The sequence below is a fragment of the Brevundimonas terrae genome, assembly GCF_011761985.1.
In the GTDB taxonomy this organism is placed as follows: domain Bacteria; phylum Pseudomonadota; class Alphaproteobacteria; order Caulobacterales; family Caulobacteraceae; genus Brevundimonas; species Brevundimonas terrae.
Genome location: NZ_JAASQT010000002.1, coordinates 279,493 through 390,980 on the forward strand (window position 1 = coordinate 279,493; position 111,488 = coordinate 390,980).

109 protein-coding genes and 3 tRNA genes (2 of these 112 only partly in view) are annotated in these 111,488 nt (G+C 60.3%); 55 read left to right on the forward strand and 57 right to left on the reverse strand.

Annotated features, from left to right (window positions below; translation table 11 throughout):
• The 3 genes from FHS64_RS05955 to FHS64_RS05965 all read left to right on the forward strand — a co-directional run.
• Positions 1-1,869, forward strand: partial view of a TonB-dependent receptor domain-containing protein gene (locus tag FHS64_RS05955; protein WP_167176791.1) — the 3' portion only. 1,098 nt of this gene lie to the left of the window's left edge; the window shows 1,869 of its 2,967 coding nt (coding positions 1,099-2,967); its start codon lies beyond the left edge, outside the window; its stop codon occupies positions 1,867-1,869.
• Between the two features lie 94 nt (positions 1,870-1,963).
• A complete protein-coding gene (locus tag FHS64_RS05960; protein WP_167176793.1) occupies positions 1,964-3,742 on the forward strand; it encodes a DUF885 domain-containing protein in 1,779 nt (592 codons plus the stop codon).
• Between the two features lie 148 nt (positions 3,743-3,890).
• Positions 3,891-4,364, forward strand: a complete 474-nt coding sequence (locus FHS64_RS05965; RefSeq protein ID WP_167176795.1) for an Lrp/AsnC ligand binding domain-containing protein — start codon at positions 3,891-3,893, stop codon at positions 4,362-4,364.
• A gap of 73 nt (positions 4,365-4,437) precedes the next feature.
• Here FHS64_RS05965 and FHS64_RS05970 read toward each other — a convergent pair whose 3' ends face one another.
• Genes FHS64_RS05970 through FHS64_RS05980 form a run of 3 tightly spaced genes read right to left on the reverse strand, consistent with a single transcriptional unit; the run spans position 4,438 to position 5,734 of the window.
• Complete coding sequence (locus FHS64_RS05970) at positions 4,438-4,662, reverse strand: YdcH family protein (RefSeq protein ID WP_167176797.1); 225 nt, start codon at positions 4,660-4,662, stop codon at positions 4,438-4,440.
• Positions 4,663-4,703: 41 nt separating this feature from the next.
• Positions 4,704-5,183 (reverse strand): TIGR02444 family protein, encoded by a 480-nt coding sequence (locus FHS64_RS05975; protein ID WP_167176799.1) that lies wholly within the window; start codon positions 5,181-5,183, stop codon positions 4,704-4,706.
• Positions 5,180-5,734 (reverse strand): UbiX family flavin prenyltransferase, encoded by a 555-nt coding sequence (locus FHS64_RS05980; RefSeq protein WP_167177713.1) that lies wholly within the window; start codon positions 5,732-5,734, stop codon positions 5,180-5,182. Before FHS64_RS05980 ends, FHS64_RS05975 begins: the two co-directional genes overlap by 4 nt.
• Positions 5,735-5,898: 164 nt before the next feature.
• Between FHS64_RS05980 and FHS64_RS05985 the strand changes: the two genes are divergently transcribed.
• Positions 5,899-6,072 (forward strand): YdcH family protein, encoded by a 174-nt coding sequence (locus FHS64_RS05985; protein WP_167176801.1) that lies wholly within the window; start codon positions 5,899-5,901, stop codon positions 6,070-6,072.
• 70 nt (positions 6,073-6,142) lie between these two features.
• Here the strand turns inward: FHS64_RS05985 and FHS64_RS05990 are convergent, their stop codons facing one another.
• Positions 6,143-6,808, reverse strand: a complete 666-nt coding sequence (locus FHS64_RS05990; RefSeq protein ID WP_167176803.1) for a DUF1013 domain-containing protein — start codon at positions 6,806-6,808, stop codon at positions 6,143-6,145.
• A gap of 210 nt (positions 6,809-7,018) precedes the next feature.
• Here FHS64_RS05990 and FHS64_RS05995 point away from each other — a divergent pair, with 210 nt between their 5' ends.
• On the forward strand, positions 7,019-7,702 hold the full coding sequence (locus FHS64_RS05995) for a beta/gamma crystallin-related protein (protein WP_167176805.1): 684 nt from the start codon (positions 7,019-7,021) through the stop codon (positions 7,700-7,702).
• A gap of 59 nt (positions 7,703-7,761) precedes the next feature.
• Here FHS64_RS05995 and FHS64_RS06000 read toward each other — a convergent pair whose 3' ends face one another.
• Positions 7,762-8,733 (reverse strand): NAD(P)H-quinone oxidoreductase, encoded by a 972-nt coding sequence (locus tag FHS64_RS06000; RefSeq protein ID WP_167176807.1) that lies wholly within the window; start codon positions 8,731-8,733, stop codon positions 7,762-7,764.
• A gap of 105 nt (positions 8,734-8,838) precedes the next feature.
• Here FHS64_RS06000 and FHS64_RS06005 point away from each other — a divergent pair, with 105 nt between their 5' ends.
• Positions 8,839-9,039, forward strand: coding sequence for a DUF1192 domain-containing protein (locus FHS64_RS06005; protein WP_208380661.1), 201 nt, complete (start codon positions 8,839-8,841; stop codon positions 9,037-9,039).
• A 156-nt stretch (positions 9,040-9,195) separates the two neighbouring features.
• Positions 9,196-9,678, forward strand: a complete 483-nt coding sequence (gene rcdA, locus FHS64_RS06010) for a protease adaptor protein RcdA (RefSeq protein WP_167177715.1) — start codon at positions 9,196-9,198, stop codon at positions 9,676-9,678.
• A 77-nt stretch (positions 9,679-9,755) separates the two neighbouring features.
• Here the strand turns inward: rcdA and FHS64_RS06015 are convergent, their stop codons facing one another.
• Positions 9,756-11,312, reverse strand: coding sequence for a L,D-transpeptidase family protein (locus FHS64_RS06015; protein WP_167176812.1), 1,557 nt, complete (start codon positions 11,310-11,312; stop codon positions 9,756-9,758).
• Between the two features lie 154 nt (positions 11,313-11,466).
• Positions 11,467-11,691 carry a 50S ribosomal protein L31 gene (gene rpmE / locus FHS64_RS06020; RefSeq protein ID WP_167176814.1) on the reverse strand — a complete coding sequence of 75 codons (225 nt, stop codon included), beginning with the start codon at positions 11,689-11,691 and terminating at the stop codon, positions 11,467-11,469.
• A gap of 133 nt (positions 11,692-11,824) precedes the next feature.
• Here rpmE and FHS64_RS06025 point away from each other — a divergent pair, with 133 nt between their 5' ends.
• On the forward strand, positions 11,825-13,672 hold the full coding sequence (locus tag FHS64_RS06025; protein WP_167176816.1) for an ABC transporter transmembrane domain-containing protein: 1,848 nt from the start codon (positions 11,825-11,827) through the stop codon (positions 13,670-13,672).
• Here the strand turns inward: FHS64_RS06025 and FHS64_RS06030 are convergent, their stop codons facing one another.
• Complete coding sequence (locus tag FHS64_RS06030; RefSeq protein ID WP_243862819.1) at positions 13,673-14,698, reverse strand: glycerophosphodiester phosphodiesterase; 1,026 nt, start codon at positions 14,696-14,698, stop codon at positions 13,673-13,675. It abuts the gene before it with no gap.
• A 158-nt stretch (positions 14,699-14,856) separates the two neighbouring features.
• Here FHS64_RS06030 and FHS64_RS06035 point away from each other — a divergent pair, with 158 nt between their 5' ends.
• Both FHS64_RS06035 and FHS64_RS06040 read left to right on the forward strand, forming a co-directional pair.
• Entirely contained in the window at positions 14,857-16,275 is a 1,419-nt protein-coding gene (locus FHS64_RS06035; RefSeq protein WP_208380663.1) for an insulinase family protein, read from the forward strand.
• Entirely contained in the window at positions 16,272-17,693 is a 1,422-nt protein-coding gene (locus FHS64_RS06040; protein ID WP_167176820.1) for a M16 family metallopeptidase, read from the forward strand. Before FHS64_RS06035 ends, FHS64_RS06040 begins: the two co-directional genes overlap by 4 nt.
• 80 nt (positions 17,694-17,773) lie before the next feature.
• On the opposite strand, the gene FHS64_RS06045 is transcribed toward FHS64_RS06040, so the two are convergent.
• From FHS64_RS06045 to FHS64_RS06065, 5 genes are all read right to left on the reverse strand, one after another.
• On the reverse strand, positions 17,774-18,580 hold the full coding sequence (locus FHS64_RS06045; RefSeq protein ID WP_167176822.1) for an inositol monophosphatase family protein: 807 nt from the start codon (positions 18,578-18,580) through the stop codon (positions 17,774-17,776).
• Positions 18,581-18,716: 136 nt separating this feature from the next.
• A complete protein-coding gene (gene efp, locus FHS64_RS06050; RefSeq protein ID WP_167176824.1) occupies positions 18,717-19,283 on the reverse strand; it encodes an elongation factor P in 567 nt (188 codons plus the stop codon).
• Between the two features lie 113 nt (positions 19,284-19,396).
• On the reverse strand, positions 19,397-19,894 hold the full coding sequence (locus tag FHS64_RS06055; protein ID WP_167176826.1) for a TspO protein: 498 nt from the start codon (positions 19,892-19,894) through the stop codon (positions 19,397-19,399).
• Between the two features lie 93 nt (positions 19,895-19,987).
• Complete coding sequence (bfr, locus tag FHS64_RS06060) at positions 19,988-20,476, reverse strand: bacterioferritin (RefSeq protein ID WP_167176828.1); 489 nt, start codon at positions 20,474-20,476, stop codon at positions 19,988-19,990.
• A gap of 147 nt (positions 20,477-20,623) precedes the next feature.
• Positions 20,624-20,809 carry a (2Fe-2S)-binding protein gene (locus FHS64_RS06065; RefSeq protein WP_167176830.1) on the reverse strand — a complete coding sequence of 62 codons (186 nt, stop codon included), beginning with the start codon at positions 20,807-20,809 and terminating at the stop codon, positions 20,624-20,626.
• 151 nt (positions 20,810-20,960) lie between these two features.
• Between FHS64_RS06065 and thiE the strand changes: the two genes are divergently transcribed.
• From thiE to FHS64_RS06080, 3 genes are all read left to right on the forward strand, one after another.
• A complete protein-coding gene (gene thiE / locus FHS64_RS06070; RefSeq protein WP_167176832.1) occupies positions 20,961-21,620 on the forward strand; it encodes a thiamine phosphate synthase in 660 nt (219 codons plus the stop codon).
• Between the two features lie 107 nt (positions 21,621-21,727).
• Positions 21,728-23,452, forward strand: a complete 1,725-nt coding sequence (locus FHS64_RS06075) for a sensor histidine kinase (protein WP_167176834.1) — start codon at positions 21,728-21,730, stop codon at positions 23,450-23,452.
• A gap of 37 nt (positions 23,453-23,489) precedes the next feature.
• Positions 23,490-24,251 carry a hypothetical protein gene (locus FHS64_RS06080; RefSeq protein WP_167176836.1) on the forward strand — a complete coding sequence of 254 codons (762 nt, stop codon included), beginning with the start codon at positions 23,490-23,492 and terminating at the stop codon, positions 24,249-24,251.
• Between the two features lie 193 nt (positions 24,252-24,444).
• Here FHS64_RS06080 and eco read toward each other — a convergent pair whose 3' ends face one another.
• From eco to FHS64_RS06095, 3 genes are all read right to left on the reverse strand, one after another.
• Complete coding sequence (gene eco / locus FHS64_RS06085; protein ID WP_167176838.1) at positions 24,445-24,930, reverse strand: serine protease inhibitor ecotin; 486 nt, start codon at positions 24,928-24,930, stop codon at positions 24,445-24,447.
• Between the two features lie 45 nt (positions 24,931-24,975).
• The gene (locus tag FHS64_RS06090; RefSeq protein ID WP_167176840.1) at positions 24,976-26,163 is read right to left on the reverse strand and encodes a thiolase family protein; all 1,188 of its coding nucleotides are present in this window, start codon (positions 26,161-26,163) and stop codon (positions 24,976-24,978) included.
• Positions 26,164-26,261: 98 nt separating this feature from the next.
• A complete protein-coding gene (locus FHS64_RS06095) occupies positions 26,262-27,122 on the reverse strand; it encodes a thioesterase family protein (RefSeq protein WP_167176842.1) in 861 nt (286 codons plus the stop codon).
• A 104-nt stretch (positions 27,123-27,226) separates the two neighbouring features.
• On the opposite strand from FHS64_RS06095, the gene FHS64_RS06100 reads away from it, so the two are divergent.
• On the forward strand, positions 27,227-27,718 hold the full coding sequence (locus tag FHS64_RS06100; protein ID WP_167176844.1) for a winged helix-turn-helix transcriptional regulator: 492 nt from the start codon (positions 27,227-27,229) through the stop codon (positions 27,716-27,718).
• A gap of 28 nt (positions 27,719-27,746) precedes the next feature.
• The gene (locus tag FHS64_RS06105; RefSeq protein WP_167176846.1) at positions 27,747-28,424 is read left to right on the forward strand and encodes a hypothetical protein; all 678 of its coding nucleotides are present in this window, start codon (positions 27,747-27,749) and stop codon (positions 28,422-28,424) included.
• A gap of 37 nt (positions 28,425-28,461) precedes the next feature.
• Here FHS64_RS06105 and FHS64_RS06110 read toward each other — a convergent pair whose 3' ends face one another.
• Positions 28,462-29,163 (reverse strand): DOPA 4,5-dioxygenase family protein, encoded by a 702-nt coding sequence (locus FHS64_RS06110; RefSeq protein ID WP_167176848.1) that lies wholly within the window; start codon positions 29,161-29,163, stop codon positions 28,462-28,464.
• Positions 29,164-29,325: 162 nt separating this feature from the next.
• Here FHS64_RS06110 and FHS64_RS06115 point away from each other — a divergent pair, with 162 nt between their 5' ends.
• Positions 29,326-31,167, forward strand: coding sequence for a diguanylate cyclase (locus tag FHS64_RS06115; protein WP_167176850.1), 1,842 nt, complete (start codon positions 29,326-29,328; stop codon positions 31,165-31,167).
• Positions 31,168-31,232: 65 nt separating this feature from the next.
• Here the strand turns inward: FHS64_RS06115 and mnmA are convergent, their stop codons facing one another.
• From mnmA to FHS64_RS14365, 5 genes are all read right to left on the reverse strand, one after another.
• Entirely contained in the window at positions 31,233-32,456 is a 1,224-nt protein-coding gene (gene mnmA, locus FHS64_RS06120; protein ID WP_167176852.1) for a tRNA 2-thiouridine(34) synthase MnmA, read from the reverse strand.
• Between the two features lie 143 nt (positions 32,457-32,599).
• Entirely contained in the window at positions 32,600-32,884 is a 285-nt protein-coding gene (gene sciP / locus FHS64_RS06125) for a CtrA inhibitor SciP (protein WP_167176854.1), read from the reverse strand.
• Positions 32,885-33,071: 187 nt separating this feature from the next.
• Positions 33,072-34,496, reverse strand: coding sequence for a flagellar hook protein FlgE (locus FHS64_RS06130; RefSeq protein ID WP_167176856.1), 1,425 nt, complete (start codon positions 34,494-34,496; stop codon positions 33,072-33,074).
• A gap of 12 nt (positions 34,497-34,508) precedes the next feature.
• Positions 34,509-35,273, reverse strand: coding sequence for a flagellar hook capping FlgD N-terminal domain-containing protein (locus tag FHS64_RS06135; protein ID WP_167176858.1), 765 nt, complete (start codon positions 35,271-35,273; stop codon positions 34,509-34,511).
• 4 nt (positions 35,274-35,277) lie between these two features.
• Entirely contained in the window at positions 35,278-36,714 is a 1,437-nt protein-coding gene (locus tag FHS64_RS14365) for a flagellar hook-length control protein FliK (RefSeq protein ID WP_341771098.1), read from the reverse strand.
• Between the two features lie 495 nt (positions 36,715-37,209).
• On the opposite strand from FHS64_RS14365, the gene flgK reads away from it, so the two are divergent.
• The 7 genes from flgK (at position 37,210) to FHS64_RS06175 (ending at position 44,457) form a co-directional block, all read left to right on the forward strand.
• Positions 37,210-39,324: a flagellar hook-associated protein FlgK gene (flgK, locus tag FHS64_RS06145; RefSeq protein WP_167176860.1), complete on the forward strand. Its 2,115-nt coding sequence runs from the start codon at positions 37,210-37,212 to the stop codon at positions 39,322-39,324.
• Positions 39,321-40,241: a flagellin gene (locus FHS64_RS06150; RefSeq protein WP_167176862.1), complete on the forward strand. Its 921-nt coding sequence runs from the start codon at positions 39,321-39,323 to the stop codon at positions 40,239-40,241. Before flgK ends, FHS64_RS06150 begins: the two co-directional genes overlap by 4 nt.
• Before the next feature lie 178 nt (positions 40,242-40,419).
• Positions 40,420-41,544, forward strand: coding sequence for an MlaE family ABC transporter permease (locus FHS64_RS06155; protein WP_167176864.1), 1,125 nt, complete (start codon positions 40,420-40,422; stop codon positions 41,542-41,544).
• Positions 41,541-42,344 (forward strand): ABC transporter ATP-binding protein, encoded by an 804-nt coding sequence (locus tag FHS64_RS06160; RefSeq protein WP_167176866.1) that lies wholly within the window; start codon positions 41,541-41,543, stop codon positions 42,342-42,344. The genes FHS64_RS06155 and FHS64_RS06160 overlap by 4 nt, the downstream gene beginning before the upstream one ends.
• A 14-nt stretch (positions 42,345-42,358) precedes the next feature.
• Positions 42,359-43,297 carry an MlaD family protein gene (locus tag FHS64_RS06165; protein ID WP_167176868.1) on the forward strand — a complete coding sequence of 313 codons (939 nt, stop codon included), beginning with the start codon at positions 42,359-42,361 and terminating at the stop codon, positions 43,295-43,297.
• Positions 43,294-43,911, forward strand: a complete 618-nt coding sequence (locus tag FHS64_RS06170; RefSeq protein WP_167176870.1) for an ABC-type transport auxiliary lipoprotein family protein — start codon at positions 43,294-43,296, stop codon at positions 43,909-43,911. The genes FHS64_RS06165 and FHS64_RS06170 overlap by 4 nt, the downstream gene beginning before the upstream one ends.
• A gap of 96 nt (positions 43,912-44,007) precedes the next feature.
• A complete protein-coding gene (locus FHS64_RS06175; RefSeq protein ID WP_167176872.1) occupies positions 44,008-44,457 on the forward strand; it encodes a hypothetical protein in 450 nt (149 codons plus the stop codon).
• A 66-nt stretch (positions 44,458-44,523) separates the two neighbouring features.
• Here FHS64_RS06175 and FHS64_RS06180 read toward each other — a convergent pair whose 3' ends face one another.
• Positions 44,524-45,174, reverse strand: a complete 651-nt coding sequence (locus tag FHS64_RS06180) for a 3-oxoacid CoA-transferase subunit B (protein WP_167176874.1) — start codon at positions 45,172-45,174, stop codon at positions 44,524-44,526.
• 4 nt (positions 45,175-45,178) lie between these two features.
• Positions 45,179-45,880 carry a CoA transferase subunit A gene (locus FHS64_RS06185; RefSeq protein ID WP_167176876.1) on the reverse strand — a complete coding sequence of 234 codons (702 nt, stop codon included), beginning with the start codon at positions 45,878-45,880 and terminating at the stop codon, positions 45,179-45,181.
• A gap of 181 nt (positions 45,881-46,061) precedes the next feature.
• Between FHS64_RS06185 and FHS64_RS06190 the strand changes: the two genes are divergently transcribed.
• A complete protein-coding gene (locus tag FHS64_RS06190; RefSeq protein ID WP_243862821.1) occupies positions 46,062-48,500 on the forward strand; it encodes a S9 family peptidase in 2,439 nt (812 codons plus the stop codon).
• A gap of 68 nt (positions 48,501-48,568) precedes the next feature.
• Here the strand turns inward: FHS64_RS06190 and FHS64_RS06195 are convergent, their stop codons facing one another.
• Both FHS64_RS06195 and FHS64_RS06200 read right to left on the reverse strand, forming a co-directional pair.
• Positions 48,569-48,826 carry a hypothetical protein gene (locus FHS64_RS06195; RefSeq protein WP_167176879.1) on the reverse strand — a complete coding sequence of 86 codons (258 nt, stop codon included), beginning with the start codon at positions 48,824-48,826 and terminating at the stop codon, positions 48,569-48,571.
• Positions 48,827-48,895: 69 nt separating this feature from the next.
• Positions 48,896-49,786, reverse strand: a complete 891-nt coding sequence (locus tag FHS64_RS06200) for a LysR family transcriptional regulator (RefSeq protein ID WP_167176881.1) — start codon at positions 49,784-49,786, stop codon at positions 48,896-48,898.
• A 108-nt stretch (positions 49,787-49,894) separates the two neighbouring features.
• Between FHS64_RS06200 and FHS64_RS06205 the strand changes: the two genes are divergently transcribed.
• The 8 genes from FHS64_RS06205 to FHS64_RS06240 all read left to right on the forward strand — a co-directional run bounded on the left by FHS64_RS06205 (position 49,895) and on the right by FHS64_RS06240 (position 60,053).
• Positions 49,895-52,048 carry a malate synthase G gene (locus tag FHS64_RS06205; protein ID WP_167176883.1) on the forward strand — a complete coding sequence of 718 codons (2,154 nt, stop codon included), beginning with the start codon at positions 49,895-49,897 and terminating at the stop codon, positions 52,046-52,048.
• A gap of 264 nt (positions 52,049-52,312) precedes the next feature.
• Positions 52,313-52,963, forward strand: a complete 651-nt coding sequence (locus FHS64_RS06210) for a hypothetical protein (protein ID WP_167176886.1) — start codon at positions 52,313-52,315, stop codon at positions 52,961-52,963.
• A 139-nt stretch (positions 52,964-53,102) separates the two neighbouring features.
• Positions 53,103-53,849, forward strand: a complete 747-nt coding sequence (locus tag FHS64_RS06215; protein WP_167176897.1) for a hypothetical protein — start codon at positions 53,103-53,105, stop codon at positions 53,847-53,849.
• Between the two features lie 120 nt (positions 53,850-53,969).
• Positions 53,970-54,752, forward strand: coding sequence for a hypothetical protein (locus tag FHS64_RS06220; protein WP_167176899.1), 783 nt, complete (start codon positions 53,970-53,972; stop codon positions 54,750-54,752).
• A gap of 122 nt (positions 54,753-54,874) precedes the next feature.
• Entirely contained in the window at positions 54,875-55,594 is a 720-nt protein-coding gene (locus FHS64_RS06225) for a hypothetical protein (RefSeq protein WP_167176901.1), read from the forward strand.
• 180 nt (positions 55,595-55,774) lie between these two features.
• Complete coding sequence (locus tag FHS64_RS06230; RefSeq protein WP_167176903.1) at positions 55,775-56,608, forward strand: fimbrial biogenesis chaperone; 834 nt, start codon at positions 55,775-55,777, stop codon at positions 56,606-56,608.
• Positions 56,605-59,130: a fimbria/pilus outer membrane usher protein gene (locus FHS64_RS06235; protein WP_167176905.1), complete on the forward strand. Its 2,526-nt coding sequence runs from the start codon at positions 56,605-56,607 to the stop codon at positions 59,128-59,130. Before FHS64_RS06230 ends, FHS64_RS06235 begins: the two co-directional genes overlap by 4 nt.
• Positions 59,131-59,147: 17 nt before the next feature.
• Positions 59,148-60,053 (forward strand): COG1470 family protein, encoded by a 906-nt coding sequence (locus tag FHS64_RS06240; RefSeq protein ID WP_167176907.1) that lies wholly within the window; start codon positions 59,148-59,150, stop codon positions 60,051-60,053.
• Positions 60,054-60,124: 71 nt separating this feature from the next.
• On the opposite strand, the gene FHS64_RS06245 is transcribed toward FHS64_RS06240, so the two are convergent.
• Entirely contained in the window at positions 60,125-60,538 is a 414-nt protein-coding gene (locus tag FHS64_RS06245; RefSeq protein WP_167176909.1) for a hypothetical protein, read from the reverse strand.
• 247 nt (positions 60,539-60,785) lie between these two features.
• Here FHS64_RS06245 and FHS64_RS14320 point away from each other — a divergent pair, with 247 nt between their 5' ends.
• Genes FHS64_RS14320 through FHS64_RS06255 form a run of 3 tightly spaced genes read left to right on the forward strand, consistent with a single transcriptional unit; the run spans position 60,786 to position 64,725 of the window.
• Entirely contained in the window at positions 60,786-60,911 is a 126-nt protein-coding gene (locus FHS64_RS14320; protein WP_279588491.1) for a hypothetical protein, read from the forward strand.
• Entirely contained in the window at positions 60,911-62,080 is a 1,170-nt protein-coding gene (locus tag FHS64_RS06250) for an aminotransferase (RefSeq protein ID WP_167176911.1), read from the forward strand. The genes FHS64_RS14320 and FHS64_RS06250 overlap by 1 nt, the downstream gene beginning before the upstream one ends.
• 50 nt (positions 62,081-62,130) lie before the next feature.
• Positions 62,131-64,725, forward strand: coding sequence for a hybrid sensor histidine kinase/response regulator (locus tag FHS64_RS06255; RefSeq protein WP_167176913.1), 2,595 nt, complete (start codon positions 62,131-62,133; stop codon positions 64,723-64,725).
• A gap of 99 nt (positions 64,726-64,824) precedes the next feature.
• On the opposite strand, the gene FHS64_RS06260 is transcribed toward FHS64_RS06255, so the two are convergent.
• A tRNA-Lys gene (locus FHS64_RS06260) sits at positions 64,825-64,900 on the reverse strand.
• A 188-nt stretch (positions 64,901-65,088) separates the two neighbouring features.
• Here FHS64_RS06260 and FHS64_RS06265 point away from each other — a divergent pair.
• Positions 65,089-66,504, forward strand: a complete 1,416-nt coding sequence (locus FHS64_RS06265; RefSeq protein ID WP_167176915.1) for an amino acid permease — start codon at positions 65,089-65,091, stop codon at positions 66,502-66,504.
• Positions 66,504-66,857: an Hpt domain-containing protein gene (locus FHS64_RS06270; RefSeq protein WP_167176917.1), complete on the forward strand. Its 354-nt coding sequence runs from the start codon at positions 66,504-66,506 to the stop codon at positions 66,855-66,857. The genes FHS64_RS06265 and FHS64_RS06270 overlap by 1 nt, the downstream gene beginning before the upstream one ends.
• A 72-nt stretch (positions 66,858-66,929) precedes the next feature.
• Here FHS64_RS06270 and FHS64_RS06275 read toward each other — a convergent pair whose 3' ends face one another.
• The 4 genes from FHS64_RS06275 to FHS64_RS06285 form a co-directional block, all read right to left on the reverse strand.
• Positions 66,930-67,292 carry a chorismate mutase gene (locus tag FHS64_RS06275; protein ID WP_167176918.1) on the reverse strand — a complete coding sequence of 121 codons (363 nt, stop codon included), beginning with the start codon at positions 67,290-67,292 and terminating at the stop codon, positions 66,930-66,932.
• Positions 67,264-68,094, reverse strand: coding sequence for a ferredoxin--NADP reductase (locus FHS64_RS06280; RefSeq protein WP_167176919.1), 831 nt, complete (start codon positions 68,092-68,094; stop codon positions 67,264-67,266). The genes FHS64_RS06275 and FHS64_RS06280 overlap by 29 nt, the downstream gene beginning before the upstream one ends.
• Positions 68,095-68,258: 164 nt before the next feature.
• Complete coding sequence (locus FHS64_RS14240) at positions 68,259-68,390, reverse strand: putative transporter small subunit (RefSeq protein WP_243862826.1); 132 nt, start codon at positions 68,388-68,390, stop codon at positions 68,259-68,261.
• Positions 68,391-68,408: 18 nt separating this feature from the next.
• Positions 68,409-69,929, reverse strand: a complete 1,521-nt coding sequence (locus tag FHS64_RS06285; RefSeq protein WP_243862831.1) for a sodium:solute symporter family transporter — start codon at positions 69,927-69,929, stop codon at positions 68,409-68,411.
• Positions 69,930-70,550: 621 nt separating this feature from the next.
• On the opposite strand from FHS64_RS06285, the gene FHS64_RS06290 reads away from it, so the two are divergent.
• The 3 genes from FHS64_RS06290 to FHS64_RS06300 all read left to right on the forward strand — a co-directional run bounded on the left by FHS64_RS06290 (position 70,551) and on the right by FHS64_RS06300 (position 73,984).
• Complete coding sequence (locus FHS64_RS06290) at positions 70,551-72,842, forward strand: S9 family peptidase (protein ID WP_167176921.1); 2,292 nt, start codon at positions 70,551-70,553, stop codon at positions 72,840-72,842.
• A gap of 58 nt (positions 72,843-72,900) precedes the next feature.
• Positions 72,901-73,398: a hypothetical protein gene (locus FHS64_RS06295; RefSeq protein WP_167176922.1), complete on the forward strand. Its 498-nt coding sequence runs from the start codon at positions 72,901-72,903 to the stop codon at positions 73,396-73,398.
• 172 nt (positions 73,399-73,570) lie between these two features.
• Positions 73,571-73,984 (forward strand): low affinity iron permease family protein, encoded by a 414-nt coding sequence (locus FHS64_RS06300; RefSeq protein WP_167176923.1) that lies wholly within the window; start codon positions 73,571-73,573, stop codon positions 73,982-73,984.
• Here FHS64_RS06300 and FHS64_RS06305 read toward each other — a convergent pair.
• Entirely contained in the window at positions 73,981-74,481 is a 501-nt protein-coding gene (locus FHS64_RS06305) for a DUF2938 domain-containing protein (RefSeq protein ID WP_167176924.1), read from the reverse strand. The two genes, FHS64_RS06300 and FHS64_RS06305, sit on opposite strands and share 4 nt — an antisense overlap.
• A gap of 74 nt (positions 74,482-74,555) precedes the next feature.
• On the opposite strand from FHS64_RS06305, the gene FHS64_RS06310 reads away from it, so the two are divergent.
• Positions 74,556-74,969 carry a helix-turn-helix domain-containing protein gene (locus tag FHS64_RS06310; protein WP_167176925.1) on the forward strand — a complete coding sequence of 138 codons (414 nt, stop codon included), beginning with the start codon at positions 74,556-74,558 and terminating at the stop codon, positions 74,967-74,969.
• 5 nt (positions 74,970-74,974) lie between these two features.
• Here FHS64_RS06310 and FHS64_RS06315 read toward each other — a convergent pair whose 3' ends face one another.
• Together FHS64_RS06315 and FHS64_RS06320 are read right to left on the reverse strand one after the other, a co-directional pair.
• Positions 74,975-75,535 (reverse strand): STM3941 family protein, encoded by a 561-nt coding sequence (locus tag FHS64_RS06315; protein WP_167176926.1) that lies wholly within the window; start codon positions 75,533-75,535, stop codon positions 74,975-74,977.
• A gap of 1 nt (position 75,536) precedes the next feature.
• A complete protein-coding gene (locus FHS64_RS06320) occupies positions 75,537-76,748 on the reverse strand; it encodes a CaiB/BaiF CoA transferase family protein (RefSeq protein WP_167176927.1) in 1,212 nt (403 codons plus the stop codon).
• Between the two features lie 570 nt (positions 76,749-77,318).
• Here FHS64_RS06320 and FHS64_RS06325 point away from each other — a divergent pair.
• From FHS64_RS06325 to FHS64_RS06335, 3 genes are all read left to right on the forward strand, one after another.
• The gene (locus FHS64_RS06325) at positions 77,319-78,161 is read left to right on the forward strand and encodes a GntR family transcriptional regulator (RefSeq protein ID WP_167176928.1); all 843 of its coding nucleotides are present in this window, start codon (positions 77,319-77,321) and stop codon (positions 78,159-78,161) included.
• 106 nt (positions 78,162-78,267) lie between these two features.
• The gene (locus FHS64_RS06330) at positions 78,268-81,072 is read left to right on the forward strand and encodes a M14 family metallopeptidase (protein WP_167176930.1); all 2,805 of its coding nucleotides are present in this window, start codon (positions 78,268-78,270) and stop codon (positions 81,070-81,072) included.
• 146 nt (positions 81,073-81,218) lie between these two features.
• On the forward strand, positions 81,219-82,439 hold the full coding sequence (locus FHS64_RS06335) for an acetyl-CoA acetyltransferase (protein ID WP_167176932.1): 1,221 nt from the start codon (positions 81,219-81,221) through the stop codon (positions 82,437-82,439).
• Positions 82,440-82,515: 76 nt separating this feature from the next.
• Here FHS64_RS06335 and FHS64_RS06340 read toward each other — a convergent pair whose 3' ends face one another.
• Together FHS64_RS06340 and FHS64_RS06345 are read right to left on the reverse strand one after the other, a co-directional pair.
• Positions 82,516-83,991, reverse strand: a complete 1,476-nt coding sequence (locus tag FHS64_RS06340) for a carotenoid oxygenase family protein (protein WP_167176934.1) — start codon at positions 83,989-83,991, stop codon at positions 82,516-82,518.
• Positions 83,992-84,045: 54 nt separating this feature from the next.
• Entirely contained in the window at positions 84,046-84,999 is a 954-nt protein-coding gene (locus tag FHS64_RS06345) for a winged helix-turn-helix transcriptional regulator (protein ID WP_167176936.1), read from the reverse strand.
• Between the two features lie 166 nt (positions 85,000-85,165).
• Here FHS64_RS06345 and FHS64_RS06350 point away from each other — a divergent pair, with 166 nt between their 5' ends.
• Positions 85,166-86,821, forward strand: a complete 1,656-nt coding sequence (locus FHS64_RS06350) for a c-type cytochrome (protein WP_167176938.1) — start codon at positions 85,166-85,168, stop codon at positions 86,819-86,821.
• Between the two features lie 55 nt (positions 86,822-86,876).
• Here the strand turns inward: FHS64_RS06350 and FHS64_RS06355 are convergent, their stop codons facing one another.
• The 5 genes from FHS64_RS06355 to FHS64_RS06375 are packed head-to-tail and all read right to left on the reverse strand — an operon-like array spanning position 86,877 to position 92,185.
• A complete protein-coding gene (locus tag FHS64_RS06355) occupies positions 86,877-88,076 on the reverse strand; it encodes a nitroreductase family protein (protein ID WP_167176940.1) in 1,200 nt (399 codons plus the stop codon).
• Positions 88,073-89,185, reverse strand: coding sequence for a GNAT family N-acetyltransferase (locus FHS64_RS06360; protein WP_167176942.1), 1,113 nt, complete (start codon positions 89,183-89,185; stop codon positions 88,073-88,075). Before FHS64_RS06360 ends, FHS64_RS06355 begins: the two co-directional genes overlap by 4 nt.
• The gene (locus FHS64_RS06365) at positions 89,185-90,381 is read right to left on the reverse strand and encodes a hypothetical protein (protein WP_167176944.1); all 1,197 of its coding nucleotides are present in this window, start codon (positions 90,379-90,381) and stop codon (positions 89,185-89,187) included. Before FHS64_RS06365 ends, FHS64_RS06360 begins: the two co-directional genes overlap by 1 nt.
• Entirely contained in the window at positions 90,381-91,256 is an 876-nt protein-coding gene (locus FHS64_RS06370) for a HesA/MoeB/ThiF family protein (RefSeq protein ID WP_167176946.1), read from the reverse strand. Before FHS64_RS06370 ends, FHS64_RS06365 begins: the two co-directional genes overlap by 1 nt.
• On the reverse strand, positions 91,253-92,185 hold the full coding sequence (locus tag FHS64_RS06375; protein ID WP_167176948.1) for a hypothetical protein: 933 nt from the start codon (positions 92,183-92,185) through the stop codon (positions 91,253-91,255). Before FHS64_RS06375 ends, FHS64_RS06370 begins: the two co-directional genes overlap by 4 nt.
• A 409-nt stretch (positions 92,186-92,594) precedes the next feature.
• Between FHS64_RS06375 and FHS64_RS06380 the strand changes: the two genes are divergently transcribed.
• The 4 genes from FHS64_RS06380 to FHS64_RS06395 are packed head-to-tail and all read left to right on the forward strand — an operon-like array spanning position 92,595 to position 97,609.
• The gene (locus tag FHS64_RS06380) at positions 92,595-93,137 is read left to right on the forward strand and encodes a hypothetical protein (RefSeq protein ID WP_167176950.1); all 543 of its coding nucleotides are present in this window, start codon (positions 92,595-92,597) and stop codon (positions 93,135-93,137) included.
• Positions 93,138-93,195: 58 nt separating this feature from the next.
• Entirely contained in the window at positions 93,196-93,939 is a 744-nt protein-coding gene (locus FHS64_RS06385; RefSeq protein WP_167176952.1) for a fimbrial biogenesis chaperone, read from the forward strand.
• 12 nt (positions 93,940-93,951) lie between these two features.
• Complete coding sequence (locus FHS64_RS06390; protein ID WP_167176954.1) at positions 93,952-96,702, forward strand: fimbria/pilus outer membrane usher protein; 2,751 nt, start codon at positions 93,952-93,954, stop codon at positions 96,700-96,702.
• Between the two features lie 10 nt (positions 96,703-96,712).
• Complete coding sequence (locus FHS64_RS06395; RefSeq protein ID WP_167176956.1) at positions 96,713-97,609, forward strand: hypothetical protein; 897 nt, start codon at positions 96,713-96,715, stop codon at positions 97,607-97,609.
• Between the two features lie 16 nt (positions 97,610-97,625).
• Here the strand turns inward: FHS64_RS06395 and FHS64_RS06400 are convergent, their stop codons facing one another.
• From FHS64_RS06400 to FHS64_RS06435, 8 genes are all read right to left on the reverse strand, one after another.
• On the reverse strand, positions 97,626-98,258 hold the full coding sequence (locus tag FHS64_RS06400) for a helix-turn-helix transcriptional regulator (RefSeq protein WP_167176958.1): 633 nt from the start codon (positions 98,256-98,258) through the stop codon (positions 97,626-97,628).
• A gap of 295 nt (positions 98,259-98,553) precedes the next feature.
• A tRNA-Ser gene (locus FHS64_RS06405) sits at positions 98,554-98,643 on the reverse strand.
• A gap of 98 nt (positions 98,644-98,741) precedes the next feature.
• Positions 98,742-99,713 carry an NUDIX hydrolase gene (locus FHS64_RS06410; protein ID WP_167176959.1) on the reverse strand — a complete coding sequence of 324 codons (972 nt, stop codon included), beginning with the start codon at positions 99,711-99,713 and terminating at the stop codon, positions 98,742-98,744.
• Positions 99,714-99,750: 37 nt separating this feature from the next.
• The gene (locus tag FHS64_RS06415; RefSeq protein ID WP_243862883.1) at positions 99,751-100,383 is read right to left on the reverse strand and encodes a YfbR-like 5'-deoxynucleotidase; all 633 of its coding nucleotides are present in this window, start codon (positions 100,381-100,383) and stop codon (positions 99,751-99,753) included.
• Positions 100,384-100,483: 100 nt separating this feature from the next.
• Positions 100,484-101,323, reverse strand: a complete 840-nt coding sequence (locus tag FHS64_RS06420) for a methyltransferase type 11 (RefSeq protein WP_167176961.1) — start codon at positions 101,321-101,323, stop codon at positions 100,484-100,486.
• Between the two features lie 102 nt (positions 101,324-101,425).
• Positions 101,426-102,286, reverse strand: a complete 861-nt coding sequence (locus FHS64_RS06425; protein WP_167176963.1) for an AAA family ATPase — start codon at positions 102,284-102,286, stop codon at positions 101,426-101,428.
• A gap of 63 nt (positions 102,287-102,349) precedes the next feature.
• Complete coding sequence (locus FHS64_RS06430; protein WP_167176965.1) at positions 102,350-102,556, reverse strand: hypothetical protein; 207 nt, start codon at positions 102,554-102,556, stop codon at positions 102,350-102,352.
• Positions 102,557-102,568: 12 nt separating this feature from the next.
• Positions 102,569-103,006, reverse strand: coding sequence for a hypothetical protein (locus FHS64_RS06435; protein WP_167176967.1), 438 nt, complete (start codon positions 103,004-103,006; stop codon positions 102,569-102,571).
• Between the two features lie 198 nt (positions 103,007-103,204).
• On the opposite strand from FHS64_RS06435, the gene flbT reads away from it, so the two are divergent.
• Both flbT and flaF read left to right on the forward strand, forming a co-directional pair.
• Positions 103,205-103,630, forward strand: a complete 426-nt coding sequence (gene flbT / locus FHS64_RS06440; RefSeq protein WP_167176969.1) for a flagellar biosynthesis repressor FlbT — start codon at positions 103,205-103,207, stop codon at positions 103,628-103,630.
• Complete coding sequence (gene flaF, locus FHS64_RS06445; RefSeq protein WP_167176971.1) at positions 103,590-103,946, forward strand: flagellar biosynthesis regulator FlaF; 357 nt, start codon at positions 103,590-103,592, stop codon at positions 103,944-103,946. The genes flbT and flaF overlap by 41 nt, the downstream gene beginning before the upstream one ends.
• Before the next feature lie 18 nt (positions 103,947-103,964).
• On the opposite strand, the gene FHS64_RS06450 is transcribed toward flaF, so the two are convergent.
• From FHS64_RS06450 to FHS64_RS06470, 5 genes are all read right to left on the reverse strand, one after another.
• The gene (locus tag FHS64_RS06450; protein WP_167176973.1) at positions 103,965-104,714 is read right to left on the reverse strand and encodes an exopolysaccharide biosynthesis protein; all 750 of its coding nucleotides are present in this window, start codon (positions 104,712-104,714) and stop codon (positions 103,965-103,967) included.
• Positions 104,715-104,850: 136 nt separating this feature from the next.
• Positions 104,851-105,606 (reverse strand): lysozyme, encoded by a 756-nt coding sequence (locus FHS64_RS06455; RefSeq protein WP_167176975.1) that lies wholly within the window; start codon positions 105,604-105,606, stop codon positions 104,851-104,853.
• Positions 105,607-105,760: 154 nt separating this feature from the next.
• Positions 105,761-107,212 (reverse strand): magnesium transporter, encoded by a 1,452-nt coding sequence (mgtE, locus tag FHS64_RS06460; protein WP_341771100.1) that lies wholly within the window; start codon positions 107,210-107,212, stop codon positions 105,761-105,763.
• A gap of 66 nt (positions 107,213-107,278) precedes the next feature.
• A tRNA-Leu gene (locus FHS64_RS06465) sits at positions 107,279-107,363 on the reverse strand.
• Positions 107,364-107,521: 158 nt separating this feature from the next.
• Entirely contained in the window at positions 107,522-107,773 is a 252-nt protein-coding gene (locus tag FHS64_RS06470) for a FliM/FliN family flagellar motor switch protein (protein ID WP_167176976.1), read from the reverse strand.
• A gap of 66 nt (positions 107,774-107,839) precedes the next feature.
• Between FHS64_RS06470 and lipB the strand changes: the two genes are divergently transcribed.
• Positions 107,840-108,583, forward strand: a complete 744-nt coding sequence (lipB, locus tag FHS64_RS06475) for a lipoyl(octanoyl) transferase LipB (RefSeq protein ID WP_424945233.1) — start codon at positions 107,840-107,842, stop codon at positions 108,581-108,583.
• On the opposite strand, the gene FHS64_RS06480 is transcribed toward lipB, so the two are convergent.
• Positions 108,580-108,999 (reverse strand): DUF805 domain-containing protein, encoded by a 420-nt coding sequence (locus FHS64_RS06480; protein ID WP_167176980.1) that lies wholly within the window; start codon positions 108,997-108,999, stop codon positions 108,580-108,582. The genes lipB and FHS64_RS06480 overlap by 4 nt on opposite strands.
• A 189-nt stretch (positions 109,000-109,188) precedes the next feature.
• Between FHS64_RS06480 and msrB the strand changes: the two genes are divergently transcribed.
• The 3 genes from msrB to FHS64_RS06495 all read left to right on the forward strand — a co-directional run bounded on the left by msrB (position 109,189) and on the right by FHS64_RS06495 (position 111,086).
• Positions 109,189-109,668 carry a peptide-methionine (R)-S-oxide reductase MsrB gene (gene msrB, locus FHS64_RS06485; RefSeq protein WP_167176982.1) on the forward strand — a complete coding sequence of 160 codons (480 nt, stop codon included), beginning with the start codon at positions 109,189-109,191 and terminating at the stop codon, positions 109,666-109,668.
• Positions 109,669-109,723: 55 nt separating this feature from the next.
• Positions 109,724-110,341 carry a hypothetical protein gene (locus FHS64_RS06490; protein ID WP_167176984.1) on the forward strand — a complete coding sequence of 206 codons (618 nt, stop codon included), beginning with the start codon at positions 109,724-109,726 and terminating at the stop codon, positions 110,339-110,341.
• A gap of 151 nt (positions 110,342-110,492) precedes the next feature.
• Positions 110,493-111,086: a DedA family protein gene (locus tag FHS64_RS06495; RefSeq protein ID WP_341771120.1), complete on the forward strand. Its 594-nt coding sequence runs from the start codon at positions 110,493-110,495 to the stop codon at positions 111,084-111,086.
• A gap of 79 nt (positions 111,087-111,165) precedes the next feature.
• Here the strand turns inward: FHS64_RS06495 and FHS64_RS06500 are convergent, their stop codons facing one another.
• Positions 111,166-111,488: the end of an amidohydrolase family protein gene (locus FHS64_RS06500; RefSeq protein WP_167176989.1), read on the reverse strand. 2,959 nt of this gene lie beyond the right edge of the window; the window shows 323 of its 3,282 coding nt (coding positions 2,960-3,282); its start codon lies beyond the right edge, outside the window; it ends in the stop codon at positions 111,166-111,168.

The following is a 111,488-nucleotide window of genomic DNA, read 5'->3' on the forward strand; positions in this document are numbered from 1 at the left end:
AGCAGCCAGGCGCGTAACGGTACGTTTGCCGATACGTCTCCGGGCCGTTCGACGGGTAACGCCTATCGCATCTATGCCGACAATGCCTTCATATCGCCGGAGTTGCGGGCGGTGATGGCGGGCGGCGCTCTTCCGATTGATGACAAAGATCCTCTGAAGCGCCAGTATTTCGACATCAGCCGTATCGATACCGACTTCGGTATCCGTACGACCACGTCGGAATACGACACCCTGCGCTTCGTCACCGGCTTTGACGGTTCGTTCAACAATGGCTGGAATTTCGAAGCCTATGTGAACTATGGCGAAACGAAATCGCAGTTCGTGAACTTCGACCGTCTGCAAAAAGAGTTCTATGACTCGATCGATGCCGTCTCCGAAAACGGCCAGATCGTTTGTCGTGATCTGGCAGCACGCGCCAATGGCTGTCAGCCGCTGAACCTGTTCGGTGCCGGTCTGGCTTCGCAGGAAGCGCTGGACTACTCCTACATCTACACCGTTCGTGACGATGTGATCCGTCAGTGGAACGCGGTGGCCAGCGTCAACGGCGAGCTGTTCAGCTTCCCGTCGCTGTTCAGCGGTACGGCCCTGCCGGTTGCCTTCGCGGCAGGTGTGGAATGGCGTAAAGAATACAGCCAGATGGTGCCGGACATCCGTTCGCAGCAGGGGCTGATCTTCCAGAACGTACAGGCCCGCACCGAGGGCGAGTACCAGTCCAAGGAAGTCTTCGTCGAAGTGAACCTGCCGCTGCTGGCTGATGTTCCCTTCGCCCAGTACGTCAACCTGAACGGTGCCTATCGCTATCAGGACTACAGCACCACGGGCGGTGACGGCAGCTTCGGTCTGGGTCTGGAATGGACTGTTGATCGCAACATCCGTTTCCGCGGTAACTATGCCAAGGCTGTTCGTGCGCCGAACATTGGCGAACTGTTCAATGGTGGCAGCGAAGGCTATGCCGACTTTGCCGATCCGTGTGATGCAACGCGCCTGAACGTCGGCAAATATCCGGCCAACCGTGCCAAGAACTGTGCGGCGCTGGGTCTGGACCCGAACTTCACCCAGTCGGTCAGCACCAAGCCTTCGGTCAGCAAGGGTAACGAAAACCTGTCGCCGGAAGAGGGTGAAACCCTGACACTGGGCGTGGTCCTGACCCCGTCCTTCATTCCGGGTCTGGCGGTCACGGTTGACCACTATGACATCGCCATCAGCGACGTTATCGCCTCGTTCGGCGCTCGCACCATCATCGACAACTGCGTGGACAGCCCGACGCTGGACAACCCGTTCTGCGGCAATGTCACCCGTGGCCCGGATGGCAACATCGCCCGCGTCGTCAATCAGGTGATGAACGTGGCCGAATATACCAGCTCGGGCTGGGACGTGACCGCGTCCTACCGCACCGATCTGGCCTCGCTGGGTCTGCCGGATTACGGCTCGCTGTCCTTCAGCGCGGCTGCGGGCTTCCTCGACGAACTGACCTATGATCCGGTTCCGGGCGATGCCAGCGTGCGCGACGAACAAGCAGGCGAAGCGCCCAATCCCAAGCGCCGCGTCAACTTCCGCATGACGTGGGACTATGACAACCTGTCGCTGTCCTACTCGAACCGTTATCTGAGCAGCGTGGTGCGTTCCAATCAGGATGCACCGGGTACCTACGAGGTCTGGAAGGCTCCGTCGTGGACCACGCATGACATCCGGGCGGAATACACCTTCGGCAACTACTCGGTCTTTGGCGGTATCAACAACTTCACCGACGAAGCCCCGCCGCAGACCCCGTTCACCTGGACGGGTACGTCGCTCTACAACGGCTTCAATGCCAGCATTTACGACAACCTTGGTCGTTACATGTATGTGGGCGTGAACGCTCGCTTCTAAGCAAAATGGTTGAAGCCGTCCGGTCGCCGGACGGCTTCATTACCTTTGGGGGCCAGCCCGAGGGAGCGGCCCCGAGATTTCCTGAGGGGAAAAGATGAAAACGCTGATCGCGCATAGCGCCATCGCCGCCGCCATGGGCATCATGGCCGCCGGATCGACGCTGGCTATACCCGCAGCAGCACAGGCTCAGGCACCCGCTGTCGCTAACAATACTGTTGCACCGCCTCTGACCGCACTGGACGCACAGTTCCGCGCTATCGCCGATGAAGAATGGGCATGGCGCAGTCAGGAAATGCCGAGCCGTGGTTCGGCTCGCTTTCCAGACGTCAGTGCTGAAGGACAAGCGCGTCGACTGGCCTATTGGCTGAACGTGCAGCAGCGTCTGAACGCTATTTCGCTGAATGACCTGTCGCCTCAAGAGCGCACCAACTACTCAGTCTACAAGCACCAGATCGACAGCTTCGTTGAGGACATCCAGTTCGGCCTATACGAAATGCCGTTCACTGCCGACAGTTCGTTCTGGTCGGGCGTTTCGGGCATGGCCAACGGCACCTTCTCTTCGGTTGCCGACTACGAGCGCTACCTGGATCGCCTGCGCGCCGCGCCGGCTCATTTCGATCAGCAGATCGTCAATATGCGCGCCGGTATCGCCCGTGGCTTTGTGCAGCCACGCGAAGCTCTGTCTGGCCGCGATATTTCGATCTCGACCATCAGCGAGGCGACCAATCCAGTCGAGAACCAGCTCTATGGTCCGTTCAAGTTTATGTCGGGAATTTCCGAAGCCGACCAGCAGCGCCTGCGCGCTGAAGCTGTTCAGGTTATCGGCCAGATCGCTGTTCCAGCCTTCCAGAACCTGCTGACCTTTTATCGCGGTGAATATCTGCCCGCCACGCGCGCGACGCTGGGTGCTGACAAGTTACCAAACGGCGAGGCCTTCTACCAAAGCCAGATCCGCCAATACACAAGCATCGACATGACTCCGGACGAGATCCACCAGATCGGTCTGGCCGAGGTCGCCCGCCTTCGCGCGGAAATGGAAACCGTGATGCGCTCGACCGGCTGGACCGGCACGTTCAACGAGTTCACCCGCTTCCTGAAGACCGACAAACAATTCACCTATGACGAGCCCGAGCACCTGCTGTGGCACGCGGCATGGGTGGTGAAGAAGGTCGACGGCAAGATGGCTCAGTATTTCGAGCTGCAACCGCGCCAGACCTTCGACGTGTCGGAAATCCCGGCCAACATCGCGCCCTTCTATACGGCTGGCCGCGGCAACTGTTCGTTCAATACCTATGACCTGCCGTCGCGCCCGCGTTACAATATTCCGGCCCTGACCGTACACGAGTGCAACCCGGGCCACGCCTGGCATGGCAAGATGCGTAGCGAACTGCCAGCCCTTCCGGCATGGCGTCTGGGAGCCAACATCTCGGCCTTCGGTGAGGGCTGGGGCCTGTACACCGAGAAACTTGGTGTTGAAATGGGCGTTTATGAAAACGCCTATGAGGACTTCGGGCGTCTGAATTACGAGATGTGGCGTGCGGCTCGTCTGGTGATTGATACCGGCCTTCACTCCAAGGGGTGGTCCCGTGATCAGGCTCTGGCCTATCTGACGAATAATACAGCGTTGTCGGACCATGAAATCCGCACCGAAATCGATCGCTACATCACATGGCCGGGGCAGGCTCTGGCCTATAAGCTGGGGCAGATCGAGATTATCCGTCTGCGGGCTAAGGCTGAGGCTGAGCTGGGTTCCGACTTCGATATCCGTAAGTTCCACGACAAGCTTATCGGCCTGATCGTGGCAACCATTCCGGCCATGACCGCCGAGATGGAAGCCTTCATCACAGAACAGAAGGCCAATACGGCCCCTTAGGTGAATAAAAGTCGGCGTATCCATCACAAATATGGATACGCTGGCCTTTTATGGCCATTTTGGCATCAGACTGGTGAAATCGGCCATTGTCGACAATGCGTAGCTCTGACAATAAAGTCTGCACGACGTTCTGTGGGGGGAGCAGATTATGAGCTCGAATGATTATAAGCTCGATGAGGCAGACCGCCGTATTTTACGCGCGTTGCAGCAGGATGGACGTATAACGAACCAGGATTTGGCGGCGGCATGCAATATGTCGGCGTCTTCGTGTTTCGAGCGTGTGCGCCGTCTGCGCGAGCGCGGGGTGATCATGGGTTATACGGCCCTGATCAATCCAAAATATGCCGAGCGCGAATTACTGGTTTTTGTCGAGATTATGCTGGATCGCACGACCTCCGACATTTTCGACCAGTTTGCGGCCCGTATCCGTCGTTCTCCCGAGGTTCTGGAGTGCCACATGGTGGCCGGCGGCTTTGACTATCTGGTCAAGGTCCGCATGAAGGACATGGCGGCCTATCGTGCCTTCTTGGCTGACACGCTGGTGGTCATGCCAGGGGTGCGCGAAACCCGTACCTATGCGGTGATGGAAGAGGTCAAGGATACATCGATCCTGCCGCTCTGATACGAGCCACTCTGAGATCGGCCACTCTGAGATTTGCAAAAGGCCCGCTTCGGCGGGCCTTTTTTATGTCTGCTCAGGCGATGATGTCAGGCAGGATCTGGTCACGGATTTTGACGATCTCGTCGCGTAGAGACAGCTTTTTCCGCTTGAGGCGGGCGATCATCATCTGGTCGGGAACGGGCATCAGGGTCAGGGCCTGAATCGAGGCGTCCAGATCGGCATGCTCTTGCTGCAACTCTGCCAGTTGTTTCAGCAGCGCTTTTTCGTCTTCGGACTGGATCGGATCGTGATCGTTCATAACGCTTCCCCACGCACTGGGGGCTTATAGCTGAGCGGGGGTCAGGCTGAAAGCCGTTCGGACAATGTCTTGAGGGCCGGACGTGGAATAATACGCGCCCACAGGCGGGCCGCATCGGCCATGCCGTCTATAGCGGGACGGGGCGCGCCCGATGCGGGCGGGGCCAGTTCTTCGAGTTGCTCCAGCAGGTGCCGTTCGGCCTTCAGCTCCAGAGCCTTGATCTGCTCGCGTACCGACAGGCGGGCCCCGGTATCCAGATCGGGCACAGGGGCCTTCAAAGTGCGGCGTATAGCTCGCAAAGGGGCCACGGTGGTGGTTTCCCATGCGCGGGCGGTGTCGGCACCAGCCTCAAGGGTTTCCTCGTCGGGCGTGCGGCCTGTCTCGGCGCACCATGCTCCCCACAAAAGCAGGCAAACATTCTGTTCGTGAAAGTCCTGAAGCGCGAGGCAGGCCGCCGAGACGCCTTCGCGCTTATAGGCGGCCAGCGCCCAGTCCCAGAGCGTGATGCTGCTCTGGCTCATTTCAGGCCTTCCCAGCGGCGTACGGCGTGCCAGTCGAGACCGAACAGGTCCAGAGCACGGCCTACCGACTGGTCGATAATCTGTTCGACGCTTTCGGGGCGGGCATACAGGGCGGGCAGGGGCGGGGCGATGACAGCGCCCATTTCGGCCAGCGCCGTCATGGTCCGCAGATGGCCCAGATGCAGCGGCGTCTCGCGCACCATCAGCACCAGCGGGCGGCGCTCTTTCAGCACCACATCGGCAGCGCGGGTCAAAAGGGTGGAGGTGACGCCGGTGGCGATCTCGCTCATGGTCCGCACCGAGCAAGGGGCGATAATCATGCCCATGGTCCGGAATGATCCGGACGCGATCGTCGCACCGACATCGCCGATCTTGTGAACCACGCTGGCACGCTGTGTGACATCGTCCGGCGTCAGATCAGTTTCTTGTGATAGGGTCAGCAGGGCCGCACGCGAGATGACCAGATGGCTCTCGACGCCCATTTCCTTGAGGGCGTCTAGCACACGGACACCGTAAATCACGCCGGATGCTCCGGAAATTCCGACAACCATGCGGGCGGGCGTCGATGCTTTGGCGGCGGGATTCAAGGGTGGCGACCTTTCGAAACGGGGGCAGTCAGACACTCTATACCAAGGAATGTCACCGGAATGTGATTCCCCTTACAGGCGTTCGCGGCGCTCACTGTCATCGTCCCTTAGACATGGAGGCGCAAGCCATGACGATTGAGGCGCGTATTAGAGAACTCGGTAACCGTCACCGTAATCTGGACGATACGATCCAGCAGGAAATGCGACGACCCACGGCGGATGCCACGCGACTCAGAGGGCTTAAACAACAGAAGCTGAAGCTCAAGGAAGAGATCGGCCAGTTGGAAAGCCGGATGCACTGATCAGGTAGAGGATAAAGAAAAAGGCTCCGAAGCAGAACTTCGGAGCCTTTTGCATTTCCAAGCCGTGCGATCAGTCGCGCGAGCCAAACACCGACTCGGCGGTTGGCTCGGCATTGGCGAAGTGGTCGATGTCTTCTTCGAAGATGACAACCGGTTCTTCAGGGGCGGTTTCGACCGGCTGGAGGATGCCGTTCTTGGCGTCTTCCTTGGCCTTCTTGTCAGCGGCCTTGCGGACCACTTCGTCCAGTTGCAGCTGGCCGACAAGGCCGAGCGTCACAGGATCGACAGGCTTGATGTTGGTCGAGTTCCAGTGGGTGCGGTTACGCACCGACTCGATGGTGGCCTTGGTGGTGCCCAGCAGCTTGGCGATTTGGGCATCCGGCACTTCGGGGTGGTTACGCACGAACCACATGATGGCGTCCGGACGGTCCTGACGGCGCGAAACCGGCGTATATTTCGGACCCGTCTTGACCGGCTTCAGCAGCTCGGCGTGACGCGAAACGATGGCCTTCATGCGATAGGCGGAATCGGCTTGCGCCTTTTCCAGCTCTTCGCGGGTCAGCTGGCCATTGACGAGCGGGTCGGCACCACGGATGTCGCGCGCCACATCGCCATCGGCGATGCCGCGTACTTCCAGCGGGTGGAGGCCACAGAAATCGGCAATCTGCTCGAAGGTCAGCGAGGTGTTTTCCACCAGCCAGACCGCAGTGGCCTTGGGCATCAGGATCTCGGACATGGGCATTTATCCCGGTGGTTCAGGCCCGAATAATGGGCGTTGGATACGACGGCGCCCGACCTTTTCGGCCGGGCGCGATGGAACGACTATAGGCTTATTTCGCTAAAAAGAAAACGCTGTCTGCCAGCTCCATACAGCTAGGGTTCATATTTTAATGTCATGCTGCTGGCGTTGAATGAATGTTTGGCACCAGATTGGAAAGGGTGACCGATGAAGAATGGATTTGCAGCCTTGGCGGCTTTCACAGTTGTGGCCGGCGGTATCAGCTTTGCCTCGGTTACGCCTGCTGATGCACAGGTACAGACGCGTGGTGCCCCGCGCGGCAGCTATGCCCAGTCGTGCACGGGTTCCTATGTCAATCAGGGCCGTCTGTATGCCGACTGCCGTGATTTGCGCGGCAATATCCGCGAGACCTCGATCGAGCTGAACCGCTGCTCCAGCAGCGATATCGGCAATGATAACGGTCTGCTGGTCTGCCGTGGCCATCGCGGGGACTACGAGGACAATGGTCGTCCGGGTCAAGGCAATGGCAACCGCCCGGGCCATGGCAACGGTAATGGCAATGGCAATGGTTGGGGCGGCGGTTGGGGCGGCGGCAATGGTGGCCGTGGCGGCTCGATCACTGTCTATCGCGACTCCGATTATCGCGGCCAGTCGCTGACCTTTGACCGTGAAGTTGCCAACCTGCGCAACCACGGCATGAATGATGCGGTCAGCTCGATCCGTTTCTCGCGCAATAGCGGGACTTGGGAAATCTGCACCGACGCCAACTTCCGTGGCCGTTGCGAGCGCATTTCGTCGGATACGCGCGATCTGACCCGTCTGCGTCTGAACGACACCATCTCGTCGATGCGCCCTGTGGGCCGTGGCTATGACAACTATCGTCCGCGCTAAGCGCTAGACGTGTAGAAACAGGAAAGGGGCCGGATCATTTCCGGCCCCTTTTTTGTGGCTTATGGGATCAAGACCACCTTGCCGACATGGTCGCCGGCTTCCAGCTCGGCATGGGCCTGTGCGGCCTGATCCAGCGGGAAACGGGCATGGATGCGGGCGCTGATCTTGCCCTGTTTGATCCACGGCCAGACGGTGGCCTCGACGGCTGCGGCCAGACGGGCCTTTTCATCGGCAGGGCGGCTACGCAGGGTCGAACCGGTCAGGACCAGTTTTTTCAGCATGATGCGTTGCAGGTCGATCTCGGTACGGTTGCCGGTCAGGCTGGCAATCACCACCCAGCGTCCGCGCTCGTTTAGCGCCTTCAGGTTCAGTTCCGCATAGGCGGCACCGACCATGTCCAGCACCACATCCACGCCGCCTGCCGCCTTGATCTCGGCGGCAAGGTCTTGCGTGCTGCTATCCAGACTGATGTCGGCCCCCAGCGCCTTGGCGGCCTCGGCTTTGGCCTTGGTGCGGCTGGTGGCAATCACGCGGGCACCGGCGGCCTTGGCCATCTGGATCGCCATAACGCCAATGCCGCTGGTCGCGCCGTGGATCAGCAGGGTCTCGCCAGCCTTCAGCGCACCGCCCTCGAACACATTGGTAAAGACGGTAAAGGCCGTTTCCGGCAGGGCGGCGGCTTGCTCGAAATCCAGTCCGGCAGGGACGGGCAGGGCATGGCGGGCATCGACCGTCACATAGTCGGCATAGCCGCCACCGCCCAGAAGGGCGCACACCTTGTCACCGACGGCCCAGCGGGTGACGCCATCACCGATGGCCTCAACCTCTCCGGCCACTTCCAGACCCAGAATGTCGGACGCGCCCGCAGGGGCCGGATAAAAGCCGTTGCGCTGGACAATGTCGGGACGGTTAACCCCCGCCGCCCGCACACGGATCAGGATTTCGCCTGCTTGCGGCTGTGGAACAGGGCGCTGGCCCACCACCAGTGCCGAGGCCGGACCTTTGCCGTCTGTGATTTCGATGACGCGCATGGGGAAGGCTCCTGACTTGCCAAAAAATGGTTTCAAGCGTCTTCTACGCAGTCCTATGGCGTTCGACCATAAATGCGGCCGCGATATTTGGTCCAGGAGGCGTGTATGTCTTTTGAAGATCTCGAGAATAATCCGGCAGGTGGTGACAGCCTGCATGCCCTGATCCGCGAGGATCTCGACCCCTATTCGGTTGGTGATCTGGAAACACGTATTGCCGCGCTCGAGGCAGAGATCGCACGCATTAAATCGGCCATTGCATCCAAGTCCTCGCAGCGTAATGCTGCGGATGCGCTGTTCAAATTTTAACCTGACAGGGGATAGGCTTTGCGTCTCGTATGACCTTGGACGTAACAAGGTTGTTTCCAAGCTTGGCAGTAGGCTAGACACAATAGGCCGCATCCCGGAAAAGGGGTGCTGCGCGGGGACGGAAAAGACGTGAATCTGGTCAATGAACTGCCATCAATGACGTCGGTCCGCACGACCGAAGTGCTGAAATTCACAGCCTCGGAGCTGTTCCAGCGCCTGTTTCGTGAAGGCATCGAACTGGTCGAGGAAACGGCGGCCTATCTGGACGGGGACGGCCGCAGCGAGTCGCGCCTGCTGACGCGCTCTGCGGCGCTGAGCTATGCCAGTGAAAGCATGAAGCTGACCACGCGACTGATGCAGATTGCGTCATGGCTGCTGGTTCAGCGGGCCGTGAACGAGGGCAATCTGGAAGCCGATGTCGCCTTCCAGTCGCGCTATCGACTGGCCACACGCGAAGCAAAGCCGGAACCTCTGTCCAATGACCTCCCCGCCACGCTGGTGGACTATGTTCAGCGGGCCGAGCGTCTGTATGACCGGACCTATTATCTGGACCAGAAAATGTATGTGTCCGTTGAGGACGAGGCCCCCGTCAACGGGGTGCTTAGCCAGATCGAGCGTTTGAGGGCGGCATTTGGCTAGGGGCTAGAGGCCGCAAGACAAAGAAAAAGGCGGCGGGGTTCACACCCGCCGCCTTTTCTTTTGTCTGCCAACAGGGATCAAACCCAGTCGTCATCCTTGTCCGCAGGAGCTTCGGACACAACTTCGGGCAGGCGCACATCAATACCCATGGCACGCGCCAGCTTGGTATCGCGACGATAGGAATCCTCGCGGAAGGCGACGCGGCCCTGACCGTCCACAAAGGCCGTCCAGTACAACAGGCGCACACCGATCTGGCGACCGGTCTGGACGCGGGTGGTGTCGCCGCTGACCTGAGCCGTGTCAAAGCGTTCCAGCTTGGTCGGATCGGGTGCCAGTAGCAGGCGGGCAAACTCGACGGCGTTCTGCACGCGAACGCAGCCGTGGCTGCGCTGGCGCACCGACAGGTTGAACGCGCCCTTGCTGGGCGTGTCGTGCAGGAAGATGGCATAGCTGTCGCGCAGCTCGAACTTCACATAGCCCAGCGACGAGCGGGGACCGGCGCGCTGCACCACCCAGCCATTATCGTTGATATACATGTCGTTGGCGGCCAGATATCCCGGCCCCTTGGGCAGGATTTCGCGGCGGGCAATGCCCATGGGCACGGTCCATGGCGGGTTGGCCACGACCGAGGCGAAGTCGCGTTCCAGACTGGGGGTCTGGTTGGCGTGAGAGCCGACAACCACGCGGTTGGAGTGAACGGGCTGGCCGTCCTTCCAGTAAACCATGATGGCGGCGGCGGTGTTGACCTCGATCCGCTCGGGTTGCAGGTCGCGTTTCAGCCAGCGGCGACGTTCCAGATTGAGGGCGATCTGGCGGGCGCGGTCCTCGGCAGAGGCTCCGAGCGAGCGCTGGGTCGCCGGACCGACGCGGCCATCCACGCCCAGACCGTGGCGGGTCTGGAAGCTGCGCATACCTTGCTGGACAGCGGCACTATAAACGGCGCTGTTGCCCATGGCGGTTGCCGCCGAGGGGCTGATATCGCCTTCTAGGGTCAGACGTTTGACGAGGCCGGGGACGCGCGGGTCGCTGGCACCCGGTTCGATCTGGGCACCGGCGGCAAAGGCAGGCCATCCACCGTCGCGGGCAATGCGGCGATAGCGGATATAGCCGGCGGACAGGTTCTTATAGCCGATGTCCTGCGGGGCCAGACCGTCGAACCAAGCCGGCAGGTTGTTATTGTTCAAGGCACCGACAAGGCCCGAAGCCACATCGACGCTGTTCTTCTGCATTTCCCACAGTTCTTCGACCGTTTCCGGTGCGATGCGGCCATGGGCCAGAACCTTGGCATAGCCGAGAGCCGCAGCGGTTGAACGCACTTCGGCGGTATCGGGCTGGGCGGCAAGGCCGACGAAATCGAAATAGTCACCGGCATGAAGGGCGTGATGCTCGGCGCGGCTGGCAATGTCCTGCAAGGCGCGAAGGCGTTCGGCGTTCCAGACAGGGCGACCGCCGGTCAGTTCGTAGACCTTGCGGACATCCGGCTGGATATCTTGGGCAAGGCGGCCGATCTGGGCGTCGAGAGCAGGGGGGATGGTGTTTGGAACGGTCACCTGCACCTGTGCCAGTGACGCATTTGCTGCACCCAGAGCCAGAGATGCCGTTGCGACACCCAGACCCAATTCACGTCGATTCATAACCCATCCGCTCATACTGTCCATTCGACCTTTTCGTCAGACACCATATCTGCCGACCTGATCTGAACGCCTGCAGGTTATCCCTGTTCCGGTTAAAGAAAAAGCACCGCCCCTTTCGGAGCGGTGCTTCTTGTTGTCACCAACGGTAACGGACTTACTTCTTGAGGAAGCCACCGAACTTGCCGTTGAAGCGCGACACGCGGCCGGCGCGGTCCAGCATCTGGCCGTTGCCACCGGTCCAGGCCGGGTGCGAGGTCGGGTCGATGTCGAGGTTCAGGGTTTCACCTTCTTTGCCGTAGGTCGAACGGGTCTGGTAGGTGGTGCCATCGGTCATCACAACGTTGATGAAGTGGTAGTCCGGGTGCGTATCGGTCTTCATGATGTAAATCCGTCTCTGCGCGACGACGATTCCGACCGTCACTGCGCGTAAATTCGAGAATCCCGCCGTGCGAGACGGTGGGAGCGAGGTCGGGCGTTTACACCGAGGGGCGTTACGGGGCAAGAGCAGGTGTATGAACCAGCAAAATGCCACACCCACTGAATCTGCCGTTCATGGTCGCCCCGGGGCCGGAGCCCTGCTGGCCGAACAGATCGGCGAAGCGGCCGGAAAGCGCGGACGCAGCCGTAACGTCAAGCCACTTGCGCGCTTGCTGCCCTATCTGGCGGCGCATAAGGGCCATGCCCTGTTGTCGGCCCTTTTCCTTGTGGGCTCGACCGTGGCCTCGCTGGCGCTGACGGCGACGGCGCGCGGTGCGATTGATACCGGCTTTGAAAATGGCGGGGCGCATCTGAACTTCTGGTTCGGTATTCTCGGGGCCAATGCGCTGGTGCTGGGCCTGCTGACGGCGCTGCGTTATTTCTATGTGACCAAGACCGGTGAGCGCATGATTGCCGATCTGCGTCAGGGGCTGTTTGCGCGTATTCTGTCGCTGGACCCGGTCTTCTTTGCCCATATGCGTACCGGCGAGGTGCTGTCGCGCATGACGACCGACATCCAGTTGGTCGATACGCTGCTGACCACCTCGATCAGCTATGCGCTGCGTAATTTCCTGACCCTGATCGGTGCGACGATCCTGCTGTTCTTCGTCAGCCCCAAGCTGACGGCATTTGTACTGTTGATCGTGCCGATCCTGATTGTGCCCCTGTTCCTGTTCGGGCGTCAGGTCCGCAAACTGACGGTGCAATCACAGGACACGTTCGCAGGTGCCGTAGGCTTTGCCGGTGAAAGCGTCGATGCACTGGAAACGGTTCAGGCCTTTGGGCGCGAAAACAATGCGCGTGGCCGTTTTGATGCGGCGGTGGAAATGGCCTTTGGCGCATCGCTGAAGCGTATGCGCGCGCGGGCTGTCATGACCGCCATGATTATCACCGTCATGTTCGGTGGTGTGTCACTGGTGCTGTGGCTGGGCGCACAAGACGTGGTGGCCGGAAACATGACGCCGGGTTCGCTGTTGCAGTTCGTGTTGCTGTCCGTGTTTGCCGCTGGCGCTGTGGGCGCTCTGGGCGAAAGCTGGGGCGATGTGCAAAAGGCTGCCGGTGCCATGGAGCGTATCGACGAACTGATGCGAGCAGAGCCTGCGATTGCGGCACCTGCCAACCCCAGCGTTCTGCCGGTACCGGCACGCGGCGAGGTGTCCATGTCGGCGGTGGACTTTGCCTATCCGGGCCGCCCTGACCTGACCGCGCTGAAGGGCTTTAGCCTGACAGTGCGTCCGGGCGAGACGGTGGCTCTGGTCGGGCCGTCGGGCGCGGGCAAGTCGACTGTGTTCCGTCTGTTGCTGCGTTTCTATGATCCGCAATCGGGTCTGGTGTCGGTGGATGGCGTGGATGTGCGCAAGGCCGATCCGGTCGAGGTGCGCAGCCGCTATGCGTGGGTATCACAAGAAGCGCCTCTGTTCTCGGGATCACCGCTGGAAAACATCCGCTTTGGCCGCGAGGACGCAACGCTGGAACAGGCCAGACAGGCCGCATCCGAGGCTCAGGCTCTGGGCTTTATCGAAGCCCTGCCGCAAGGGTTTGATACCCCGCTTGGCGAACGTGCCAAGAGCTTGTCGGGTGGTCAGCGCCAACGTCTGGCCATTGCGCGTGCTCTGGTTCGCGATGCGCCGATCCTGCTGCTGGATGAGGCCACCAGTGCGCTGGATGCCGAGAACGAGCGTCTGGTTCAGGCCGCTCTGGATCAGGCCATGGAGGCGCGTACCACGCTGGTTATTGCCCACCGTCTGGCCACCGTCTTGCGGGCTGACCGCATCATCGTGATGGATGCCGGTCAGGTGGTCGAAGAGGGCACCCATGCCGAACTGGTGGCCAAGGGCGGCCTGTATTCGCGCCTTGCCAAGCTGCAGTTCCAGAACGACTGATTAAGGTAGGCGGCCCAGCTTGGCCCCGACCGCCAGCGCCGGAAAGTCGCTGAACACCGCATCGACCTTCAGGTCGTAGAAACGGTTCAGATAGCCCGTCAGATCGCCATGGTCTGACGGGCTTTCGTTTGAGCGGTGTTCCAGCGGCAGGAAGATGTTTTCGGCGCGGAAGGTCCAAACTACCACCTTGAGGTCCGCGGCATGGGCATCGGCCACAAGCGACGTGGCGGGCAGGGCGGCGGACCGGTCGTCGCGCGGCAGGATCATCTGGTCTTGCACACCGATAAAGCCCGCATAGGTACGGATGGCGGCCAAGCCTTCCGGCGTGGCCATATCGGCATAGGTCATGTCGGGACGGTCGGCAGGACCACCGAATACCTGCATCAACTGTAGCAGGGGCGTATCGATACGCTTGGACAGGCGCTCCAGCGGCCCGACCTCGAAACACTGCACCAGAACCGGCGCATCGGCCCCTGTCAGGTCCAGCCGTTCCAGTTCGGCCACAAAGGCGTCTTCGATATTCAGGTTGCGCGACCGAAAATGCAGCGGGTGTTTCAACTCGGGAGCCACGCCGATGCTGCGGCCCGTACGGGCGCTGGCCTCGCGGGCGATGGTGACCACCTCGTCAAAGGTCAGGATCGGGTCTTGGCCATCAAAGGCCGCCGACGCGGGGCGTAACAGCGGCAACCGCTCCTTGGCCCTCAGGGTTTTCAACTCGGCCAGCGTAAAGTCTTCGGTGAACCAGCCGGTGATCTCGACGCCGTCAACCATGCGCGTGGTTTTGCGGTCTGCAAACTGCGGGTGATCGGCGACATCGGTGGTTTCCCCGATCGCGTTCTCGTGGCGCACCACCAGATGCCCGTCGGCGCTCATTACCAGATCAGGCTCGATAATATCGGCCCCCTGATCGATAGCCCGCTCATAGGCCATGCGTGTGTGTTCGGGGCGTTCACCCGAAGCGCCGCGATGGGCGATGATGACTGGCGTGGCCAGCATGGAGGATACGGCAAGGACAACGCTGAGCATTGTGTGATGGGGCCCCAGATCTCGCATCAAGGCAAGCAAAGTGTTTGCGATACCTTGTAAACGGGATGCCGCAATAACTTACAAAATCTACATTTTGTGGGTTGGGGAACTTCAGGCATTTATGGGGACGATTGTGTCGTCACGACCTTGGAGGGAAAGTGAAACATCGAATGTTGAGGGGCGCTGCGCTGGCACTTGTGCTGGCTGCCGTTCCGATGGCTGCGGGGGCTGCGCCAGCAGCACCGTCGGCCCCTGCGGCTCCAAGCCAGCAGTTCCGCGTTGATCCGGTCTATTACAACCTGCCGAACGGGCTGCGTGTGGTGCTGTTGAAAGACAGCCGCGTGCCGACGGTGACGGTGGCGGTGCATTACGGCATCGGCTTCCGCGTCGAGCCGCGCGACCGTACCGGCTTTGCCCACCTGTTCGAGCACCTGTTGTTCCAGGGATCGGAAAACGCACCCAAGGGGCATTTCATCAATCTGGTCAGCAATGCGGGCGGGGCGATGAACGGCTCGACGCGTTTTGACTACACCAACTATTATCAGGTGGTGCCGTCGGGCGCTCTGGAAGCGATGATCTGGGGCGAGGCCGACCGTATGGCGCGTCCGGTCATCAATGCCGAAGTGCTGAAAAATCAGCAGGACGTCGTGGCCAACGAGGTCAAGGTCAATGTCATCAACCAGCCCTATGGCGGCTGGCCATGGCTGGTCATGCCTCAGGCGGCCAATACCAACTGGCACAATGCCCATAATTTCTATGGCGCGCTGGATGATCTGGAAGCGGCTACGGTCGATGATGCCAAGGCGTTCCACGAACGCTTCTATGGACCGAATAACTCGGTGCTGTTCATCGGTGGCGACTTTGACGAGGCCCAGACCCGTCGCTGGATCGAGCAGTATTTCGGAGCCATTCCGGCCAGTGCACCTGTGCAGATGCCCGACATCTCAGAGCCGCGCCAGACCGAACCGCGCCGTGTGATCCATAATGATCCGCTGGCCCCCAAACCGGCATGGGCTGCGGGCTGGCACATGCCGCCGCGCCATTCGCAAGAATGGTACGCCATGGGCCTGATCAACCAGATGCTGATTCAAGGAACGGACAGCCGTCTTTACGACAAGCTGGTGCGTCAGGAATCCATCACGTCGGGTATCGGTGGCGGCATCAACCTGTTGGGCAGTCAGTATACCTATAATGGCCCGATGGAGATGGTGGTCGATCTGACCCACGATGCCGACAAGACCGAAGCCCAGATTACGGCGGCGGTGGATGCGGTGGTGGGTGACCTGCAGAACAATCTGGTCTCCGATCAGGAACTGCAACGCGCCAAGACCAAGATCCGCTCTTCGCTATATGGCACGATCGACAGTGCATCGCGCTTTGGTCTGGCCGAAATCCTGTCGGCCTATGCCCTGTTCGATGACAACCCCGCTAAGTTCAATGATGTCGAGGCGGGCTTTGCCGCTGTGACGCCGGAACTGATCCGCGCGACGGCCCGCGAGTATCTGCGCGACGGCAACCGCACCATTGTCATTCTGCAACCGGGCGCAGCCCAAGCGGCATCGGAGGCCCAGCAATGATCCGTCGTCTTTCTATGTCTGCTGCGGTGCTTGGTGTCGCAGTGGCGATGACACTGGGCGCCGTGCCTGCATCGGCACAGGTTGTGCCGCAACCACCTATCGGTGCGCCCAAGCCCGTCTCGGTGCCGCAAACCGAGGATTATCAACTGCCGAACGGCATCAAGGTCACTCTGGTGCCCTATGCGGTGGTGCCCAAGGCCGTTGTGGCTGTGCGTGTTCCAACCGGAAATGCCTCCGAGGGTCAGGACACATGGTTGTCGGACCTGACTGTGGCGCTGATGCGCGAGGGCGCGGGCAACCGTAGCGGCAGCGAGATATCGCAAGCCTTTGCCGACATGGGTGGCGGGCTTGGCACCTCGGTTGGATCTTCGCGTACCGTGTTCTCGACCAATGTGCTTGGCGAGCGGGCCCCTGATGCGGTGGCGCTGATTGCCGATCTGATGCAGCGCCCGACCTTTCCTGCCGATGCACTGGATCGCACCAAGCAGGGCTTTGTGCGCAACATTGCCATCAAACTGAGCACGCCGAGCGGGCAGGCCTTCAATGCCTATCACCGCACGGTTTTTGCGGGCCACCCGTACGCAGCCTATGTGCCGACCGAAGCCCAGATGCAGGCCTATACGCTGGATCAGGCCAAGGCCTTCCACGCCCGCAGTTTTGGCCCCAACGGCGCACATATCTATGTCGGTGGACAGTTTGATACCACAGCGGTGAAGGCGGCTATCGAACAGCAGTTTGGTGGCTGGCGCATCAATAACGATGTGGCCAATGTGCCTGTGGCTCCGGCTGTGGCGCGCCGTGTGGTTCTGGTGGACCGCCCCGGTGCCGTACAGTCCACGCTGATGTTGGTGGCCGATGCGCCCAAGATCGGCGGTCAGGACTATATCCGTGCCGAGGTGATGGATTCCCTGCTGGGTGGTTCATTCAACTCGCGGATCACCACCAATATCCGCGAGGACAAGGGCTATACCTATTCGCCCTATAGCGCCCTCAACGTGCTGGATGTGAACACCACGCACTGGAGCCAGAATGCCGATGTAACGGCGGCCCATACGGGAGACTCCCTCAAGGAAATCTTCCACGAGATCCATCGCCTGCAAAATGAAGCGCCGACCGTAGAGGAAACCACCGGCACCCAGAATATGAGCACTGGTGGCTTTGTTATGGGCATGTCGACGACCAACGGCGTAGTGAACAACATCATCACACTGGATGATCGTAACCTGTCGCGCGACTATTATGATCGCTACATCCCGTGGGTAATGTCGGTAACACCCGCCGATATCCAGCAGGCGGCCCAAAGGATCGACCTGAACAAGATGACGGTCATTGTCGTGGGTGATCTGGCGACTGTACGGCCGCAACTTGAAGCTCTGCCGGAGTTTCAGGGCGTGACCTTCGAGGTGTTCCAGCCCTAGGCGGCGCGAGCAGCTTGAATAGAAAAAGGGCGCATCCTTGTAACAGGATGCGCCCTTTATTTTTCAGCTTTGCGGCTGGATCAGGCGCCTTGTAGCACCTTGCGCAGCTTGGCTTGAATGTCGGGGTTGCCCGCGACAATCGTCTTGCCCAGCTTGGGATCTCCATCCTGTTCGATAGTGGTCACAAGGCCACCGGCCTCGGTCACCAGCAGGATACCGGCAGCGACATCCCAGCGTTGCAGGCCGCGCTCGAAGAAGGCGTCATAGCGGCCGGCGGCCACCCATGCGAAGTCCAGCGAGGCCGCACCCAGACGACGGATGCCGGCAACGCGCTGGCCTACGGCGTGGATGTCCTTGATGGCTTGGGCATGGCCGGTCTTGCCGATGAAGGGCAGGCCGGTGGAGACCAGCGAGTCCGCCAGTTCCTTGCGACCCGCCAGACGGATGCGGCTGTCGTTCAGATAGCAGCCCTTGCCCTTTTCGGCCCAGAACATCTCGTTCATGACCGGATTATAGGTCACGGCGGCGACGATTTCGGCGGTACCGTCGGGGTGGGTGCGTTGCAGGCCAACCGTGATCGCAAAATGCGGCATGGCGTGCATGAAGTTGGTGGTGCCGTCGATCGGATCGACAATCCACATGTGGGTCTTGTCGGTGCCTTCGATCAGACCGCGCTCTTCGCCGAGGAAGCTGTAACCCGGACGGGCCTTCATCAGCAGTTCGAAGAGGGTGTCTTCTGCCTTGATGTCGGCAGCCGTGACGAAATCGCCGGGGCCCTTGCGCGATACCTGTAGGTGGGCGACTTCACCGAAGTCACGAAGCATCGGGCGAGCGGTCTTGCGGACGGCGTCCATCATGACCTGAAGAAGTGCGGAACTTAGAGCCATTGGTCGATCTCCTGGTCCGTGCATCCTGTATGTGAAGAGCGAGGCCCCGGATGGACGGAGAAGTCAAAAGGGGTGCGGACCATCCGCACCCCTGTAAGAGTAGTCTTGCCCCATTGCAGGGGGAAGACGGCGTTTTTTAGTCCGCGCGACGGACGTATTCACCCGTCGAGGTATCGACGATGATTTTTTCACCGGCCGACATGAACGGCGGGATCATGACGCGCACGCCGTTCGAGGCCGTTGCCGGCTTGTAGGACGACGAAGCGGTCTGGCCCTTAACGGTCGGCTCGGTTTCGACAACTTCCAGAACGACGTGGTCCGGCAGTTCCAGACCGATCGGACGCTCTTCGTGCGACTCGATGATGACCTTCATGCCTTCCTGAAGGTAGGCGATGCGGTCTTCACCAACCCATGCCTTGGACAGTTCGATCTGTTCGTAGGACTCGTCGTCCATGAAGACGAGGGTGTCGCCATTGTCGAACAGGTAGGAGTAGTCACGCTGTTCCAGCGTGACGCGCTCGACCTTGTCTTCCGAGCGGAAGCGTTCGGCCAGCTTGTTGCCGGTTTCGAGGTTTTTGGCCTCGACGTTGGCAAAGGCGCCGCCCTTGCCGGGCTTGACGTGGCTGGCCTTGGTTACGACCCACAGACCACCATTGTGCTGCAGGACCATACCGGGCTTGATGGTATTGGCGTTGATTTTCATAGGGAACCGTTCGGGCTCGTTTATGGGCAGGTGGGCGCCGCCCGTTTGGGGCGCTCCAAATCGCCGCGAGACCTAGAATAGATAAGGGCAAATGGCAATGTCGGCGGCTATTTCTATGGCTGTTTGATCAGACTATTGGCCTGCGATGCCGGATCGACAGCCGCATCCACCTTGAGGCGGCGGGCTTCATAGGCAAAGGCGGCGGCCAGTCCGGCCGAGGCCATGGCGGCACCGATCTGGCTCCAGCGGTTTTGCGGACGGGCAGCCAACCACCACGCATTGGCGGTCTGGGCCAGTGCCCATAGCCCCATGGCGGTGGTCTTTCCGTGACGGGCAGGGGCGTTCCAGACCCGCAGCGCCGACAAGGTATTGGCGGAGAACACAGCAGGCAGCAGCAGGTTTCCGGCCCTGACCTCTTTCTTGACGCGTCGGAACAGGGCGCGCGAAGACGGGTCGGGGGCGGCTTCCTTGGCCAGTATGGTGACGGAGGCTGCAAATCCGACCACCAGCACAGCGCCGAGGGCCACATGCTTCCAGTCCCGATTGTCGGCATTGAGGAAGTCGCCCGCCTTGTCGCGTGCGGTGTCGATCAGGTCGTCCATATGGGCCATGTGCTTTCCCCCGACTGTGGTCACTACAGGCAAATGAAAAGGCGGCGGAGATGTTCCCCGCCGCCTTTGCATGTTCCGGTTTGACCCGAAGGATCAGTGGCCTTCGCCGACGATCTCTTTCATGGCCGATTGCAGATAGTTCTGCTTGCCCATCAGCTCGACGAGGTTGAGCTGGTTTTCGAGGAAGTCGATGTGGTTCTCGGTGTCCGACAGGATGGTCAGCAGCATGTCGCGGCTGACATAGTCGCGGGCCTGTTCACATTCGGTCAGAGCGTCGCGGGTGGCCAGTCGGCTGTCCATTTCCAATTGCAGGTCTGCTTGCAGGCATTCGATGGGGTCTTCGCCCACCTTGAGCTTGTGCAGGTCTTGCAGGTTGGGCAGGCCGTCGAGGAACAGGACGCGCTTGATCAGCAGATCGGCGTGTTTCATCTCGCCGATGGATTCTTTGTAGATGATGTCGCCAAGGTGGGTCAGACCCCAGCTTTCGAACATGCGCGCGTGAAGGAAGTATTGGTTCACGGCTGTCAGTTCGTTTGTCAGCACCTTGTTCAGGGTGCGAATGATCGCAGGATCGCCCTTCATGGCATTCTTCTCCGTAGCTGACAGCGGAGAGGGGCCGCTATCTCGTGGAACGGAGAATAACACGGCTTTGGGCGTTATGTTTATTTGCGAGTTACTTTCACTGCATTGATAATGCGAGCGTTTTTCACTCTCAGAAGCAGGTGGCGATTACTCGGCGGCAATCGCGAAAGAGTCTTGCGATTCCTGAATCATCTGGCGCATTTCGCAGACGCATTTCGCGCACTGGGCCTGACAGCCCTGCGAGGCGAAAATGTCTTTCGGACGCTTGGCACCGGCCTCGATGGCGAAGTGGACGTCGCGGCTGCGGATGCCGTTACAGTTACAAACGTACAAGGCTGCTGCCCCTGCTCGTTAATGAGAATGGTTCTCTGTAGCATGAATCGAGAGTTATGCAACTCATTCGCATTCCAGTTGCGGAGACGTATGGGCAAGGGAGACTGCCAAAGACATTGACGCGCCCTGCTTATGCGGGCAGGGCGGGGGCATGGCCCGTGAACCCAAAGTCCCGCCTCGCCCTGTGTGTCAGCTTTATCTGATCACGCCTGCGTCGATTGATGATCTGGATGCTTTTGCTGTGCGTCTGGACAAGGCTCTGGGTGCCGGTGAGGTTGCCGCCTTCCAGATCCGCCTGAAACCGGCATCGGATGACCAGATCCGCGCCGCCGTGGCCAAGCTGAAACCTGTCTGCCACGCCCATGGCGTGCCGGTCTTGCTGAACGACCGCCCCGATCTGGCCAAGGCCACGGGTTGCGACGGCGTTCATGTCGGTCAGGATGACGCCTCGGTGGCCGATGCCCGTCGTATGCTGGGCGAAGACGCCATGATCGGTGCCACCTGCCACGACAGCCGCCATCTGGCGATGGAAGCGGCTGAGGCGGGGGCCGACTATGTGGCCTTCGGGGCCTTCTTCCCGACGGACACCAAGGAAACCACCCACCGCGCTGAAACCGATGTCCTGACCATCTGGCAGGAGACGATGGAAACGCCATGCGTTGCCATTGGCGGTATCACGGTTGAAACGGCAGCAGATATTGCCCGCGCAGGGGCCGATTTTGTGGCTGTCAGCGGTGCGGTCTGGAACCATCCCGACGGCGAGGCCGCAGCGGTAAGTGCGTTTTCGCATGCTCTGAATACGGCCTATTAGGCGCGCATTTAGGTCCGGGATTTTAGACGGCTTCAGACCCTATTAAAGAGCGTGCGGTAAAACTGCGCGCAAATAGGCTTAGGCGCATATGTAGCGCGAGGAACGTCATGGAAGTCGGACAAACCTGGACCGATACGCCGCTCCAGAAGGACGAAAAGAGGCAAGCCTCGGGTCCGGGGGCTGTTATGGCGCAACTGCGGGGACGCGGTGCGCCTGCCAATATGACCTTTTTCCGCCGTCCATTTGCTCTGGTCGGAACTATCGGGGCCTTGTGCCTACTGGTTGTGGTCTCGGTCCGCTTTATGGCGGCGGGACCCGGCATAATCTCGACCCTGTGGATTACCAGCGGCGTCGCCGTCGTGACCTGGTTCAAGGGCGGGCGTGGCCTGACCTATGGCGTGGCCTTTGCGGCACTGGTCTCAATGGCCCTGATGGCGGGCGAGCTGATCCTCGGCAACCCGCCGCATCGCGCCATCATTTTTGTCGGTCTGAACCTGCTGGAAATCATGCTGGCGGTGGCGCTGCTGCGATATGTGTTTCCAAAACTGGATGTGCATACGGTCAAGGGCAATGTGAAGCTGTTCGTGACCTGTATGGCCGCCTGCTTGCCCTCGGCGCTGATATGCGGGGCGTTTCTGAACCACGGTGCCATTGACGGTTATTTCGGCGGTGTGCGGATGTGGTGGCTGGGCCATGGCGTCGGCATGTTGATGGTGCTGGCAACGGGGCTGTCTCTGGGCGGGATCTTCGACGGGGCGCAGACCAGCAGAAGCTATCGCATCAGGCAGTTGGCCGAGATGGTGTTCATGCTGGCTGTGCTGGTGGTGGCATCGTTGATGGTGTTCTATTTTTCGTATCTGGCACTGGGCTTTGCAATCTTGCCGCTATTGCTGCTCATGGCGGTCCGGTTGCGTGTGCTGGGCACAGCGATTGGCTTGCTGGTCGTCAGTGTGATCGCCATCAAGGGCACGATGGCAGGAACCGGCCCCTATCATACCATGCAGGTTCCGGCGGCTCTGGGTATGGCGCAGATGCTGATCCTGTTCGGATACTCGCCTGTGCTGGTTGTTGCTGCCTTGCTGGACGAACGTGATGCGCTGGCCGAACGGGCGCGGGCCGGACGCCAGAAGGCCGAGATCGCTTCTGCGGCCAAATCGCGTCTGCTGGCCAATGTCGCGCACGAAATCAAAAGCCCCGTCGGGGGCATTATCGGCATCGCCGAAATGTGGGCGGCGGGTCATCTGGGCGAGGTGACGCCCGCTCAAAAAGACATGGCGCAGATGATGGTCCGCACGGGGCGTCAGATTGAAAATCTGGCCCATGATCTGCTGGATGTATCACAGGCAGAGTCTGGCGCTGTGCGTATCGAAATGCGCCCGACCGATGTGGCGGGTGTGTTGCACGATGCCAGCAAGACCGTTTCCATGATGCCCGAGGCGGCTGGCTTAAAGCTGGATATTCTGGTGGTAGAGCCGGGTTTGAAGGTGATGGCGGATTCCCAGAGACTGGCGCAGATCATCGTCAATCTGGGCAGTAACGCTGTGAAATACGGCCGTACGGGCGGCTTTGTGCGTTTCACGGCCACACGCCGCGAGGACGGGCAGATACGTCTGGCGGTCGAGGATGGCGGTCCGGGTCTGACAGCGGAAAAACAGGTGCAATTGTTCGAGCCGTTTAACCGTCTGGGGCTGGAGCGCACATCCATCGAGGGGCATGGCATCGGGCTGGCCCTGTCCAAACGACTGGCCGAGTTGCAAAACGGCCAGATGGGCGTTGTCTCCGTTCAGGGGCAGGGCGCGTCGTTTTGGGTGGAACTGGCCGAGGCCTATTGAGGTTTTGGCTCTATATTTCGGGAACCATGGTGAGCTTATGACGAAGGCCAAGACATTTTCTGCGCTGGCAGTATCGGTGATAGCTCTGTCTGCGGGGCAGGCTGCGATGGCCCAAAATGCCTCTGCACCAACGGCGCAGGAACTGACACGTTCGCTGAACTCGCGACCACCTCAAGCGGCACCTGTGACCGCTCCGGCTCCGGTACGGGCACCGGCTCCGGCACAGGCACAGCGGCCCGCTGCGGCACCTGTTGCGCCGCCTGCGTCGCGATCGGTTCCGGCGACCGCGCTGACCCCTGCGACCCGCATGGAGACACGTCCGGCGTCTGCGCCTGTGGCCAGCACTAGCGGGGCGAGACCAGCGCCGGTGGCACCTGCACCCGCACCTGCTGCGGCACCTGCACAAGCGCCAGTTGCGGCCCCCGCATCGGCACCGCGTCCGCTGAACGCCGCCGCGATTGCAGCCCTGCCATTCCGTATTGATCTGAAGGGCGCACAGATTGTCGAGCGTCCTGCCGGTCCGACGGCCAAGGTCTATTCGGTGCGTCGCGGCGATACGCCTCTGCTGATGATCTATACCGGCCCGCAGTCGGACTATCCGATCTATGGCGGAGATCAGGCCGAGGTTGCGGGCCGTACCAGCATCATCGTGACCGAAGGCATGCGCCGTCGTGCGGTCGAGCACCTGTTCCGGCGTGAGGACGCCCAGCCCGCCGATATCCATGTCTGGGTCATGGCGATGGACGGTGCAGACGGTGATCTGGCCGAGCAGATCGGACAGACGGTCGATCCCCGTTAGGTCATCGATATTAGGGCTTGCTGAATCATCAAGACTGACTGATCTTGCAAATCATTCGCAAGATGGAGGTCGCGATGATTATTCTGGGCATCGGCATGTCGCAACTGTCACGCCTCATGAGAAAGGGCGCAGAGGATGAACCCCTGCGCCCTGTTGAACGTCCTCACCTTCGGGTTATCGAAGGCTCGGTGTCTCAGTTCAGTTCGAGAACCTCGCCCGCACGCCACAAGCGATAGCGAACCTCGACGTTTTCAGGCGTGTAGACCACAACCGGCAGGCGCGAGTTGTAACGCACCAGGGTTTGCTGCGGCAGGGTTACGAACGCCTCGCGCTCGGAACCTGCGGGGCAGGCCATCATGGTCGAGGCACCGGCGCTGATCTGTGGCAGGACATAGTAGTTATAGCCCCAGCCTTCGGCTGTGCGCTCTTCAAGCTGGCCGCCGAGCATCTGACGGTTGCAGTCGATGGTCTTGGTCTGACCAATGATCAGCTCAACCTTGACCGCATCTTCGTTATCGAGGGCCGGCAGGTTCAGGACATGGCGCTTCTGGCCGGCGGTTGCTTCGGGATAAGCTTTCATCGCGTCCTGCACAGTAGGGGTCGATTGAGCCTCAACCGACGGGGTTGCGCAGGCAGAAAGTGCTAGCGCTGCAACGGTAGCGAGGGCAAAAAATCGCATGAAATGCCTTTCAGGTGAAGATCTGCCCTCGGTAACGCTTATTTATTAAGTAAGTTCCACTGCCATGGAGATGGCTTCGCCGCCACCGATGCACAGGGATGCAACGCCGCGCTTCAGGCCACGGCTTTCGAGTGCCGCAAGCAGGGTGGCCATGATGCGGGCACCCGAGGCACCGATCGGGTGACCCAGAGCGGTTGCGCCGCCATTGACGTTCAGCTTGGCACGGTCGATGCCCATTTCTTTCTGGGCGATCATGGCGACGACGGCGAAGGCTTCATTGACCTCCCACAGGTCCACATCATCCACGCTCCAGCCCGCTTTTTGCAGGGTCTTTTGCATGGCCGGAACCGGCGCGGTGGTGAACAGGCCCGGCTCGTGCGCGTGGCCCGAATGGGCGACGACGCGGGCGACGATGTTCAGGCCCAGTGCCTTGGCCGTGCTTTCACGCGCCATGACCAGAGCGGCGGCACCGTCCGAGATCGACGAGGCATTGGCGGCCGTGATGCGGCCATCCTTGATGAAGGCGGGACGCAGGGTCGGGATCTTGGCCGGATCAGCCTTGCCGGGTTGCTCGTCTTCGGAAACGGTCACCACGCCTTTGCGGGTTTCGATCTCGACGGGGACGATTTCCTTCTGGAACGCACCCGAGGCAATGGCTGCCTTGGCGCGGTTCAGGCTTTCGATGGCATAGGCGTCCATGTCTTCGCGCGAGAAGCCGTAGGTCTCGGCCGAGCCTTCGGCAAACACGCCCATGGCTTTGCCTTCATAGGCGTCTTCGAGGCCGTCCATCATCATCGAGTCGATAATGGTGTCATGGCCGATACGCGCACCGCCACGGTGCTTGTTCATCAGGTACGGCGCGCCGCTCATGGATTCCATGCCACCGGCGACGATGACGTCTGCGGTACCGGCCAGAAGGGCATCATGGGCCATGGCGGCGGCTTGCAGGCCCGAACCGCACATCTTGTTCAGCGTGGTGGCCTCGACGCCCAGCGGCAGACCGGCACCCAGTGCCGCCTGACGGGCCGGAGCCTGACCCAGACCGGCAGGCAGGACACAGCCCATGAAAATCTGGTCGATTTTTTCAGGGGCCACGCCCGCGCGCTCGACCGCGGCCTTAACAGCAGTGCTGCCCAGTACGGTGGACTTTACGCTGGACAGAGCGCCCTGAAACCCGCCCATCGGCGTGCGGGCATAGGAGCAGATGACGACGGGATCAGCAGGGGTAGTCATGGTTTCAGCCTTTGGCGGCAAATCACTAGAGTGCGCCTGATTAGGGGGCGCGATGCCCCCGAAGCAAGAGATATGCGGGTAAACTGTTCTCGATTAGCTTAGGCGTGGCCAAGGACTTTGCGTCGCTGGCGCGATGTGGCCAGCACACTGCCGTCCGCGCCCCATGCGATGGCGTCATCGACCGCCCAGCCATCGGAGTGCTGGATCAGGCTGTATTCGAAATAGGCCCAGCCATCGGGCGCATTCTCGGGCGTTGGCGGCGTCAGGAAATCATAGCGCAGATCAACTGTGGTCATGATCGGCGGTGCCTCGAAGCCCGTCCATGACGGCGGATACAGTGCATCCAGCAAATAGCAGAGGCGGATTTCATCCAGCGGCTGGCCGTCGCGCATCCTGATCCAGCAACGCTCGACGCGTTTGCCGTCCTTGTTGCCGCCAAAAATGTTCGGGCCACCGTCAAAACGGTATTCGGCATGTTGGGCAAAGCGGGGTGCAAATGGTCCCTCCATACCGGCACCGACAGGAAGACTATCGAGCGCGGGGGGCGGCACAGCGCGATCATAGAGGGCGGCGGCATCCGGGGTGTTGCGACCAAATGTGCCACTGGCATTGTGGGTCAGGCGCTCGCCCTGTGCGGCCTGAACGGCGGCATAGGTGATCTGGCGGCCTTTTCGCAGCATTTGCGGGGTGAACAACAGCGGCTGGCCATAGTTTGCCGCCGCCAGATACTGCACCGACAGGGTTTGCAGCGGCGCATCGATATCCAGCCCCTGTCGCATGGCCTTGGCACACAGGGCGGCCAGCAAGCCCCCGAACGGAAAGCCTTTTTCCGGCGGCAACTGTTGCGGGGCGTTGGAAAACTCTTCGCGCATCAGGCTGGACAGGCCGCCTTCGACGGGTGTCAGCGCGAACGCCTGTTCCAGCAGTTCGAGCGATGAAGTCGGGTGGGGGTCTGCCATGGGGAGGTCGATCTGATGGTAGTTGGGTTTTAATTAGAAACTTACTCGGTGCATTTAAAATCGCAACCCTTGTAAAAATCCTGACGCGGGGTCACTCTATAGGCATGGGACGCACAGCCGACTATTCACGCCAAAGCTGTTCTGTCGCCGGTGCTCTCGAAGTCATCGGTGATCCTTGGACCATGCTTGTGATCCGCGACGCCTTCAACGGTGTGACGCGTTTCGAGCAATGGCAGGAACATCTTGGCGTGGCCCGCAATGTTCTGGCGGCGCGCCTGAAATCTCTGGTGCATCACGGTGTGCTGGAGCCGCGCCTGTATTCCGAACGTCCGCCGCGCAACGAATATGTGCTGACGGCCAAGGGCAAGGATCTGTACGGCATTCTGGTCACCCTGCACGCATGGGGTGAAAAGCATGTCTATCACGACCAGCAATCGGGCGTGGTCCTGCGTCACAAGACTTGCGACAATATTCTGCAACCGCGCATCGCGTGTGGCTGCTGCAACGAGATGGTCCGTCCTCGCGAGGTTCAGGTCATCTATACCGCCGACCGCCCCACCGTCGGCGATATGATGGCCGAGGACGAAGTGGCTTAGTACGCAGGGTTAATCGGGGCAGGCGGGGATGATCAACGAGGTTTCACAACGCCGCGCCAGAAAAGCGCGCCGACGCAAACTGCTGATTGGCAGTACCTTTTTCATTATCGTAGCGAGTTGTTTTGCCAGTCTTTTCGGACTGGGGAACCGAGCCGCGGTGTGGGTAATAGGATTATACGTTCTGGGAATGTTGGTCTTTGGCCTTTCGGAGGCGAAGACTGCCATTCGCGTTTATAGATCGTGGCTTTCTCACCAAAACTTCCAGCCTCGTCAGGCCGATGGCTTTTCGCCTTTAGAGGTTGCGGCTTTGCAAAACCTGCTCGTCGCGGCGGGATCCGATGCCGTAGAACTGGCTCGATACCTTGCTTCAAGCGAGGTTGTTGAACGCTACAATTCTGGCACGGGACTGGTTGTCACGCTGCAATCAACGGAGCCTTTTGTCGCTTCTTGCAATGTTACAAGATTATTCGGTTGGTTTGTGATTTCGGCCGAGAAAGTTGTGATCGGCGCGCGGTTGTGGGCGGATGATCGAGAGGGTGTGGCGCTGCTGGAGTTCTTTACGGGAGGTCATATCACGCGACATTGGGAATGGACGCATGAGCCGTTTGGGGATGCTACAGACGAATGTACCCGTCCGCCGGTGCCGCTCAGTTCCCCAGTAGTTAGCGCTCCCAGTGTGAAATATTTTCCACGTGATCAACTTTGATCTGAAACGCCTATTCTGCATTCCGGTCGGTGGTTGATTAGCCCCGTTCCGGCACGATGGTCGGGTGGGTATTGGGCAGGATTTTCTCGACTTCATGCGGCTCGACATGGCTGGCCATGCGATAGGCATTTACCGGCTGTGACCGGTTGATCCACATGGCATAGTCCAGATGGTCGGCGCGGGGATCATCCGTATTAGGATGCAGCAGGATGGTCAGGCCGAGGCTGTTTAACTGCAACCACGGGATGATGACGGCCAACAAATCATTGGTGAAGCCGAAATAGAATGACGGCGTCACATGCGGGCCGCGCGGTTCGAGGTTCCAGTTGCCCAGTTCGACAGGGAAACGCTCGAGCACCCACTGGCGCAGTAAGGCGGCCTTGTGGTGGTTGTCTTCGTCGAAATAGATGTGGGCGTGATAGCTGCTGATGCGCGTGAAGGGCTGCGGACTAACCGGCAGAGTTTGCTCGTTCGGGCGCAAGGAAACAGGCGCAGTAATCACCTCGTTCAGCACATCGCCCCACGGTGACTGGCCGACGGATGGCGGCGGAACGTGCGCGGCATAGGCCGTCGATGTCGGGACTGTCGTCGTGGCGGCTTCTGCATGGACGGGCTTGGTCATGGTGACGATCGCAGCGGTTGTGGCACCGGCACCCAGTAACAGATGACGACGGGCGGGCGAGACAGCTTCGGCGTTTTGGCGTGCGCGTGTTGCCTCTGTCGATGGTTCGTGGCGCATTTTCGATCCCCTGTCCGCAAAACAGCAGGTAGCCGTATCAAACAGGCCGTGTTCGCCCGCATCAGTTCTTCTGTGGAAACTGATAGGTTTGCTGAGGGTTTAGGGCTTAGGGCGCGCGATACGTTTAGGATGCGTCAAAAGTCTGGGGCTATGATGTAATCCATGTTTAAGTCTCTGACGTCGCGTATCGCTGCCGTGGGTATTATGGTCGCGATTGCCCTGTTTGCCTTGATCCTGGCGATTGTCGATGCCTCGCGCCAAAGCCGCGAGAGCTTCCAGTGGGTGATGCATTCCAGCCAGCTTATTCAGGCTATGGAAGAGACAATGGCCGGTTTGCGCGATGCGGAATCCGGCCAGCGCGGCTATGTGCTGACCCAGAACCCCGGCTTCGCACAGTCGTTTGATCGCCGTATCGAAGATGCCCGCCAGTCCTATGCCAAGCTTTACGAGCTGACCAAGGATAATCCGGCGCAGAGCAACCGGATGCGCGAGTTCGGCACTCTGCTGGAAGAGCGGATCGAGCTGATGCATACGCCGCTTCAGATGGCGCGGCAAAATGCGTTCAGCGAAGCGCGGGCGATGGTGACCGAGGGACGTGGCCACGAAACCATGAATGCGCTGGTTCTGCTGGCGCAGGATTTCCTCAACGAGGAAGAACAACTGCGCGACAGGCGCATTATGGCGGCGGAACGCCGTCTGGCCTGGGGGCGCGGTCTGGCTCTGTTTGGCGGGCCTTTGATCGCGCTGATTACGCTGTTGCTGTCGGCCATGGTGATCCGTGGCATTCGCTATCCGACCCGTATGCTGAACGGGGCGATGAGCCGCTTTGGCCAAGGCGAACTGGATGCCCGCGTGCCCGAACAGATGGGATCGCGAGAGTTTGACCGTCTGGCCCACGGCTATAATGCCATGGCCGAAAAGCTGGAAATGACGGTTGCGGCGCAGGAGCGCAGCAAGGGCGAACTGCGTCGTGTCCACGATGAGCTTTTGTCCAGCAGCCAGACCCTGAAGGAACGCGGTGAGGTTATCGAACTGCTGGGGGCCATGTCGCACCGCATGCAGGCCACGCGCACCGATGCCGAACTGGCCGAGGTCATCAGCATCTTCGTGCCGCGCGTCATGCCCGGTCTGCCGGGTGTGCTGTATGCCTATAATAATTCACGCAATCTTCTGGTGCCGATGTCGGTCTGGGGCGATCCGCGCGATGTTGGACAAGGCTTCCCGCCGGACCAGTGCTGGGCGTTGCGACGCGGTCAGGATCACTATGTCAGCGGCAAGGGCAAGGATGTGGTCTGCGAGCATGTGTGCGGCGATATAGAGGCCTATCACTGCGAGCCTCTGCTGGCCTCGGGCGAGGTCATCGGTGTGCTGTATCTGGACGGCATTCTGGATGACGAGGCACGTTTCCGTATGAATGTGCTGGTCGAGAATATTGCCTCGGCCATGACCAACCGCCGCCTGCAACGCGACCTTAAAGAACAGACGATCCGCGATCCGCTGACGGGGCTGTTCAACCGTCGCTATATGGAAGAGGCGCTGACACTGGAGGTGGCCCGTGCCAGCCGTTCCGAAGTGCCGCTATGCGTTGTGATGTGCGACGTGGACCACTTCAAACGCTTCAATGACGAATATGGCCATGATGCCGGTGATGCGGTGCTGTCGCTGGTGGCCAGCGAGCTTGGGGAGCGTTTCCGCGATGGCGACATTGTCTGCCGTTTCGGGGGCGAGGAATTCACCATTATTGCGCCGGGCACCACCAAGGAAGACTTGCTGCGTCGTGTCGAGGATGTTCGCGAGTCCGTCTCGCGCCTGTCGCCACGCCTTCGCAATGACCTGTTGGGCTCCATCACCATGTCGTTCGGTATCAGCCAGTGGGAGCCGAGCATGGACCGTAATGGCGCGGAGCTGCTGCAACATGCCGATGCGGCCCTGTATCGCGCCAAGCGGGATGGCCGTAACCGGACGGTCCTGCACGAACATGGGCCGCATCTGGCAACGGGTTGAGGCAAGAAAAAGGGCCACGGTAGCGATACCGTGGCCCTTTGATTTGGGGGCTTTGATTTTGTGCCCTAGAGAACGGCCTGTGTGGACTGGATAAAGCCACCGCCCAGAACCCGCTCGTCATCGGCAGGATCATAGAGGACGCAGGCCTGTCCCGGGGCGACGCCTTCTTCGCCCTCGGCAAACACCACCTTCACTATGCCGTCGTCTGCCAGTGCCAGACGGGCAGGGGAGGGCTGGCGGGTCGAGCGCACGCGGGCCAGTACCTCGGCACCGTCGCGGGCAGCTTCCTCGATCGTGGCCTGCTGGCCCAGCCAGTTGGTTTCTTCCAGCACGAGGCTGGCGGTCAACAGGGCTTCGCGCGGGCCGACAATGACCTGACGCAGTTCGGGGTTCAGCTTGGTGACGAACAGAGGCTCGCCCACCGCGACATTCAGGCCGCGACGCTGGCCGATGGTGTAGTCGGTAATGCCGGAGTGCTTGCCCAGAACGCGGCCGTCCATATGCACGATCTCGCCCGCCTCGCGGCCTTGCGGGCGCAGACGGTCGATCAGGGTGCGATAGTCACCGGAAGGCACGAAACAGATGTCCTGACTGTCCGGCTTGGCGGCGATGCGAAGGCCAAGGCTGGCGGCGACGCCGCGCACCTGCGGTTTTTCCAGATCGGCCAGCGGGAAGCGCAGATAGTCCAGCTGGTCCTGCGTGGTCGCAAACAGGAAATAGGACTGGTCGCGCGAATGGTCGATGGCTTTACGCATCTGGGCGCGGTTACCGGCAATGGCGCGGCGCACATAGTGGCCGGTGGCCATGGCCTCGGCACCCAGATCGCGGGCCACGTCCAGCAGGTCTCGGAACTTGACGGTCTGGTTGCAGCGGATGCAGGGAACCGGCGTCTGACCCTTGAGATAGGAGTCAGCGAACTGGTCGATCACGGCGTCTTTGAAGCGGTTCTCGTAATCCAGCACATAGTGCGGGATGCCAATCGTATCGGCAGCCAGACGGGCATCGTGGATGTCCTGACCGGCACAGCAGGCACCCTTTTTCTTCAGGGCCTCGCCATGGTCGTAAAGTTGCAGGGTGACGCCCACCACATCATAGCCTGCCTTGTGCAGCAGGGCGGCAACGACAGTGGAATCCACACCGCCCGACATGGCGGCAACAATGCGGGCACCCAGCGGCAGGCCGACGGCCTGTCGCACGCTCTCGATCGCGGCTTCCATGTCGGCGGACGACATGGGGGCGATATCGGGAATAGGGCAGGTCAGGTCATCGGTCATAGTCATAGCCGCCATTTAGGGGCTAAGCGGCGCGATTTCGAGGCCATAGGGGCCACAGTTGTCAAAAATGCCAACAATGAAGCCAAATACGAAGCCGGATATGAAGAAGGGCCGCTCCCCCTCGGTCGCGGCCCTTATCATGTGCGACAGACGTGAAGTCAGTCGCGATAGCTCTGGATACGCGTGGTCCGAAGACCCTGCATACCCCATTTTTCAATCGCCTGTTGCCAGGCCGCAAACTCTTCTGCGGTCAGGCGATAGCGCGTTAGCGCATCTTCCAGACTGATAAGTCCACCACGCACAGCAGCTACCACTTCGGCCTTGCGACGGATCACCCAGCGGTTCGTATCCACGGGCGGAAGATCGCGCAGCGTCAAGGGCGTACCCGTTGGGCCGACCACATATTGTTCGCCGTTATTATTTAGGCGTCGCTCTTGCAGCATGGGCTAATGCCTCTTTCACCACCATCACCACTGACACTCACCATAGGGGCCTCCCGCTAAAGCCAATTTAAGCGTTGTGGTGAAGGAAAGCCTAATATCGAGCAATGTTCTGCGGTCGTGGTATGGCCGCAGAACACTCGAATTTACTATTACTCACGGGGACTTACCGGAAAAATACCGGCAAAAATCAACGCTTGATATTGATAAGCTCGGCCAACATTTCGTCTGCTGTCGTGATAATTTTCGACGAAGCGGAGTAAGCGCGCTGGGTTGTGATCAGGCTGGTGAACTCGTGCGAAAGGTCCACGGTGGACGCTTCCAGCTGCGAGGCACCGATCATGCCTGCACCGCCGGTGCCCGGAGCCTTCAGGTTATAGGTGCCCGAATTCTGGCTGACGCGGTAGGCATTGCCCGACACTTCGCTGAGGCTGTCGGTGGACGGGAAGGTGGCCAGTGCAACCTGTGCGATCTTGCGCATCACGCCATTGTCGAAGACGGCGGTAACAAAGCCGGTATCGTCGATCTGGATCTCGGTCAGATTGCCGAAGGCCGTACCGTTGGTGAAGGTCGCCTGTACGAAGCTGGTGCTGTCATACTGGGTCAGACCGCCCGCCGAGGCGTTCAGGTCAAACACGATGCTCTGGCCCGCAATACCCAGCGAGGCATCCCACTGGGCCTCGGAACCGGTTGCGCCCGGCGGCAGGCTGCCATCCGAACCGGCGAAGGTCAGGACCGGATTGGCCGGATCGAACAGGGCACCAGCGCCGAGGGCGGTCATGCGGGCGACGTCGAAACGACCGTCCTGCGTAAAGGCTACCGTACCCGATTTCAGCAGGTTGTTCGGGCTGACCGCTGGATCAACGGCACCGTCCGGCGCGCGGATTTCCGCATGCCATTCGTTGGCGGTGGCGCTCTTCAGGAACGAGATGGTGATGTTGCGTTGGCCGCCCTTGGAATCGGACACCGGCACGGTGATCTCGAAATCGGGCTTGATGCCGGTGGTTGGGTCCAGCGCGTACATCGACATCGAATGGGTTGCCGGATCGTACAGGGCGATGTCGTCGTTGAGCTTGGTGCTGGACTTGAGGTTGGCGTTCAGGCTGACACGGGTGGTCGGCTCTGCGGCACCACCAACCGAGCCGACGTTAATGGTCGACAGGCGGTTCATGTCCGACGGGTCGAGGTTCACATTGCCGTCGGCATCGACCGGCCAGCCTTGCAGGTAATAACCCGAGGTGTTTTGCAGATAGCCCAGCTCGTCAATCTTGAACGCACCGGCGCGGGTGAACAGGCGGGCATCCGAAGGCGTAAGGTTTTCCGACTTTTCAGTGACGACAAAGAAGCCCTGTCCGGCGATGGCCAGATCGGTCGAGGATGTGGTGCGCTGAAGCTGACCCGGCTGGCTGATGAACTGGCGGGTATTCGCCTTCACGCCACCTGCCGAATAGGACACGCCCTGCGACTGGGTGTTGACGACGGTCGAGAACTCGGTGGCCACACGCTTGTAGCCGACCGTGTTCACGTTCGCGATGTTCTGCGAGATCGAGGAAAGGGCCGCTGCGTTTGAAGCCAGACCGGATACCCCGGCCAACATGGCGCCATTGATGCTCATGACTGGATTTCCTTAGGACAGATACGAAAGAGGATTGAGAGTGCGGACACGCGAGTGGTGGGTGACCTCGGGCGGGTCTTCCTCGTCAGTGCCAGGAGGAGGCGGGGTGACAGCAGCCCGTTCCTCAAGCGAAATCAGGGTTTCCAGCGGCATGATCGACTTGCCGATGGTGACGTAAGGGACGCCGTCATACATCTCGACGGAGGTGACGCGGCCGCGGATCAGGGTCTGGCTGCCGACATCCTTGCCAGCGGCATCCTTGGCCGTGACACGCAACGAATAGACGCCGCCATCATCGACCTGACCGCCGCCGGTCGTCTTGCCATCCCAGCTAAAATCGTGAACGCCGGTGGTCTTGCCGTCGCCTTCGCCACGCCAGACGACCTTGCCCGACGCATCCAGAACTTCCAGCGACACCGTTTCGGCATTCTTGCCCAGTTCGTAGGACCACTCGGCGCTACCGTCTTCGTAGCGGGTCGTGTTCCAGATCGCCGTGCCTTCCTTGCCGATATAGGCGGCGGCATTGGACAGGGCATTGCCGTTCTGGGCGGCCAGCATGCCTTGCAGCAGGTCATTGGTCAGCAATTGCTGCTCGACGCCCGCCATCTGGGTCAACTGGGCCGTGAACTCGTTGGAATCCAGCGGCGACAATGGGTCCTGATTCTTCAACTGGGTGGTCAGAAGGGTCAGGAAGGTTTCGAAATTGTCGAACAGCGTCGTCGCACCGGCATTGATCCGGTTTTGGCTGTTCGCGGTTTTCTGGACGGCATCAACCATCGGCTCAAACCTTCATATCGACGCCGGTGGGCGCGAGGTTAAGGGACTGCCAGACCGGCGGGGGCGCATCGGCCTGTTCGGCCAGACGGCTGCTGCCTGCAAAGGCGCGACGACCGGAACGGCCATCGGACATGAATTGCTGGAAGCCACCGCGCTGGTCGCTTTCGCGGTCGGTGAATTCCAGTGCGTTCTCGGAAATCTGGAAGCCCGCCTCGTTCAACTGGCGGCGCAGTTCCTCGGCGCGGGCGCGCAGTTCGTTGGCGGCGGCGGGCGTATCGAAGACCATGCGGGCCTTCACGTCGCCATCGGCACCGACTTCCATGGCGATCTCGACCGTGCCGAGCGTTTCAGGGGTCAGGACCATGTCGAAACGGGCCACGCGCTGGCCCAGCTTCTGGACGAACTGGGCGGCGATTTCGGCGGTGGTATTAAAGGTGGCTGCCGACAGGCGGGTTTGGTCCAGACGTGCGGCGGCTGTATCGGCACCCGTTGCGTTCTGGGCGATCTCGGCCATGGCCGCTTGCGCCTCGGGGGCAGCGTCGGCGGGTAGGAGCGGGGCAGGGGCCGAGCGTGCGGCTTGGGCTTGTTCCGGTGTGGCCGATGCGGCAGCGGCATCAGCCATGCTGGAGGCCATGGTGGAGGCTTGATTACCTCCTGTAGTCGTCGCCGTCGCTGCCGTTGTCTCTGCCGACATATCTGCGGTTAGGGCATTGCCGCCCTTGTCCAGCCGGTGGGCGGCGGCATTGGATTTGAACTCGCCCGTGGTTTTCGGGGCGACTTGCAGGGCTTGTGCGGCTGTCGTGGCCAAAAGCTGCGGGTTTTGCGTCTGGCGCAGGGTCGCTTCGACCTGTTGGGCGCGTTGGCGGCTGGCCGCTTCGGCGTCTTGAGCCGAAGGTGCGGGCGCAAGGATTTCGGCTTGCTCGGCGTCGGGTGCTGTGGCGGTATCGTCTGTAGCCAGTTGCGCCATGAGCGGCACTTCGGGACGCAGGTTCAGGCGCGTCTCGGGCTTGGCCACAGGTTCGGGCGCGGCATCAACGGGTGCCGGAGCCGGCGCGTTTACCGGAGCGGCGAGAACCGCCGGATCGGCTTCTGGGTCTGGCTCGGTCTTAGTCTCAGGCTCGGCATCGGGCGCTGACGTTTGCGGCGTCTCGCTGTCGGGCAGACGGAATGCGTCCGGTGCCGGTGCTTTCGTTTCCGCTGTATCGGCGTTTTCAGCCGAGACCTCAGCGGTTTCGACAGGCGGGGCTTCTACGGGCGTGACGGGTAGGATCGGCGACGGCGGGGCCGCAAAGGCGAATGCCGCGACGTTGTCACCACTGGTAATGGTATCTTTGGCAACGGCCTCTTTGGTCGTTGGGGTTTCGCTGTCCATCACTGCGTCGAGCAGACCGGCAAACGCGTTATCGGTTGCGCTGTCTGTGCCCGCACTATTTGCAGACACGCCAAAACCCGCCGCTCCATGGGGAGCGCCGAGCGGCAGAACAGACAAGATAGCGGATGCGGACATTGCCCAGCGATAACTGTTGGTGAGGGTGGGCGTCTTCTGCGCCGGAAACATTCGAGAGCCTTGTCGCAAGGGACGGGCCAGTTTGCCGAAAACGGCTCAACCTAAAGAAAACGATAGGGTTTTCAGGTTTTGTCCACGGCCCGTCCACAGGGCGACTTGGTGGACAAACCTGCCGTACCTGATCGTTTTTGCCGGGCGGGCAGGCATGAATAGGCAGGGTCGTTTCGTGGTGGCAAACTGGCCCGCTTATTGCCCCTCTGGTGTTCGAGAGTACAGGGGCCGAATGCCAATGTCTAGTAAAATCAATATCTTGAGCAAAATCGCTCACGCGGGAACCGGGCAAGAACTGCGCGGTTGTCTGCAAGCCTTGCCGGGCGTCGCCCGCTACGGCCCTGCTGCCCGTTACTGCCCTGACGAAGGAGTTCGCTGATGTCCCTCGGACTGATTATGAATAACGCCACGGCGGGCATCAATACGGCCCAGAGCCAGCTTCGGGTGGTGTCCGACAATGTCTCCAACATCCACACCCCCGGCTATGTGCGCAAGATTGCCGATCAGCGATCGCTGACCACGCAGGGCGTCGGCTCGGGCGTCGAGATCGCCCGTGTGCGTCTGGCAACCGACCGTTTCCTTCAGGCCTCGACATTGAATGCCTCGGCAGATGCCGGACGCGAGACGGTTCGCTATGAACTGTATGACCGCATCCAGTCCCTGTTTGGCGACCCCGGTGGCGATACCAGCTTCTTTAGCAGCATCGACAAACTGTTCGGCGAGTTTGCCACGGCGGCAGAAATGCCGACCTCGGCGGCGGCGCGTCAAAGCGCAATCTGGAAGACGCAGGCTGTGTTTGACGAAGCCAAGCGTATTACCGGACAGATTCAGGCCGTGCGCGAGGATGCGGATGGTCGCATCCAGTCATCGGTCGAAACGATCAATGGCCTGCTGGAACAGATCGACAAGCTGAACCGCGAGATCACGCGCGCTACGGTCACGGGGGCTGATTCAACCGGTGCCCAGAATGCACAGGCGATACTGGTCGATGAACTGTCCGGCTTTATGGATGTGCGCCTGACGCCGCGTTCTACGGGCGGGGTCGAAATCCGCACGGGCGCAGGCCTGCTGCTGGTGGGCAACAGCGCGGGCAAGTTGGAATATAACCGCGCCGGTGCCGTCAGCGGCACGACGAATTTCAACGACATCATGGTGCACGAGCCGAGCGGTTCGGTGCGTTCGCTTAACGAAGGTCTGGTCAGCGGTGAGCTGAAGGGCCTGTTGCAACTGCGCGATGTGGATACGGCACAGGCCGCCGAGCAACTGGGCGAACTGACGGCCAAGCTGGCGGACGAACTGAACCGCGCGCACAATGCCTCGACGGCGTTTCCGGCCCCTTCGGTGCTGGAAGGCCGCAATACCGGCATGTCGGAAATCACAGCCCTGAGCGGCTTTACCGGCACCACCACGATTGCCGTGGTCAATGCGGCCGGTGTGATCCAGAACTCGGCCGAGATTGTTTTCAACGGCGGCACGATGACGATCAATGGCGTGGCCGCAACGCCCGCCACCTTCCTGACCGTCCTGAACGCACAGGTGCCGGGGCTGAATGCCAGCTTTACGGACGGCAAGCTGAAGCTAGAGGCGACGGGCGGCAATGGCGTGGCGATTGCCGATGATGCCACCGCGCCCAGCAGCAAGGCGGGACGCGGTTTCTCGCACTTCTTCGGTCTCAATGATCTGGTGTCCACCTCGGGTATTTCGAACTACGAGACGGGCATGACGGGCGCGTCCCAGCACGGTTTCGCACCGGGCCAGACGGTCAGCTTCCGTTTCTCGGACAGCAATGGCGTCAAGATTCGCGATATCGAGGTCGCCATGCCCGCTGGCGGTGGCACGATGACCGAACTGCTGGCGCACCTGAATGATCCGGTGAACGGGGCAGGGCGTCACGGTACCTTTGCGATGAACGCCCATGGCGAGGTGACATTTACGGGGCGCGGATCGCCTCCGGCACAAATGTCGGTCGTTAATGACCGCACCAGTCAGGCACCGTCTGGCGTATCCATGAGCGAACTGTTCGGGCTTGGCGGTACGCGCACAGCCCGTTCGGGCACCTTCGAGATCCGCAGCGATATTGTCAGTAATCCAAGCAACCTAGCACTAGGCCGACTGGACCTGACCGCTCCGGCAGGGACACCGGCCCTGAGCGCAGCCAATGGTGATGGCGCACGCCTGCTGGCGGGGGCGGGGGATGTTTCGACCCGTTTCGGTGCGGCAGGTGGCGTGTCGGGCAATACCTCGACGCTGAGCCGCTATGCCTCCGACATGGCGGGCAGCATCGGTGCCAAGTCCAACCTGACCGAGAGCGCCGCCAGCGGGGCATCGGCCCTGCTGAACGAGGCGTCCAGCCGACGCAATTCTTTTGAAGGCGTCAATCTGGAAGAAGAACTGGTCCTGATGACGACCTATCAGCAAGCCTTCAACGCTTCGGCGCGCCTGATCCAGGCGGCGTCGGATATGTATGACACACTGTTCGGGATGGTCCGATGAGCCGCGTATCCACCTACGGGAACTATCAGTCCGCACTCATGAATTTGATGGCGGCGCAGCAGCGTAACAGCGAAGCGCAGAATACCGTGTCGACGAAGAAGAACGCCACGGACCTGCACGGCTTCGGGCGGGATGCCGCGACGGTCAATGCCCTGCGCACCAGCCAGAACCGCATCACGGCCTATCAGGAGGTCAGCAAGACCGTCGCTGATCGTCTGGAAGCACAGGATCTGGCCATGGGCCGCCTGAACGAGGCGGCGACCAATTCGCGTCTGGCCATTGCCAATGCGATTGCCAGCGGCCGCACTGAAGGCCTGATGGCCGAGCTGGAAGTCCAGTTCCAGATTGCCCAGAACGCCCTGAATACCAAGCATCAGGGGCAGTATCTGTTCTCGGGCGGGGTGACGGACAAGCCGCCGGTGGCGACAGGCAATCTTGATGATCTGCATGCCGCAGGTACGACAGCAGACGCTTTTGAAAACGGCTATATGCGCCAGTCCAGCCGCGTGGATGAAAACGTGGTGATGGACACCAGTTTCCTGGCTGACACGCTGGGCGAAGAAATGTTTGCCGTGTTCAAGGACCTGAAGGCACTGGATGCAGCCACGCCGCTGACGGGGGCGCTGGATGGTGCAACAACCACGGCCCTGACCGACCTGATGAACCGTTTCAGCACCGCCGCGACCAATGTGGTCAACGAGCAGGCCAAGAACGGCACCTATCAGCAACGTGTCGAGAAGCTGATCGAGGATCATCAGGTGCGTGCCGATTCCGTCGAGATCATGCTGGGCGAAAAAACCGATGCCGACATGTTCAAGGCGGTATCTGAGCTGGAACTGTCGCAGATATCCCTGCAGGCCTCGGCGCAGGTGATCAACCAACTGCGACAGGTCTCGCTGCTGGACTATCTGCGCTAAGGCAGACAGATCGCGATCAAGCTGAACAAAAAGACGTAATCCGCGTTCATTGAACGCCGGACCTTACGCCCGTTTCGATATGTCATCTTGTGTTGACTAGCGCGTCGGGTCTAAAGCTTGGCAAGATTTCCGGCGGGTTTCCGGTAAGGGACAGCCTAGTTTTCAGGCATGGGGTTTTATGACAGCGCACGGTGCAGACTACCGCATTGATACGGATGATGCAGGACGCGTGTGCCTTGCCTTGTCGGGATCGTGGTCGGCGACCGGGCTGGGCTTTATTGCCGAACGTCTGAAGCGTGAGCTGGATGGCCGCACGGTCGAAAGCCTCGACCTGTCGTCGCTGGAACGGTTTGATACGGCGGGGGCGCTGGCCTTGCGCCAGTCTGCCGATGTCGCGACGACCAAGACCCTGTGGCAAGCCCGCCCCGAGGCCGGCAGCATCTACAAGACCGTGGCGCGGTTGGAAGACATGACCATGCCGCCGCCCCAGCGCCCGCCATCATGGGTACGCGGTTTCAGCAAGGTGGGCCACGGCGTTTACGATTTCGCCTCCGAAACCATGGCGGCCTTTGCCTTTTTGGGCCGCTTGTTGGTGTCGTGCCTGTCTACGCTACGCAATCCGCGACGCATTCGCTGGGCGGCGTGGGTGTCGCAGATGGAGCGGTCGGGTCTGGATGCCATTCCGATTGTTGTCGTCACCAACTTCTTTATCGGCGCAGTCGTGGCCTTTATCGGTGTGGACCTTCTGAACCAGTTCGGGGCAGGGGTGTTTGCAGTCCAGTTGATCGGCGTGGCGGTGTTTCGTGAATTCGCCGTGGTGATTACGGCGGTACTTCTGGCGGGCCGTTCGGCCTCCAGCTTTGCCGCCGAGATCGGCTCCATGAAGATGAATCAGGAAGTCGATGCCATGCAGGTCATGGGCGTGGACTCGTTTCAGGCGCTGGTGATCCCGCGTCTGGCGGCGCTGTTGATTATGCTGCCGTTGCTGACCTTTGTGGCCATGCTGGGCGGGCTTCTGGGCGGTATGCTGGTGACGTGGAGCCAGTTGAGCGTGGGGCCAGCCTTCTTCCTCCAGCGTCTGGTCGAGGATGGCTACATGCCCAAACACATGCTGGTGGGCCTTATCAAGGCTCCGGTATTTGCGCTGGTTGTGGCAGCGATCGGTTGCCGTCAGGGCATGGCCGTGGCCGGTGACGTGCAGAGCCTTGGCTATCGCGTGACGGCGGCTGTGGTTCAGGCCATCTTTGCCATCATCCTGCTGGATGCCGTGTTTGCGCTGATCTTTATCGAGTTGGGCCTATGAGCGCGTCAAAGGCACCGGCTTCATCGAGTGCGTGGCAGGAACCTGTCATCGAGGTTCGCGGCATGCTCAGCCAGTTTGGCGAGCGTGTGATCCACCAGAATCTGGACCTGACCGTCAATCGCGGCGAGATCGTCGGTGTGGTGGGCGGTTCCGGCACCGGCAAGACGGTGCTGCTGAACTCGATCATCGGTCTGAAAGAGCCGGAGGACGGTTCGGTCAAGCTGTTCGGGCAGGACCGCAGCACCATGACCAAGGCCGAGGCGGTCGCAGTCGAGCAGCGCACGGGCATCCTGTTCCAGCGCGGGGCGTTATTCTCGTCGCTGAATGTGATGGAGAATGTCTCGGCACCTTTGCTGGAGCATACGCGCCTGTCGCGCAATGTGATCCGCGAGCTGACCGAGATGAAGGTGGCCATGGTCGGGTTGAAACCCGAGGCGCTGTACCTGAAACCTTCCGAACTGTCGGGGGGGATGATCAAGCGGGTCGGTCTGGCCCGCGCTTTGGCGCTGGACCCCGAACTGTTGTTCCTCGACGAGCCGACAGCGGGGCTGGACCCCATCGGGGCGGCGGCTTTTGACCAGCTTATTCTGGAACTGTCGCGCGACCTTGGCCTTACGGTCTTTATGATTACGCACGACCTCGACAGCCTCTATACCATCTGTGATCAGGTGGCGGTGCTGGCGGACAAACACGTTATTGCCAAGGCTCCCGTTGCGGAGCTGGAAAAGTCTGACCATCCCTGGATCAAGGAATACTTCCTTGGCCCACGAGGGCGGGCGGCCAAACAGAGTGCCAACTAGGAGGCCGGATCGAAATGGAAAGAGACGCTCATTACGCAGCGGTCGGCATTGTGACCGTCGCCCTTCTGGTGGCACTGGCTGTGTTCACCATCTGGCTGGCACGCCTGCAATTCAACGAGGACTATGATGTCTATGACATCATCTTCTACGGCCCTGTGCGTGGTCTGTCGGAAGGCGGCGAGGTTTACTTTAACGGTATCCGCGTCGGCGAAGTCACCAAGCTGAACCTCAATCCGGAAAGAGCTAATCAGGTGGTGGCGCGTGTGCGCGTAAACGGCACCACGCCGGTGCGCGTCACCAGCCGCGCCCAGTTGGAGCCGCAGGGCATTACCGGCCTGAACTATATCCAGATCACGGCAGGCAGCACGGAAACGCCGCTGCTGAAAAGCCAACATGCCGATAATGTCGTGCCGGTGATCCAGTCACAGGCCAGCCCGCTGGCAGAACTGCTGACCGGATCGGGAACGGTGCTGCAACAGACCGTGGATGCGTTGAACCGCATTAACCGCGTCCTGTCGGATGACAATATCCGTTCCTTCTCGTCCAGCATCCGCAATGTCGAAGAGATGACCGCCGAGCTGAATGCCCGCAAGGGTATGCTGCTGGAGCTGGAACAGACGCTGAAAAATGCCAATGCGGCTGTGGCGGAATATCAGGGTCTTGCTGCCGATACCCGCCAGATCATCAATACGGATGGCCGCGCGGCGATTGCCAATATCGCCAAGGCCTCCGAAGAAGCGCGCACGGCGATTGCCTCGATCAACCGTTCGGCCTCCAGCCTCGAAGAGCCGCTGGGCGAGTTCGGCACGACCACGGTGCCACAGATCAATGATGCGGTGCGTCAACTCAATCAGGCGACCCGCGCTCTGGAAGACATGATCGACAATGTGCGCCAGAGCCCGCGCGAATTTATCGGCCGACCGACGGCCAAGGAACTGGAGGTCCAGCCATGATCCGTATTCTGACGCCTATGGCTGTGCTGGCGGTAACGGCGACCTTGTCCGGTTGCGCGGTGCTGAAAACGCCTGATCCGGTCCAGACCTATCGTTTCGGGGCGCTCCCTGTTTTTGCCAGCACAGATGATGTGCCGCGTTGCCAGCCGATCTCGGTTTCCCTGCGCCGTATTGATTTCGACACCGCGTCTCGCGGGGATCGTCTGCTGACTGTGACGGGGACCGAGACGGCCTATATCGGCACGGCGCGGTGGGTGTCACAGGCCGAGACCCTGTTCCATTCGTCGCTTGAAGATGCTTTTGCCGCAGGGGCACCCTGTGTGCGTCTGGCATCGGGCGCTTTTGCGCGTGACGGGCTGTTGCTGAGCGTCGATGTGCGCCGGTTTGAAACCGTCTATGCCTCGGCCGGGGCCGTGCCGGATGTGCGCGTTTCGGTGGCCGTGCATCTGACCAACCGCGAACGCGAGGTTGTGGCGTCCAATCGCTTCGACAGTGTCGAGAACGCAGGCGAGAACCGCGTGGCCTCTATCGTGGCGGCCTATGATCGCGCCAATGCCGATGTGACGCGCAAGATTGTGGAATGGACGGCCACCGAGGCTGCCGTCGTCCGCTAGGCAGAGTGAAAGCCGCCAAACCATAGCGGCTTTGCACCAAGGGATGCAGCTATGACTGGAGGGAATATGCTGAAATTGGTTGGAGTATCAGCCGCTATGATGTTCGTAGCGACTGTGGCGAATGCGCAGGTGGCTGCCAAGCCGCTGGCCGAGGGGCGTCTGTGTGCCTATGCGGATGTCGTCGGTGTGTGGGATAGCAAGGTGGTGAGCGCCGAAGAGGCGGGCGTAGAACGCTTTGCCGCAGCCTTCCCGCGCGACTACATGCGCTTCAAGCCCGATGGCGAGATGATGTACATCGCCTCCAACAACGAAATCGCGAGCGTTCCGGAAGTCCATGCACGTCTGGATGCCGCCGACAGCGCCGATGGTGCCACATATAACGCTGCGATGGTCGCCGAGGGGGTTCTGATCCTGTTCCAGAACGGTAATCCGTTCCAGGGCTTTACCTGCACCGTGGTCGAGCCTCGCGATGGCAGGGCGGTGACCATATTCAGCGAGCTTGAGGGTATGCCGGCCCTACATCGTGTCCAGTTCAAGCTGGACTAGGAGCCAATAAAAAAGAGCCGGAAGTTCTGAACTTCCGGCTCTTTTCATTTCGGGTTGTACCGTGCCTTAGGCGACGCCAGCGGCAACCGTGTAGTCAGCCTCGGTCTTGGCCGCGACTTCGTCCAGCGAGACGCCTTCTGCCAGCTCGATCAGTTCCAGACCCGAACCGTCCGTTTTGACGTCAAAGGTGGCCAGATCGGTGATGATGCGGCTGACGACGCCCGTGCCGGTCAGCGGCAGGGTGCAGGCCTTCAGAACCTTGGACTGGCCGTGCTTGTTGGCGTGTTCCATGACCACGACGACGCGCTTGACGCCCGCTACGAGGTCCATGGCACCACCCATGCCTTTGACCAGCTTGCCCGGGATCATCCAGTTGGCGATGTCGCCGTTCTGGGCCACTTCCATCGCGCCGAGGATCGACAGGTTGATGTGGCCGCCACGGATCATGGCAAACGAGTCCGCGCTGCTGAAATAGGCGCTCTCGGGGATTTCCGTGATGGTCTGCTTGCCGGCATTGATCAGGTCGGGGTCTTCTTCGCCTTCATAGGGGAAGGGGCCCATGCCCAGCATGCCGTTTTCCGATTGCAGGGTCACGACCATGCCCTCGGGGATATAGTTGGCCACCAGCGTCGGGATGCCGATGCCGAGGTTCACATAGAAACCGTCCTGCAGTTCCTTGGCGGCACGTTCGGCCAGTTGTTCGCGAGTACGAGCCATGGTCTTAAGCTCCCTTCTGGCGGACGGTGCGCTGTTCGATGCGCTTTTCCGAAACGGTCTGGATCAGGCGGTCTACATAGACGCCAGGCGTGTGGATGTGGTCGGGATCAAGCGAGCCGACCGGCACGATTTCCTCGACCTCGACGACGGTGACCTTACCGGCGGTGGCCATCATCGGGTTGAAGTTGCGGGCGGTCTTGCGGAATACAAGGTTGCCGCGCTCGTCGGCCTTCCACGCCTTCACGATGGCGAGGTCTGCGACCAGACCCGTTTCCATGATGAAGCGGCGACCGTTGAACTCGCGCTCTTCCTTGCCCTCGGCCACCAGCGTACCGACGCCGGTCGCGGTGAAGAAGGCCGGAATGCCGGCACCGCCAGCGCGGATGCGCTCGGCCAGCGTGCCTTGCGGGTTGAATTCCAGCTGCAGTTCACCGGCCAGATACTGGCGCTCGAACTCTTTGTTCTCGCCGACATAGGACGAGATCATCTTGGCAATCTGGCGGGTTTCCAGCAGTTGGCCGAGGCCGAAGCCGTCCACGCCTGCATTATTGGAAATGACCGTCAGGCCTTTGACGCCACTGTCGCGCAAACCGGCAATCAGGTTTTCGGGAATGCCACAGAGGCCAAAGCCGCCGGACATGACAGTCATGCCGTCAAACGTCAGCCCTTCCAGCGCAGACTTCACGTCAGCGTATATCTTTCCCATGTCGCTCCCTTTTTCACCGTCTGATGAATATTGCGGTATATCCTCCCATCTAAAGGGTGAATGCGACAGCGGCAAGATGGTGATCCAACCCTGTGTCACTGAGTACCAAAAGGTACCGCTTGGTTGACCTGCGAAGCGGGCGCGCACAAACAGGACAAAGTATCTGATGTGGAGGGGCGCTATGCGTTTGCGTAATCTATCTGTGGCCTGCGGGGCCTTGTTGCTGGCTGCCGGTGCGCCAATGGCGGCGATGGCCGATGGTCCGACCTATCAGCAACCGCCAGCGCCGATTGCCGATATTCTGGATTCGCGCCCCAATCCGGGTGTGTCCATCAGCCCGGATCGCCAGACGCTTTTGCTGACGGACCGCACCAATCTGCCGTCCATTCAGGAACTGGCCGAGCCGATGCTGCGTCTGGGCGGCTATCGCATCAATCCGCGCAATAATGGTCCGGCCAATAGCCGCGTCAGCTGGATTACGGGGCTCAGCTTCCAGTCGGTCAATGGTGGCGAGGAACGCAAGGTTGCGGGTCTGCCCGCCAATGCGCGCCTGACCAATGTGTCGTGGTCGCCCGATGGCCAGTCGGTGGCGTTTCTGGTGGATGCCACCAACGGTCTGGAACTGTGGACGGCCAGCCTGTCGGATGGCCGCGCCAAGCGCCTGACCAATGGCGTCATCAATGCCACGACGGGCAGCGGCTTTAGCTGGTTGCCGGACAGCTCGGGTCTGATGGCCCTGACCACGCCGACCAGCCGTGGCCGTCCGCCGGTCACGGATCGTCCGCCGTCGGGCCCGATGATTGACGAGACGGGTGGCCGTGTGGCCCCTGTGCGGACCTATCAGGACCTGTTGTCCAATCCGATGGACGAGGCCCAGTTCGATTATTACTTCACCAGCCAGCCGGTGGTGGTCAGCCTGAACGGCCGTATGCGCAGCGTTGGCGAGGCGGGCGTGATTCTGGGGGCATCCGTGTCGCCCGATGGCCGCTATGTGCTGCAGACGCGGGTGAAGAAGCCCTATTCCTACATCGTTCCGGCGGCACTGTTCCCGACACAGGTGACGGTGTCGGACATGAATGGCCGTATGGTGCATCAGGTGGCGGATCTGCCGCTGCGTGACAATGTGCCGACATCGTTCGATGCTGTGGCGGCGGGCCCGCGCTCGGCCCAGTGGCGCAGTGATCAGGACGCGACCCTTGTCTGGACCGAGGCACAGGACGGTGGTGATCCGCGCAATGCCGCCGAGGTGCGTGATCGTGTCTTCATGCTGCGTGCGCCATTCAACGATGCGACCGTGACGCTGGCGGACCTGAAACACCGCTTTGCCGGTATCGACTGGGGCAATGACAATGCTGCCATCGTCAACAGCCGCTGGTTCCAGAACCGCACCGAGACGCGCACCCTCGTCAATCCGTCGAACCCGACGGAAACCAAGGTGCTGTTGGAGCGCAACTATCAGGACCGCTATAATAACCCCGGCAGCGTGATGACCGAGGCCAATGCCAGCGGTCGTCAGGTGATGAAGTTCACGGCTGATGGTTCGCGCGTCTTTGTGACGGGTGAGGGTGCGACTCGCGAGGGTGCCTATCCGTTCCTCGACACGATGGACCTGAAAACCGGAGACGTGCAGCGTCTGTGGCGCTCGGCTACGGGCGAATATGAAACCGTCGTTGGCCTGTTGGACGATAACGGCCAGCGTTTCGTGACCTATCGCCAGTCCAAGACCGATCCGGCCAACCTGCGTATTCGTGCGATGGACGGCCAGATCACGCCGCTGACCCATTTCCCCGATCCTGCCCCGCAACTGGCCAATGTGACCAGCGAGTTGATCACCTATACCCGCAAGGACGGTGTACAGCTTTCGGGCACGCTTTATCTGCCGGCTGGCTATGACAAGGACCGTGATGGTCCGCTGCCGCTGCTGATGTGGGCTTATCCGGCTGAGTTTACTGATGCCGCCGTGGCCGGTCAGGTGGTCGATAGCGACAACCGTTTTGTACGTCCGTCGGGTTCCAGCCACCTGTTCCTGCTGACACAGGGCTATGCCATCCTCGACAATCCGACCATGCCGATCATCGGTGTGGACGGGGCCGAGCCGAACGACACCTATATCGAGCAGCTATCGGCCAGTGCCGAGGCGGCGGTTGATGCGGTGGTGGCTCTAGGCGTTGCCGACCGCGAGCGTATCGCTGTGGGCGGTCACTCCTATGGCGCGTTCATGACGGCCAACCTTCTGGCGCATACCGATCTGTTCAAGACCGGCATTGCTCGTTCGGGGGCCTATAACCGCACCCTGACGCCGTTCGGCTTCCAGGCCGAGCAGCGCACCTATTGGGAAGCGACCGACACCTATAACGAGATGTCGCCCTTTACCTATGCCCATAAGGTCAACGAGCCGATCCTGTTGATCCACGGCGAGGCAGATGCCAATTCCGGCACCTTCCCGATCCAGACCGAGCGTTTTTATGCGGCGCTGAAGGGCAATGGTGCGACGGCGCGTTATGTCGTCCTGCCGCTGGAGGACCACGGCTATCGTGCGCGTGAAAGCGTGGGCCACACGCTTTACGAAATGTCGAGCTGGCTGGACCGCTGGATGAAACCGGCAGCCTCGGCGCAGTAAACGTCTGGGCCATAAACAAGAGGGCGGGGGATATCCTCCGCCCTTTTTATGTGCCGGTCAGGCTTTGGTCAGGGCGTTACGGTTTGCGAAAATGCTGCGCTATCTGCGGCCTTTTCACGGGCCGAACGGTCGGCATCGCCATCCATAACATTCCAGAAAACCAACATCCCGATAAGCAGCAAGGCTGTCACCAAGGTCGAGATAACGAGGATGGTCATCAGCGACCGTCCCTTGCCGCCACCGCGCACAAAGCGGGCTTCGACGGGCCGCCCTTCATGCACAGCGTCGGCGGCCTTGTTGTGTCGGTGAGCTTCAACAGGTTGCATGGCGTTCCTCCTTGCCGGATTAACGCCCCCGTATAGTAACGTGGCGGGGATGGGCCTTGTTCCTGTGGCTTAACGGTCCCAGTCCGGCACCTCGCCATAGAGGTTGGCGGTAAAGGTGATGAAGGCCTGAACACGGGCCTCGGCGCGGGCGCGACCGGCGGTCAGGGCGAAAATGGCGATGTCGGGAGAGCCTTGGTAATCGGGCAGGACCACACTCAGCCGCCCGTCCTTTAGCTCTTCGCCGACATCCCAAGTGGAGCGAAGGGCGATACCGGCACCGGACAAGGCCAGTTCGCGGGCGACCTCGGACGAGTTGGTGCGAACGCGGCTCTTGGCGCGGAAGGTGACGGGACCATCGGGGCCAAGCAGACGCCACAGAGACTGGTTTTCGGCGGCCAGTTGGGCGTGGTCGCGCAGGTCTTCCAGCGTGCGGGGACTGCCGAAACGGGCCAGATAGTCAGGGCTGGCGCACAGGACGCGGCGGTTTGGAGCGAGACGGTGCATGGCCGGATTGTCGGCATCCCATGTGCCGATGCGGATGGCGAGGTCCACATCCTCGGCCATCAGGTCCACAAAGGCGTCGGTGAGATTCAGCTCTAGCGTCAGACGCGAATGGGCCTCCAGAAACGGTTGCAGATAGGGAGCCAGTCGCCTGCGCCCGAATGAGGTGGGGGCGGTGACGCGCAACAGGCCGCGCGCCTGTGTGGTGCGGCGCGACACTTGGGCCTCTAGATCCTCGACGCCATCCAGTAATTGAAGCGCGCGTTCATAAACCAGACGACCCGCCTCGGTCGGGGCCAGACGTCGCGAGGTGCGCTCGATCAGGCGCACGCCCAGCCGGTCCTCCAGCCGTGCCAGCCGACGCGAGGCCACAGCGGGCGACAGGTCCAGACGGCGGGCCGCCGCCGATAGGCTGCCTTCTTCGAGAGCGCGCACGAAAATCTCGTATTCGGCCAGCATGGCGGGGCTCCATCTTTGCGTATTATGCAAAGATATACATCATTCTTTGCTGTCGATAGTGGGTCTGTGTGGGGTTAGGGTGTGGGTCTGTTATTCAGGAGCCTCCCAATGAGCCATTCAATGATCCGCCACGGCAAGCTGAGCGTAGCCCACGAACTGGATGTGTTTGTCCGCGATCGTGCTGTGGCCGGTACGGGCGTGACGGCGGAGGCGTTCTGGGCGGTGCTGGACGGCTTGGTGGATCGTTTTGCCGATGCCAACCGCGACCTGTTGGCCAAGCGCGACCGGTTGCAGTCCCTGATTGATGACTGGCACCGCGCCCATCCGGGGCAACCGGATCAGGATGCCTATCAGGCCTTTTTGACAGGGATTGGCTATATCGAGCCGCCTGTGGCAGATGCCACCGTGACAACCTCCAATGTCGATCCCGAAATGGCGACCATGGCGGGGCCGCAACTGGTCGTGCCGCTGACCAATGCCCGCTATCTGCTGAATGCGGCCAATGCCCGTTGGGGCAGCTTGTATGATGCCTACTATGGCACCGATGCATTGGGCGATCTGCCAGCGGGCAAGGGCTATGATACGGCGCGCGGCCAAAAGGTGATCGACAAGGCGCGGGCGTTTCTGGATAGCGCGGCGTCTTTGGCCAGTGGCTCCCATGCCGATGCGGTGGCCTATCGCGTCGAGGGTGGTGCGCTGTCGGTCGAGTTGAAAGATGGCTCGGTGGCGGGGTTGGCCGATGCGGCGGCGTTTGCGGGCTATACCGGCGAGGCCACCGCGCCGACGGGTATCTTGCTGCGCCATAATGGTCTGCATTTCGAGATCGTTATCGACCGCAATCACCGTATCGGCGCGACCGATCCTGCGGGCGTGGCTGATGTGGTTGTCGAGGCGGCGCTGACGGCGATTTGCGACGCCGAGGACAGCGTGGCTGCCGTCGATGCCGAGGACAAGGTTCTGGTTTACGCCAACTGGCTGGGGCTGATGAAGGGCGATCTATCGGCGCGGTTCAGCAAGGACGGCCAGTCCATGGACCGGACCCTGAACCCTGACCGCGCCTATACGGCGCCGGACGGGAAGGCGTTCGCATTGAAGGGGCGAAGTGTGTTGCTGACCCGCAATGTCGGTCTGCACCTGACAACCAATGCCGTGCTGGACAGTGACGGGCGCGAAATCCCCGAGAACATTCTCGATATCGCCATAACGGGCCTGATCGGGTTGCACGACCTGAAGCGCCCTGTGGTTGAGCGCAACAGTCCGGCCGGTTCGGTCTATGTGGTGCGACCCAAGATGCATGGCTCGGAAGAAGTGACCTTTGCCGCCGCTCTATTCGGTGCGGTGGAGGAGGGGGTGGGCCTTGCGCCGCTGACGCTCAAAATGGGTATTATGGACGAGGAACGCCGTACCAGCGTCAACCTGCGTAACTGTATCGCGGCGGCCAAGGATCGCGTGGTCTTCATCAATACCGGCTTCCTTGATCGCACCGGCGATGAAATCCACACCATGATGGAGGCTGGTCCGGTGGTCCGTAAGGAGGCCGTGAAGGCAACAGCGTGGATCAAGGCCTATGAGGATCGCAATGTCGATATCGGCCTGAGCGCGGGTCTGTCGGGGCGCGGCCAGATCGGCAAGGGCATGTGGGCCGCGCCGGATCGTATGGGCGATATGCTGGCCACCAAGGCGGGGCATCCCAAGGCAGGGGCTTCGACGGCATGGGTACCATCGCCCACGGCGGCGACCTTACATGCGCTGCATTACCATCAGGTCGATGTCTGGTCGGTGCAGAAAGATTTGGCACACCGTACCGAAACAGGCCTGACGCCGTTGCTGACCCTGCCGCTGGCCAGTGAACTGCCTGCGCCCGAGGATGTTCGTCAGGAACTGGACAACAACTGTCAGGGCATTCTTGGTTATGTGGTGCGCTGGATCGATCAGGGCGTAGGTTGTTCCAAGGTGCCCGACATCCACGATATCGGCCTGATGGAAGACCGTGCCACGTTGAGAATCTCCAGCCAGCACATCGCCAACTGGCTGCATCACGGTTTTACAATCGAAGCCGAGGTGATGGATTCATTGCGACGTATGGCACAGGTTGTGGACCGTCAGAATGAAGGCGATCCAGCCTATCGCCCCATGGCCCCGACCTATGACGGATTGGCCTGGCAGGCGTCCGTAGCCCTTGTTTTTAAAGGGCGAGAGCAGGCGAACGGATATACGGAGCATTTGCTGACAGCGTTCCGTCGTCTGAGAAAACAAAGCTGAACAGTGTCTTTTTGAGACATGGTTCGTAATTGTATCAGATGTTTATGATCCATATCAAAATGATACACTTCGCTTGCAAATAGCTAGAAATGGCCATAAACGCTCCAAGTGTTAACCTTCGCTAACCACGTTCGGGTCTGAAATTGACCCATTCGATGTCATGTTGTTTCAAAACAGGATGGCACGGGTTTTGGAAGGTTGACCCTAGTTCGAGCCGAGGGGGTTCGGGCGGTGTCGCACTTTGCGGCATGGGGAGCGGGACCTTTGATCGAATTTCTGGGGCAACAGCGCCGTCATCGCGCCAATATTGTCACCTACGGTGCAAAGATCGCTGTGGGTGCCGTGAGCGCGGTCGCCATTCTGCTGGCGGCTAATATGGCCCAGGCCCACACCTCGGGATCGCCTGTTATCGGGCCGGATCCCAATCTGCCCACCATGCCGATCGGTGCCAATGCCATCGAAAGCCCGACGGGATTTGATGTGGCGCTAGAAGCGCGCATCCCTTCGCGCTGCGAGCTAGGACGTGGCGCGGATATCGATTTTGGCGAGTTGACGGGTGGTCTGAGCGCTGTCGCGCATGTGGGACTGGAATGCAACGTCCCGTTTGACCTGAATATTCGTGCCGCCAATGGGGGGTTAACCCACAAGTCCAAGCCGACTGGCGAGGGACCGTTCTCGGGACGCCTGGGTTACGGGCTCGGGATTGATGTGCCGGTTCTGGCACCGGTCGAAGGTCTGATGTCGGGCCGGTATGAAAGCCGCCAACTTCTGTCGGGCGTCACGCTGAGTAGCGCGGATGCCATCGCGAAGGGCGGAGCGATTTTGCGCTTCGAGACACGAGCCCCCGAGGGCGCGGGTCTTCTGGCGGGAGAGTATTCGGAATCTATAGTTCTGACGATTACGCCAAGAATGTAGATTTGTGAATAAGTATTGGATTTCTCAACTATCTGGTGAATTGCCTTTTGTTCGAGAAATCTAAATGTAGTTTGATTTTGTTGAGTTTAGTTTGTTTTCAATTGTGAAAACTGTTCAAATGATTCGATAGGAAAATACGATGAAAGTTTCGGCTCTTCTTTCTGCGGCTGCTGTCGCTGCTCTGATCGCTTCGCCGGCAGCTGCTGGTTCCATCAACCAAGGTGAGTGGTTCTCGCACCTGTTCCAAACCCACGTTGACTCGCCTCCGTTCGCCGGTGCCAACCTGATCGACGCGCAAACCGCTGGTTCGCCGTGGTCGGCATGGCACTCGGTTGGTGCTTCGGTTGGCAACAACGGCACGGCTGCAGGCAATGACGGCGCGACCTTCACCCTGAAGGGCAATGTCACCAAGGATTGCTCGTTCTATTCGGGTTCGAGCACCAACCAGACGCTCGATTTCGGCACTCTGGGCATCTACGCCTCGGACAATACCGGTCCGGCTGCTGCGTTTGACATGGTCGCTCCGGCGAACGTGACCGTCTATACCAACCTGGCAGGCTGCAACACGGCGAACTCGGTGACCATCACCAAGAACAGCGCTGACGGCCTGATCAACGCGGGCAACACCGGCGGTTATGACAGCAACGTGTTCCAGGCCAACCTGCCGTTCTCGGTTGAAGCCAAATACACCGCCGCTGCGCACAACTCGGTCGCCAACGGCAGCCAACAAACCCTGAGCGTGTCCTCGACCGCACTGAGCAACGTGGCCAACCACGGTGCATGGAAGTCGCCGTTCTCGCTGGCCGTGAACATTCCGGTCGCTTCGAAGGCTCTGCTGGCCGGTAACTACGAAGGTACCGTCGCCGTCCAGATCCAAGCTTTCTAAGCAAGCTTAAGTACGGGTGACGGAGTAAGGCTCCGTCACCCGTTTTCTGATTGAAATCGGGCGGTAACAGCCCCAAATGGGGCCGGTAGAACCGGCTTCCGCGCACCGGAGACTACCAAAATGAAGCGTTTCGCACTTCTTGCAGGCGTTGCTGCCCTCAGCGTCATGGCAACCTCGGCTTCGGCCCAGAACATGATGAACCGCGGCCAGTATGTAAACGGCGGTTCGGGCCAGATCGTTGGCACGTACAACCAGACGGGCTTCCTGAAGGCTGCACAAGGTCACACGCTGACGTCAGCCGATGATGTGAATTTTGCCAAGATCAACAACCAGTCGGTTTGGCTGGCCATCGGTTCGGCCGAAGGCAACAACGGCACGGCTGCAGGCAATGACGGCGCGACCTTCACGCTGAAGGGCAATGTCACCAAGGATTGCTCGTTCTATTCGGGTTCGAGCACCAACCAGACGCTCGATTTCGGCACTCTGGGCATCTACGCCTCGGACAATACCGGTCCGGCTGCTGCGTTTGACATGGTCGCTCCGGCGAACGTGACCGTCTATACCAACCTGGCAGGCTGCAACACGGCGAACTCGGTGACCATCACCAAGAACAGCGCCGACGGCCTGATCAACGCGGGCAACACCGGTGGTTATGACAGCAACGTGTTCCAAGCCAACCTGCCGTTCTCGGTTGAAGCCAAATACACCGCCGCTGCACACAACTCGGTCGCCAACGGCAGCCAACAAACCCTGAGCGTGTCCTCGACCGCACTGAGCAACGTGGCCAACCACGGTGCATGGAAGTCGCCGTTCTCGCTGGCCGTGAGCATTCCGGTCGCTTCGAAGGCTCTGCTGGCCGGTAACTACGAAGGTACCGTCGCCGTCCAGATCCAGGCGTTCTGATCCGAGTAATGCTTAAGCGGGTGGCAGGCTTTAGGTTTGCCACCCGTCTCTTTCAATCACCTATGGCTGGCGATTTGAGGCAAAGCGCTTCGATATCCGGCTCTCCAATCGAGAGATAAGACATGAAGCGTATTGCTTTGCTATCCGCCGTTGCCGTGGTTTCATTTTCTGGCGTGGCGAATGCCCAATCCGGCACATGGCATCTGACGGGCGAAAATAGCTCGTCTGGTTCGCAACCTTGGACGACATCTCAAGACGACTCTGTCGCGTTCGGAGCTTGGGCTGCATTGTTCCAATACAGCCTGAACAACGGCACGGCTGCGGGCAATGACGGCGCGACCTTCACCCTGAAGGGCAATGTCACCAAGGATTGCTCGTTCTATTCGGGTTCGAGCACCAACCAGACGCTCGATTTCGGCACTCTGGGCATCTACGCCTCGGACAATACCGGTCCGGCTGCTGCGTTTGACATGGTCGCTCCGGCGAACGTGACCGTCTACACCAACCTGGCAGGCTGCAACACGGCGAACTCGGTGACCATCACCAAGAACAGCGCCAACGGCCTGATCAACTCGGGCAACACCGCCGGCTATGACAGCAACGTGTTCCAGGCCAACCTGCCGTTCTCGGTTGAGGCCAAATACACCGCTGCTGCGCACAACTCGGTCGCCAACGGCAGCCAACAAACCCTGAGCGTGTCCTCGACCGCACTGAGCAACGTGGCCAACCACGGTGCATGGAAGTCGCCGTTCTCGCTGGCCGTGAACATCCCGGTCGCTTCGAAGGCTCTGCTGGCCGGTAACTACGAAGGTACCGTCGCCGTTCAGATCCAAGCGTTCTGATTTAAAATATTAAGCGTACTGCGCGCCCCGTTTCGGCGGGGCGCGTCTTTCTGGTCTGCGCATATAATTCGCGCGACTGGCAAGCTTTGGCGTATCGTTTGCAGATTGTTGTTCTGTTGGGTGCCGCTTGATCTGAAATGAAACGGACGAGGCACCAGAGGGACCGGGGACTAACCAAAAATGCCGTTTGCCATTCAATATTTGAACCGTTTTGCTGTGGGCCTTGCCGCAGTGGTAATCGGCGTTGCGAGTGTGACCGCTGTGGCGTGGGCCATGCGCGTGTCTCCGATGGTTTCGGAACTGACGACTTCGGGGGCCGGATCGACCGCGCGTATCGAAGTGGGAAATGTGGGCAGTGCTGCCCTGCCGTTTGAAACCCTGCTGACCCGCATGGAAGTGGATGCTGCGGGCAATATGGTCGAAACGCCTGCGGACGAAGATTTTCTGATTTTCCCGCCGCAAGGATTGGTGCCCGTCGGGGGGCGCCAGGTCGTGCGTGTGCAATGGGTTGGCGCTCAGGAGCTGCCGGCTTCGCAAGCCTATTATCTGTGGGTTCGTCAGTTGCCGGTTCAGACCGAGGCTCCGGATTCTGACACTGGCGGCACGGCTTCGATCCAGGTTCTTTATACGATGAAGGCCTTGATCGTTGTGGCACCTCCGGGGGCCGAGCCGAACGTGCAACTTGTGGCGGCGACGCCTGCGATGGTGGCCCCGATGGCCCCCGAGATTGATCCGGAACTGGGAACGGCGGAGGCTGCGCCTCTGACCCACGGTATCGAGGTCAAGGTGCGCAATACAGGGCGCCGTTATGCCTTGATGAGCGGTGCGAACTGGGTCGTCGAAGCCACCGATACGGCCGGTCAGCCCTTCATGCGCCAGTATACCGGTGATGAAATCTCGCAGAGTGTTGGCGTGGGTTATCTGCAACCGCTGGGTGGCGAGCGCACCTTCCAACTGCCGACCGAGACGCAACTGGATGGCACCAAGCCGATCAAGGTGCGGTTCACGCGATGAGCAGTATAGCCACACCAGCGCGTCTGCGTATGGCGGCTTCGGCGGCTGTGCTGCTGGCGATTGCGTTTCCGGCTGCGGCCCAAGAAGCCGTAACAGCGGAGACAGCGGAACAGGAAGCTCCGGCGCGTCCGAACATCAACCCTTATAACCGCGACATTGGCATGACTGTGCCGTTGAATTTCAACCGTCGCGTTCTGGGTGAGATGGATGTTCTGCTGACGAAAGACGATCGTTTCATCGTCTATTCGTCAGGTTTCAAGCGTCTAATCAACCCGTTGCTGACGGAAGAAGCTCAGGCCGAGATCGCAGCCATTCTGGGTGACGGCGAAAGCTTTAGCCCCGAAGACATCGCTAACAGCGGCATCCGTCTGGAATACGATCCGGCGCAATTGGCCGTGATGGTGTTGCGGATTGATCCATCCAAACGGGCCATCGAAAACCTGTTTCAGGAAGGCAAGCCTGAAGAGCATGCGGCGGCACCGGAAAGCTTTTCGGCCTATCTGAATACCAGCCTCGGTGTTTCGAAACGTCATAATGTCAGCGATATTCAGACGCCCAGCGTGTACCTGAACGGTGCTGTGCGATTGGGCGGTGTGGTGCTTGAGGCCGACTATCAGGGGCAGGAGACTTTCGGGACGGGCGACTATGAATTCAACCGTCGCTATGCCCGTCTGGTTTACGACGATCCCGAGAATTTTCGCCGCTGGTGGGCGGGTGATCTGGATACGGAAATCCGTGGCCGTCAAAGCTATGTGCAGATGGGTGGTGTGGGTGTAGCCCGACAGCGCCAGCGTTTCGAGAGCTTCCGCAACAGTGTGCTGTCCGGCAACCGTCAGGTTGTCCTGCAAGAAGGCTCGACGGTTCGGGTCATGCGCAATGGTGTGTTCGTGCGCGAGTTCCAGTTGGATGCGGGTCAGTACGACCTGTCCAACCTGCCGCTGGAAACCGGTTCCAACGATATCCAGTTGGAAATCCGTGACCAGTTGGGCCGTACCGAAACCCTGAACTACAGCGCCTATCTGGACGCCATTGATCTGGATCCGGGCGATTACGAGTATGGCGCGTTTCTGGGCATGACCAGCAGCGGTACATTCGGGACGCCCAACTATGATGACGGCCAACTGGCGTTCAGCGGTTATTGGCGCAAGGCGTTCGAGAACCGTCCGGCTCTGGGGCTCGGGCTTCAGGCCAGTGAAGACATCCAGACCCTGACGGGGCAAACCCAGTTCATTCTCAAGAATGGCAGCCGCCTGCGTCTGGACGGGGCGCTCAGCACCAATGCCGATGCGGGGCAGGGCTTTATGGCCGCGCTCGGTTTTGACCATTTTGTGGATCGTGGCGATGTGTACGATTCATGGGCCGTGGCACTGGAATATACGTCCGAAGATTTTTCCTCGATCGGCAATCCAACGGCCCAGAACGCGACCGAATGGTCGATGCAAGGGGCCTATACCCGACGTTTCAGCCAATACTGGATGGGCTCGCTGAGTGCGGCCTATCGCATTGGTCGCAATGCCAGCTTTGACGACTCATATAACGTCAACGCCTACAGCACCTATAATTTCACACCGGCCTGGGGTGTGCAGGTGGGCGTGGAATATGCCGATTATGGCCTGCCGTTCGCCAGTAATTCCGAGGGCTTCGGCGTTACCTTCGCCCTGATCTGGACACCGCGTTTCGACCGGCGTGGCGAGGCGCGTTATAATTCGGCCCGCAATTCCGGTTCGGTGCGGTTCCAGCAATCTGGCGAAAACCGTGCAGGGGCCTTGGGCTATTCTCTGGCCTCGACCTATGATGACGGCCCTGCAAGCCTGTCGGCTCAGGTGGATTATGTCGGCAACCGCTTCGATGGTGCCTTGACCCATTCCTCCTTCGGTCAGGACTTCAACCGTGTAACCGATCAGCAGGTTACGTCGCTGAGTGTCGGCTCGTCACTGGCCTTTACGGGCGGCAAGTTCGCGATTGGTCGCCGTATCTATGACAGCTTTGCCATCGTCGATACGCATGAATCGCTGGATGGACGCGATGCGATTGTCGGCGATAGCCTGGAAGGCGGCCGCTATAATTCGCGTAGCGGCGCTCTGGGTCCGGCACTGGCCAATAATCTGAGCTCCTATGTGAACCAGTCGATCCGTTATGACGTGATCGATGTTCCAGCGGGCTATGACATTGGCGACGGCATCAAGCGGGTTCGTCCGGCCTATCGCAGCGGCTATGTCATCGTGGCCGGCAGTGATGCCTTTGTCTCGGCCATGGGCCGACTGGTGGGGCAGGGCAATATTCCCGCCAGCCTGATGTCGGGCCGTATCTTCTCGGTTGATGAACCGGATACCGAGCCTGAAATCTTCTTTACCAACTCGGTGGGCCGTTTTGCGATCCAGAAACTGAAGCCGGGTCATACCTATCGGGTGGAGCTGTTCACCTCTTCGGCACAGGGCTTCCAGTTCAAGGTGCCGGAAGACAACGAGGGGCTGCTGGATCTCCAGACAGTTTCCTTGCCCATCATCATTACCGAGCAATGACAGGAGGGTCCGTCACAATGATCCGCTCCGCTTTACGCCGAAAGATAATCGCGGCCCTTGCTGTTGTGGCAGGTCTGGCTCTGTGGGCTCCGCAAGCTCTGGCACAAGACAAATGCGATCTGACCATGACCACCCAGTCGCAATGGGTGATCCGTCATGATCCGTTCGGCGATAACCAGTTGTCGTTGCCGTTTGAAATCCAGTTTTCGAATGCGGGCAGGACGCCCTGCGTTGGTCGTCTGGAAGTGACCTCCATAGGCAACAAGCGCGTGCTGGAAAGTCGCACCAGCGCCCAGACCGTGCCTTTCAGTCTGCGCGATGAAACGAACCGCAATAACCTGACGCCCGGATCTTCGGAAAATCTGGTTGGTCGCACCACGCTTGTGCGTGCAGGAAGCACCGCAACCGGCCGTATTACTTTTGCGGTTACACCGCCTGCGGACATTGCAGCCGGTCGCTATACCCAGACGGTGACGGTGCAGTTCCGTATGCCCAATGGTGAAATCCATGCGGCAACCGATGTGACGCTGGTGTTCGAGGTCACGCCGTCGCTGATGATCGGTCTGGCGGGGGAGTTCACTCGCGTAAATGGAACGCCGACGCTGAATCTGGGCGATCTGACCCAGAACGGCGTGGTGCCTCTAAATGCCAAGGTCTATGTGCGATCCAGCAGTGGTTATCAGGTGACCGTCACGTCCGAGAACCGTGGTCTGTTGCTGCACGAGCAACCGGGCTGGGCCATTCCCTATGGTCTGCGTCTGGGCGGGACCGAAATCAATCTGGGCAGCCCGCACATCATGACCAGCCGTGAAGCCCGTGCCCGCGTGGATGATTATCCGCTGCGTATCGATGTGCGCGATATCGGTGGCAAACGTGCGGGTCGCTATCGGGATATTCTCCGCTTTACCGTGACGGCGATCTAAAGCGGTTGCGGCAAACAAAAACGCCCCGTCTCTAAAAAGGCGGGGCGTTCTTTTTTAGGTTTGATCGTTGATCAGATCGGCTGGATCGTCAGGGCCAGAATCAGCGGCTGTTCCAGATTTACGTTCTGGAACTGGTAGGAAACCGTGCGGATGGTGGCCATGTTCGACTGGCGCAGAACCTGTTGGCCGCTGGAGGAAAGCTCGACGGCCTGATCATTATAGATCATGCGGGCGCTTTCACCGGTGCCAAGCTGACGATACTGGGCGCTGACGGTATAGCCGCCCGGATTGTTGCAGGCCTCGATGACAGCGCCGGTTGCGCCTTCTTCTGCGGTCACTGTGCGGTCAGGGCGCACCCAGCAGGATACCGGAACATGCGCGCGGACACGGAAGGTGCCGTTGGCGGTGTCCTTGGCTTGAACAGTGGCTGGCATGGCCATGAGGGCCACAGCCATCGATACGGCGGCTAAAGCGAATCTCTTCATGGTTACAGACCTCTTAATGACGCTTCTCGTCATGCAATCGTTGTGTCTGTTCTAGCCAGCAGCGGTTAATCTGAGGCGATCAGACACGCTTAGCGCTCTTTTAAAGCTTAGGGTCAACAACGCCTTAACCTAGATCAAAGCGATCCGAGCGCGTTTGTGGAATGTTTAAAACCGATTAACCATGTTCTTCCTATTCTCAGATCAAAGGTCCAGCATGGGCTGATTGATTCGAGGGGAGGAGCGCATCGTGCCGCTACAGGTTTTCAAGGGTAAGGGCCGTCACGCGCGTCGCGTTATCCATACGCGCGAGGGCAGCCTGTTGTTCCGCCTGTTCACGAACTGGCTGCGTCGCGGGGCATTTCCGGCCGCTTGATGATGACGCCCCATTCCGTATTTGCAGAGGCACCCGTCACCATCTTTGAAAAGATGTCGGGTCTGGCGCGGGAATACGGGGCGATCAATCTGGGGCAGGGCTTTCCCGAAGACCCCGGCCCGCTGGCCTTGAGGGAACGGGCCGCACAGGCCGCTGTCCACGGCTGGAACCAGTATGCGCCTTCGCGCGGCCTGCCCGAACTGCGACAGGCGGTGGCCGAGCATTATAACCGGTTGCAGGGCACGGCCCTGACGACGGATCAGGTCATTATTACTTCGGGCGCTACCGAAGCCATCGCGGCGGCTGTTATGGCGTGGGTCCGTTCCGGCGACGAGGTGATTGTTTTCGAGCCTGCCTATGATGCCTATCGTCCGCTGATCGAGCGGGCAGGCGGCATTGTGAAACCGATCCGGCTGGAGCCGCCGCACTGGCAGATCACGGCGCAGATGCTGGATCAGGCCATCGGCCCGAAAACACGGGCAGTGCTGTTTAATAACCCGATGAACCCCGCCGCCAAGATGTTCGGGGCCGACGAACTGGCTGCGTTGGCCAAGGCCTGTGCGGCGCATGATCTGGTCGTGATCAGCGACGAGGTTTGGGAGCATGTCCGCCTGACCGACAGGGCGCATATTCCGCTGGCTACGATCGAGGGTATGCGCGAGCGCACCATTAAAATCGGTTCGGCGGGCAAGATGTTTGGCCTGACAGGCTGGAAGGTCGGCTTTGTGTGTGCCGAACCGGACCTGCTTGATCCGGTCGCGAGGGCGCATCAGTTCCTGACCTTTGCCACACCACCCCTGTTACAGACCGCCGTGGCCGAGGGTCTGGCATGGGACGGGGCGTGGTATGCACAAATGGCGCAGGGCATGGCAGAGCGCTGTGACTATCTGCGACAGGCCTTGGTGGCGCAGGGCTATGTCTGTCTGGACAGCCGCGGCACCTATTTCCTGAATGTCGATCTGGCGGGGTCGGGCATTGCCATGGGCGATACGGATTTTTGTGAAGCCATTGTTCGAGAGTTCGGCGTTGCCGCGATTCCGGTGTCGGCCTTTGTAAGCGATGCGGGTCAGGGCAATATTGTTCGCCTGTGTTTTGCCAAGCCCGAGACGGTATTGGCCGAGGCTGCCAAGCGACTGGGGCAGGCACGTCAAATTTTGGCCGGACGTTGACCTTATCTGCGGGATCGCACACTTAGCCGCAAGTTTAAGCCGTAGGTTCCATGTTTCGCGCCGATGTCTTCAGCCGTGTAGCCTGTCTGTCTACGGCGATGCTTCTGGTAGCTGCGCCCCAGAATGCTTCAGGTGCCGTCGGCGATATCATGTCTATGAGCGGGCCGATGAGTGGGCCTGCGGCCATTCGGGGCAAGGACTCGTCTGCGCTGGATTACGCCTTGGCTGTCAAACAGCGGGCGATGGCCACTGACTTTGCGGCGCTGGAACAATACGGCCTTGCGGCCATGTCGCGCGCCACACCGGACAATATGGGGCGGCTTCAGCACCTGACGGTGATGATGAGCGAGCAGGGCGAGTACGAGGCCGCCAGCCTGTGGAATGCGCGTCTGCGCCAGTTGGCGACGCAAGGTCACGATAATGTCTATCTGGGGCTGGTCGAAATCAATGATGTGACCATCCGCCATCAGCGCGACAAGTCGGTCTCTATGGCCGATGTGGACGCTCTGATTGATCGATACGGGGGCACGGTCGCGGGGCATCGCGCGAAAATCCTCAAAGCGCGCCTTCTGATCGACAACAAGCAGGCCCCGGCTGCGATGGCGCTTTTGCGCGATGTCTATCGTGATCTGCCGGTTGACCGGCACGGCGATCGGGGCATCGAGGTGCAGTTGCTGAGCCATGTGGGACTGGCCCACAGCCAGTTATTTGATGTGGCCGGTTATCTGAAGGCGATGAGGCGCGCCGAACGCGCCATGGCGAGCAGCGGCTATCCGTGGCCGGATTATGAGGCGGTCAATAATCTGTCGCTGGCACTGGCCTATGTCGGGCGCTACGACGAAGCCTATCAGGCCATGCGGATTTATCAGGCACTGGCCGAGCGCACGGACACGCCGATGCGTCGGGCGATGGCGGGCAGTTTGTGCGGCTATGTGGCGGTGACACGCGACGACTGGCCTGCGGTTCTGGCGTGCTACGAACCCTTCAGGCCCGCGCTGGATGTGCCTGTGGTCATGGCGCAGTCCATCCTGCCCCGCCGTGCCGTGGGTTATGCGCGTACCGGCCAACTGGCACTGGCCCAGAAGGATATTCGTGAAATCCGCCGCCGCATTGATGCGGGCCAGATGAAGTTTACTGCGCCTGTCCATCGTGCCGAGGCCGAGGTGATGATCGCGGCGGGAGATTACCGGCGCGGCATCAAGGCACTGAGGGATTATCACCTCAGCCAGTATCGCAGGGCGACTCAGCGGTCTGCGAATGTGATGGAAGAGGTGGTCGTCGATATCGACGAACAGCTTCAACAGGCACATCATCAAAACGAATTACGCGCGCGAACCATTGCGACCCTGTGGTGGTTGATGGGGGCGGTGACCGTTCTGATTGCGGGCCTGATCCTGTTGCTGCTGCGCCAGCGCCGCATGTCGAAGGCGCTGCAAAAAGCCCATGCCCGCGAGCGCGAGGAGAATGCACGACGGAGCCAGTTCTTTGCCGATGTCAGCCATGAAATCCGCACGCCGCTGAATGGTGTGGTGGCCATGGCCGATGCGCTGCGCAAAGAGAACCTGCCGCGCGATGTCGCCGAGAAGGTGCGACTGATCGCGACCTCCAGCGAGATGCTGAACCGGCTTTTGTCCGACGTTCTCGACAATGCCAAGATGGAAGCGGGCGAACTGACCATCGAGGCCCGGCCATTCGATCTGGCACAACTGGTTCGCGATGTTGCGGCCCTGTGGCGCTCAAAGGCCGAAGCGCGTGATCTGAAACTGTCGCTGCAAACCGATCTGGGGTGCAGCCACTGGGTGTGTGGCGATGCGGTGCGCCTGGGCGAAGTGCTGAACAATCTGATCAGCAATGCCCTGAAATTCACGCCCGAGGGCCGCATCCTGCTGAGCGTTGTCAAAATGCCGGACGGGCAGTGCCTGTTTGTTGTGACCGATACGGGCATCGGTTTTGACGAAGGCAGCGATGGCCATATCTTCGAGCGCTATCGTCAGGCGGACGGTACGATCTCGAACAGGTTTGGCGGCACAGGCCTTGGTCTGTCGATCAGCAGCAATCTGGTGAAGATGATGGGCGGGCGGCTGAATGCGGCCAGCAAGCCGGGCGAGGGCGCGCAGTTCTGGTTCAGCCTGCCACTGCCCGAAACCTATGAGCGGACTGTGGCGCAATCCGGCCATGACGAGGATTGTGGCGCGGAACGGTCCAGCGATACGAAAATGCTGCGGGTGCTGATTGTCGATGACAATCTGGTCAACCGCAACATCATCGGGATTCTGCTGAGCGGTGACGAATACCGTCTGGACTATGCGACGAACGGGCTGGAAGCCGTCGAAGCGACAGCCAACAGGACCTTCGATGTGATTCTGATGGATGTGCAGATGCCGGTTATGGACGGTCTGGAGGCGGTGCGCCGTATCCGTATGTCGGAACAGGAAACGGGGGCATCACCCGCCGCGATTGTGGTCTGTTCCGCCAATGATGATGCCGAGGATCGCAAGCGTGCCATCGAGGCTGGAGCTGATGGCTATGTCGCCAAGCCAATCGTGCTGGCACAACTGTTGGGGGCCATGAACAGCGCGATACGAATCCGTGCCCGACACGCGCAAAACAAGGCTGCCGATATTATGGATTTGGCGCTGGATTAGACCACAGGCCATGCGTGGGTAAATTCACCCATCTTGCCCAAAGGTGCGCCAATTGCGCCCCGCAGGGGTAGGTATGCTTTTGATTATATGAGGAAACGATGGTGGGTGATCACGGGCTCGAACCGTGGACCCGCTGATTAAGAGTCAGCTGCTCTACCAACTGAGCTAATCACCCGTACCGTCGTATGAGCCTTTGGTTGGGCTCCGGTGTCTCGCGCACTTCGTAGCGTTGCGGCGAGGGCGGGTTAATACGCACGACCTCCGAAGGGTGCAAGTGTTTAATTTCGCAAAAGCGTTTTTTCTTCGATGAATATAATGATACCGAATGTCATTCGGACAATAATGTAGTTTAGGGAGGGACGTATGGCTTTTTGGAACAGACGCCGTTCAATCGATGCCATGCTGGCACCGCAATCTGGACCGGCGCTTAAGAAGACGCTGAGCTGGCCACACCTTATGGCGCTGGGCGTCGGGGCCATTGTCGGTACCGGCATCCTGACCCTGATCGGTGTCGGCGCAGGGCTGGCGGGACCGGCTGTATTGATCAGCTTTGGCCTTGCAGGTCTGGTCTGTGCCTGTGCGGCGCTGGCCTATGCCGAGCTGTCGACTATCATGCCTGCCTCGGGCAGTGCCTATACCTACACCTATGCGTCGCTGGGCGAGATCTTTGCCTGGGTCGTGGGGTGGAGTTTGATTCTGGAATATTCGCTGGTTGTCTCGGCTGTGGCCGTAGGCTGGTCCGGCTATGCGATTCCGTTCCTTGCAGGCCTGGGCATTGATCTGCCGCTGGCCCTGACCGTCGGCCCGCACGTCGAGGGTGGCCTGATCAACCTGCCTGCCGTCTTCATCATTGCTGTGGTGACCGGCCTGCTGCTGATGGGCACTAAGGAAAGTGCCACGCTGAACGCGATTCTGGTTCTGGTGAAGATCGCGGCTCTGGTCGTGTTTGTGGCCATTGCGCTGCCGCACTTTGATTCTGCCAACTTCAAACCCTTTATGCCGTACGGTTTCGGTGCGCCCTTCGTCCAGACGGGCGTTATGGCGGCGGCGGCCATTATCTTCTTCGCCTTCTATGGCTTCGACGCCATTGCGACGGCGGCCGAGGAAACCAAGAAGCCGGAACGTGATCTGGCCATCGGCATCATCGGTTCGATGGTGGTCTGCACCGTGCTTTATATCGTCGTTGCTGCCGCTGCGATCGGTGCCGCGCCGGTGTCCAGCTTCTCGGACAGCCCCGAGCCTCTGTCGCTGATCATGCGTGGTCTGGGACAGGGCGCTGCTGCACAATGGATCGCAGCCGCTGCCGTGATTGCCCTGCCGACCGTGCTTCTGGCCTTCCTGTTCGGCCAGTCGCGTATCTTCCTTGGCATGGCGCGTGACGGTCTGTTGCCCAACCGTCTGGCCAAGATTTCGACGCGTGGTGTGCCGACCGTGGTGACCATCTTTACCGCCATCGTAGTGGCCTTCCTGGCCGGTATCATGCGTCTGGACGAGCTGGCCTCGCTGGCCAATGCCGGTACGCTGATGGCCTTTATGGCCGTGGGTATCAGCCTGATCGTGCTGCGCGTGCGCCAGCCGAACCGCGAACGCAAGTTCAAGGCTCCGCTGTGGTGGTTGGTCGGTGGCGTTGCCATCATTGGTTGCATCGTCTTCTTCTTCAGCCTGAAAGCATCGACCCAGCTTTATTTCCTGCTGTGGAATGTGCTGGGTCTGGTGATCTATCTGGTCTGGTCGTCGCGTAACTCGCGTCTGGCCAAGGGCGAGGAAGAGGCAGCCTGATGGCGCGTCGCGACCTGACCGGAGCGGTGGATTTCTCGGTCCTCGAGGCCGCCACCGCAGGCATGGATGATATCAGTGAAGAGATACTGGGCCTGTTCGTGCAGCAGGCCGGTATCTGGTCGCCGATGCTGACCACGACCGAATCCGGTTGGCGCGACGCCGCGCACACCCTGCGCGGTGCGGCCGGTGGCATAGGGGCGAGCGAACTGGCCGCTACCTGTGCCGAGGCCGAAGAGGCGGACGAAGCGGTGTCTGAGGGGGCGTTGCTTCGTGTGCGCGATGCGCTGGACAGGGCTTTGGCGGATGTGGCGGCCTATCGCCACGAGCTGATGCTCAAAGGACTGAAGGGCTAACAGGCCTCGATGACAAAACAAAAAGGCGGGCCGCTATGGCCCGCCTTTTTTCATATCCGCTGATCTATTGGATCAGACGCGCGTCTTGTCCCATACGGAAAACTCGTGCGCGATGCAGCGGTCGATCAGCAGGCGCCAGACCGGCTCGGCAATATCGGCCGACAGACCCGCAGGCTCGGCAGCGACCAGCACCTTGGCCACCACATCATCGATACGCGCCTGATCGAACACGGCCTCGCGGTTAGGCTTGATGCGGGCAGCGGCATGCATATAGCGCTGGCGCTCGGCCAGCAGTGTCACCAGAGCGCGGTCCAGTGCATCCACGCCCTTGCGGACGTCGAGCATGGTTTCGCAAGCCTCGGGCGCAGGACGCGCATCGATAGCCACGCTGGCAGGGGAAATCACATCAGCCGACAAAGGCACGCTCCAGAACATAGTCACCCGGCTCGGCGTTCGAGCCTTCCTTCATGCCATAGGATTCCAGCAGTTCAGCCGTTTCCTTGATCATGGCCATCGAGCCACACAGCATCACGCGGTCGGTATTGGGCGAGAAACCGATGGGCAGTTGCAGGTCGGCGAACAGGTCGCCCGACTTGATGCGGTCGGTAATCCGGCCTGGCGTTTCGAAACGCTCGCGGGTGACGGTGGGATAGTATTTCAGTTGCGCCTTGGCCTCGTCACCGATCAGCGGGTCCTCGTGGATGCCCTTGGTGAAGAAGTCGCGATAGGCCAGATCCTGCACATTGCGCACGGTGTGGCAGACGATCACTTCTTTAAAGCGCGAATAGGTTTCCGGCTCACGCGCGACCGACAGCCACGGCGCAAGGCCGGTGCCGGTGCCAATCAGCCAGAGGCGCTCGCCACCCGTCAGGGCATCCAGAACCAGCGTGCCGGTCGGCTTCTTGCCCATCAGAACGGTGTCACCCGCAACGATCTTTTGCAGGCGCGAGGTCAGCGGACCATCCGGCACCTTGATCGAGAAGAACTCCAGTTCCTCGGCCCAGAACGGGCTGGCGATCGAATAGGCACGCAAGACCGGCTTTGCGCCGTCTTCGCCCGGCAGGCCGATCATGACGAACTCGCCCGAACGGAAACGGAAGTCCTCGGGGCGTTTCACACCAAAGCTGAACAACTGGTCGGTCCAGTGGCGAACCCACAGCACTTCCAGTTCATGGAAGGGGCTGGGTTTGGCCGCAGCAGTTTTTTGCGCGGTTTGATCTGGGGAGGCGTCGGTCATGGCCTCTAACTAGGGGGTCAAAACGCCAAGCGAAAGCCCGTTGCGTCATTCTCTGCCAAGAAGCTGTGCCTGATGCGCCAGTCAGGCGAAGTTTTGCAGGGGCGGCAAAGAAAACGGCCCGCCACGATAATCCGTGGCGGGCCGTTTTCTTGAATATGAGCCGGTTAGATCATCCGGCGGCCTTCTCGACGGGCGGTAAGCCAGTCAGCGAAGAAGGCTTTGACCAGTACCGCCAGAACAATGGCGACCAGAGCTGGCCAGATAAGAACATAGGTGGTGAGTCCAAAAGTGCCCATGGTGGTAATCTCCTTAGGTTATTCGGCAGGTCGTTTTTCAGCAGGCCCGAAATCATCGGTGCGGGCCTTGATGAGTGCGAAGTCAAAGCGACCTTTGTTACGCAGGCTCAAGGCGACGCAGACCAGTGTGCTAACGGCATAGGCGATCAGCGCGCTGCTCAGCACGGCGTAGTCATGCAGGAAGCCAATGGCGAAGGGCGCGGTAACGAGGCTGGCAATGATGCCGGCCACGATGGCGGGGCGGCGTCCGAAGAAGCCGAAGATCATCAGGCCCGCCACGGTACCCACGCCGATGACAGCTAGAACATCCGACACATAGCCGAGCAGGCCATCCATCGGAATCCAGCCGAAACGCACCGGAACAAAGCAGGCCAGTGCCGTCAGAACCGAGACGGTAAAGGCCGAGTTGGTCACGCGGTCCCAATAGAAGCTGGCGATGACGGGGAAGACCAAGGCACCCCACAGGGCCCCGACAAGGACCAGAAGGTCCAGAATGTTCATTCGGCCCCCTGCGAAATACAGGCCCGCAGCGGTCGCCACAATCATGGTGGCGCGACCGATCATCAGCATGGTCTTGGGGTTGGTGGGCAATCCCGAGCGGCCATAGACGTCGGTCATGGCAATGGCGGACAGGGCTGACAGATCGGAATCGGCTGTCGAGGCCAGCGCACCGATAATCATCACAAAGAACACGGCCAGCAGCACAGGGCCGAGATAGGTCGCGGCCAGTTGCGGGATCAGGTTATTGGGATCCCCATCCATCGGCTTGATGCCGGCATAAAGGGCCACGACGCCCAACATGCCTATGCCGATAATGGTGGCACCGTAGCCGATAGTGGCGGTGACGAAGGTTTTCTTGATCAGGTCTTCGCGCACCGCAAACAGGCGCTGGGCAATGGTCTGGTTGCCAATCGCATAGGCCAGAACGGCGGCAATATAGGGCGCGCCCTGATTCAGAAACGCTTCGGACGAGAAGAACGAAGCCTGTTCGGGGGTGACATGGCTGCTGCCTTCGACAAACACCTGCGGGCCACCGACGGCGAAGAATACGGCGGGAATGATGACCACAACGGCACCCAGCATGGCGCAGACCTGTACGAAGTCTGTCAGCACCGAGGCGCGGAAACCGGACCATAGGGTATAGAGCAGCACACCGGCGGCTATGATGGCCACGCCCTGACTGAAGCTGAAGGGCGACAACATGGAGATCAGTGCGCCGCCAGCGATGAAGTTGGAGGTCAGGCTGATCAGGCTGCCCAGAATATTGGACCCTGCCAGCATCAACTGGCTGGAGCGTCCATGGCGGGCATACATGACCTCGGCCAAGGTGTGGGCATTGGGCGCAAGCGCGCGGATACGACGGCCATAGGGATAGATGAACAGGATCATCAGCGCGCCCCACAAGCCGTAGTGGATGGGGCCGGAAACGCCGTAGGTATAGCCGGAGGTTGCCGATGCATACATTGACGCGGCCCAGATCCAGGTGGCCGTCATGGACGCTGCGGATATCCCGAAACCGATACCGTGACCTGCGGTCATATAACCGTCGGCATCATCCTTACGGTGTCGGATCGTGAGGGATATCAGTAACGTCCCGCCAAAAAACACGGCCAATAAGGCGAGCGTCAGCGGACCGCCCAGACCGTTTAACTGTAAATCATCCACGCTTGTTTGCGCTCCTTTCGTGGTGCCGGGCCCTGATCGGATAACAAGGGCGCAGCGCCGCACGCCAAGACGTCACCGCGCATGGCGGCAAGAGGGTGCGGTCGACTCTGCAACGTGCAAAGCGCCCGTCGGGGACGAGCGCTGCGAAGGCGTTTTTTGAGATGACGCCAGATATGTTCCGAATGAACCAAGCGGAACCATAGGCTATTTATAAAAATAGTGACATAACTTTTTTGTGCGATGTGATGATCGGTAAAAATTTTGAGTCAATTTGAATACAGCTATATAATGATCTCAGAAGTATTCTGAAGACTTTAATCAAGTATAATCATCAAGGGATAGCTATTCATTCAATTTGTACTTATTGATGTATGTAGTTATTTTATTATTACTGTTTTTGTGCGTTTTTACGAGTCTTAAATGGTGTTGTTTTTCCAGTGTCGGGAAAGACAAAATGGGAGGTGACGGCAAAGCCTTCCCGTTCTAGCTTGCCGCATGCGCACATTTCTTCTCGCCTCGACGATCCTGATGGCAGCCGCTGCAACGCCGGTGATGGCCACGAGCACCAATCAGACCAATTCCGCTCCGGCGGCCGTTACGGCTCCGGCTTCCAACATCCTGACGGTCGAGCGTGTGTTCGCCAATCCGTCGCTGTCCGGCCCTGTGGCGCGCGGTGTCAGCCTGTCGCCCGATGGCGAACTGGTGGCCTTCCTGCGCTCGCGCGAGGATGACGTGGATGTGCTGGACCTGTGGGCCGCACCCGTATCGGGTGGCGAGCCGTTCAAGCTGATCGACGCCCGCGCTCTTGTGCCGGATGCGGGTGAGCTGTCCGAGGCCGAAAAGGCCCGCCGCGAACGTATGCGCATTTCGCAGCGCGGCGTGGTGGAATATAGCTGGGACGAGCAGGGCCGTTATATTCTGGCCCCGCTGGAAGGCGATGTGTTTCTGGCCAACCGTGCCGATGGATCGGTGCGTCGCCTGACGCAAACGGCCGCTGATGAAATTGACGCCAAGGTGTCGCCCAAGGGCGCATTCGTCAGCTTCGTGCGTGACCAGAACCTGTTCATCCAGAACCTTGAAACGGGTGCCGAACAGGCTGTCACGCTTGATGGCAAAGACCTGATTACCTGGGCCACCGCCGAGTTCATCGCTCAGGAAGAGCTGGACCGCGATACCGGTTACTGGTGGAGCCCGAACGAGAAATACATCGCGCTGCAACGCACCGATGAATCGACTGTCGATGTCGTGCCGCGTCTGGATATTTCGGGCGGTGGTGCCTCGGTTGTCGAGCAACGCTATCCGCGTGCGGGCCGCCCCAATGCTGTGGTTGAACTGTTCATCCACGATGTGGCGACCGGCAACCGCGTTCAGGTCGATCTGGGCACCAATAAAGACATCTATCTGGGCCGTGTGAACTGGGCCTCGGATGGCTCGGTCGCCTATGTTCAGCGCCTGTCGCGCGATCAAAAGACGCTAGACCTCCTCAGCGTTAATCCGGCCACTGGCCAGAGCCGTGTGATCGCCAGCCAGACCTCGAATGCGTGGGTGCCGTTGACCCACAACTTCAAGGCCTTGAAGGACGGCAACTTCATCTGGTCCAGCGAGGAAAGCGGCTGGAACCACCTGTATCTGTACAACAAGGACGGTCGCCAGATCCGCGCCATTACGCGCGGTGACTATCCGGTCAAATCGCTGGACGGCGTCAATCAGGATACGGGCGAGGTCTTCTTTACCGCCTCCATGCGCGATGGCCGTGAACTGCCGATTGAGCAACAACTGTTCAAGGCGTCGCTGAAGCGCACCGTGAACCCGACCGAAATCACCCCGCGCGGTGGTTGGTGGTCGGCATCGGTTAACGGCACGGGCACGGCCTATGTCGGCAACTATACCGACCTGAACACTCCGTCGCAGTCGGCGCTCTATTCTATCGACGGCACCCGCGTGCGCTGGATCGAAGAGAACAAGCTGCAACCGGGTCACCCGTTCTGGGCGTTTGCCGAGCGTCAGCAAAAGCCGACCTTCGGCACGCTGGACAGCGCGGGCGAGACGCTGCTGTGGCAGATGACCACCCCGCCGAACTTTGACCCGACCAAGACCTATCCGGTGGTGATGCAGGTCTATGGCGGCCCGTCGGGCGGTGGCGTCAAAAAGGCATGGCAACCGGCGACCACGCAACTGCTGACCGAGGCGGGCTATATCGTCTTCCGTCTGGACAACCGTGGCGAAGGCGACCGTTCGGCCGCCTTCAAACAGGCGCTGTACCTTAAGATGGGCCAGCCCGAGATCGCCGATCAGGTGATCGGGGCCAACTATCTGCGTAGCCTGCCTTATGTGGATGACAGCCGTATCGCCATGATGGGCTGGTCCTATGGCGGCTTTATGAGCCTGATGGCGCTGACCGAGCCGGAAATGGGTCTGGCCGCCGCGATCTCGGGCGCACCGCCGACCGAGTGGGGCCTGTACGACACAGCCTATACCGAGCGTTACATGTCCACGCCGCAGGGCAATGTGGCGGGCTATGCCGCATCGGACGTGAACACGCGCCTCGATAATCTGACGGGTCGTTTGCTGCTGATGCACGGCATGGCAGACGACAACGTGATCTTCGAGAACACCACCCGCGTCCTCAACGCGCTTCAGGAAAAGAGCATCCCGTTCGAGACCATGCTCTATCCGGGCCAGCGTCACGGCATTCGCGGCAATGACCGCCAACTGCACCAGTGGCGCACCTATCTGGACTTCCTCGACCGCACCATCGGCACCCGCGCCGATGTCAGCGGCCAGTAAGGCCTGAAATCACGGGGCAGGAGCTTAAGGCTTCGGCCCCGTTTTTATTGGGGGGAACGTGGCAGAGCCACCGATATGGGACCGCCGACCGGTCTACAAAACGCCGTCACAGGCGAGGGGCGACTTTGCGGCGCTGTCGTTCCGTCGCATCGATGCCGATTGGAAGGCGCGCCAACTGTGGGACAGGGGAGGCGGTGCTTGGCTGTTGGTAGCCTTGGCCCATGTGGTCGCGGCGGTGTTCCATCATGCGCATGCTGTGCAGCTAGGCTCTGACGCGCGATGGATTAACGAGCCACAAGTCATTTTGGGTGTGGCTTTATCTATTATCGCGATTGCGATGTATCGGCTCTCACAGCTGAGCAAGCCTGTGTGGCTGCCTGTTTTTTGTCTGTGTTGGATAGCGATTGGGTTCACACATAATTTGGTGACCCAAGTGGCAGACAAGATAAGCATGGGCTTGGCGTTCTTTGCTGCAGTGATGGCAATCGGCGGTGTTCGCGGGGCTATCTATATGGCGCGACAGCATCGGTTGGATGAGGCAGAAGAGGCGGCTTAGTACTCTGATCAAATGCAAATATGTTTTCCCTGGGCCCGCGTTTGGGGAGCGTACAAAATCCGATTTCGATCAGGACCTAATTGACGTCGGCTATAGGGCGAGAGTTGGGTTCGCGAACCCTCCACCTTTCTGACAATCAGGAACCGTCGCCAAATGCGCTCGTTCAGCGCTTATGGAAAAGCTGTTCAGCGCATTTGCGACCGCAACTGCCCGTCTGGCCGGAAGGCCGTGGACCTTTATTCTCTGTCTGTTGCTGGTGTCGGTGTGGGCCGTAACCGGCCCGATGTTCCATTTCAGCCAGACGTGGCAACTGGTCATCAATACAGGCACGACCATCATCACCTTCCTGATGGTGTTCTTGATCCAGAATTCCCAGAACCGCGACGCAGCGGCCATGCATGCCAAGTTGGACGAGTTGATCTTTGCGGTGCGCCATGCCGATGCGGGCTTTATCGGCATCGAGCATCTGACCGATCACGAACTGGCCGCCATTCTGGACGAGGTCGAGAAACGTGCCAGTGCCATCCATGCCGGACACGCGGCAAGGCCGGTACGTAAACAGGCCGCGCGCCGTGCGGATGACTAGGCCATGATGACGCGCATTAGCAGTCCTGCAAAATAGAGACCGACGCCAAATGCCAGATGGGAAACCAGACTGCGCCAACGCGCGACGTTGGGGTCCGGTGTTTTGCGGGCTGCTACTCCGGCCCCCATGGCGGGCTGAAGGATAAAATAGGGGGCCGCCACGGTTGCAGCGCCAAAGAGTATGGCGGGCCAGATCGTCGGGGCCAGTCGCCAGTTCTCGCCGGTTAGGGATGTGAACACCACGGCAAATATAATCCCGATACCATAATGGGCCATCCAGCCGATCAGGGCCTCGCCGCGAACAGGGGCCGCTCGGCCTATGGAGGCATGGATGAAATGGCCGTTGCGCATATGGCCCAGCCATCGGCCAACAAGAGCAAAATCAAGCGACGGGATGTTGAAGAGCCGTTTTCGGACCAACGCCCACAGGTCCATAAAGGCTGTGGCTATAAGCCCGATGGCGAATGTGTATGTCAGGAATTCGATAGCAGGCTTCATAAAATTTTCCATTGGTCGCAATGAAGTAGAGCCGGTGCTACCAGTTCAAGTGAACTTGAGGTCAAGCGTGAAAAATGGACATTGCCGAACTATCGCGCCGCTCTGGACTGCCTGCATCCACACTGCGGTATTACGAGGAAAAAGGCCTGATCGCTTCGGCCGGGCGGCATGGCTTGCGGCGTATTTTTGATGATGCGGTCATGCAGAAGCTCGCACTGATCGCTCTGGCACGACAGGCTGGTTTCTCGCTGAACGAAATTGCGGGCATGTTCGATGCGACAGGACAGGCCATGATTGACCGCACGCAATTGCACGCCAAGGCCGATGAGCTGGACATGTCTATTCGCCGCTTGAGTGCCATGCGGGACGGATTGCGCCATGCCGCACAATGTCCTGCGCCCAGCCACGTCGAATGTCCCGAGTTCCAGAAACTGATGCAGGCGGCATTGGCGGGGCCGCGTGTTCGCACAACGCCTGTGCCGAAATAGACGGATCAGGGTTTAGGGCGGAAGGCCTCGATGGCGTCCAGTGCCTGTTTGAGGGTGCGGTCCGTTCCGGTCAGCGACAGGCCGATATCGCCACCGGTCAGGCTCCGGTTCAGGCTGTCGATAGAGCGTCGCCATGACTTGCGTTCAAAACGCGATGGGTCATGCAGCTTGATGATCAGCGACTTTTGTCCGCGATGGGACCATGTGGTGATGGCGGCAATCTGCGCCCATGCAATCGGGTGCTCGCTATAGGACGGGACTGTGATCCCCATACGGTTGATCCGCAGATGGTCCGCAGGATTGGTCAGGCGGATGGCCCCGATGATAGCCATCCCGCCGAAAAGGATGATGCAGGCCCAACCCATCGGCACAATCAACCAATCGGGATAGCGAGACGTCGAGGCGGGTAGGGGATAGATCGTCAGGTCGGTGGCATTGCCGGGCGGCGGTGTGGCGGGCTGGTCCAGAATGCCCGCCATCATCACGCCGATGGCCACAAAGCCCAGCGCGATCAGAATTCCCAGAACCACTTTGAACGGCTGGGTACGGGCAACAAATTCGCTCATCTTAAGGTTTCAGCTTGCCCAGCACATCCGCATTGTTGGCCCCCAAGGCAGGCGGCGGGCGGTCATAGCGCACAGGCGTTTTCGACATGCGGATCGGCGAGGCGACGGTTTTAACGGGGGCGCTCAGGTCGTCGCGGGTTTGTTCGACGGTCAGGCCGCGATGGAGGGCTTGGGGTTCGTCAAACACCTGATCGATGTGATTGATCGGGCCGCAGGGGACGCCGTGATCTTCCAGTAGCTTCATCAGTCCCGCCATGGTGTGACGGACAGTCAGGTCTTTCAGGCGCGGGGCCAGATCATCGCGGTTGGCGACGCGGTCGGCATTACGGGCAAAGCGTTCATCATGGCCCATATCGGGCTGGCCCAGTGCCTCGCACAGTTTACGGAACTGGCCGTCATTGCCGACGGCGATGATGACCATGCCGTCCGAGCAGGGGAAGGGTTGATAGGGCGCAAGGTTGGGATGGGCATTGCCCATGCGCGTCGGAGCCTTGCCGGAAACGAAATAGTTGGTGGCCTGATTGGCCAGCATGGCCGCCTGAACATCGAACAGGGCGATGTCGATATGCTGGCCCTCGCCACTGGCGCGCGCATGCCAAAGGGCGGCCAGAATGGCATTGGAGGCATAGAGGCCGGTGAACAGGTCCACGACCGCCACGCCGACCTTCATGGGTTCGGCACCGTCGGCACCGTCCGGCTGGCCGGTGATGGACATCAGCCCGCCCATGGCCTGGATCATATAGTCATAGCCCGCGCGGTGGGCGTCCGGCCCTGTCTGGCCAAAGCCGGTGATCGAGCAATAGACCAGACGCGGATTGAGGGCCGACAGGCTGGCATAGTCCAGACCATATTTGGCCAGACCGCCGACCTTGAAATTCTCGACCACGATATCGGCATCGGCCGCCAGTTTGCGGATGGCGTCGGCCCCTTCAGGCGAAGCCATGTCCAGCTCGACGGATTTCTTGCCGCGATTGGCGCACATGAAATAGGCAGCGTCGCTGCGTGATCCATCGGTGGCGGTGGTGAAGGGCGGGCCCCATTGGCGGGTATCGTCACCGACGCCGGGACGCTCCACCTTGATAACCTCGGCCCCCATATCGGCCAGTGTCTGTGTGGCCCATGGTCCGGCCAGAACGCGTGACAGGTCCAGAACCTTGATACCCGCAAGCGGGCCAGCCAAAAGCGGATTCGGGGCAGAGCGATCAGTGGTCATTCGCTTTAGATAGCAACACACTGCGGGGCTGTCGCCTTGATGCGCGGGTGCAAAACGGTGTTCGACCTTGGTCTGGCTGTTTTTACGGCATTTTGCGTATATTATCACCGTTAACACATCGGCTTGTTGAGGCGTTTCCTCCCCCCTCAGTGCCGAAACGATAGCGGACGCGTAACTGTCCGCCGCGCGACATCCTCCCCTCCGTGTTGCGCACACGTTTCGCCTTATGCCTGAACAGGTCGATGTGACTGTTTTTGTTCGCTTTGTGTGTAACCCGTTGTGGGGTCAGTGCCGCGAGTAAGGCTGCTGGACCGCAACGCCCTATTTTGGTCATCTTGTATTAGCAAGAATACCACTGATGGCTTGACCTGCGAACAGCATGTTAGGCCATTTTAGTAAGCGTATCAGTAAGCGTAAGCGTACCAGTAAGCGTTGTACCCAAAAAGGCGGCAAGTTTTCTTGCCGCCTTTTTTCGTGTATTTTTCCCGCCTGCATGCCGCAAATTCTGAATCGGGCATGGATCACTGTGGCAGACCATGCAACCGTGACAATAAATGGAGCGGGGCGCATATGACTGATCATAATACAGCGCCGGACAGGGCCGGATCGCGCACAGAATCACGGCTTCGTGGCGCTTCGTCCGATGGCAGCAATCGGGCTATTCCTGTCTATCATCAACTGCGTTCCATTCTGCGCCAGCAGATCAAGGACGGCTTGTTCGCGATGGGTAAGGCGATGCCTTCGGAAATGCAGTTGTCGTCCTGTTACGGGGTGTCGCGGGTCACGGTGCGTCGTGCGCTGGAAATGCTGGAGAGCGAAGGTCTGATCGTGCGCCGCCATGGCGTCGGCACCTTTGTCGCCTCGGATCAGGCGCAGGTGCAAAAACCCGCTGGCCCGACCGTTTCCGGCCTTGTCGAAAACCTGATCTCGATGGGGATGACGACCACGGCGGAACTGCTGGAGTTCAGCGCCGATATGGCCCCGCCCGCGCGTGTGCTTCAGGCCCTGGGCCTACAGCATGATGACACGGTGCTGCGTCTGGTGCGGTTGCGCCGACACCAGAACCTGCCGCTTTCTGTTTCTACGGTTTATCTGCCGCATAGTGTATCGCATCTGGCCGCCGAGCATCTGCTGGATGATCGGCCTGTGATCCGTATGCTGGAGGAGGGCGGGGTGCGCCCGCACCGAGCCGAGCAGACCCTCAGCGCGGTTCCCGCAGACGATCAGGTCGCCAACTGGCTGGGTCTGGCGGTGTCATCGCCGGTGATCCGTTTGCGCCGGACCATACTGAACGACAAGGGCGAGCCGCTGGAGCACTATATCGGGCTCTATAATCCCGATCACTATGAATACCACATGATGCTGACCCGCGATAACAGCTCGTCCCAGCCCCAGTGGCGCCACATCGGGTAGCTTGTTTTAGACCCCGTACATTCGGTCTTGCACATAGCCACGAATGGCGATGAAACTCCGCGCCGGAGCATCAGCCTGTTCGGGACTGATGATGTAAGGGGTGATTATGCGTTCATCGGTTCGTGCGACCGCACTTTCGGCGGTTCTTCTGGCTACGACTTTTCTGACGGCTCCGGCTGTTGTGGCCCAAACGGCTGAGGCCGTTGCGGCGGCTGTGCCGTCGGATGTCATTACACCGGCGGTGGCGGGAGTAACGGCGCCAAAGGACTTCTTCGCGCAGGAACCGGGCACGGACTATTATCTGGCCAATTATGACCAGTACGAAGCCTATCTGAAGCGCCTGTCCGAACAGTCGGACCGCATCAAGCTGGAAAGCTTTGGCACGACCGAGGAAGGCCGCACCCAGTGGATGGGGATCGTGTCTTCTCCGGCCAATCTGGCCAATCTCGAGCGCTATCAGGAGATCGCCCGCAAACTGGCCAAGGCCGAGGGCGTATCCGAAGACGAAGCCCGCCAACTGGCCGCCGAGGGCAAGGCCGTGGTGTGGATCGATGCCGGACTGCATGCCACCGAAACCGTAACGCCTCAGGCGCAGGTCCATGTGCTTTATCGTCTGCTGACAGGGCAGGATACCGAGACGCTGCGGACGCTGGACGACACCATCCTGATCTTCGGCCATGTGAACCCTGACGGGCATCAGTTGGTGGCCGACTGGTATATGCGTAATCCGGACCCGCAGGCGCGGTCGTTCCGCGATATTCCGCGCCTGTACCAGAAATATACTGGCCACGATAACAACCGCGACTCCTTCATGGTGACGCAGGCCGAGACGCGAAACGCCAACCGTATCCACTATCGCGAATGGTTCCCGCAGATCGTCTTCAACCAGCACCAGACCGGCCCGCGCGGCATGGTGGTGTTCATTCCGCCGTTCCGCGACCCGTTCAACTATAATTTCGACCCGCTGGTGATGACCACCACGACCGAGGTCGGCACCATCATGCACAGCCGCCTGATCTCGGAAGGCAAGGCCGGTTCGGGCATGGATTCAGCGGCCAACTATTCGACCTGGCACAATGGCATGTACCGCTCGACGCCGTACTTCCATAACGCCGTGGGCATCCTGACCGAGATCATCGGCGGGCCGGTGCCGGAACAGATCCCGCTGCTGCCGGATGTGCAACTGGCCAGCAATGACAAGCCCATGCCGATCGCGCCGCGTCTGTGGCACTTGCGCGATAGCGTTGAGTACCAGTGGACCATGAACCGCGCGGTCATCGACTATGCCTCGCGCAACAAGGAACGTCTGCTGTTCAATATCTGGCGCATGGGGATGAACGGCATCGAGCGTGGCCAGCGCGATAGCTGGCGCATGACGCCGACCATGGTGGATTCCATGAAGGCAGCGGCGACCGAAACCACGCGCGGTGCGGTGGATGCGTCGCTGTTGGATACGGTGGTGCGTACTGCCGAGAACCGCGAGCCGCGCGCCTTTGTGATCCGCCCTGACGACCAGCGCGATCTTCCGGCCTCGGTGGCCTTCCTGAACACGCTGATCCGCAACGGTGTGGACGTCGAGGTGGCCGACAAGCCGTTTACCGCCGATGGTGTCCGCTATCCGGCAGGGTCCTATATTGTCCGCACGGCGCAGGCCTATCGCCCGCATGTGATGGATATGTTCACGAAGCAGGACCACCCCCACAACACCGAATACCCCGGTGGTCCGCCCAAGCTGCCCTATGACATGGCGGGCTATACACTGGCCCTGCAGATGGGGGTCAATTTCGACGCCATCACGGGTGATTTTGCCGCGACGGGCGTGCGCGCCGAGGATGATCTGGTGGCACCCGCTGGCCGCGTGATCGGTTCGGGGCGTGCGGGTTATGTGATCGGCCACGAGGCCAATAACAGCTTCATCCTGACCAACCGTCTGCTGGCGGCGGGTATCAAGCCGGAATGGATCGGCCAGTCGGTGCGGGCGGGATCGGAAACCTTGCAGGCGGGGGCTATCTGGGTGCCTGCCTCGGCCGAGGCCACACGCATTGTGCGCGAGGCCGTCGGCCCGCTGGGCATTGATGCCCATGCCGTGTCGCGCCGTCCCGTTGGCGAGGCGCTGGCGCTCAAGCCTGTCCGTATCGGTCTGGTGGATCGTTATGGCGGGGTGATGTCGTCGGGCTGGACCCGTTGGCTGCTGGAGCAATACGAGTTCCCGTTCGAGGTGGTCTATCCGCAGGCGCTGGATCAGGGCGATCTGAACGCCAAGTATGACGTGCTGGTCTTCACCGATGGCACTACGCCTGCGCTGAACGCAGCGGGCTATCGCCGTACCTCGGGCGGCGGACAGCCGAGCGCGGACAGCATTCCTGCGGAATACCGTGACTGGCTGGGGGATATCAGCGCCGATGTGACCGTGCCGCGTCTGAAGGCCTTTGCCGAGGCGGGTGGCACGGTGCTGACCATCGGCAATGCCAACCGTCTGGCCAGCCTGTTGGGTGCACCGATCGAGCCGGCTCTGGTCAAGACCGAGAATGGTCAGGTGACGACCCTGACAACCAGCGAGTTCTTCCTGCCAGGGTCGATCCTGACGGCGGCGGTCGAGCCGTCGAACCCGCTGGCCTATGGCATGGCCGCGTCCTCGGATGTGTTCTTCAGCAATGGCCAGACCTTCCGCCTGACAGGCGACAATGCCCGTTCGGTGGTGCGCTTCGATACCGACACGCCGCTGCGTAGTGGCTGGGCGCAGCATCAGGAAAGGCTGAAGGATACGAGCGCCGTCGTGGATATCGATATGGGCGAGGGCAAGCTGTTCGTTTATGGCGCAGAGGTGATCCAACGCGCACAGCCGCATGGAACATTCCGACTGTTCTTCAATGGCTTGTTGTACGGTCCTGCCAGTTCGTCACAAGAATAAACGCTTCAGGCAATACTACGAAACCGGTGAAAGGGGGCTGCAAACGCGGCCCCCTTTTTGGTCGCCGTCACCTTGCTGTGATTGATGCTTGCGTTATGAGACTGACTATCGCAGTCTGATCCCAACACAACAGGGAGACGTGTCCGGTGGTCTATGTTCTGGGCGGTTGGCAGAGTGATTTTGCACGTAACTGGGCGCGCGACGGCGTGGAAATCGCCGACGCCTTTGCCGATACACTGAACCACGGATTGCAAGCGACGGGCCTTGATCCGCACGAGATCGAGACCGGCCATGTCGGTAATTTCGTTGGCGAGTTGTTCTGTAATCAGGGCCTGTTGGGCGGTCTTTTTGCACAGACCCACAAGGGGTTTGACGGCATGCCGACCTCGCGCCACGAAGGCGCCTGTGCATCGGGATCGCTGGCTATCCTTGCCGCCATGGCCGAGATCGAGGCGGGGCGCTATGATACGGCCTGCGTGCTGGGCATCGAGATGATGCGAAATGTACCGGGCGAGATCGCAGCCCAGCATCTGGGGGCGGCGGCTTGGTCAGGCCACGAATTTACCGATGCCCGCTATCTGTGGCCGCGTGCATTTTCGGACATTGGCGAGGCCTATCAGGAGCGGTTCGGCCTGAAATACGAGCATCTGGGACGTATTGCCGAGATCAACTATGCCAATGGTCGCCGCAACCCCAATGCCCAGACCCGCAAATGGGAATTCACAGCCGAGAGCTTTATGGCAGACGAAGAGGCCAATCCGGTCATCGAGGGCCTGACCCGTCGTCAGGACTGCGGTCAGATCACGGATGGTTCGGCAGTGGTGTTCCTCGCCTCGGAGCGGGCGGCGGCTGACTATGCCAAGAAGTGCGGCCTAAAACTGGAAGACCTGCCGCGTATCAAGGGGTGGGGCCATACGGGGGCGGCGCTTTCGCTGAAAACCAAGCTTGACGCCTCGGCGGGCGGGGGCTGGGTGTTCCCGCATGTGAAGAAGGCGGGCGAGGATGCGCGCCGCCGCGCCGGCATTGCCGATGTGTGGGGGATTGATGCCGTGGAAACCCACGACTGCTTCACCACCACCGAATACATGGCCATCGAGCATCTGGGCCTGACAGGGGCAGGCGAGGCGTGGAAAGCCATCGAAGACGGCACTATCGATTTTGACGGCAAGCTGCCCTTCAACCCTTCGGGCGGTCTGATCGGTCTGGGCCATCCGGTCGGCGCAACGGGTGTTCGTATGGTGCTGGATGCAGCCCGTCAGGTCACCGGCAAGGCGGCAGACTATCAGGTTGAGGGTGCCAAAAACGTCCAGACCCTGAACATCGGGGGCTCGACCACCACCACGGTCAGCTTTGTCGTCGGCACATAAGGTTCTTTATACAACAGATTGAATTCAAACACTATCGATGCGGCTCGATCAACGAGGCTGTACGCGGCGGCGCCGATTACGCGGCCACCACTCCGTTCTTGATATAGGCCCGATCAGCCCAGCAGGCATGCGTGCCGCTGGAGATTTTGTGCGGCAAGGCAATGCGGCACACAGGGCCTTCTTCGAACTTCTTGCAGTCCACCAGAATGCATTCGGACGTGCCCGCATGCTCGTCGATGATGAAGCTGATCAGATAGCCGTCATCTTCGTCGGTGGCATTGATGCGCGGCACGAACGGGCTTTCGCTGGCATAGCGACCCTCGGGCAGGGTGACCGACCAGCTTTCGCCGGTTTCCAGATCGTGCTTCACAAAGCCGTTGAACAGGAACCAGCCCGGCTTGGTCGTGGTCGAGTAGCAATAGCGGTTCTTGCGGCCCGCATAGCGGTTATTGATGACGCCGAACTCCAGCACGCGGTCGTCCAGATGGCCCTCGGTCGTCTCGCCCGTCTTCAGGTTGAAACGCCAGCGGTGCAGTTTGGACTTGAAGCTGTGCTCGTCCAGATAGGCCATCATGCGGTCCATACCCTTGGGAGCATCGACCAGAGGCTCGGGCATCGGGACTTCCTGGAAATAGCCGTCCATGACGATCTCGTCGCCTTCCTCATAGGCATTGAGGAAGTGCAGTACATAGGTCGGGGCTGCCTCGAACCAGCGGATATCGGCCTCGGTGCCATAGCGCGGAATCACGGCAAAGCGTGACGGCAGGTCGTGCATGCGGGCGGCGTGATAACCCTTGGCCAGTAGGTCTGTATCCCAGAACAGCGGGAAGTCGTTCAGGATCGAATAGTTTTCGCTGAACGCCATGTCGTGCGGCAGGCGCGGACCGGATAGCGGCACAGGGGTGTAGTGGACCTGCTTGCCGTCCTTGTCGATCACGCCGTAATGCATATAGGGCGCGTGCTTGGAATAGTTGAAGAACAGCATCTCGCCGGTGCGTTCATCGGTCTTGGGGTGGGCCGATACACCATCCAGCGGAACCCACGGCGCGACGCCGATCTGTTCCATGGTTTCGGGGTCCAGCATGTAGGCTTCGCCACACTGGTAGAAGGTCGAGACGGCCTTGCCGTTGTGGATCACCACGTCGGTCGAGGAGGAATCCTTCAGGCCTTCATGCGCGCCAAAACCGGGGCGCTTGGATACACCCGGACCATCCTGAATGCCGCCCCACAGCGAACCTTCGGCGATCTGCTCGGCCACAAAGCCGCGCGTACGGATAAAGCGGTTACGATAGTCGGCCTTGCCGTCCTTGATATCGATCTGGTGCAGCATGCCGTCGCCATCAAACGGGTGATAGCGGCCCAGCGGCTGATGGAGGGGGTTTTCCGTGTTTCGCAGATAAACCCCGTCGATATCGGTGGGGATGGCCCCTTCGATCACGTCCAGATCAAGGGCCGTAACCTCTTCCCACTGCGGGGTCCATGCCCCCGTCATATACGGATGGTTGGTAGCGCCCAGTGACGTTTTAACAGGCTCAAGACGTTCGAGTTTCATCACAGCCCCATTGGTTGATGAGGCAGCGTAACCTTGTTAGTTTCGTTATACAAGTTACTGGGGCGTGGCGTGCAATCCGCTAAGGCTTTCGCGGCTGACGACTTTTTTGCAATGAGCGCAGACGATACGTGCGTGCAGGGGCTGACCACAGTTGTGCATCAGGATTTCCGGTGGCCCTTCAGGGCCGGAGAGCCATTTTTGTCCCCATTCGACAAGGGTGACGACCAGCGGAAAGAGGTCGAGCCCTTTTTGCGTCAGCCGGTATTCCATACGCACGGGCTGGGTCTGGTAGGGGCGCTGTTCAAAAACCCCTAAGGTCACAAGGCGGGCCAGACGTTCGGAAAGGATATTGGTCGCAATCCCCATTTTCTGCTGGAACTCGCCAAATCGGTGGCAGCCGTTAAAGGCCGCTGCGATTGTGTGCGCGACCCAGCGGTCGCCGAGAACCTCGATCGTGCGCTCGAGCTTGGCTTCGGTATTGTTGCGGACTTCGACGGTAGAGCGGCGTTGGGCGCGCGCCTTTGGGGCAGGGTCAAAGCCGGCCCCCGGACCGAGGAGGGCGTTAACATCGCGAGCCAGAACTTCGGTGTCGCAATGGCTGCATCGGCATTGCGGAACCAGCTGGTGGCCACAGTTATGCGTCAGGTTGTGGGCGCGTAGCTTGGGATCGTGATGCCACAATCCTTCCCAGCGCAAGATCATCAGCGCCGTGTTGAAAAGGTCTTCGCCGCGATCGGTCAGGCGGTATTCGTCGCGGGGCGGACGTTCAAGATAACGATGACGGGCCAAAACCCCGCCATTTTCCAGACGGCGAAGGCGCTCGGTCAGCAGGCTGCGGGCAATACCTATGCGTGACTGGAAGTCCTCGAAGCGGGTGACGCCGACAAAGGCCTGACTGCAGATCATCAAAGCCCAGCGATCCCCAAGCAGATTAAGAGCCCGACTGGCCGAACTGGCAGTGGTCTGTTTCAGATCGTCTTTTACGGGGGCCTTTGGTGTCACGCTCATTGGCGGACCCTCACGATGCGGATGGGCTGTGTCAATCGTCATATGTAACCGTACGGGCGCGTATGCTTGACGAGGCATGGCCTGACGCAGGGATTTATCCGATCCTTTGTAGGCAGAGGGCGACAGTGGCGGCTATGCTGGCCCTGTATTCAGGGAGCGGCCGGTTATGAAGCGTGTAATCTCGGGAACGGTGGCGTCGCTGGCCTTGCTGATGGTGGCAGGGTGTGCGGCGACGCAGGGCACATGGGATTTCTTTCGCGGGCATATCGGGGCTTCGTCCGATGTGCTGGCCGGTTGGACGCCGTCGGATGATGCGATGGAACGCGGGGCGATGCAGTTCGCGTTTGGCGACTATGGCGGCCTGAACTCCGACGCCATGGATACGGTGGCTGTGCCGTGGAAGCTGACGGCGGCGGCACTGGTGCTGCATCAATCACCTGACGACATTTCACCGGACGCGCTGAAACGGATTATGCGCGACTATGGCTTCTTCTATCCCGAGCGGATCGAGAACTGGCCGCAGGGCGCACCAACACCGCCCATGCCCGAAGTGGCGATGGGCCTGATACTGGGCACAGGCACGCGCTCGATCCCTCATATCGAGGTGCAGATTGCGGGCATTGGCTGTGCGGCCTGTCACTCGGCACCGGTGTATGATGCGCAGGGTAAACCCCAACCGGAGCGGATATGGATGGGGGCACCCAATCCGTCGCTGGACATGGATCGCTATACGCAGGGCATCTATGACGGCATGGCCTCGGGCATGCAGGACAAGGCGCGGCTGATGGCGGCGGTGCGGACCCTGTACCCGCAGATGACGGCCCGCGAGGAAAAGACGCTGCGGGACTTTGTCTTGCCGCGTGTGGAAGAGCGGCTGGCAGCGATTGCGGCAACGGGTGGCAGGCCGCTGCCCTATACCAATGGCCATGCGGGCGTTTCCAACGGTCTGGCGGCGCTGAAGCTCCAGCACGGACTGTTGGAGGGGGACGCCGGTGCCTATGAGCGCGAGCGGGGGCTGACCTCTATTCCGCACCTGTCGGACCGGATGTGGCGCAGCATGTTGCTGTGGGACGGTGTCTATGCGCCCGCCAATGCCAGCGAACGCCAGCGCGAAATGCGGGCCGAGGATTTGACCGAGGCGCACAAGGCGGACCTTGCGGCGATTGCGGCCTATTTCACTGTGCCGACCATGGCCATGACGGGCGAGGGCGCTGTGCGGGCTATTCCGACGGTGCGCGAGACGTTTGGCTTTGTGGGGACCGTGCGACCGCAAGCCTTCCCCGGTCAGGTGGATAGGGTGCGGGCAGAGCGCGGGGCGCGGCTGTTCGCCCAAAACTGTTCGACCTGTCACGGCACCTATCAGGAGACAGCGGCGGGGCCGCGTCTGAACAGCTTCCCCAACAAGCTGAGCAATGTCGGCACGGACCCTGTGCGGGCCGAACTGGCCGATGATGTTCTGGCCGCCAAGATCAATGCCAGCCCGATGCGCCGTTATATCCGTGCCGAGCATACGGGGCGTTATGCGCCGCCGCCTCTGACCGGCATCTGGCAGAGCGCGCCCTATCTGCATAATGGCTCGGTGCCGTCACTGGCGGCTCTGCTGGGGCTGGAGGAACGGCCACAGACCTTTAGCGTCGGCGGTCATGCGATGGATCTGGACAAGGTCGGCGTGGCCTATCCTGCGGGCTATCAGCCCTATAGCCGACCGTCACAGGTGGATACGCGACAGCGCGGCATGGGCAATGGCGGCCATACCCGCATGTTTGCCGATCTTGGCGACGAGGATAAGCGTGATCTGCTAGAGTATTTGAAGCGACTCTAGACGGGTGGCGAGGCGTGTCTGTGACGACAGGATGCGCTGATGTGTCTTTACGTCGTCACAGAGGCATAGCCATGAACGAGTTGACCGAACTTAACGAGTTCCCCGAACGCATTGAATATGCCGATCTGGACGATGAAGATTTGGTTGAGAGCATCGAGCAAATCCAGAACCTGATGCAGGCCAGTCGTAAGGGCGGTGACGACACTTTCGCCAATGGACTGCAAATCTCGGTCGACCGTATGGCCAAGGAACTGGCCGGTCGAAAAGAACGTAGCGCCGACTGAGGCACGATCAGTTCATCGACGGGCAGGCGGGCGGGTGGGGGCAGTTTTCCCGCGTCCACCATGCCTGCCCGCAGGACTGTGACCACACGCTGATTTGGGGGCAGGTTCAGGCGGCGGGCCATTTCGGACGCGGCGGTTTCATCATCGCCCAGAATGGTCAGGGGCGCGGCGACAAGGCCCAGTGCCGTCAGTTCCAGCCACAGGCGGTGCCAGTCGCGGCCTGTCTGAAACGGGGCAGTGTCGCGGTCCTGAACAAAGGCCACCAGCACGGCAGCAGAGTTGGTGACGGCGGCTTCTCCGGTCAGGGGAGCGGCCAGTTGCAGCCTGTCCAGTATCTCGAACATGGGCTGGCCCATGACAACGCCGGCAGCGACGGCTAGCGGAGCGGACATTTCCATCGCCCGCGCGTTCAGTCCGTCACGGCTCCAGTTCGGATCAGCCTTGGTCAGCCGCATCCATGACGTCAGTTCGCGACGATAGGGGCGGTTGCGGAAGAAACGCATGGTCGCCTGATTGGTCAGGCGGGCAATGTCCTTGATGGCGGCGTCATCGCCAATCAGGCGCACGCCTGGGTGCTGTGACAGGCTTTGCACGGCGTTGCGGGCGGCATCTTTTTGGCGGGTGTCAAACTTGCCGCGATAGGTGCGCCGTTTGGTCAGGAACGGGGTGAGGGGATCGGGCGCGCAGATGCCTTTTTCGACCAGTCTGGCGACCTCGCCGTTTTCGGCGGGGGCGGCAGTCAGTTGAATGCCGTGTGCGCTGGCGGCGATGATCATGCCTTCAAAGGCCGCGCCGTGGCTGGCGGCAGCATCGCGGCCGGTCGGATCGCCAACAGGCAGATGGCGATCGGGTGCAGCGATCAGGGCGATGGTGGCATCATCCACCAGACGCCAGCGGGTCGGCTGGATGTTGTGGACATTGGGCGACAGGCAGGCATCGGCCACCAGAGCGCGGAACAGGTCGGGTGTCATGCCAGCGCCTTTCGGAACAGGTAGGTTCGGTGCAGAACCTGCGCGTTCAGGCGTTTAAGCTGGGCAAGGCTGGCCCCGTTCACATCGGCGATCCATGTGCCGCCACAGGACTGGTATCCGCCTTTTTTAAGGGCACCGAGAACGCGGTGAAGCAGGGCGGCATTGACCCCCTTGCCCTGATGTTCTGGCATGACCGAATAGAGGATAATCACGGCGCGTTTGGGGGCAAACAGCCCGCGCAGCCAAGACCAGATCATCCGCAATCCGTATCGCGCACCGGCATGTTTCACGAACGGGTTAAGGTCTGGAATACAGATCACTACGCCTGCTGGTTCACCTTTATAATGCAGTATGGCCGACAGGTTCGGGTCCATCACCCACATCATTTCACCGGCCTGAAACTGGAACTCTTCGGCGGTCAGCGGCACGAACATCGGGTTGGTGTCGAACCCGCCATTCAGGCACAGGCGGCCTTCCTCCATGCGCTCCTTGAAGTCGCGACGGGTGATGGGGGCAAAGCTCCAGTCCGGTGAACCAAGGATGGCGCGGGCCCTGTCGGTCAGGGGCTGGTCGTCCGGCACGGTTTGCGGGTTGAACTGCCACGTCGCCATCGGAAACTCGCGGCCATAACCCAGCCGTTTCAGATGTACGGGTAGCCATTCTGGCGACCACACCATGTCCGTATAGGGGGCGTGTTCGAACCCTTCGGTGACAAGGCCGACCATCTGCATGGCGGTCAGGTTAAAGGGGCCCATGATCTCGGTATCGCCATGGCGTTTGGCGAAATCCTCGATGGCCGAAAATAGCAGGTCGATGGCCTCGGCATCATCGGCGGCATCGAAAAAGCCGAAACAGGTCCGCGACCAGCCGTAACGTTCGTTCGATTGCAGATGGCGATGGGCGGTGGCGCGGGCCACGGGCTTTCCATCGCGTTTGACGACGTAAAACTCCAGCGGGCTGCCTGCCTTCATCAGCGGGTTTTGCGCGGCATCCAGATACTTTCTCAGGTCCGAACGCATGGGCGACACATAGGGTGTCTCCTTGCCATAGGCGTGAAAAGGCGTGGCGAAGAAGGCGTCGAAATCGCCTTGAACCAGTTCGAGGGCCATCAGGCGGCTCCGGTGTTTTGGACGATCAGGGCGGCCATTTTCTGGAACAGGGCCATGGCACGCTCGTCTTCGTCGAGCATGGCCGATCCGCCAAGCGCGACAAGGCCGATCTGTAAGGGTTGATCGCCGATCAGAATGGCGTGGGTCGAGTTATGGCGCAGCAGAAGGTCGCGCAATTGTTCGCGCGCATCGGCCCGCTCATGCGCGCCCCACAGGCTGGACAGGTGCATGACGGCGCGGCCTTCAAAGGCTTGCGGCAGAAGGGCGGGATCATAGTCCTTCAGGTCATCGCCCTGAATGAGGATCAGGCCCTCCAGCGGCGTTACGCGGCTGGCATCATTGATGAAGTGGGGCAGGGTATCCGTGCGGGCATTAGCGAGCGCCTGATCGAACAGGCGGCGCTGCTGGTCATTACCGCCGGAGCGTAGGCGCAACAGCACCGATAGGGCCAACAGGGCCGCTAAAGTTACCACCAGAACCGAGGCGGCATCCAGCCATGTGTCGGGTCTGTGCAACCACAAAAGCGCGCCGCTCAGTATCAGGGCCGTGGCAAAGGCCAGCGACAATTCCTTGATGGTGTCCAGCCAGCCCTTGGGTGCGTTGGCCCCTGCGGCGGCGGCATAGGCCAGTCCCAACATGCCCAGCGCCGATAGGCCAAACGGTGAGCCAATGCCGAAATCGGTGACGGCCAACAGACCGGTGGCCAGCAGGGCGCGACCATAGGAGTTAAGGGTGGTGTTCTCCATCGGCGACAGGCTGTCACGACGGCGGAACACGATCAGGCCCAGCACCAGCAACAGCGCACAGGGCACATAGATGGCGAGGCTAAAAGCCTTGTCGATGCCACTGCCGGCCAGAAGCGCGGCGAATATGCCCAGCAGCGTGCCGCCACCGATGGTGATCTTGATCCACAAAGGTGCATGGCGGCGTAGTAGGATTTCGGCCAGCAACAGCGCGCTTAAAGGCAGGGCGCAGGCCAGTACCAGTGTCAGGGCGCCAAAGACCTCAAATCCTGTGGCCCGTACCAGAGCGCGAAACGCGTAGAACAGGCCCGACAGACCAAACACCAGCAACAGCACATTCTGCACGGTCGAGCGACGCGCACGCCGCCACAGCACCAGCGCAACCGCCAATGCGCCGATGGCACCAAAGCCATCGACCAGCATGCGTGTGGTGTCGGTCAGTGAAAGCTCCATTATCCGGCCAGCAGCTTTTGCATCAGACGGCGCACCACTATGCCCTTGAGCCAGCCGATTGGCGCGGGCAGCGGGCGTTCGCACTTGGCATCACGCGTATTGATGAACCAGCCGCGATAGTCGGTCTTGGTTTTGCGTCCCATCAGGATGGCCAGAGCCTCGCCCGCCATCAGGCATCCGGCGGTGGTGACCATGGGGGCGAAGCTCATGCGTTTGCGTTTGCCCGCAGCCATTTCGGCGGCGGCGGTCAGGTCGATATGGGTGTGGGACGACGAATGGGTCATCACCCATTCCAGCTCTTTCATGAAGCTGTCGGCGGCCTGTTCATCGGTGATCGACTTCCAGTCCACCCCCTTGATCGGATAGCCGAGGCGGTCTTCGGGGCGCGGGTCGTTCGGGCGCACCACAATCACCGACGGCAGGGGCGAGGCATAGGCGTCGATGACGGTTGCGCCGTGCTGTTTGGCCTTGCGGTACAGTTGCGCCGTGGCGGGGATGTCGTCACAGCCATTGATGATGACCGGATAGTCGCGCGCCAGTTCGTCGAGGCGTTCGGTCCATTCCGCGCCCAGAACCAAAAGGTCCAGATCGGGGTTGATGCGTTTCAGCCCCTCGGCAGTGACCTCGGCCTTCAGACGGTCCACGGTGTCGGTAAAGGCGAACAACTGGCGGTTCAGGTTGGACACCTCGAACGTATCCAGATCGGCAATGGCGATCTTGCCGACGCCTGCGCGGACCAGCATCTGCACCGCTACGCCACCCATACCGCCGACACCGGCCACAAAGACCGCGCCGCCTTTGAGGCGTGCCTGCTCGGCCTCGGAAATGAAGCCAATATTGCGGGTGGTCATTTCGGAATAGAAGTCTTGGGTCATGGTTTCTGCTTTGCGGGTCGCAGCACGCCCCAGGCGCGGTTCGGCGACAGCCAGTGGATTAGAGGCAGGAAGGTCATGCGCGCGCCCAGCAACAGCACCAGTCCGGTCAGGCCGATGGCGGTGGTGGGCGGGGCGACCTTGCGCAGGTATTGGCCCGCGGCGGCCATGTCGATGCGGCCGATCTGGATCAGGTCGTCGCCGCGTTCATAGTCCAGTTGCTGCTGGCAGAAGTCGTTGTACTTCTGTTTTCTGTGCGGAGCCGCCTGCGCGAAGGTTTTCTTCAGCGCGTCCGATCCGCCCGTATAGGCGTCGGTGATGACAAAGCGGGTTTCGTCAAATCCGGCCTCTGTCCCCACGCCAAATGCGGCGCGGTGGCGGGCCATGATCTGGCGGGCAAGGCTGAGGTGATCAAAGCTGCGGCGGGCATCGGGGCGAGGGGATGGAAACACATCCGAGAAGGTCTCGGCCACCATACCGGCCACGGCGGGGACCTGCGTGACATTGGAAATCCATAGTGGGCGCCCCTGACCCGTCAGGAACATCAGAACGCAGGTCAGGCCATAAAGGGTCGCCGACAGGCCGCGTCCGCGCACCGTCGGGTCCACCATGACCAAACCAAGATGCATCACCGTGGTCGGGCGGCTGGATAGCTCGACATCCAGAAGCGACAACACGTTAAAGGCGATGGGGCGACGCGGGCCGTTTTTCGTTTCGGCCTGATAGACAATGGTGATGACGCAGTTCTTCAACCGCTCGGCATCGCCGCCCAGAACGCCATATTCCAACTCGCTGTCATTCAGGGTCAGGCTGGCGATTGCGCGAAGGTCATCAACCAGTTTGCGCGTTTCGGTATCCGGCAGGTGTGCGCCCGGTCGCTCGACAATGCGCGTCCACAGGTCGCGCCCAGACCGCCATGTCAGATTGATCATAGAACTGTCAGGATTCTCCCCGAAACCGATAAATATTCAGTGGCCTCTCGCCGAGGGGCGGGTCAAGCGCAGACCTGCATTTTCGGGGTAAAAAGCCCGTCCATGAGCGCCTCCAGATGTACTCGCATTCGCCATATCATTGTATTTTAAGTGCAATATTTTCTTAACCAAACAGGGTGTTAGCGCGCCTGATGGTCGCTATTAACATTGATAGACCCCCAAAATAACCCGTTAACATACCGTTAACGGGTGACTTCTTTTGAAGTGAAAAGGACTTTTGTCATTTCGAGGGCGTCAGTGTGTTTTTGCTGCCGTGTTCCTTAGTCGTAAACAATAGTGGGTACGATTATTAACAAAAGTCCGAGCTTTGAAAATATAATACAGGTTCGGATACTGGGAGGAAATAGTTATGAAAGCAGTTGGTATTGTATCCGGTCTTGCGGTTCTCGCGGCACTTACAGCCGGTGGCGCTGCCCAGGCCGAAAATCTGTCCGTCAACACGACTGTCGCACCGTATTGCGGTATCCGTCTTGCAAACGTCTCCAGCGGCACCGCTTCGGTAGCTCATGAAGCCGAACAAATGGTCGCCAATCTGGAACTGGCCTGCAACACCGGCGGCACGGCCCAGTTGGTCGTCAACCCGCTGAACGGCGACTTCAAAAATGGCAACAACCTGATCAACTATGCCATGCGTTTTGACGCTGCTGACAATGCGTTCGACATCAACACCACCGATGCCTATCCCGGTGATGCTGAAGGTTCGGGCAAGTTTACCCGCAACAAAGTCGGCTATAGCCAATCTCTGGCTAATGGCAGTGCCGCACAGTTCTATCTGAACGTGAACGTGGCTGCACCTGGACCGGCACCGTTGGGTCAAACCTTCTATCCAGCCAATGCGGCTCCGGCTGGTACCTACAACGAGTCCTTCTCCTTCGAACTGTCGGCCATCTAAGGCCAAGCGGCGGTCGGGTTGTGCAGCCCGACCGCCTTTTCTTTCTGGGGTCAATTCCATGAAAAGAGCAGCTATTGTCGCATGCGCCGGTCTGGTGACCGCCGCCTGCCTCGTTGTGCCGTCCGTGGTGGATGCGCACGAAGTCCAGCCCATGATTGCCACGGTCGCGCCGTCAGGCTCGAACGCGAATTATCGGCTGATGATCCGTAATACGGATGCGATGCCCATTACGCTGGAAATCAATCCCTATCGCGTGACGATCACCGATGAAGGGACGGCGGTCCGGACCCCCGAGGATGCCGATGTCATTCTGTTTCCACCCCAGATCATTGTCCAGCCGGGCGGAGAGCAAGCGATCCAGATCCGCTATGTGGGCGATCCCTCGGTCACCGAAGGGCGGCTCTATGCGGTTGTGGTCAGCCAGTTGCCTGTCGATTTCACGACCCTGAACAATAGTGACAACACCCAGACACAGGTCAAAATCGGCTTTGATTTTGTCAGCCACATGGTGGTCCAGCCGCCTTCGGCCAAAGCCAATCTGGTCATCGGGCCGACGGTCCGTCAGGCCAATAATGATCTGGCATTCGATGTCAGCAATACGGGTGATGGCGTGGCATTGTTGCGGACAGCGGAATGGACGCTGGTGCCACAAAGCGGCGCACCTGTTGTGGTTGATGCAGAGAATGTCGCGTTCGGCGCATTCGGGGCCATTCTCCCCGGGGGCAAACGGAGCATGACAATTCCTGCGGCTCAGGCTGCGGCGATGACCGGTAATGTGACGGTCGCCATCCATTTGAAATGAACGGATACAAACATGTCCGTTCAGCACATGACGGCAGGGGGGCGTAGCGCCTATCTGGGTTGCTCGCATGCTGTTCTCATGATGACGCTTTTTCTGGCCGGAACTGCCCAGGCAGCGACCGGTGCGGAAAATAACGATCCCGACGCACCTATCATTACGAACCGTTATTCGGACGGGTCGGTGTCGTCGGGCGGGCCGGAGCTGGACGCCGCACTGTCCGGCTCTCACACGGGCGTTCCGGCTGAGGCGGGTGTCAGCTTTGCGCGTTCTCGCCCCAGGACCGCGGCAGCGGCCCCGACCACCGGAACGCCGGCCCGATCAGATGACGCGCTGGCCAATAAGGTCATGCCTGTTGCTGACGAAGGCACCCCTGTTGCTAGCGCGCCCGATGTGGTTGCACCTGTCGCGGTGCAGACGACTGCGCCGGGGACGCCACGGGTCTATACCTCGATTGATGTGCCGCTGACGCTGAATGGCCGCTTTGTGGGCATGGTCAGTGCGGATGTGGATGTGCAGGGCAATGGTCTTGTGGATGCGCGGCGTTTTTTTGATCTGATCCAGCCGGTGGTCACGCCCGAGACGCTTGCCGCCTTGCAACAGGCAGCCGCAGGGCGCGAGCGTGTGCCCTTTACCGATCTGGACACTGCGGGTTTTGCGCTGGCCTTTTCGACAACAGCGCTGGAACTACGGGCCACTGCGGGCGGCAATAGCCTGAACGCAACCGAGATGAGCCTGAGCGGTAGCCGTGCGCCGCCCGATCCGGCGTCCTTTCCCCAGCCCGCCCGTTTCTCGGCAGGGGCCAATATCTCGCTGGCCGAGCGTTACTTGCACGATGATGGCGACACGGCCCCGTTTCGGGGGGCGATTGACGGAATTGTCCATTGGGGCGGCTTTGGCGGCGTCACGCTGATTACCGGCGCGGAATATGACGGTGCGCGCGAAGGCAGTGGCTGGCGGCGTACAGAGACGCGACTGGTCAAGGACTTCTTCAAGTCGGGCATCCGCGCCATGGCGGGCGAGTTCACCCCCATTGCCGATGGCTTTCAGGGTTCGGGCCGTGTGGTCGGGATCGGTGTCGAGCGGGCCTATTCGGCGGTGCGGCCATTCCAGAATATCCGTCCTACAGGCCGTCAGGAATTCACGCTGGAGAGGGCCGCGACCGTTGATGTCATCGTAAACGGCCTGATGTCACAGACGCTGAGGCTGGAGCCGGGTCGTTACTCGGTAGCGGACTTTCCTTTCGCGACCGGTGCCAATCAGGTCCAGTTGGTGGTCGATGATGTGACGGGGCGCAGGGAGATCGCCGTCTTTGATGTCTTCAGCGGATCGGAGCTTTTGGGCGATGGTGTGGTCGATTTCGGCTTTGCCGCGGGCCAGTATGAAGGCTCTTCGCCGTTTGAATATGACGGGCCGGTGCTGGCAACGGGCTTTGTCAGCAAAGGGTTTGGCGACAGCCTGACCCTGGGCGTCAATGCACAGGCCTCCAGCGATGTGCAGCAGATTGGCGGCACGGCCATCTGGGGGTCGCGCTTTGGCCTGATGATGCTGGAAATGGCGGCCAGTCGAGATCGCTTGAATGACCGTAACGGTATGGCGGCTTCGTTGAGCTATCGACAAAGCTTCAGCTTCCGCGACACGGACGACTTCAGGGTCACGGCCACGCTGATGGGCACGAGCAGCGACTTTGTCGATGTGTTCCAGCCGGATCGCAGCAATCCTGAAGTATGGCGGTTCAGCACTCTGGTACAGTGGAATGCACCGTGGGAACTGGGCCTCAGTCTGGGCGTCGGCGTGGCCGAGGCGCGGTTGGACGGGTTCCGCCGCCACCAGATCGATCTGGGCGTCAGCCGCAGCTTCGGACGCGTCAATCTGGTGTCGAATGTCAGCTTCACCAATGCACGGGACGAGGACGAGGTCCGCTTCTCTATCGGCCTGACCATGCCTCTGGGCGGGCGCTGGAATGCACAGGCGCGCTATGACAGCGGTGACAGCCGTTCGGAAGTGGTGCTTGGCCGCTATTCGAAGGGATCGCTCAATGATCTGAGTGGCGAGGTGCGCTTCACCAATGACGACCGTACGCGCAATATTTCGGGACGCGCGGACTATATCCATAACCGCTTCGAGGCCCAGCTAACCCACAACCGTCCGTATGATCGCCTGCGGGGTGAAAGCTCGGGCGCGGAGTCGGTGCTGGCGGTTCGCAGCTTTATCGGGTTTGCCGACGGAGCCTTTGCAATCGGGCGGCCTGTCGATGATGCCTTCATCATTGCGCCGGTTCACAAGTCGTTGGCGGAATCCGACATCACCATCATGTCCGGTTCGCGCAAGGTGGCGAAGTCGGGCCTGTTGGGGCCGCCGCTGATCCCGATCCAGCGCGCCTATGGCATCAACAGCTATGACATTCTGATTGATCCGCTGCCGACCGGTTATGACATCGGTTCGGGGACCATCAATGTCTTCCCCGCCTTTGGTAACGGCTATCGCCAGCAGATCGGCAGCGATGCCTCGCGCATTGCCGTCGGTTCGCTGATCGGGCCGGAAGGCCCGCTGGTGCTGGCAGTCGGCGAGATTGTCGGCGAAGGCGCGGATGCGGCCGAGGCGCGTCCCTTCTTCACCAATCGTGCAGGGCGCTTTGTCGCCGATCGGCTGGCCCCCGGCCGCTATCGCATCCTGATCGGCGGCAAAGAGGTGGCCCGTTTCGTAATCTCTGAAGACAGTGAAGGAATGGTCGATGTTGGTACATTGCAAATCTCCCCGCGCTAGGACTGTGCCGATGGATCGGGGGGGCTTTGAACGGCTTGCCCTGATGGCCTTTGTGTCTTCGCTTGTACTATGGGCCGGTGGGGCCAAGGCAGAGGACTGCTCGCTCAAGATCGAGGGAATGCCGCCCTCGGTGCGGCTGGATTATGATCCGTTCGTGCCCGCAACGGCACCGGCCCGCATGCAGTTCCGCGTCAGTAATCCCGGCGCACAGGCCTGTCAGGCGGATTTGGCGCTGGTGGATACCTCGCGGCAGGCCATGACACGTTTTGATGTCGGGACGACGGGGTTGGACATTGAACTTCGCCCGATGACAGGAGTTGCACGTTCGGTCGTGCCCGCGGTCTTCACAACCCGTGTCGGGGCAGGGGAAACCACCGAGGTCCTGTTCGATGTGGCTATTCTGGATGATGCTGTGGTTCCCGCAGGTCAGTATAGCGAGCGGCTTATGCTGGAACTGCGCCAACCGGGTAGCGGCGTGGCCTATGAACAGGCCCCTGTTGTGCTGGACCTGATGTCTCTGCCGCGCGCCCAGATGAATCTGTCGGGCTCGCGCGGTGATTTTGGTTCAGGTGCATCGGTCAGTGTGGTGGACTTCGGCAAGGCCGAGACAGGCAAGGAACGCCAGTTGTTCGTACAGACCCGCGCCAATAATCCGGCCCGCCTGACCTTTAAGTCCGCCAATGACGGGAAGCTGAAAGTTCTGGGGGAGGGAACCGCCACCCTTGATTACAGCGTGCGTTTTGATGGCAGTGTTCTGGACTTAAAACAGATGGCGGTTCGCGATATCGATCCGCCGCGAACCTATGCCGGTCAGGCCTTCGAGCTGCTGTTGACGCTGGGCAAGGTCGAAGGCGCACAGGCCGGTAACTATAATGACGAACTGACCATCGAGATCTCGACACTATAGGCGAAAGACGAGTGGGTCAGGGTCTGGCGAAACCGGCGGCCTGTGCAAACAGGTCGCCGCGACTTTTGACGCCCAGCTTGCTGTAGATATGTTTGATGTGTGTTTTCAGCGTCTGGCTGGAGATGTTCAGGCTTTGGGCAATCCTGCCGGTTTCCAAGCCGTTCAGCAGCATTTCCACAACGCGCCCCTCGGTCGGGGTCAGGGTGTGGGTATCGACCAGTGCCTCGAAGCGCGAGGACAGGCGGGGCGGGTTGAAGATCAAGCCGATAAGTGAAATCGGCGGCTCGCATAGCCTTCGCGCCCAGACCACCCATGCCCGCTGCTGGCAGTCCATCGAGATGGCGCAGTCATAGGTATCGGTGGTGCAGTTGTGCAGAAGATTGCTCACCATCATTGAGCGGGGAACAAGGTGGCCATCGCGGATACGGATTATGCCTGCCTCGACCAGTTTCTCGGCTTTGTTGCTCATCCAGCGGACCACCATGTCCGAGGAAACAAGCATGCGCGCCTTGCTTTCATTATCCAGCCACTTGGTCATGGCAAAATTGCAAAGCTGTGGAGACAGGCCGCCATTGTCTGTGCTGCCGGTCAGATTAAAGGCATCGAATTCACTCTCGGGCGAGATGCCGGGAAGCAACTCTTGAAACATCTGAACCCCCCTCGCGAGAAGCCGCTTAAGGAAACTATAACCTTAAATACCACTGTAATGTTGCACTCAAAGGCAAACTATCCCCCAAACAGGGGTCATGGGCCTGAAAAAGCTTAATTTTATAATGATTTTTGCGAGGTTTTGCGGTCGTAAAGCGCCAGCTTACTGGCCAAAATCATGCCCTATAGGCACCAACAGTGTTAAAATTCGAGGTAAATATTACAGCAAAGCTGTAAGCTCTAAAGCTTAGCTTGGCTGTTTTCCCCGTAGGGGATGATTTATTTTTCGGAATATATGGCGGAGAGGGGGGGATTCGAACCCCCGGTACGCTTCCACGTACGCCGCATTTCGAGTGCGGTACATTCAACCACTCTGCCACCTCTCCGCGAGATCGTTGGTCCCTGTGGGGCCGAGCGAGGAGCGCTATGTAGCTAAGTCGTTCCGGGGCCGCAAGCCGATTCTTTCAAAAAAATCCGATATTGTTCAACGCTGTCCCGGCAGGGTCAGACCGGGGGCCGAGCCACCGTTGATATCTGGTCCGGCATAGCGGAACAGCTCGGCCGGACGGCCGCCGGTATCGGTTGCAAAACGGCCTGTGGCGCTGACCAGTGCGTTGCGTTCAACGCCGCGCCGGAAGTTCTGTTTGTGCAGGGACAGGCCGGAAATGGCTTCAGCTGCGGCCTGTAGCGAGGACAGGGTGAATTCGTCCGGCATCAGGTCGAACAGGACCGGCCGGTATTTCAGCTTGCTGCGCAGACGTCCCAGTGCGGTCGCCGCGATACGCCGGTGGTCCGAGGTCATGGGCAGATCGTTCAGCAGGATGGCCGCATCACGTTCGTTGTCACGCGCGGCCTCTGCGACCAGACCGGCCTCATAGAGCAGCTCGTAGCGCTCAAGGACCTTTTCTTCGTTCCAGCGGCACTCGGGGGCGAGGGCAAACAGGGTTTCGGCACGCGAGCGGCGCTTGGCGTCCTGACCGGCCCAGTCCAGCAGGTGTACACGCAGGGTATCCAGCAAGGCGGGCGGGCCTTTGCGCCAGTCTTCCCACGGGAAGATGTCGAACAGCGGCGTCCAGCGGGCATCGTGGCGGGTATCGGCGTGTGAACCGGTGGTCAGGGCCAGATAGCCGACAGAAACCTCGCGGGCCGCTACAGGACCGGGGGTGGCGCGCGGCGAGGCGCGGCCCATATCGCCAAATGTATAAAGCTGCTCGACAAAGCCCAGCGGGAAGCCGGTCTGCTGGGCCACAAAGTCGCGCAGGGCCAGCTCGAAGGTGCGGTCCTTGACCGGATCGAACGGCCCGAAGGGCAGGGCTGCGGCCCCGTCGGGGGCATGGGTGGTGAGGACCACCGCCTGATGGCCCCGCAGTGCGATAATGACGACGGACAGGCCGATGCGGACGCCGATCTGCGTCTCGTTCGGGCAGGCTGGCACAAGATGTTCGCCGTCCGTCATAATATCCCTGCCATAAATGGCCGCAGTCATAACACCGTCAGGCGCGGGTGCTTAGCCCCATAGCTTCGGCCAGTTCGTGATAACGGTCCAGATAGGCTTTTTGGGCATCGAATGCGGGCATGGGTTCCAGTGTGATGGAATAGCCGGCAGGTGGCGCACCGAAAATCTGGACCGACTCGCGCTTGTTAAAGCCGGCCAGTTGCGTGGCCTCGAAGAAGGCGCAGGCACGGTCGGCCTTTTTAATCAGCGTCTTGATTGTTTGCGGCGTCTTGGGCGGTAGCTGGAAACGCACATGGATGGCGGCTTCCAGACGGGCCTCGAAATCCTTGTAGGACGATCCCAGCGCCGATTTGAATGGCGAGATCATATCGCCGATCACATATTCGGACGCATCGTGCAGCAGGGCCGCCATCTGCCATTTCGGTTCCAGACCGGGGCGGATAACGCGGCACAGTTCCTCGACGATCAGAGAGTGCTGGGCGACAGAAAAGGCATGCTCGCCGATGGTCTGCCCGTTCCAGCGCGCAACGCGGGCTAGACCGTGGGCAATGTCCTCGACCTCGATATCGAAAGGCGAGGGGTCCAAAAGGTCCAGACGGCGTCCTGACAGCATGCGCTGCCATGCCCGCGGGGGCTTGGGGGTGCGTGGCTTTTTGGGAAGGGGGGCCATTTCGTCGTCGTGGGCGGCCAGGGTCGTCGTCTTGCTCATAAGTCAGGCAGGTGAACTACCCGCGCGACGCTTTCAAGGCCGAGAGACGTAAAAGACGCGATTAATCCCCGACGTTGAGAACCACCAGCTCACGAACCGACTCAAGGATGGCTTGCTCGTCACGGTCGCGGGTGCGGAAGGTGGCCACGACGATCGGGCCGCCCGACGGACCGCGGGCCTCGTAACCCACCACACGCCACGCATTGGGTCCGGGCTTGGAGATGGCGTGGATCATGGTGGCGCGAACGGCCTGACGCGACTGGGTCTGAACGACCGCGCCGGTTTCATTGGCGTCGATCTTCAAGGAGCCATCCGGTGCCGTAATGGTGCTGCCCTTGTCATCGGCCTTGATGACCATGCCGCCGATGCGGATCTGGGCGCGGTCACCATCGGCCTCGATGGACATACCCGGCATGCGGACCGTGGCGCGATCGCCTTTGGATTCAATGTTCAGGCCCGGCAGCTTGACCGAGGCATCATCGCCCTTGGTGGCGATATCGACGCCCGGTGCGGTGACGGTCGCGGTTTCGGTGCCGTCTTCTTCGGTCAGGGAACTGACCGTGGCAGAGGCACCACCGGCCGAGGGGGCCAACTCGTTCTGGAAACGCTTGAGGGCTTCCGAACTGGTTTCGCCGTTCAAGGTTACGAGGTGAAGCTGGATTTCGGCACCGCGCGGACCGGCATAGGTGCAGGTCTGCCCGTCAACACTGGCCGATCCGACACGGGTCAGCACGCCTTGGTCCGACGGGCATTGCAGGGCGCTGACGACCTTCAGTGCCTTGGACGCAGATGCGCTGGCGTCGGTATCGATCTCGACACTGCGGGTAATGCGGACACCCTGATCGGAGTCGCAGGCCGCGAGTGCAAAGAGCGAAAGAATAGGCAGGCAGAACTTATACATAATCCAACTCCTGATGGCCCTATCGTGTGCCGTTTGCGGCCCGGCCACCAGTGAATTCGCAGTAACCTAGAGTGTTGAAGGCAAGGCTATCCGGCCACAAGCTTAACCGGGGCGCATACCTTCTCGACGGGCCATGAAGGCCAGACGCTCGAACAGATGCACGTCCTGTTCGTTTTTCAGCAGAGCCCCGTGAAGTGGCGGGATCAGCTTGTGCGGAGATTGTTCGCGCAGGCTCTCCAGACTGATGTCATCCACCAGCAAAAGCTTCAGCCAGTCCAGCAGCTCGCTGGTCGAGGGCTTTTTCTTCAGGCCCGGCGTGTCGCGCACTTCGTAGAAGGTCTTGAGCGCCTCGGCGACCAAACGCGGCTTGATGCCGGGGAAGTGGACCTCGACAATATCCTTCATCGTCTCGGTGTCGGGGAAGCGGATATAGTGGAAGAAACAGCGGCGCAGGAAGGCGTCCGGCAGTTCCTTTTCATTGTTCGAGGTGATGATGACCACAGGGCGTATAGCCGCCTTGATGGTCTCGCCGGTTTCCTGAACAAAGAACTCCATCCGGTCCAGTTCCTGAAGCAGGTCGTTCGGGAACTCGATATCGGCCTTGTCGATTTCGTCGATCAGCAGGACAGGGCGCACGTCGGAGGTAAAGGCCTCCCACAGCTTGCCCTTTTTCAGATAGTTGCGGACATCCTTGACGCGTTCTTCGCCCAACTGGCTGTCGCGCAGGCGCGAAACGGCGTCGTACTCGTAAAGGCCGTTATGGGCCTTGGTGGTGGACTTGATGTGCCATGTGATCAGCGGCGCATTCATCGCCTTGGCTAGCTCATAGGCCAGAACGGTCTTGCCGGTGCCGGGCTCGCCCTTGATGAGCAGCGGACGTTCCAGCGCCACAGCGGCGTTGACCGCGATCTTCAGATCGTCGGTGGCGATATAGTCGGACGTGCCTTCGAACCGGCTGCTCATACGAAACCTGCTCCTGAAATCTCTTTCAGGAGCAGGTAGCTTAAAGATACTGTCCTGAACAGGTCAGGTGATGTGTTTCGGTGAAGGCGGGTCGCTGGCATCCATGGTTTCCTCGACCGCTTCGTCGATCAGGGCTTCCTGACGGTTTTCCGCTTCCTTCAGTTTTTCCTTGAGCTGGTCGGGCTTGCCCTTTTGCGGTTTGACCTTGCGCGACATCGGAGCATTGACGTCTTCCTGCGCCTTCATGTCTTGGTGGGACTTCTGCGTCATGGACGTTCCTCCTTATGGCGTTTCGGGCGGGAGATCGGTGCCATAGCCAAGATCAGCGATGTCCTCGCTGGACAGGCGTTTGGCCTCCCAGTGTGCGGCAGAGCCCTGGGCTCCGCGATGGTTTCGCATCAGGCCGCCATAGACGAGTTCGATCTCGTCGGGGGCGACGGGGGCCGATTCTGAATCTTCGTCTTCGGGGGCGGGGCTTTCCCCCAGAAGGGCGTCGGCTTCGGCCTCCAGGTGGGCATTGGGGTCGGGCAGGTCGCTGTCGGCAGGAGAGAGGCGTGACGGTTGTCCGCCATTGTGATCGCGTGTCGCGTCGAAAACGTCTTCCATCTCGTCGAGCAGGAAGTCGCCTTCGCCCTCGTCATCCAGATGGGTTTCGTCAAACGTCTCGGCTACGTCCTGCGGATCGCCTCCGGCATAGGAGGCAGAATCAGGAACAACCATTTGGGCCTCCTGTCAGCGTTGCTGATGAAACAACGGGTCCGGCACATCGGTGTTCCGTAAAAACTTTGTCGCAGATGATGAAAAGAGGCCGTTAAAGGTGACGGTTCGGCGCAAATCGGAATAGATGGTTAACCACGTCCGGTTACATTTCCTCAGCCGACTACCGTCACGGTAGGCGCACTTACGGAGACTTTGCTCTTGCCTCTGAAACTGTCGCTAAAACCTGGCGAGAAATTTGTGCTGAACGGTGCCGTTGTCCAAAACGGTGATCGTCGCGGCGTGCTGGTTTTGCAAAACAAGGCCAGTGTCCTGCGTGAAAAGGACATCATGCAGCCGGAGGATGTGAATACTCCGGCCCGCCGGATCTATTTCCCGGTGATGATGATGTATCTGGACGAAAACGAGGCCAGCAAATTCTATGACGAGTTTGCGCTTCGTCTGTCGGAATTCATGGGGGTCATCCAGAACCCCGAGATTCTCAACGAGTGCGTGAACTGTTCGCGCCACGTTATGAACCGCCAGCATTACAAGGCGCTGATGAGCGCCCGCAAGATTGTAGATTACGAAGAGCAGAGACTCGGCAATGTCGCTACAGGCGTACAAGACAGCAGCGACGCGGGCTGAAACCCCGCGTCAGGCTGAATACCGGCTGTTCGGGCAAGTCACCCGTGCGCTGATGCATGCGGCGACCTTGGACAAGACCAAGTTTGCCGAACGTATGGATGCTTTGGACTGGAACCGCCGACTGTGGTCCACGCTGGCGACGGCGTGCTCGGATTCCGGTAACGGCCTGCCGCAAGCCCTGCGCGCACAGATCATTTCCATCAGCCTGTTTGTCGGCCGTCACACCTCGGCCGTGGCGCGTGGCGAAGACGATTTCACGACGCTGATCGATATCAACCGTTCGATCATGCAGGGACTGAGCGGGCAGACAGAATAGGTCGCCGCCTCAGTCACCCTAGAACAGGTTGCTGATCCATTCGAAAATGCCGGTGGAAATGGCCACCACGGTTTTCCAGACCAGCAGCACATAGATGCCGCTGATGGCGGTACCTGCGGCCCCTAACAGGATAAAGACGCCATCGCGCTGGATGATCCCCAGTGCCAGCATGCCGATGGCCAGACCCGGCAAGGCATCGCCGAACGGCACGGGCAGCGCCATCATCATGGCCAGCAGAATACAGGCGACACCAATAATGGTGTCAGCGACTTCGCCAGTCATAAAAGGCCAGCGCGGGCGCGTCAGGCGCTCGGCCCTGCGTAGCAGGATGAGGGGCGTGGCGCTGTCGGGACTGACGGCGATACGTTGTCTCCACCAGCGGCCAAGGCGCGAGGTGTTGGACGACATCAGGCGGCGGCGTAACCATTTCGGCAGGGCCACAGGGCTGTTGATCAGGCGGCGATAGGTGTCGCGCGAAACCTCGGCACGCATGATGAACTGCGGCAGCCGCAGCTTGGGCATCTGGAACGCCATCTCGATCGAAATCAGGATGATCGGGATCGAGAAGACGGCCTTGCCACCCGGTGGCCACGGAAACAGGGCCATCAATGTCAGCAATAAAAGCATGGCCCCGAAGCCGCGCTCGCCAAAGGCCTCGGTCATTTCACGGATGCTGAGGCGAGGGTTTTCGCCACGGCCGAGGTTTTCCAGCACGTCGGAAAACTTCCTGTACTCGTCAGCAGCAATCGGAACGGCAGGAAGCGTCATAGGGTCCGGAAACAGGGGAGGGGCGTTTCAACCAGGGTCGTCAATGAACAGGCATAGCGCGTCCGGCAACAGACGCGAAGCTTTCATAGTGTCGCTATGTAGAAAAACGCAGCAGGCCTAAGGCGCTATGGTTTTCTCAGAGGGCTTTGGGCGCGCGCGAGAACAGCCAGACCGCCCCGCCCATCAGCACCATCCCCAGAAGGCACAGCGATCCGGCGATCAACAGGCCGTGGCTTTCCAATACCGGCACGCTGGCTCCGTGCTGGAACGCCATAAAGGCGGCCAGAGACACGACAACGCCGACCGCTGCCAGCAGCACCACAGTGCCCAGATCGCCACGGGTTTCGGGCGCACGTCGTGTGTGAAGGGGCTGTAGGTTTTCGTGACGCATGACGCCTGTGACGCCCAGAACGGCATCATCAGGTACCACGGCCGATTTGTCGGGGCGGCTGATCGGGGCCAGCAGCAACTGGACCAGTGTCGGCTTGTCGGCCCGTTCGAACAGGGCGCGTTCGGCACAGCGCCGGCGATAGGGGGTATCGACGGGCGGTTGCTGGCGGTCGGGAATACTGGCCAGAACAGTGGCGACCTCGGCCATGCGCCCCTTGCGGATAAGGTCCAGTATGCCGGTTTTCACAAACCGCTCGGGGCCGATGCTGTAGATAAAGCTGACGAGAGCATCGAACTGGTTCTGGTTCAGCGGACGTTTGATCTGGGTGTGGATCAGATGGGTCGCCGGAATCAGGTCGTGCATCAGCAACAGCTCGGCCTCTTCCTCGCTGATGGAAATGCCTTCGCGGGCGCTTTGGGTGTGGCCGTAACCGATCGTCAGGGTGCCGTCGCGACGCGATACAGCGCAAGGGCGAAAACCCTCGAAGCTTTTAATCAGCAACAGCCCCTCGCGGGACAGTTTGCGTCGGGTTCGGGGTGCGGGTTTCGGCACGAAATGATCCAAAACGAAACTCAAAGACAGGCTTCGTATGGGGAACAGCAAACCCTGTTCCATTGCATGACGCCGTTTCGGGACGCAGACGGTTTGTCTGTATTTACAGAAGGATGGCGGTCGCCAGACCCAGGAAGATCAGGAAGCCGAAGAAATCGGTCGTGGCGGTCACAAACACGGCGGACGACACGGCAGGGTCGAATTTCAGCTTGCTGAGCGTCACCGGCGTCAGAACCCCGACCGTTGCCGCCACCATCATGTTCATGACCATGGCCGCCGAAATCACGGCACCCAGACGCCAGTCCCAGAACCACAGACCGGCGGCTACACCGACCAGCGGTGACAGGATCAGACCGTTCAGCAAGCCAACCGTCAGTTCGCGACGGAAGGTACGATGGGCATTGGACGAGTTCAGCTCGCGCGTGGCCAGCGCCCGCACGGTCACGGCCAGAGACTGTGTACCGGCATTGCCGCCAATCGCCGACACAATCGGCATCAGAACGGCCAGAGCCACGATCTGCTGGATGGTGCCTTCAAACACGGCGATGACCGCCGCGCCCAGAATGGCGGTGAACAGGTTGATGCCCAGCCACGGCACACGCGAACGCACGATCTCGCGCACCGAGGACGAACGGTCCTCGTCATTAACACCGGCGAGGCGCAGAATGTCCTCGCGGTTTTCTTCCTGAATGATGTTCACCACGTCATCGACGGTCAGTTGACCGACGAGGCGTCCGGCAGCATCGACGACAGGTGCCGAGATCAGGTGATATTTTTCAAAGATATAGGCGACTTCTTCCTGATCGACATCAACGATGATCTCGTTCACCGGCTCCATCAGGTCGGTAAGGGCCACCTCGCGCTTGGCGCGGAGCAGGCGGCTGATGGCGACACCGCCGACGGGGCGGTTTAGCGGGTCCACCACATAGATGTTGAAGAACAGCTCGGGCAGGTCGTCGCCATGGGTGCGAACATGGTCGATGGTGTCGCCCACAGTCCAGAACTGTGGCGCCGCCATATATTCGCGCTGCATCAGGCGACCGGCAGTGTCCTCGCCATAGCCCAGAGAGGATTCGATAGCCGCGCGGTCGATTTCCGGCATGGCCGCCAGAACTTCTTCGCGCTGGTCGTCCTCGAGGTCTTCGACAACGGCAGCCGCGTCGTCCGAATCCAGCTCTTGCAGGGCTTCGGCCAGTACGCCGGACGGAACGCGTTCCAGCACCTCCTCGCGGATACCGTCGTCCATTTCCGGCAGGGTTTCGGCCAGAAGTTCGGGCGGCAGCCACTGGACCACAACGGCGCGGTGCTCGGCCGTCAGGAAGCCCATCAGGTCGGCGACGTCGGCAGGGTGCAGGTCTTCGAGCAGGCTACGCAGGCGCATGCCGTCGCCGGTATCGGCGGCATCGACCACCTTTTCGACGAAGCTGGCTGTCAGGGCGTAGTCATCGCCCAGAGCGACATGATCCTCGGCTTCCATTACGGAGCCGAGGGTGTCGTTCTGATTTTCAGAAGAAGTCAGAACAGGCATCAGATTGGCGGGGTCCGTGTTGTTCACGTCGGGTGCCTCTCTGAAATGAAGTCGTCAGCTTGGTAGTAGCCGAGATTCGTCCTGTCTGTTCAATGGTGCGGTCGAGAAGACTCGAACTTCCACGGGTTGCCCCACAGCGACCTCAACGCTGCGCGTCTACCAATTCCGCCACGACCGCTCGCATCGGAGGCGGTTGAATAGTCGAGCCTTTTGAAAAAGGAAAGCCGAAAATGCGCTGGCCGGGTATGATTTTCGCCCGTTCGGCACAAAAGGCAGCAAAAAGCCCGCAAACGCGGGCTTTGGTCTTTGATAAAAACCGTTGCTATGAAAACGGGGTCAGGCCTGACCGGCCATAAAGTCGTAAACATCGGCGGTGCGGGTGACGGTGATGGCGATGCGATCATCGCGAATCTCGATCTCGCCGCGCGCGACAGGGTGATTATTGGCCAGAATCCAGACCTCGTCCTTTTCTGTGGCATCGAGGGGAATCACGGCACCGCGACCCATACGCAGCAATTGCTGCATCGGCAGGACCGAACGGCCCAGCACGACAGAAATCTCGACATCGACAGCTTCGATTTGGCTCACGTAAGAACACCCACCACATTAAAGACGGCCTTGCCTTGCCGTTCTTGAAGGCACATTGAACCCGTTATGCTTTCCGAGCCGTTAAATATGTCCGCTGACGTCACCGAATCTCACATGGCCGAATCTCCGCTGCTGCGTGCCGATGGCCGCCCCGTCGAATGGGCGACCTCTTCGGGCTATGTCGATTATGCCAAGGCGGAAGCGGCTATGGAGGCCCGCGTGGCGGCCATTGCGGCAGGCGAGGCGAGCGAGCTGGTCTGGCTGCTGGAGCATCCACCGCTCTATACGGCGGGCGTGTCGGCCAAGGCGGACGACCTTCTGATGCCTGACCGTTTTCCGGTTTATAAAACGGGGCGGGGCGGGCAGTTCACCTATCACGGCCCCGGTCAGCGCGTGGCCTATGTCATGCTGGACCTGACGCAGCGCGGGCGCGATGTGCGCGGCTTTGTGCATGGGATGGAAAACTGGATCATTGGCGCGCTGGACCGTTTCGGTGTCGAGGCGGGGATGCGCGAGGGCCGTGTCGGCGTTTGGGTCGAGCGCAAGGGCGCGGGCTGGGCACGCGAGGACAAGATTGCGGCCATTGGCGTCAAGGTCCGCAAATGGGTCAGCTTCCACGGTATCAGCCTGAATGTGGAACCGGACCTCGACCATTTTGGCGGCATCGTGCCGTGCGGTATTACCGAGCACGGCGTGACCAGCCTGATGGACCTCGGGATTCTGGCGTCGATGGATGATGCGGACGATGCGTTAAAGGCGTCGTTCCAGAAGCATTTCGGCCCTGTCATTGCGGGCCAGCCGCCGCTTTAGGATACGGACGAGAACAGCGGGCGCTGCGAAGGCGGCGGCCCGTGGCGGTTCAGCGTCTTCTGGCCGGGCATAAGCGCCAGATCGGCAAATACGGTCACCAGCAGGATAGCAGCCCCGATGCTAACCACATCCGGCGCGGTGCCCTGTGCCATCGGCCATGCCAGCGCGAACAGCAGCAGAATAAGCCAGCCCCACCAGCCCGAGCGCCCGCGGTCATGCAGGCGCAAGGAAAGCACGCACATGGCGCTGTAGCCGATCACCAGAATCATGGGCAGGGCTAGCCAGGACGGCAGACCATGGACGGCCCACATATCGATACCTGCCCGCAAGGCCACCAGCACAGCACTGCCCAGCACAAAACCTGTGCGGCCCACGCGATGCGAGGATTGCCAGAAAATCTCGATACGGGGAATCATACCGTAAGTAAGCACGTCTGTAGTCCGAGGGATGGCGAGGCTTAGCGTGACGGGCTTGCGAGAGTAAACGTCCATAGGGCTTTGTTCTGATGACGTTATCGAGAGATGGGCGGCCTAAGCAGGCTTGGCTCTATCGCGTGGGCGACAGGATACCTATGTTCGTGGCTAGCTGTTTTGAGTGACACGAGCATGAACGATATGACGCGCCAATCCCAAGCCGGTTATGATCTGACCCCGCCCGACGCAGAAGAGCGTGCGCGGCTGGAGGCCGGACTGGATGCCGAGGAAAAGCGTGTTCTTCTGGCGCACGGCACCGAGGCTCCTTTCTGTGGCACCCTTTTGGGAGAAAGCCGCAAGGGCGTGTTTTGTTGCCGCCAGTGCGGGCTTCCACTGTTCAAATCCTCGACCAAGTTTGAAAGCGGCACGGGCTGGCCCAGTTTCTGGGAGCCGGTGGACCGCGAGCATGTGGTCGGTGTGCGCGATGACAGCCACGGCATGACGCGCATTGAATCCCGCTGTGGCCGTTGTGATAGCCATCAGGGCCATGTGTTTCCCGATGGTCCGCCACCCAGCGGTTTGCGCTTTTGTATCAACTCGGTAGCGCTAAGCTTTACGCCCGAGGGAGAGGCGCTGCCCGATCCGTTGGGACGCGGTGACGGTGTCGCCTGATTAAGGCCGTTTTTGGTAGAGTAAACTGGCCGCAGAGCGGTGCGAGGTGTGCGAAATGACCATGATGATTTCTGTTTTGTCGGCCTTGGCGCTCAGCGGCTCTATGGCCGGATCTACACCCTCGAACGATCAGGATGCTGTGGTCACAACCGCGCGCAGCGACGGTGGCTCTGTCAGGATGCCCGCCGAGGCGATTGTCGCGGCCAGCCCGTCCTCGACGGTTTCATCGGCGGGCCAGAATATCGGTGCCGGTTCCAGCCTGAAACTGACCACGTCCCAGCAGATCGATAACTGGCTGTCGGATGATACCCGCCGCGACGAGATGCCGGTCTGGCGCGAAGAAGAACCGCGCCGCATGACGGGCGAGGTCAGTCTGGGCATTGGCTCGCATGATTACAGCCATGTTTCGGGCTATGTCGATCTTCCGGTTGGCGAGAACGCGACCGTCAGCCTCGGCTTCAGCCAGACCAAGAATGGCTGGTACGAACGTCCTATCGGGCGTGACGGTTTGTTCTGGGATCCACGCGATCCCTATAATGAATGGGGTGGGCTGGGCCGCCGCGCGTGGACCACGCCATCGGGCCAGAGTGTTTCCCCGTTTGACGACGGATCGCGGATTCCGCGACACAGGGTCAGCCCTAAATCGGAAAATGCGGATACTCCGACCAATTGACCTGTGACGGATGGCGTCGGCGGCGCTAAGCCGCATGTGCAGGCGAGGGCGATGCCCCTAAGTCGGGTTTCCCGACGCCTTTAGGATCAAAATGGACAGTTTGTTGAGTTCGGTCGCCGAATTCATATCGCGTAATGCGATGTGGGCCGGAGTGATTTTGGGGTCTATTACCTTTGTAGAGTCCCTGCTTGTGATCGGGGCCTTTGTACCTGCGACCGGACTTCTGGTTCTGGCAGGAACCATGATCGCGACCGGCATTCTTGATCCGGCCAATGTTATTCTGGGCTGTGTGGCGGGTGCAGTGCTGGGGGACGCCGTTTCCTACGCCATCGGTCGTCACATGGGCATTCGGGTGCTGCGTCACCGTTTGCTGAAGAACCATCGCCGCAAGGTGGCGTGGACGCGCCTGTATTGCCGTCGTTATGGCGTGGCCTCGATCTTTATCGGTCGTTTCTTTGGTCCGCTGCGGGCCTTTGTGCCGACCATGGTGGGCGTGTTGCAGATGCGCCGCCGTACCTTCCAACTGGCCAATGTGACCTCGGCCTTTGTCTGGGTGCTGGCCATGGTGATTCCGGGCTGGCTGGTCGGCAAGGGGTTGCACCATCTGGCCGAGGGCCACGGCAAGACGTTTGTGGCTGTGGCGGCTGTGGTTCTGGTGGGAGCGGTTCTGGTGATCCAGAAGCTGCTGAAAGCCCGCGCTGTACGCCGTAACCAGATCTTGCGCGGTGCCGTCAGCGAAGGCTGATTTCAGATTTTAGACGGTTCAATAAAAAAGCCCCGATCCAGTGCGGATCGGGGCTTTTCTGTTGGTTCGGACCTACGCCCTAGTTGTGCGTATGGCCGTGGCCTTCGGTATAGGTTTCCAGAGCGGATTCCGTGACCGTGGTCGAATGGGCCGGATTGGTTGCGGCATTGCCCTCGAACCAGAACGGCTGGCGGGCCTTACCGCCCACAGCGTTCATGTGGTTGTCGTACAGACGACCGTTCAGCATGGTGTGGCTGATTTCGCGGGTGTTGCGCAGGTTTTCCAGCGGGTTGGCGTCCAGCACCACCAGATCGGCCAGTTTACCGACTTCCAGCGAGCCGACATCACGGTCCATACCCAGAGCCTTGGCACCATTGATGGTACCGGCAGCGAGGGCCTGGA

What these genes read in the sequence shown, in the direction of transcription:
- FHS64_RS06410 (WP_167176959.1), bottom strand. Translation starts at nt 99,713, where the DNA reads ATGACGGACGGCGAACATCTTGTGCCAGCCTGCCCGAACGAGACGCAG.
- FHS64_RS05965 (WP_167176795.1), top strand. Translation starts at nt 3,891, where the DNA reads ATGAGCTCGAATGATTATAAGCTCGATGAGGCAGACCGCCGTATTTTA.
- FHS64_RS06240 (WP_167176907.1), top strand. Translation starts at nt 59,148, where the DNA reads ATGATCCGCTCCGCTTTACGCCGAAAGATAATCGCGGCCCTTGCTGTT.
- FHS64_RS06310 (WP_167176925.1), top strand. Translation starts at nt 74,556, where the DNA reads ATGGACATTGCCGAACTATCGCGCCGCTCTGGACTGCCTGCATCCACA.
- FHS64_RS06255 (WP_167176913.1), top strand. Translation starts at nt 62,131, where the DNA reads ATGTTTCGCGCCGATGTCTTCAGCCGTGTAGCCTGTCTGTCTACGGCG.
- msrB (WP_167176982.1), top strand. Translation starts at nt 109,189, where the DNA reads ATGAACGATATGACGCGCCAATCCCAAGCCGGTTATGATCTGACCCCG.
- FHS64_RS06415 (WP_243862883.1), bottom strand. Translation starts at nt 100,383, where the DNA reads ATGGCCCCCCTTCCCAAAAAGCCACGCACCCCCAAGCCCCCGCGGGCA.
- efp (WP_167176824.1), bottom strand. Translation starts at nt 19,283, where the DNA reads ATGAAAATCAACGCCAATACCATCAAGCCCGGTATGGTCCTGCAGCAC.
- FHS64_RS06005 (WP_208380661.1), top strand. Translation starts at nt 8,839, where the DNA reads ATGTCTTTTGAAGATCTCGAGAATAATCCGGCAGGTGGTGACAGCCTG.
- FHS64_RS06380 (WP_167176950.1), top strand. Translation starts at nt 92,595, where the DNA reads ATGAAAGCAGTTGGTATTGTATCCGGTCTTGCGGTTCTCGCGGCACTT.
- FHS64_RS06435 (WP_167176967.1), bottom strand. Translation starts at nt 103,006, where the DNA reads ATGGTTGTTCCTGATTCTGCCTCCTATGCCGGAGGCGATCCGCAGGAC.
- FHS64_RS06330 (WP_167176930.1), top strand. Translation starts at nt 78,268, where the DNA reads ATGCGTTCATCGGTTCGTGCGACCGCACTTTCGGCGGTTCTTCTGGCT.
- FHS64_RS06370 (WP_167176946.1), bottom strand. Translation starts at nt 91,256, where the DNA reads ATGACCCAAGACTTCTATTCCGAAATGACCACCCGCAATATTGGCTTC.
- flaF (WP_167176971.1), top strand. Translation starts at nt 103,590, where the DNA reads ATGTCGCTACAGGCGTACAAGACAGCAGCGACGCGGGCTGAAACCCCG.
- FHS64_RS06315 (WP_167176926.1), bottom strand. Translation starts at nt 75,535, where the DNA reads ATGAGCGAATTTGTTGCCCGTACCCAGCCGTTCAAAGTGGTTCTGGGA.
- FHS64_RS06360 (WP_167176942.1), bottom strand. Translation starts at nt 89,185, where the DNA reads ATGGCCCTCGAACTGGTTCAAGGCGATTTCGACGCCTTCTTCGCCACG.
- FHS64_RS06000 (WP_167176807.1), bottom strand. Translation starts at nt 8,733, where the DNA reads ATGCGCGTCATCGAAATCACAGACGGCAAAGGTCCGGCCTCGGCACTG.
- FHS64_RS06270 (WP_167176917.1), top strand. Translation starts at nt 66,504, where the DNA reads ATGGCGCGTCGCGACCTGACCGGAGCGGTGGATTTCTCGGTCCTCGAG.
- FHS64_RS06115 (WP_167176850.1), top strand. Translation starts at nt 29,326, where the DNA reads ATGTTTAAGTCTCTGACGTCGCGTATCGCTGCCGTGGGTATTATGGTC.
- FHS64_RS06400 (WP_167176958.1), bottom strand. Translation starts at nt 98,258, where the DNA reads ATGTTTCAAGAGTTGCTTCCCGGCATCTCGCCCGAGAGTGAATTCGAT.
- FHS64_RS05985 (WP_167176801.1), top strand. Translation starts at nt 5,899, where the DNA reads ATGACGATTGAGGCGCGTATTAGAGAACTCGGTAACCGTCACCGTAAT.
- FHS64_RS06190 (WP_243862821.1), top strand. Translation starts at nt 46,062, where the DNA reads ATGCGTTTGCGTAATCTATCTGTGGCCTGCGGGGCCTTGTTGCTGGCT.
- FHS64_RS06150 (WP_167176862.1), top strand. Translation starts at nt 39,321, where the DNA reads ATGAGCCGCGTATCCACCTACGGGAACTATCAGTCCGCACTCATGAAT.
- FHS64_RS06195 (WP_167176879.1), bottom strand. Translation starts at nt 48,826, where the DNA reads ATGCAACCTGTTGAAGCTCACCGACACAACAAGGCCGCCGACGCTGTG.
- FHS64_RS06130 (WP_167176856.1), bottom strand. Translation starts at nt 34,496, where the DNA reads ATGAGCATCAATGGCGCCATGTTGGCCGGGGTATCCGGTCTGGCTTCA.
- FHS64_RS06290 (WP_167176921.1), top strand. Translation starts at nt 70,551, where the DNA reads ATGCGCACATTTCTTCTCGCCTCGACGATCCTGATGGCAGCCGCTGCA.
- FHS64_RS06030 (WP_243862819.1), bottom strand. Translation starts at nt 14,698, where the DNA reads ATGCTCAGCGTTGTCCTTGCCGTATCCTCCATGCTGGCCACGCCAGTC.
- FHS64_RS06185 (WP_167176876.1), bottom strand. Translation starts at nt 45,880, where the DNA reads ATGGGAAAGATATACGCTGACGTGAAGTCTGCGCTGGAAGGGCTGACG.
- FHS64_RS05960 (WP_167176793.1), top strand. Translation starts at nt 1,964, where the DNA reads ATGAAAACGCTGATCGCGCATAGCGCCATCGCCGCCGCCATGGGCATC.
- FHS64_RS06430 (WP_167176965.1), bottom strand. Translation starts at nt 102,556, where the DNA reads ATGACGCAGAAGTCCCACCAAGACATGAAGGCGCAGGAAGACGTCAAT.
- lipB (WP_424945233.1), top strand. Translation starts at nt 107,840, where the DNA reads ATGCTTTCCGAGCCGTTAAATATGTCCGCTGACGTCACCGAATCTCAC.
- FHS64_RS06480 (WP_167176980.1), bottom strand. Translation starts at nt 108,999, where the DNA reads ATGATTCCCCGTATCGAGATTTTCTGGCAATCCTCGCATCGCGTGGGC.
- FHS64_RS06385 (WP_167176952.1), top strand. Translation starts at nt 93,196, where the DNA reads ATGAAAAGAGCAGCTATTGTCGCATGCGCCGGTCTGGTGACCGCCGCC.
- FHS64_RS06175 (WP_167176872.1), top strand. Translation starts at nt 44,008, where the DNA reads ATGATGTTCGTAGCGACTGTGGCGAATGCGCAGGTGGCTGCCAAGCCG.
- FHS64_RS06160 (WP_167176866.1), top strand. Translation starts at nt 41,541, where the DNA reads ATGAGCGCGTCAAAGGCACCGGCTTCATCGAGTGCGTGGCAGGAACCT.
- FHS64_RS06355 (WP_167176940.1), bottom strand. Translation starts at nt 88,076, where the DNA reads ATGACACCCGACCTGTTCCGCGCTCTGGTGGCCGATGCCTGCCTGTCG.
- FHS64_RS06075 (WP_167176834.1), top strand. Translation starts at nt 21,728, where the DNA reads ATGGAAGTCGGACAAACCTGGACCGATACGCCGCTCCAGAAGGACGAA.
- rcdA (WP_167177715.1), top strand. Translation starts at nt 9,196, where the DNA reads ATGACGTCGGTCCGCACGACCGAAGTGCTGAAATTCACAGCCTCGGAG.
- FHS64_RS06340 (WP_167176934.1), bottom strand. Translation starts at nt 83,991, where the DNA reads ATGAAACTCGAACGTCTTGAGCCTGTTAAAACGTCACTGGGCGCTACC.
- FHS64_RS06325 (WP_167176928.1), top strand. Translation starts at nt 77,319, where the DNA reads ATGACTGATCATAATACAGCGCCGGACAGGGCCGGATCGCGCACAGAA.
- FHS64_RS06100 (WP_167176844.1), top strand. Translation starts at nt 27,227, where the DNA reads ATGGGACGCACAGCCGACTATTCACGCCAAAGCTGTTCTGTCGCCGGT.
- FHS64_RS06180 (WP_167176874.1), bottom strand. Translation starts at nt 45,174, where the DNA reads ATGGCTCGTACTCGCGAACAACTGGCCGAACGTGCCGCCAAGGAACTG.
- FHS64_RS06165 (WP_167176868.1), top strand. Translation starts at nt 42,359, where the DNA reads ATGGAAAGAGACGCTCATTACGCAGCGGTCGGCATTGTGACCGTCGCC.
- FHS64_RS06200 (WP_167176881.1), bottom strand. Translation starts at nt 49,786, where the DNA reads ATGCTGGCCGAATACGAGATTTTCGTGCGCGCTCTCGAAGAAGGCAGC.
- FHS64_RS06375 (WP_167176948.1), bottom strand. Translation starts at nt 92,185, where the DNA reads ATGATCAATCTGACATGGCGGTCTGGGCGCGACCTGTGGACGCGCATT.
- FHS64_RS06490 (WP_167176984.1), top strand. Translation starts at nt 109,724, where the DNA reads ATGACCATGATGATTTCTGTTTTGTCGGCCTTGGCGCTCAGCGGCTCT.
- FHS64_RS06080 (WP_167176836.1), top strand. Translation starts at nt 23,490, where the DNA reads ATGACGAAGGCCAAGACATTTTCTGCGCTGGCAGTATCGGTGATAGCT.
- FHS64_RS06350 (WP_167176938.1), top strand. Translation starts at nt 85,166, where the DNA reads ATGAAGCGTGTAATCTCGGGAACGGTGGCGTCGCTGGCCTTGCTGATG.
- FHS64_RS14240 (WP_243862826.1), bottom strand. Translation starts at nt 68,390, where the DNA reads ATGGGCACTTTTGGACTCACCACCTATGTTCTTATCTGGCCAGCTCTG.
- FHS64_RS06025 (WP_167176816.1), top strand. Translation starts at nt 11,825, where the DNA reads ATGAACCAGCAAAATGCCACACCCACTGAATCTGCCGTTCATGGTCGC.
- rpmE (WP_167176814.1), bottom strand. Translation starts at nt 11,691, where the DNA reads ATGAAGACCGATACGCACCCGGACTACCACTTCATCAACGTTGTGATG.
- FHS64_RS05970 (WP_167176797.1), bottom strand. Translation starts at nt 4,662, where the DNA reads ATGAACGATCACGATCCGATCCAGTCCGAAGACGAAAAAGCGCTGCTG.
- mnmA (WP_167176852.1), bottom strand. Translation starts at nt 32,456, where the DNA reads ATGGCGGCTATGACTATGACCGATGACCTGACCTGCCCTATTCCCGAT.
- FHS64_RS06225 (WP_167176901.1), top strand. Translation starts at nt 54,875, where the DNA reads ATGAAGCGTATTGCTTTGCTATCCGCCGTTGCCGTGGTTTCATTTTCT.
- FHS64_RS05990 (WP_167176803.1), bottom strand. Translation starts at nt 6,808, where the DNA reads ATGTCCGAGATCCTGATGCCCAAGGCCACTGCGGTCTGGCTGGTGGAA.
- FHS64_RS06395 (WP_167176956.1), top strand. Translation starts at nt 96,713, where the DNA reads ATGGATCGGGGGGGCTTTGAACGGCTTGCCCTGATGGCCTTTGTGTCT.
- FHS64_RS06205 (WP_167176883.1), top strand. Translation starts at nt 49,895, where the DNA reads ATGAGCCATTCAATGATCCGCCACGGCAAGCTGAGCGTAGCCCACGAA.
- FHS64_RS06235 (WP_167176905.1), top strand. Translation starts at nt 56,605, where the DNA reads ATGAGCAGTATAGCCACACCAGCGCGTCTGCGTATGGCGGCTTCGGCG.
- FHS64_RS06045 (WP_167176822.1), bottom strand. Translation starts at nt 18,580, where the DNA reads ATGGCTCTAAGTTCCGCACTTCTTCAGGTCATGATGGACGCCGTCCGC.
- FHS64_RS06320 (WP_167176927.1), bottom strand. Translation starts at nt 76,748, where the DNA reads ATGACCACTGATCGCTCTGCCCCGAATCCGCTTTTGGCTGGCCCGCTT.
- FHS64_RS06055 (WP_167176826.1), bottom strand. Translation starts at nt 19,894, where the DNA reads ATGGCCCATATGGACGACCTGATCGACACCGCACGCGACAAGGCGGGC.
- FHS64_RS06105 (WP_167176846.1), top strand. Translation starts at nt 27,747, where the DNA reads ATGATCAACGAGGTTTCACAACGCCGCGCCAGAAAAGCGCGCCGACGC.
- FHS64_RS06090 (WP_167176840.1), bottom strand. Translation starts at nt 26,163, where the DNA reads ATGACTACCCCTGCTGATCCCGTCGTCATCTGCTCCTATGCCCGCACG.
- FHS64_RS06450 (WP_167176973.1), bottom strand. Translation starts at nt 104,714, where the DNA reads ATGACGCTTCCTGCCGTTCCGATTGCTGCTGACGAGTACAGGAAGTTT.
- FHS64_RS06135 (WP_167176858.1), bottom strand. Translation starts at nt 35,273, where the DNA reads ATGGTTGATGCCGTCCAGAAAACCGCGAACAGCCAAAACCGGATCAAT.
- FHS64_RS06365 (WP_167176944.1), bottom strand. Translation starts at nt 90,381, where the DNA reads ATGGAGCTTTCACTGACCGACACCACACGCATGCTGGTCGATGGCTTT.
- FHS64_RS06390 (WP_167176954.1), top strand. Translation starts at nt 93,952, where the DNA reads ATGTCCGTTCAGCACATGACGGCAGGGGGGCGTAGCGCCTATCTGGGT.
- eco (WP_167176838.1), bottom strand. Translation starts at nt 24,930, where the DNA reads ATGCGATTTTTTGCCCTCGCTACCGTTGCAGCGCTAGCACTTTCTGCC.
- FHS64_RS05995 (WP_167176805.1), top strand. Translation starts at nt 7,019, where the DNA reads ATGAAGAATGGATTTGCAGCCTTGGCGGCTTTCACAGTTGTGGCCGGC.
- FHS64_RS06015 (WP_167176812.1), bottom strand. Translation starts at nt 11,312, where the DNA reads ATGAATCGACGTGAATTGGGTCTGGGTGTCGCAACGGCATCTCTGGCT.
- FHS64_RS06230 (WP_167176903.1), top strand. Translation starts at nt 55,775, where the DNA reads ATGCCGTTTGCCATTCAATATTTGAACCGTTTTGCTGTGGGCCTTGCC.
- FHS64_RS05980 (WP_167177713.1), bottom strand. Translation starts at nt 5,734, where the DNA reads ATGGTTGTCGGAATTTCCGGAGCATCCGGCGTGATTTACGGTGTCCGT.
- FHS64_RS06155 (WP_167176864.1), top strand. Translation starts at nt 40,420, where the DNA reads ATGACAGCGCACGGTGCAGACTACCGCATTGATACGGATGATGCAGGA.
- FHS64_RS06110 (WP_167176848.1), bottom strand. Translation starts at nt 29,163, where the DNA reads ATGCGCCACGAACCATCGACAGAGGCAACACGCGCACGCCAAAACGCC.
- sciP (WP_167176854.1), bottom strand. Translation starts at nt 32,884, where the DNA reads ATGCTGCAAGAGCGACGCCTAAATAATAACGGCGAACAATATGTGGTC.
- FHS64_RS06305 (WP_167176924.1), bottom strand. Translation starts at nt 74,481, where the DNA reads ATGAAGCCTGCTATCGAATTCCTGACATACACATTCGCCATCGGGCTT.
- FHS64_RS06280 (WP_167176919.1), bottom strand. Translation starts at nt 68,094, where the DNA reads ATGACCGACGCCTCCCCAGATCAAACCGCGCAAAAAACTGCTGCGGCC.
- FHS64_RS06170 (WP_167176870.1), top strand. Translation starts at nt 43,294, where the DNA reads ATGATCCGTATTCTGACGCCTATGGCTGTGCTGGCGGTAACGGCGACC.
- FHS64_RS06425 (WP_167176963.1), bottom strand. Translation starts at nt 102,286, where the DNA reads ATGAGCAGCCGGTTCGAAGGCACGTCCGACTATATCGCCACCGACGAT.
- FHS64_RS06300 (WP_167176923.1), top strand. Translation starts at nt 73,571, where the DNA reads ATGGAAAAGCTGTTCAGCGCATTTGCGACCGCAACTGCCCGTCTGGCC.
- FHS64_RS06245 (WP_167176909.1), bottom strand. Translation starts at nt 60,538, where the DNA reads ATGAAGAGATTCGCTTTAGCCGCCGTATCGATGGCTGTGGCCCTCATG.
- bfr (WP_167176828.1), bottom strand. Translation starts at nt 20,476, where the DNA reads ATGAAGGGCGATCCTGCGATCATTCGCACCCTGAACAAGGTGCTGACA.
- thiE (WP_167176832.1), top strand. Translation starts at nt 20,961, where the DNA reads ATGGCCCGTGAACCCAAAGTCCCGCCTCGCCCTGTGTGTCAGCTTTAT.
- FHS64_RS05975 (WP_167176799.1), bottom strand. Translation starts at nt 5,183, where the DNA reads ATGAGCCAGAGCAGCATCACGCTCTGGGACTGGGCGCTGGCCGCCTAT.
- FHS64_RS06420 (WP_167176961.1), bottom strand. Translation starts at nt 101,323, where the DNA reads ATGTATAAGTTCTGCCTGCCTATTCTTTCGCTCTTTGCACTCGCGGCC.
- FHS64_RS06215 (WP_167176897.1), top strand. Translation starts at nt 53,103, where the DNA reads ATGAAAGTTTCGGCTCTTCTTTCTGCGGCTGCTGTCGCTGCTCTGATC.
- FHS64_RS06040 (WP_167176820.1), top strand. Translation starts at nt 16,272, where the DNA reads ATGATCCGTCGTCTTTCTATGTCTGCTGCGGTGCTTGGTGTCGCAGTG.
- FHS64_RS06345 (WP_167176936.1), bottom strand. Translation starts at nt 84,999, where the DNA reads ATGAGCGTGACACCAAAGGCCCCCGTAAAAGACGATCTGAAACAGACC.
- FHS64_RS06275 (WP_167176918.1), bottom strand. Translation starts at nt 67,292, where the DNA reads ATGTTCTGGAGCGTGCCTTTGTCGGCTGATGTGATTTCCCCTGCCAGC.
- FHS64_RS06265 (WP_167176915.1), top strand. Translation starts at nt 65,089, where the DNA reads ATGGCTTTTTGGAACAGACGCCGTTCAATCGATGCCATGCTGGCACCG.
- FHS64_RS06285 (WP_243862831.1), bottom strand. Translation starts at nt 69,929, where the DNA reads ATGACCGCAGGTCACGGTATCGGTTTCGGGATATCCGCAGCGTCCATG.
- FHS64_RS06095 (WP_167176842.1), bottom strand. Translation starts at nt 27,122, where the DNA reads ATGGCAGACCCCCACCCGACTTCATCGCTCGAACTGCTGGAACAGGCG.
- FHS64_RS06250 (WP_167176911.1), top strand. Translation starts at nt 60,911, where the DNA reads ATGATGACGCCCCATTCCGTATTTGCAGAGGCACCCGTCACCATCTTT.
- FHS64_RS06220 (WP_167176899.1), top strand. Translation starts at nt 53,970, where the DNA reads ATGAAGCGTTTCGCACTTCTTGCAGGCGTTGCTGCCCTCAGCGTCATG.
- flgK (WP_167176860.1), top strand. Translation starts at nt 37,210, where the DNA reads ATGTCCCTCGGACTGATTATGAATAACGCCACGGCGGGCATCAATACG.